121 protein-coding genes and 9 pseudogenes (2 of these 130 running past the window's edge) are annotated in these 115,343 nt (G+C 45.0%); 24 read left to right on the top strand and 106 right to left on the bottom strand.

Annotated elements, in window-relative coordinates; translation table 11 throughout:
• The 9 genes from pstB (G9F48_RS12405) to G9F48_RS12365 all read right to left on the bottom strand — a co-directional run.
• Nucleotides 1-305, bottom strand: the start of a protein-coding gene (pstB, locus tag G9F48_RS12405; RefSeq protein WP_165409558.1) for a phosphate ABC transporter ATP-binding protein PstB. It extends 478 nt beyond the left edge of the window; the window shows 305 of its 783 coding nt (coding positions 1-305); its start codon is at nt 303-305; its stop codon lies beyond the left edge, outside the window.
• Between the two features lie 11 nt (nt 306-316).
• The gene (gene pstB / locus G9F48_RS12400; RefSeq protein ID WP_165409557.1) at nt 317-1,123 is read right to left on the bottom strand and encodes a phosphate ABC transporter ATP-binding protein PstB; all 807 of its coding nucleotides are present in this window, start codon (nt 1,121-1,123) and stop codon (nt 317-319) included.
• A gap of 18 nt (nt 1,124-1,141) precedes the next feature.
• Nucleotides 1,142-2,026 (bottom strand): phosphate ABC transporter permease PstA, encoded by an 885-nt coding sequence (pstA, locus tag G9F48_RS12395; protein WP_165409556.1) that lies wholly within the window; start codon nt 2,024-2,026, stop codon nt 1,142-1,144.
• Nucleotides 2,026-2,955: a phosphate ABC transporter permease subunit PstC gene (pstC, locus tag G9F48_RS12390; RefSeq protein ID WP_103526753.1), complete on the bottom strand. Its 930-nt coding sequence runs from the start codon at nt 2,953-2,955 to the stop codon at nt 2,026-2,028. Before pstC ends, pstA begins: the two co-directional genes overlap by 1 nt.
• A 48-nt stretch (nt 2,956-3,003) precedes the next feature.
• Nucleotides 3,004-3,906, bottom strand: a complete 903-nt coding sequence (locus G9F48_RS12385) for a phosphate ABC transporter substrate-binding protein (RefSeq protein ID WP_165409555.1) — start codon at nt 3,904-3,906, stop codon at nt 3,004-3,006.
• Nucleotides 3,907-4,061: 155 nt separating this feature from the next.
• Nucleotides 4,062-6,209, bottom strand: coding sequence for a peptidoglycan D,D-transpeptidase FtsI family protein (locus tag G9F48_RS12380; RefSeq protein WP_070082117.1), 2,148 nt, complete (start codon nt 6,207-6,209; stop codon nt 4,062-4,064).
• A gap of 101 nt (nt 6,210-6,310) precedes the next feature.
• Complete coding sequence (locus tag G9F48_RS12375; RefSeq protein WP_165409554.1) at nt 6,311-7,600, bottom strand: MFS transporter; 1,290 nt, start codon at nt 7,598-7,600, stop codon at nt 6,311-6,313.
• Between the two features lie 117 nt (nt 7,601-7,717).
• Nucleotides 7,718-8,323 carry a superoxide dismutase SodA gene (gene sodA / locus G9F48_RS12370; RefSeq protein WP_003153025.1) on the bottom strand — a complete coding sequence of 202 codons (606 nt, stop codon included), beginning with the start codon at nt 8,321-8,323 and terminating at the stop codon, nt 7,718-7,720.
• Between the two features lie 166 nt (nt 8,324-8,489).
• Entirely contained in the window at nt 8,490-8,972 is a 483-nt protein-coding gene (locus G9F48_RS12365; RefSeq protein WP_017418157.1) for a DUF456 domain-containing protein, read from the bottom strand.
• A 161-nt stretch (nt 8,973-9,133) separates the two neighbouring features.
• Here G9F48_RS12365 and G9F48_RS12360 point away from each other — a divergent pair, with 161 nt between their 5' ends.
• The 3 genes from G9F48_RS12360 to ispG all read left to right on the top strand — a co-directional run bounded on the left by G9F48_RS12360 (nt 9,134) and on the right by ispG (nt 11,540).
• Nucleotides 9,134-9,895 (top strand): DUF1189 domain-containing protein, encoded by a 762-nt coding sequence (locus G9F48_RS12360; protein WP_165409553.1) that lies wholly within the window; start codon nt 9,134-9,136, stop codon nt 9,893-9,895.
• 91 nt (nt 9,896-9,986) lie between these two features.
• Nucleotides 9,987-10,289, top strand: a complete 303-nt coding sequence (locus G9F48_RS12355) for a LysM peptidoglycan-binding domain-containing protein (RefSeq protein WP_003153022.1) — start codon at nt 9,987-9,989, stop codon at nt 10,287-10,289.
• 132 nt (nt 10,290-10,421) lie between these two features.
• A complete protein-coding gene (gene ispG, locus G9F48_RS12350; protein WP_169510269.1) occupies nt 10,422-11,540 on the top strand; it encodes a flavodoxin-dependent (E)-4-hydroxy-3-methylbut-2-enyl-diphosphate synthase in 1,119 nt (372 codons plus the stop codon).
• 33 nt (nt 11,541-11,573) lie between these two features.
• Here the strand turns inward: ispG and G9F48_RS12345 are convergent, their stop codons facing one another.
• Entirely contained in the window at nt 11,574-11,951 is a 378-nt protein-coding gene (locus tag G9F48_RS12345; protein ID WP_087920773.1) for a DUF308 domain-containing protein, read from the bottom strand.
• 133 nt (nt 11,952-12,084) lie between these two features.
• Between G9F48_RS12345 and G9F48_RS12340 the strand changes: the two genes are divergently transcribed.
• Complete coding sequence (locus tag G9F48_RS12340; RefSeq protein WP_007408297.1) at nt 12,085-12,666, top strand: nucleotidase; 582 nt, start codon at nt 12,085-12,087, stop codon at nt 12,664-12,666.
• A gap of 30 nt (nt 12,667-12,696) precedes the next feature.
• Here the strand turns inward: G9F48_RS12340 and G9F48_RS12335 are convergent, their stop codons facing one another.
• Both G9F48_RS12335 and G9F48_RS12330 read right to left on the bottom strand, forming a co-directional pair.
• Entirely contained in the window at nt 12,697-13,107 is a 411-nt protein-coding gene (locus G9F48_RS12335; protein ID WP_003153018.1) for a Fur family transcriptional regulator, read from the bottom strand.
• A gap of 123 nt (nt 13,108-13,230) precedes the next feature.
• Nucleotides 13,231-14,112, bottom strand: coding sequence for a YitT family protein (locus G9F48_RS12330; RefSeq protein WP_003153016.1), 882 nt, complete (start codon nt 14,110-14,112; stop codon nt 13,231-13,233).
• A 118-nt stretch (nt 14,113-14,230) separates the two neighbouring features.
• On the opposite strand from G9F48_RS12330, the gene G9F48_RS12325 reads away from it, so the two are divergent.
• Nucleotides 14,231-14,485 carry a DUF2624 domain-containing protein gene (locus G9F48_RS12325; protein ID WP_156735561.1) on the top strand — a complete coding sequence of 85 codons (255 nt, stop codon included), beginning with the start codon at nt 14,231-14,233 and terminating at the stop codon, nt 14,483-14,485.
• Between the two features lie 28 nt (nt 14,486-14,513).
• Here the strand turns inward: G9F48_RS12325 and G9F48_RS12320 are convergent, their stop codons facing one another.
• Both G9F48_RS12320 and G9F48_RS12315 read right to left on the bottom strand, forming a co-directional pair.
• The gene (locus G9F48_RS12320) at nt 14,514-15,407 is read right to left on the bottom strand and encodes a deoxyribonuclease IV (RefSeq protein ID WP_015387993.1); all 894 of its coding nucleotides are present in this window, start codon (nt 15,405-15,407) and stop codon (nt 14,514-14,516) included.
• A gap of 11 nt (nt 15,408-15,418) precedes the next feature.
• Complete coding sequence (locus G9F48_RS12315) at nt 15,419-16,735, bottom strand: DEAD/DEAH box helicase (protein ID WP_017418162.1); 1,317 nt, start codon at nt 16,733-16,735, stop codon at nt 15,419-15,421.
• A gap of 165 nt (nt 16,736-16,900) precedes the next feature.
• On the opposite strand from G9F48_RS12315, the gene vrrA reads away from it, so the two are divergent.
• The gene (gene vrrA / locus G9F48_RS12310; protein ID WP_165409552.1) at nt 16,901-17,596 is read left to right on the top strand and encodes a VrrA/YqfQ family protein; all 696 of its coding nucleotides are present in this window, start codon (nt 16,901-16,903) and stop codon (nt 17,594-17,596) included.
• 122 nt (nt 17,597-17,718) lie between these two features.
• Nucleotides 17,719-18,663, top strand: coding sequence for a 4-hydroxy-3-methylbut-2-enyl diphosphate reductase (locus G9F48_RS12305; RefSeq protein WP_077722602.1), 945 nt, complete (start codon nt 17,719-17,721; stop codon nt 18,661-18,663).
• A gap of 21 nt (nt 18,664-18,684) precedes the next feature.
• Here the strand turns inward: G9F48_RS12305 and G9F48_RS12300 are convergent, their stop codons facing one another.
• The 25 genes and pseudogenes from G9F48_RS12300 to rpsU all read right to left on the bottom strand — a co-directional run bounded on the left by G9F48_RS12300 (nt 18,685) and on the right by rpsU (nt 41,669).
• Nucleotides 18,685-19,806: a Nif3-like dinuclear metal center hexameric protein gene (locus G9F48_RS12300; RefSeq protein ID WP_165409551.1), complete on the bottom strand. Its 1,122-nt coding sequence runs from the start codon at nt 19,804-19,806 to the stop codon at nt 18,685-18,687.
• Entirely contained in the window at nt 19,799-20,503 is a 705-nt protein-coding gene (locus G9F48_RS12295) for a tRNA (adenine(22)-N(1))-methyltransferase (protein ID WP_165409592.1), read from the bottom strand. The genes G9F48_RS12300 and G9F48_RS12295 overlap by 8 nt, the downstream gene beginning before the upstream one ends.
• A 125-nt stretch (nt 20,504-20,628) precedes the next feature.
• On the bottom strand, nt 20,629-20,991 hold the full coding sequence (gene cccA / locus G9F48_RS12290; RefSeq protein ID WP_102421885.1) for a cytochrome c550: 363 nt from the start codon (nt 20,989-20,991) through the stop codon (nt 20,629-20,631).
• Between the two features lie 350 nt (nt 20,992-21,341).
• Nucleotides 21,342-22,463: an RNA polymerase sigma factor RpoD gene (gene rpoD, locus G9F48_RS12285; RefSeq protein WP_165409550.1), complete on the bottom strand. Its 1,122-nt coding sequence runs from the start codon at nt 22,461-22,463 to the stop codon at nt 21,342-21,344.
• Between the two features lie 192 nt (nt 22,464-22,655).
• Complete coding sequence (gene dnaG / locus G9F48_RS12280) at nt 22,656-24,467, bottom strand: DNA primase (RefSeq protein WP_007408290.1); 1,812 nt, start codon at nt 24,465-24,467, stop codon at nt 22,656-22,658.
• A gap of 21 nt (nt 24,468-24,488) precedes the next feature.
• Complete coding sequence (locus G9F48_RS12275; RefSeq protein ID WP_014418404.1) at nt 24,489-24,995, bottom strand: YaiI/YqxD family protein; 507 nt, start codon at nt 24,993-24,995, stop codon at nt 24,489-24,491.
• Between the two features lie 255 nt (nt 24,996-25,250).
• A complete protein-coding gene (locus G9F48_RS12270) occupies nt 25,251-26,063 on the bottom strand; it encodes a pyruvate, water dikinase regulatory protein (RefSeq protein ID WP_003152991.1) in 813 nt (270 codons plus the stop codon).
• 25 nt (nt 26,064-26,088) lie between these two features.
• Nucleotides 26,089-26,727, bottom strand: coding sequence for a transcriptional regulator CcpN (ccpN, locus tag G9F48_RS12265; protein WP_003152989.1), 639 nt, complete (start codon nt 26,725-26,727; stop codon nt 26,089-26,091).
• A 100-nt stretch (nt 26,728-26,827) separates the two neighbouring features.
• Nucleotides 26,828-28,867 carry a glycine--tRNA ligase subunit beta gene (gene glyS, locus G9F48_RS12260; RefSeq protein ID WP_165409549.1) on the bottom strand — a complete coding sequence of 680 codons (2,040 nt, stop codon included), beginning with the start codon at nt 28,865-28,867 and terminating at the stop codon, nt 26,828-26,830.
• On the bottom strand, nt 28,860-29,747 hold the full coding sequence (gene glyQ, locus G9F48_RS12255) for a glycine--tRNA ligase subunit alpha (RefSeq protein WP_003152984.1): 888 nt from the start codon (nt 29,745-29,747) through the stop codon (nt 28,860-28,862). The genes glyS and glyQ overlap by 8 nt, the downstream gene beginning before the upstream one ends.
• Before the next feature lie 301 nt (nt 29,748-30,048).
• Entirely contained in the window at nt 30,049-30,816 is a 768-nt protein-coding gene (recO, locus tag G9F48_RS12250) for a DNA repair protein RecO (protein WP_003152982.1), read from the bottom strand.
• A gap of 36 nt (nt 30,817-30,852) precedes the next feature.
• Nucleotides 30,853-30,996, bottom strand: coding sequence for a YqzL family protein (locus G9F48_RS12245; protein ID WP_007408286.1), 144 nt, complete (start codon nt 30,994-30,996; stop codon nt 30,853-30,855).
• A gap of 155 nt (nt 30,997-31,151) precedes the next feature.
• On the bottom strand, nt 31,152-32,057 hold the full coding sequence (era, locus tag G9F48_RS12240; RefSeq protein WP_007408285.1) for a GTPase Era: 906 nt from the start codon (nt 32,055-32,057) through the stop codon (nt 31,152-31,154).
• Entirely contained in the window at nt 32,038-32,448 is a 411-nt protein-coding gene (locus G9F48_RS12235; protein ID WP_003152976.1) for a cytidine deaminase, read from the bottom strand. The genes era and G9F48_RS12235 overlap by 20 nt, the downstream gene beginning before the upstream one ends.
• 123 nt (nt 32,449-32,571) lie before the next feature.
• Entirely contained in the window at nt 32,572-32,946 is a 375-nt protein-coding gene (locus G9F48_RS12230; protein WP_003152974.1) for a diacylglycerol kinase family protein, read from the bottom strand.
• The gene (gene ybeY / locus G9F48_RS12225) at nt 32,927-33,400 is read right to left on the bottom strand and encodes an rRNA maturation RNase YbeY (protein ID WP_003152973.1); all 474 of its coding nucleotides are present in this window, start codon (nt 33,398-33,400) and stop codon (nt 32,927-32,929) included. The genes G9F48_RS12230 and ybeY overlap by 20 nt, the downstream gene beginning before the upstream one ends.
• Nucleotides 33,401-35,533: an HD family phosphohydrolase gene (locus G9F48_RS12220; protein ID WP_015387990.1), complete on the bottom strand. Its 2,133-nt coding sequence runs from the start codon at nt 35,531-35,533 to the stop codon at nt 33,401-33,403.
• Nucleotides 35,534-35,613: 80 nt separating this feature from the next.
• Entirely contained in the window at nt 35,614-36,573 is a 960-nt protein-coding gene (locus tag G9F48_RS12215; protein ID WP_165409548.1) for a PhoH family protein, read from the bottom strand.
• Nucleotides 36,537-37,761, bottom strand: a pseudogene (gene yqfD / locus G9F48_RS12210) (sporulation protein YqfD). The gene G9F48_RS12215 and the pseudogene yqfD overlap by 37 nt, the downstream one beginning before the upstream one ends.
• Nucleotides 37,762-37,778: 17 nt before the next feature.
• On the bottom strand, nt 37,779-38,060 hold the full coding sequence (gene yqfC / locus G9F48_RS12205) for a sporulation protein YqfC (protein ID WP_003152966.1): 282 nt from the start codon (nt 38,058-38,060) through the stop codon (nt 37,779-37,781).
• Between the two features lie 56 nt (nt 38,061-38,116).
• Nucleotides 38,117-38,551, bottom strand: a complete 435-nt coding sequence (locus G9F48_RS12200) for a hypothetical protein (RefSeq protein ID WP_070082126.1) — start codon at nt 38,549-38,551, stop codon at nt 38,117-38,119.
• Nucleotides 38,552-38,578: 27 nt separating this feature from the next.
• Entirely contained in the window at nt 38,579-39,571 is a 993-nt protein-coding gene (gene floA, locus G9F48_RS12195; protein ID WP_003152961.1) for a flotillin-like protein FloA, read from the bottom strand.
• A gap of 24 nt (nt 39,572-39,595) precedes the next feature.
• Nucleotides 39,596-40,912 carry an NfeD family protein gene (locus G9F48_RS12190; RefSeq protein ID WP_156735565.1) on the bottom strand — a complete coding sequence of 439 codons (1,317 nt, stop codon included), beginning with the start codon at nt 40,910-40,912 and terminating at the stop codon, nt 39,596-39,598.
• A 122-nt stretch (nt 40,913-41,034) separates the two neighbouring features.
• Complete coding sequence (locus G9F48_RS12185) at nt 41,035-41,481, bottom strand: GatB/YqeY domain-containing protein (RefSeq protein ID WP_003152958.1); 447 nt, start codon at nt 41,479-41,481, stop codon at nt 41,035-41,037.
• Nucleotides 41,482-41,495: 14 nt separating this feature from the next.
• Nucleotides 41,496-41,669, bottom strand: a complete 174-nt coding sequence (gene rpsU / locus G9F48_RS12180) for a 30S ribosomal protein S21 (RefSeq protein WP_003152957.1) — start codon at nt 41,667-41,669, stop codon at nt 41,496-41,498.
• 171 nt (nt 41,670-41,840) lie between these two features.
• On the opposite strand from rpsU, the gene G9F48_RS12175 reads away from it, so the two are divergent.
• Nucleotides 41,841-42,767 (top strand): Na/Pi symporter, encoded by a 927-nt coding sequence (locus G9F48_RS12175; RefSeq protein ID WP_165409547.1) that lies wholly within the window; start codon nt 41,841-41,843, stop codon nt 42,765-42,767.
• Nucleotides 42,768-42,804: 37 nt separating this feature from the next.
• Here the strand turns inward: G9F48_RS12175 and mtaB are convergent, their stop codons facing one another.
• From mtaB to gpr, 12 genes are all read right to left on the bottom strand, one after another.
• Nucleotides 42,805-44,160 (bottom strand): tRNA (N(6)-L-threonylcarbamoyladenosine(37)-C(2))-methylthiotransferase MtaB, encoded by a 1,356-nt coding sequence (gene mtaB / locus G9F48_RS12170; RefSeq protein ID WP_014305444.1) that lies wholly within the window; start codon nt 44,158-44,160, stop codon nt 42,805-42,807.
• Nucleotides 44,160-44,930, bottom strand: coding sequence for a 16S rRNA (uracil(1498)-N(3))-methyltransferase (locus tag G9F48_RS12165; RefSeq protein ID WP_165409546.1), 771 nt, complete (start codon nt 44,928-44,930; stop codon nt 44,160-44,162). Before G9F48_RS12165 ends, mtaB begins: the two co-directional genes overlap by 1 nt.
• 22 nt (nt 44,931-44,952) lie before the next feature.
• The gene (gene prmA / locus G9F48_RS12160) at nt 44,953-45,888 is read right to left on the bottom strand and encodes a 50S ribosomal protein L11 methyltransferase (RefSeq protein ID WP_003152897.1); all 936 of its coding nucleotides are present in this window, start codon (nt 45,886-45,888) and stop codon (nt 44,953-44,955) included.
• 23 nt (nt 45,889-45,911) lie between these two features.
• Complete coding sequence (gene dnaJ, locus G9F48_RS12155; protein WP_003152895.1) at nt 45,912-47,039, bottom strand: molecular chaperone DnaJ; 1,128 nt, start codon at nt 47,037-47,039, stop codon at nt 45,912-45,914.
• Nucleotides 47,040-47,224: 185 nt separating this feature from the next.
• Nucleotides 47,225-49,063, bottom strand: a complete 1,839-nt coding sequence (gene dnaK / locus G9F48_RS12150; RefSeq protein WP_007408273.1) for a molecular chaperone DnaK — start codon at nt 49,061-49,063, stop codon at nt 47,225-47,227.
• 24 nt (nt 49,064-49,087) lie between these two features.
• Complete coding sequence (gene grpE / locus G9F48_RS12145) at nt 49,088-49,663, bottom strand: nucleotide exchange factor GrpE (RefSeq protein WP_003152892.1); 576 nt, start codon at nt 49,661-49,663, stop codon at nt 49,088-49,090.
• Nucleotides 49,664-49,722: 59 nt separating this feature from the next.
• Nucleotides 49,723-50,754, bottom strand: a complete 1,032-nt coding sequence (gene hrcA / locus G9F48_RS12140) for a heat-inducible transcriptional repressor HrcA (RefSeq protein WP_017418176.1) — start codon at nt 50,752-50,754, stop codon at nt 49,723-49,725.
• Between the two features lie 80 nt (nt 50,755-50,834).
• Entirely contained in the window at nt 50,835-51,974 is a 1,140-nt protein-coding gene (hemW, locus tag G9F48_RS12135) for a radical SAM family heme chaperone HemW (RefSeq protein WP_003152887.1), read from the bottom strand.
• 59 nt (nt 51,975-52,033) lie between these two features.
• Complete coding sequence (gene lepA / locus G9F48_RS12130) at nt 52,034-53,869, bottom strand: translation elongation factor 4 (protein WP_013352938.1); 1,836 nt, start codon at nt 53,867-53,869, stop codon at nt 52,034-52,036.
• A 132-nt stretch (nt 53,870-54,001) separates the two neighbouring features.
• Nucleotides 54,002-54,340, bottom strand: coding sequence for a YqxA family protein (locus G9F48_RS12125; RefSeq protein WP_007408270.1), 339 nt, complete (start codon nt 54,338-54,340; stop codon nt 54,002-54,004).
• 16 nt (nt 54,341-54,356) lie between these two features.
• Entirely contained in the window at nt 54,357-55,550 is a 1,194-nt protein-coding gene (gene spoIIP, locus G9F48_RS12120; RefSeq protein WP_103526740.1) for a stage II sporulation protein P, read from the bottom strand.
• A 67-nt stretch (nt 55,551-55,617) separates the two neighbouring features.
• Nucleotides 55,618-56,724: a GPR endopeptidase gene (gpr, locus tag G9F48_RS12115; RefSeq protein WP_165409545.1), complete on the bottom strand. Its 1,107-nt coding sequence runs from the start codon at nt 56,722-56,724 to the stop codon at nt 55,618-55,620.
• Between the two features lie 202 nt (nt 56,725-56,926).
• Between gpr and rpsT the strand changes: the two genes are divergently transcribed.
• Nucleotides 56,927-57,193: a 30S ribosomal protein S20 gene (gene rpsT / locus G9F48_RS12110; RefSeq protein ID WP_003152876.1), complete on the top strand. Its 267-nt coding sequence runs from the start codon at nt 56,927-56,929 to the stop codon at nt 57,191-57,193.
• Between the two features lie 16 nt (nt 57,194-57,209).
• Here the strand turns inward: rpsT and holA are convergent.
• Both holA and G9F48_RS12100 read right to left on the bottom strand, forming a co-directional pair.
• A pseudogene (gene holA, locus G9F48_RS12105) lies at nt 57,210-58,251 on the bottom strand (DNA polymerase III subunit delta).
• Between the two features lie 39 nt (nt 58,252-58,290).
• Nucleotides 58,291-58,445 (bottom strand): annotated as a pseudogene (locus G9F48_RS12100) (hypothetical protein).
• A gap of 40 nt (nt 58,446-58,485) precedes the next feature.
• On the opposite strand from G9F48_RS12100, the gene G9F48_RS12095 reads away from it, so the two are divergent.
• On the top strand, nt 58,486-58,620 hold the full coding sequence (locus tag G9F48_RS12095; RefSeq protein WP_003152870.1) for a YqzM family protein: 135 nt from the start codon (nt 58,486-58,488) through the stop codon (nt 58,618-58,620).
• An 18-nt stretch (nt 58,621-58,638) separates the two neighbouring features.
• Here G9F48_RS12095 and G9F48_RS12090 read toward each other — a convergent pair whose 3' ends face one another.
• The 3 genes from G9F48_RS12090 to G9F48_RS12080 all read right to left on the bottom strand — a co-directional run bounded on the left by G9F48_RS12090 (nt 58,639) and on the right by G9F48_RS12080 (nt 62,241).
• The gene (locus G9F48_RS12090; protein ID WP_165409544.1) at nt 58,639-60,990 is read right to left on the bottom strand and encodes a DNA internalization-related competence protein ComEC/Rec2; all 2,352 of its coding nucleotides are present in this window, start codon (nt 60,988-60,990) and stop codon (nt 58,639-58,641) included.
• Complete coding sequence (locus G9F48_RS12085; protein WP_003152868.1) at nt 60,991-61,560, bottom strand: ComE operon protein 2; 570 nt, start codon at nt 61,558-61,560, stop codon at nt 60,991-60,993. It lies immediately after the preceding gene.
• A gap of 66 nt (nt 61,561-61,626) precedes the next feature.
• On the bottom strand, nt 61,627-62,241 hold the full coding sequence (locus G9F48_RS12080) for a helix-hairpin-helix domain-containing protein (protein ID WP_165409543.1): 615 nt from the start codon (nt 62,239-62,241) through the stop codon (nt 61,627-61,629).
• A gap of 58 nt (nt 62,242-62,299) precedes the next feature.
• On the opposite strand from G9F48_RS12080, the gene comER reads away from it, so the two are divergent.
• Nucleotides 62,300-63,121, top strand: coding sequence for a late competence protein ComER (gene comER, locus G9F48_RS12075; RefSeq protein ID WP_165409542.1), 822 nt, complete (start codon nt 62,300-62,302; stop codon nt 63,119-63,121).
• Between the two features lie 68 nt (nt 63,122-63,189).
• Here the strand turns inward: comER and G9F48_RS12070 are convergent, their stop codons facing one another.
• Genes G9F48_RS12070 through G9F48_RS12035 form a run of 8 tightly spaced genes read right to left on the bottom strand, consistent with a single transcriptional unit; the run spans nt 63,190 to nt 68,195 of the window.
• Entirely contained in the window at nt 63,190-63,927 is a 738-nt protein-coding gene (locus G9F48_RS12070; RefSeq protein WP_014305450.1) for a class I SAM-dependent DNA methyltransferase, read from the bottom strand.
• Complete coding sequence (gene rsfS / locus G9F48_RS12065) at nt 63,924-64,280, bottom strand: ribosome silencing factor (protein WP_003152864.1); 357 nt, start codon at nt 64,278-64,280, stop codon at nt 63,924-63,926. The genes G9F48_RS12070 and rsfS overlap by 4 nt, the downstream gene beginning before the upstream one ends.
• A complete protein-coding gene (gene yqeK, locus G9F48_RS12060; RefSeq protein ID WP_017418181.1) occupies nt 64,277-64,858 on the bottom strand; it encodes a bis(5'-nucleosyl)-tetraphosphatase (symmetrical) YqeK in 582 nt (193 codons plus the stop codon). Before yqeK ends, rsfS begins: the two co-directional genes overlap by 4 nt.
• Nucleotides 64,848-65,417: a nicotinate-nucleotide adenylyltransferase gene (locus G9F48_RS12055; protein ID WP_007408258.1), complete on the bottom strand. Its 570-nt coding sequence runs from the start codon at nt 65,415-65,417 to the stop codon at nt 64,848-64,850. The genes yqeK and G9F48_RS12055 overlap by 11 nt, the downstream gene beginning before the upstream one ends.
• A 10-nt stretch (nt 65,418-65,427) precedes the next feature.
• The gene (yhbY, locus tag G9F48_RS12050; RefSeq protein WP_003152858.1) at nt 65,428-65,718 is read right to left on the bottom strand and encodes a ribosome assembly RNA-binding protein YhbY; all 291 of its coding nucleotides are present in this window, start codon (nt 65,716-65,718) and stop codon (nt 65,428-65,430) included.
• Nucleotides 65,712-66,554, bottom strand: coding sequence for a shikimate dehydrogenase (gene aroE, locus G9F48_RS12045; protein ID WP_165409541.1), 843 nt, complete (start codon nt 66,552-66,554; stop codon nt 65,712-65,714). Before aroE ends, yhbY begins: the two co-directional genes overlap by 7 nt.
• Before the next feature lie 19 nt (nt 66,555-66,573).
• Nucleotides 66,574-67,674 carry a ribosome biogenesis GTPase YqeH gene (gene yqeH / locus G9F48_RS12040; protein WP_156735574.1) on the bottom strand — a complete coding sequence of 367 codons (1,101 nt, stop codon included), beginning with the start codon at nt 67,672-67,674 and terminating at the stop codon, nt 66,574-66,576.
• Nucleotides 67,675-67,676: 2 nt separating this feature from the next.
• The gene (locus G9F48_RS12035; protein WP_007408254.1) at nt 67,677-68,195 is read right to left on the bottom strand and encodes a YqeG family HAD IIIA-type phosphatase; all 519 of its coding nucleotides are present in this window, start codon (nt 68,193-68,195) and stop codon (nt 67,677-67,679) included.
• A 357-nt stretch (nt 68,196-68,552) separates the two neighbouring features.
• On the opposite strand from G9F48_RS12035, the gene sda reads away from it, so the two are divergent.
• The gene (sda, locus tag G9F48_RS12030) at nt 68,553-68,693 is read left to right on the top strand and encodes a sporulation histidine kinase inhibitor Sda (RefSeq protein WP_003152850.1); all 141 of its coding nucleotides are present in this window, start codon (nt 68,553-68,555) and stop codon (nt 68,691-68,693) included.
• 132 nt (nt 68,694-68,825) lie between these two features.
• Here sda and G9F48_RS19935 read toward each other — a convergent pair whose 3' ends face one another.
• The 3 genes from G9F48_RS19935 to G9F48_RS12020 form a co-directional block, all read right to left on the bottom strand.
• Nucleotides 68,826-68,960 carry a hypothetical protein gene (locus tag G9F48_RS19935; protein WP_003152848.1) on the bottom strand — a complete coding sequence of 45 codons (135 nt, stop codon included), beginning with the start codon at nt 68,958-68,960 and terminating at the stop codon, nt 68,826-68,828.
• Between the two features lie 74 nt (nt 68,961-69,034).
• Nucleotides 69,035-69,766, bottom strand: coding sequence for an SGNH/GDSL hydrolase family protein (locus G9F48_RS12025; protein ID WP_025649828.1), 732 nt, complete (start codon nt 69,764-69,766; stop codon nt 69,035-69,037).
• 69 nt (nt 69,767-69,835) lie between these two features.
• The gene (locus G9F48_RS12020) at nt 69,836-70,570 is read right to left on the bottom strand and encodes a polysaccharide deacetylase family protein (RefSeq protein WP_013352949.1); all 735 of its coding nucleotides are present in this window, start codon (nt 70,568-70,570) and stop codon (nt 69,836-69,838) included.
• Between the two features lie 233 nt (nt 70,571-70,803).
• On the opposite strand from G9F48_RS12020, the gene G9F48_RS12015 reads away from it, so the two are divergent.
• Entirely contained in the window at nt 70,804-71,430 is a 627-nt protein-coding gene (locus G9F48_RS12015; RefSeq protein WP_165409540.1) for a TVP38/TMEM64 family protein, read from the top strand.
• A gap of 15 nt (nt 71,431-71,445) precedes the next feature.
• Here the strand turns inward: G9F48_RS12015 and G9F48_RS19780 are convergent, their stop codons facing one another.
• Both G9F48_RS19780 and G9F48_RS12005 read right to left on the bottom strand, forming a co-directional pair.
• Nucleotides 71,446-71,709: a GNAT family N-acetyltransferase gene (locus G9F48_RS19780; RefSeq protein WP_238785819.1), complete on the bottom strand. Its 264-nt coding sequence runs from the start codon at nt 71,707-71,709 to the stop codon at nt 71,446-71,448.
• Nucleotides 71,710-71,836: 127 nt separating this feature from the next.
• A complete protein-coding gene (locus G9F48_RS12005) occupies nt 71,837-73,093 on the bottom strand; it encodes an MFS transporter (RefSeq protein ID WP_165409539.1) in 1,257 nt (418 codons plus the stop codon).
• Nucleotides 73,094-73,547: 454 nt separating this feature from the next.
• On the opposite strand from G9F48_RS12005, the gene sigK reads away from it, so the two are divergent.
• Nucleotides 73,548-74,273, top strand: a complete 726-nt coding sequence (gene sigK / locus G9F48_RS12000) for an RNA polymerase sporulation sigma factor SigK (RefSeq protein WP_020956104.1) — start codon at nt 73,548-73,550, stop codon at nt 74,271-74,273.
• Between the two features lie 49 nt (nt 74,274-74,322).
• Here sigK and G9F48_RS11995 read toward each other — a convergent pair.
• The 6 genes and pseudogenes from G9F48_RS11995 to G9F48_RS11970 form a co-directional block, all read right to left on the bottom strand.
• Nucleotides 74,323-74,520 (bottom strand): annotated as a pseudogene (locus G9F48_RS11995) (DUF2634 domain-containing protein); the annotation flags it as partial.
• Nucleotides 74,521-74,620: 100 nt separating this feature from the next.
• Complete coding sequence (locus G9F48_RS11990; RefSeq protein ID WP_138092640.1) at nt 74,621-75,319, bottom strand: aspartate/glutamate racemase family protein; 699 nt, start codon at nt 75,317-75,319, stop codon at nt 74,621-74,623.
• A 93-nt stretch (nt 75,320-75,412) separates the two neighbouring features.
• Nucleotides 75,413-75,681 (bottom strand): annotated as a pseudogene (locus G9F48_RS11985) (DUF2577 family protein).
• 55 nt (nt 75,682-75,736) lie between these two features.
• Nucleotides 75,737-75,849, bottom strand: a pseudogene (locus tag G9F48_RS11980) (hypothetical protein); the annotation flags it as partial.
• Between the two features lie 183 nt (nt 75,850-76,032).
• Entirely contained in the window at nt 76,033-76,140 is a 108-nt protein-coding gene (locus tag G9F48_RS11975; protein ID WP_076984016.1) for a winged helix-turn-helix transcriptional regulator, read from the bottom strand.
• A gap of 3 nt (nt 76,141-76,143) precedes the next feature.
• A complete protein-coding gene (locus G9F48_RS11970) occupies nt 76,144-76,995 on the bottom strand; it encodes an aldo/keto reductase (protein WP_013352973.1) in 852 nt (283 codons plus the stop codon).
• A 169-nt stretch (nt 76,996-77,164) separates the two neighbouring features.
• Between G9F48_RS11970 and G9F48_RS11965 the strand changes: the two genes are divergently transcribed.
• Nucleotides 77,165-77,608: a MerR family transcriptional regulator gene (locus tag G9F48_RS11965; protein ID WP_052586319.1), complete on the top strand. Its 444-nt coding sequence runs from the start codon at nt 77,165-77,167 to the stop codon at nt 77,606-77,608.
• Nucleotides 77,609-77,794: 186 nt separating this feature from the next.
• Here G9F48_RS11965 and G9F48_RS11960 read toward each other — a convergent pair.
• Both G9F48_RS11960 and G9F48_RS11955 read right to left on the bottom strand, forming a co-directional pair.
• Nucleotides 77,795-77,974: pseudogene (locus G9F48_RS11960) on the bottom strand (phage major capsid protein); the annotation flags it as partial.
• Between the two features lie 69 nt (nt 77,975-78,043).
• Nucleotides 78,044-78,440, bottom strand: a pseudogene (locus G9F48_RS11955) (recombinase RecT); the annotation flags it as partial.
• A gap of 97 nt (nt 78,441-78,537) precedes the next feature.
• On the opposite strand from G9F48_RS11955, the gene G9F48_RS11950 reads away from it, so the two are divergent.
• Nucleotides 78,538-79,380, top strand: a complete 843-nt coding sequence (locus G9F48_RS11950) for a sialate O-acetylesterase (protein WP_156735581.1) — start codon at nt 78,538-78,540, stop codon at nt 79,378-79,380.
• Nucleotides 79,377-79,904 carry a PadR family transcriptional regulator gene (locus tag G9F48_RS11945; RefSeq protein ID WP_165409591.1) on the top strand — a complete coding sequence of 176 codons (528 nt, stop codon included), beginning with the start codon at nt 79,377-79,379 and terminating at the stop codon, nt 79,902-79,904. Before G9F48_RS11950 ends, G9F48_RS11945 begins: the two co-directional genes overlap by 4 nt.
• A 597-nt stretch (nt 79,905-80,501) precedes the next feature.
• On the opposite strand, the gene psiE is transcribed toward G9F48_RS11945, so the two are convergent.
• From psiE to yrkP, 3 genes are read right to left on the bottom strand one after another with little or no spacing between them, the layout of a single operon-like run.
• Nucleotides 80,502-80,918, bottom strand: coding sequence for a phosphate-starvation-inducible protein PsiE (psiE, locus tag G9F48_RS11940; RefSeq protein ID WP_012118039.1), 417 nt, complete (start codon nt 80,916-80,918; stop codon nt 80,502-80,504).
• Nucleotides 80,919-80,963: 45 nt separating this feature from the next.
• Complete coding sequence (gene yrkQ, locus G9F48_RS11935; RefSeq protein WP_165409538.1) at nt 80,964-82,262, bottom strand: two-component system sensor histidine kinase YrkQ; 1,299 nt, start codon at nt 82,260-82,262, stop codon at nt 80,964-80,966.
• Nucleotides 82,249-82,944 (bottom strand): two-component response regulator YrkP, encoded by a 696-nt coding sequence (yrkP, locus tag G9F48_RS11930; protein WP_165409537.1) that lies wholly within the window; start codon nt 82,942-82,944, stop codon nt 82,249-82,251. The genes yrkQ and yrkP overlap by 14 nt, the downstream gene beginning before the upstream one ends.
• Nucleotides 82,945-83,208: 264 nt before the next feature.
• Between yrkP and G9F48_RS11925 the strand changes: the two genes are divergently transcribed.
• The 3 genes and pseudogenes from G9F48_RS11925 to G9F48_RS11915 all read left to right on the top strand — a co-directional run bounded on the left by G9F48_RS11925 (nt 83,209) and on the right by G9F48_RS11915 (nt 85,344).
• Nucleotides 83,209-84,426, top strand: coding sequence for a DUF418 domain-containing protein (locus G9F48_RS11925; protein WP_138092652.1), 1,218 nt, complete (start codon nt 83,209-83,211; stop codon nt 84,424-84,426).
• Nucleotides 84,345-84,573: pseudogene (locus G9F48_RS11920) on the top strand (hypothetical protein). Before G9F48_RS11925 ends, G9F48_RS11920 begins: the two are co-directional and overlap by 82 nt.
• A gap of 210 nt (nt 84,574-84,783) precedes the next feature.
• A complete protein-coding gene (locus G9F48_RS11915; RefSeq protein ID WP_138092654.1) occupies nt 84,784-85,344 on the top strand; it encodes a GNAT family N-acetyltransferase in 561 nt (186 codons plus the stop codon).
• 475 nt (nt 85,345-85,819) lie between these two features.
• Here G9F48_RS11915 and G9F48_RS11910 read toward each other — a convergent pair whose 3' ends face one another.
• From G9F48_RS11910 to G9F48_RS11870, 9 genes are all read right to left on the bottom strand, one after another.
• Nucleotides 85,820-86,356 (bottom strand): ATP-binding protein, encoded by a 537-nt coding sequence (locus tag G9F48_RS11910; RefSeq protein ID WP_014305463.1) that lies wholly within the window; start codon nt 86,354-86,356, stop codon nt 85,820-85,822.
• Nucleotides 86,357-86,515: 159 nt separating this feature from the next.
• Nucleotides 86,516-86,734 carry a hypothetical protein gene (locus G9F48_RS11905; protein ID WP_031378922.1) on the bottom strand — a complete coding sequence of 73 codons (219 nt, stop codon included), beginning with the start codon at nt 86,732-86,734 and terminating at the stop codon, nt 86,516-86,518.
• 98 nt (nt 86,735-86,832) lie between these two features.
• On the bottom strand, nt 86,833-88,209 hold the full coding sequence (gene tet, locus G9F48_RS11900) for a Tet(L)/Tet(K)/Tet(45) family tetracycline efflux MFS transporter (RefSeq protein ID WP_165409536.1): 1,377 nt from the start codon (nt 88,207-88,209) through the stop codon (nt 86,833-86,835).
• Between the two features lie 33 nt (nt 88,210-88,242).
• Nucleotides 88,243-88,305, bottom strand: coding sequence for a tetracycline resistance efflux system leader peptide (locus G9F48_RS20085; RefSeq protein ID WP_134816631.1), 63 nt, complete (start codon nt 88,303-88,305; stop codon nt 88,243-88,245).
• A gap of 112 nt (nt 88,306-88,417) precedes the next feature.
• Nucleotides 88,418-88,939 (bottom strand): streptothricin N-acetyltransferase SatA, encoded by a 522-nt coding sequence (satA, locus tag G9F48_RS11890; RefSeq protein WP_121984372.1) that lies wholly within the window; start codon nt 88,937-88,939, stop codon nt 88,418-88,420.
• A gap of 171 nt (nt 88,940-89,110) precedes the next feature.
• Complete coding sequence (locus G9F48_RS11885) at nt 89,111-89,581, bottom strand: DinB family protein (protein ID WP_165409535.1); 471 nt, start codon at nt 89,579-89,581, stop codon at nt 89,111-89,113.
• Between the two features lie 200 nt (nt 89,582-89,781).
• Complete coding sequence (locus tag G9F48_RS11880; RefSeq protein ID WP_015387973.1) at nt 89,782-90,033, bottom strand: DUF2651 family protein; 252 nt, start codon at nt 90,031-90,033, stop codon at nt 89,782-89,784.
• Between the two features lie 273 nt (nt 90,034-90,306).
• Nucleotides 90,307-91,110 carry an HAD-IIB family hydrolase gene (locus G9F48_RS11875; RefSeq protein ID WP_015387972.1) on the bottom strand — a complete coding sequence of 268 codons (804 nt, stop codon included), beginning with the start codon at nt 91,108-91,110 and terminating at the stop codon, nt 90,307-90,309.
• A gap of 32 nt (nt 91,111-91,142) precedes the next feature.
• Nucleotides 91,143-91,955: a Cof-type HAD-IIB family hydrolase gene (locus G9F48_RS11870; RefSeq protein ID WP_156735584.1), complete on the bottom strand. Its 813-nt coding sequence runs from the start codon at nt 91,953-91,955 to the stop codon at nt 91,143-91,145.
• A gap of 235 nt (nt 91,956-92,190) precedes the next feature.
• Between G9F48_RS11870 and G9F48_RS11865 the strand changes: the two genes are divergently transcribed.
• Complete coding sequence (locus tag G9F48_RS11865) at nt 92,191-92,916, top strand: MurR/RpiR family transcriptional regulator (protein ID WP_003152806.1); 726 nt, start codon at nt 92,191-92,193, stop codon at nt 92,914-92,916.
• Between the two features lie 86 nt (nt 92,917-93,002).
• On the opposite strand, the gene manA is transcribed toward G9F48_RS11865, so the two are convergent.
• The 6 genes from manA to G9F48_RS11835 all read right to left on the bottom strand — a co-directional run bounded on the left by manA (nt 93,003) and on the right by G9F48_RS11835 (nt 100,656).
• Nucleotides 93,003-93,950 carry a mannose-6-phosphate isomerase, class I gene (manA, locus tag G9F48_RS11860; protein ID WP_165409534.1) on the bottom strand — a complete coding sequence of 316 codons (948 nt, stop codon included), beginning with the start codon at nt 93,948-93,950 and terminating at the stop codon, nt 93,003-93,005.
• Between the two features lie 14 nt (nt 93,951-93,964).
• On the bottom strand, nt 93,965-95,923 hold the full coding sequence (locus tag G9F48_RS11855) for a fructose-specific PTS transporter subunit EIIC (RefSeq protein ID WP_165409533.1): 1,959 nt from the start codon (nt 95,921-95,923) through the stop codon (nt 93,965-93,967).
• Nucleotides 95,924-96,075: 152 nt separating this feature from the next.
• Nucleotides 96,076-98,028, bottom strand: coding sequence for a BglG family transcription antiterminator (locus G9F48_RS11850; RefSeq protein ID WP_165409532.1), 1,953 nt, complete (start codon nt 98,026-98,028; stop codon nt 96,076-96,078).
• A 229-nt stretch (nt 98,029-98,257) separates the two neighbouring features.
• Nucleotides 98,258-99,175: an MBL fold metallo-hydrolase gene (locus tag G9F48_RS11845; protein ID WP_165409531.1), complete on the bottom strand. Its 918-nt coding sequence runs from the start codon at nt 99,173-99,175 to the stop codon at nt 98,258-98,260.
• A gap of 46 nt (nt 99,176-99,221) precedes the next feature.
• A complete protein-coding gene (gene ybaK / locus G9F48_RS11840) occupies nt 99,222-99,704 on the bottom strand; it encodes a Cys-tRNA(Pro) deacylase (RefSeq protein ID WP_013352996.1) in 483 nt (160 codons plus the stop codon).
• Nucleotides 99,705-99,771: 67 nt separating this feature from the next.
• On the bottom strand, nt 99,772-100,656 hold the full coding sequence (locus G9F48_RS11835) for a LysR family transcriptional regulator (protein WP_014305476.1): 885 nt from the start codon (nt 100,654-100,656) through the stop codon (nt 99,772-99,774).
• Nucleotides 100,657-100,780: 124 nt separating this feature from the next.
• Between G9F48_RS11835 and G9F48_RS11830 the strand changes: the two genes are divergently transcribed.
• Entirely contained in the window at nt 100,781-101,989 is a 1,209-nt protein-coding gene (locus G9F48_RS11830) for an MFS transporter (RefSeq protein ID WP_165409530.1), read from the top strand.
• 149 nt (nt 101,990-102,138) lie between these two features.
• Here G9F48_RS11830 and G9F48_RS11825 read toward each other — a convergent pair whose 3' ends face one another.
• The 7 genes from G9F48_RS11825 to G9F48_RS11795 form a co-directional block, all read right to left on the bottom strand.
• Nucleotides 102,139-105,300 carry a bifunctional cytochrome P450/NADPH--P450 reductase gene (locus tag G9F48_RS11825; RefSeq protein WP_165409529.1) on the bottom strand — a complete coding sequence of 1,054 codons (3,162 nt, stop codon included), beginning with the start codon at nt 105,298-105,300 and terminating at the stop codon, nt 102,139-102,141.
• A gap of 27 nt (nt 105,301-105,327) precedes the next feature.
• Nucleotides 105,328-105,894 carry a TetR/AcrR family transcriptional regulator gene (locus G9F48_RS11820; protein WP_003152789.1) on the bottom strand — a complete coding sequence of 189 codons (567 nt, stop codon included), beginning with the start codon at nt 105,892-105,894 and terminating at the stop codon, nt 105,328-105,330.
• Between the two features lie 209 nt (nt 105,895-106,103).
• The gene (locus G9F48_RS11815) at nt 106,104-106,643 is read right to left on the bottom strand and encodes a class I SAM-dependent methyltransferase (protein WP_165409528.1); all 540 of its coding nucleotides are present in this window, start codon (nt 106,641-106,643) and stop codon (nt 106,104-106,106) included.
• Between the two features lie 172 nt (nt 106,644-106,815).
• A complete protein-coding gene (locus tag G9F48_RS11810; RefSeq protein ID WP_162988639.1) occupies nt 106,816-106,971 on the bottom strand; it encodes a hypothetical protein in 156 nt (51 codons plus the stop codon).
• A gap of 173 nt (nt 106,972-107,144) precedes the next feature.
• Complete coding sequence (locus G9F48_RS11805) at nt 107,145-107,285, bottom strand: YrzI family small protein (protein WP_003152787.1); 141 nt, start codon at nt 107,283-107,285, stop codon at nt 107,145-107,147.
• A 389-nt stretch (nt 107,286-107,674) separates the two neighbouring features.
• Complete coding sequence (locus G9F48_RS11800) at nt 107,675-108,475, bottom strand: formate/nitrite transporter family protein (protein ID WP_165409527.1); 801 nt, start codon at nt 108,473-108,475, stop codon at nt 107,675-107,677.
• Nucleotides 108,476-108,739: 264 nt separating this feature from the next.
• Nucleotides 108,740-109,108, bottom strand: coding sequence for a DUF2294 domain-containing protein (locus tag G9F48_RS11795; protein ID WP_003152783.1), 369 nt, complete (start codon nt 109,106-109,108; stop codon nt 108,740-108,742).
• A gap of 306 nt (nt 109,109-109,414) precedes the next feature.
• Between G9F48_RS11795 and fdhF the strand changes: the two genes are divergently transcribed.
• Both fdhF and G9F48_RS11785 read left to right on the top strand, forming a co-directional pair.
• Entirely contained in the window at nt 109,415-112,357 is a 2,943-nt protein-coding gene (gene fdhF, locus G9F48_RS11790; RefSeq protein WP_094247929.1) for a formate dehydrogenase subunit alpha, read from the top strand.
• A 17-nt stretch (nt 112,358-112,374) separates the two neighbouring features.
• Nucleotides 112,375-112,866, top strand: coding sequence for a DUF1641 domain-containing protein (locus G9F48_RS11785; protein WP_165409526.1), 492 nt, complete (start codon nt 112,375-112,377; stop codon nt 112,864-112,866).
• A gap of 39 nt (nt 112,867-112,905) precedes the next feature.
• Here the strand turns inward: G9F48_RS11785 and G9F48_RS11780 are convergent, their stop codons facing one another.
• From G9F48_RS11780 to mtnN, 4 genes are all read right to left on the bottom strand, one after another.
• Nucleotides 112,906-113,136: a YrhC family protein gene (locus tag G9F48_RS11780; RefSeq protein ID WP_165409525.1), complete on the bottom strand. Its 231-nt coding sequence runs from the start codon at nt 113,134-113,136 to the stop codon at nt 112,906-112,908.
• 83 nt (nt 113,137-113,219) lie between these two features.
• On the bottom strand, nt 113,220-114,362 hold the full coding sequence (locus tag G9F48_RS11775; protein WP_165409524.1) for a bifunctional cystathionine gamma-lyase/homocysteine desulfhydrase: 1,143 nt from the start codon (nt 114,360-114,362) through the stop codon (nt 113,220-113,222).
• Nucleotide 114,363: 1 nt separating this feature from the next.
• On the bottom strand, nt 114,364-115,287 hold the full coding sequence (locus tag G9F48_RS11770; RefSeq protein WP_003152775.1) for an O-acetylserine dependent cystathionine beta-synthase: 924 nt from the start codon (nt 115,285-115,287) through the stop codon (nt 114,364-114,366).
• 47 nt (nt 115,288-115,334) lie between these two features.
• A protein-coding gene (gene mtnN, locus G9F48_RS11765) for a 5'-methylthioadenosine/S-adenosylhomocysteine nucleosidase (RefSeq protein ID WP_165409523.1) crosses the window boundary here: on the bottom strand, nt 115,335-115,343 show its 3' portion. The gene runs 687 nt beyond the window's last position; only the last 9 of its 696 coding nucleotides appear in the window; the start codon falls outside the window, past its right edge — the gene reads right to left on this strand; the stop codon is at nt 115,335-115,337.

The raw sequence follows: 115,343 nt of genomic DNA, 5'->3' as shown, positions 1-115,343 counted from the left end.
TTTTGAAACACCATACCGATCTGTTTTCTTAATTCTGCCGCATCCGTCTTTTCCTTCAGCAGATTGCGCCCGTTATAGATCATGTCGCCTGTCACTTTGACATTCGGATCCATTTGCAGCATTAAATTTAATGTTTTAATAAAAGTGGATTTCCCGCAGCCGGACGGACCGATGATCGCAGTTACCTTCCGCTCCTCAAAACCGATCGTAATCTCTTTTAAAGCCTGATGGGCTCCGTACCATACGTTCATGCCGTGAATATCAAATAAATTCTGTGTGTGCACCGCTTCCTTCACAAGACTCACAGTCCTTCCCCCTATCCGAACTTTCCGTTAATGTAGTCATCTGTCTTTTGCGCTTTAGGACTCGTGAAAATTTGTTCTGTCTGCCCGTATTCCACCACTTCCCCGTTTAAAAAGAAAGCCGTTCGGTCAGACACCCTCAGCGCCTGCTGCATGTTATGCGTAACGATAATAATCGAATAATCTTTTTTCAGTTCTGTCAAAAGCGTCTCGATTCTGGCGTTTGAAATAGGGTCCAGAGCGGATGCCGGTTCATCTAAAAGAAGCACGGCAGGTTTCATCGCAAGCGTACGGGCGATACAAAGGCGCTGCTGCTGGCCGCCTGATAACGACAGAGCTGATGAATGAAGCCGGTCTTTGACTTCATCCCAAAGCGCCGCCTTCGTTAAGCTTTCCTCGACCGCATCATCCAAAACGGCTTTCCTGCGTTCCCCTGCATACTTCAGCGCATGTGTGATGTTATTGTAAATGGATTTCGGGAACGGATTCGGTTTTTGAAACACCATACCGATCTCCCTTCTGAGAGACACGACATTAATCGCTTCACCCAAAATATTCAGCCCTTCATAAAGGATCTCTCCCTCGCTTCTTGCCGAAGCAATGGCATCGTTCATTCTGTTAATCTGTCTCAAAAATGTTGATTTCCCGCAGCCGGACGGACCGATCAGAGCCGTCACCGCATGTTTTTCAATATTCATGTTTACACCTTTTACCGCTTGTTTGTCACCGTAATAAATTGATAAATGCTTCACTTCCAAAATCGAAGACTCCGGCAAACGCTTTGTCTGTTCCGCTTGTTCCCTGATGATGTGATCAATCATGTTTTCGCCTCTTTCCGATTAATTTGCCGTAAGCTTTTTATAAATGACAGACCCGAGCCATCTCGCACAAAGGTTAAACAAGAGAACCGAAATCACCAGCACCGCCGAGCCGCCGTTTGCAATCGCTTCGGCGTCAGGGATAATTCCCTGCGTATTGACACTCCATATATGAACCGCCAGCGTCTCAGCCGGCCTGAAAATGTTGAAAGGAGATGATTCAGAAAACGGGTTCAAATCCGTAAAGTTCAGCCGCGGCGTTGTCAGCCCAGCTGTAAATAACAATGCGGCCGCTTCTCCGAATACTCTTCCTGATGCCAGAATGGCTCCGGTTAAAATTGAAGGAATCGCACTCGGAATCAGCACCGTTTTGACGGTATGCCATCTCGATACGCCTAAAGCGAGAGAAGCTTCTTTCAGCTCCTTAGGGACTGCAGTGAGCGCGCCTTCTGTCACCCGGACCATAACGGGAAGGTTAAAGACCGTTAATGCGAGCGCGCCCCCGATAATCGTGTAGCCCCATCCGGTCAAGTTTACAAACATCAGCATGCCGAACATCCCGATGACAATGGACGGAAGCGAAGACAGCACCTCAATACACGTTCTGATAAAATCGGTGATTTTATTTCGGGGCGCATATTCAGCCATAAAGACGCCGCCCCCCACACCAAGCGGTATCGTGATCAGCATGGTGATAAACAGAATGTAAAAGGAGTTAAAAAGCTGATCCCGTATTCCGCCGCCTGAGGCAATGGCGCTCGATTTTGACGTAAGAAAATGCAAGGAGATTTCAGAGACGCCGTGAATAAGAATGTACAAAAACAATCCTGCCAAAATCGCCGCGATTACAGCGGCGCATAACCCGAATACACAGGTGGCCAATTTATCCGTTATTTTCCGGTTCATTACACTTTCCTCCTAGATGACAAGTAGCGTATGAGCAATATAAACAGAAACGACATGATGAGAAGAACAAGCCCCATAGACCATAACGTATTATTTTCAATACTGCCGTATGTGGTATGGCCCATGTTTAACGTGATAATCGTCGTTAATGTTCCCGCCGTATCAAGCAGGCTTTCCGGCAGAAGCTTTGTATTTCCGATAACCATCTGTACGGCGAGTGCTTCTCCGAACGCTCTTGCCATCCCGAGCACGACAGCGGTCAGCAATGTCGGAAACGCCGCCGGGATAAGCACCTTTCTGATTGTCTGCCACCTCGTCGCACCAAGCGCATATGAACCGTCGCGAAGGTGTTTCGGAAGTGACGCAAGCGCATCAGCGGAAATCGATGTAACAGTCGGCAGAATCATTACCGAGAGTACGATCGTCCCCGCCAGAAGGCTGTGACCCGTTCCGCTTGATTTAAAAGAGCCGATAAACGGAACCAATACTGTAAGACCTATGAATCCATAAACGACGGACGGAATGCCGACAAGCAGCTCAATTACCGGCTGCAGCACCTTCTTTCCCCAAGTCGGCGCAATTTCCGTCATAAACACGGCACCCGCAATACCGAGGGGCGCTGCGATCAGAGCGGACAGAACCGTGACCGCAAATGATCCGAAAATAAAAGGCAGCGCGCCGAACTCAGGTTTTGCCTGGGTTGGATTCCAATTCAGACTTGTTAAGAACTCAATCGGGCTTACACCATTTACAAAAAAAGATTGCAGCCCCTTTATGCCGAGGAAAATTGTGATCGCCGCTGATGCCGCAATGATAATCGCGGCACACACAGACACAATCACCCTTCCGCGGACTTCATCCAATTGCCTGTTTTGTTTTGAGCATATTAAGCGTTCGCTTACAGACTCTTTTTCTCTGTGATTTATCATTTGTTTACACTCCTATAAAGAAGAAGAGGCGGGGAGCCCGCCCTCCCCTCAGCTTTGCTTGCCGTTTGCGTCACGTGTGACTTTCATATCAGAGATCGGAATGTAGCCCTGATCTTTTACGATACTTTTCTGTACTTCATCGCTGTTCATATAGTCAAGAAACGTTTTTGTAAGGCCTGACGCTTCACCTTTCGTATAAGAGTGCTCGTAAGCCCAAATCGGATACTCGCCTGTGACGACGTTTTTCTCTTCCGGTTTGATGCCTCCGATCGATAAAGGCGTTACTTTGTTATCGTTTATATAAGAGAATGCCAGATAACCGATTGCTCCCGGCGTTTCCGCAATGATTTTTTTGACTGTATTGGAGGAATCCTCTGTAATGCCCTCTGCAGGCTCTGCTCCGTCAAGAGCATATTTGACGAACGTAGCGCGTGTTCCAGACGAATCAGGACGGTTCACGAGTGTAATTTTTTGATCTTTACCGCCAAGCTCTTTCCAGTTTTTAATTTTTCCTGTAAAGACGTCTGTCAGCTGTTTTTTGGTTATATCCTTTACGCCAGCACCGGGGTTGACCGCAGCCGCCATCGCCACTACCGCTACTCGGTGGTCTTTTAGGGCTTTCGCATCAATGCCTTCTTTTTCTTCAGCAAAGACATCTGAGTTGCCGATTTGCACTGCCCCTTCAGACACTTGCGAAAGTCCTGTTCCTGAACCTCCCGCTTGCACCTGCACATCAGCATCCGGATGTTTTTCCATAAACTTTTCCGCCGCTGCCAGTACTAACGGCTGCATGGCTGATGAACCAGAAACGGTTAAAGAACCTGATGCTTTTTTATCCTCACTTGCAGATTGACTGTCTGTCTTGCCGCTTTCCTTTGCATTTCCGCATGCTGCAGCAACAATCATAACAGCAGCCATCAGAAGCATAAGCATCCATTTGTTTTTTTTCATTTCCTGAATTCCCCCTGCATTTAATGTGTAATTTGTCCTACACGTATAGAGTAAAGGGTTCTTGTAAAATGCGTATAAATCAAGTGTTAAGGTTTTGTAAATCCGGATGTTTTTTTGTATAAAAAAAACGCTCACAGGTTGTGAGCGTTTTTCTGTTAGTTGCTTGTATTGCCATTTTCAGCGTCTTCCTGAATTTTATCTTCGTTTTTCTGCTTCGTATTATTATCTTCTTGTTTCTTTTTCAGCTCAAAGTATTTGTCCAGAGCTGCTTCCCCAATGTCATTAGTTATTGAATACCTGTCATTGTAATTTTCATAAGCCCATGGAACCACTACCGAAATAGCAACTTCAGGATGATCTGCAGGAGCATAAGCCACCAAAGTTGTGTTATAAGTAGAAGCACCAGTTCTTGATTTTATAGGTCCATCATAGAAAGCTTGTGCTGTTCCAGTTTTACCGGCAGGGTGATAACTTTTATTAGCAAAATTTGCTCTCGCAGTCCCTTGAGCTCCATTCATAACAAGTTTAAAACCTTGTTGAACACGTTTAATTTCACTTTCCGTCATATCAAGACGGTTCATCACTTCCGGATTAACAGATTCAACGACGGCCCCGATACCTTTTTTTGAAGGTTTTCTTACTTCTTTCACGACTTGGGGCTTCATACGATAGCCGCCATTAGCAATGGTCGATACATACTGAGCCATTTGAAGCGGAGTGTATGTGTCATATTGGCCGATCGCAAAATCAAGCAAGAAACCTGACTGTCTTTTAGTTCCCACATATCCTGTAGCTTCGTTAGGCAGATCAATTCCTGTTTTTACCCCTAAACCGAATTCACTGAAGTAATAACGAAATTTATCAAATGCGCTGTAATCAAGCGGCAGTGGATGTCCTGATATATATTTACCCTTACCAATTGCAATCGCAGTTTTAAACATATAAACGTTAGATGAACGCTCAAGTGCAGTTAAATCATTTATCGGCCCCATTACACTTACCGATTTTTTAGGAGGAGAGTCTTTAATATTTAAAACTTCATCCGTAAATATATTTCCGATTTTTATAGCACCTGTTTGATAACCTGTTAACAATGTTGCCCCTTTTACAGCTGAGCCCATGTTATAAGAGGAAGTCATTGTTCCTAGTGCATAATCATCAATTTTATATTTGCCGCCTGCTTGTTTAATCTGTTTACCCGCCATTGTAAGCACTTCTCCATTACGGGGATCCATCATTACGACAAATGCTCTGTCAAGCAACTGTGTACTCGGTCTTGCCTTTGCAGCCCTTAAATTTTTCTCAATAATTTTTTCAACGTCTTTTTGCAATTCGGTATCTATAGTGAGTACTAAATCATCCCCGGCTTTACCTTTTGAAACCGTTTCTGTATCTGTTACGTTTCCAGAGGAATCTGTCACATTTCTCACTTTCTCTTTTTGGCCCTGCAGCAGATTTTCATATTGATACTCTAAATAACTTTTTCCTACTCTGTCATTCCTGCTGTAGCCGAGGGACAAATAATGCTCAAGAAGATTTGAAGGGAGTCCCTCATTGGAGCTTGAGACACTGCCGAGAACTGATTTTAACAACCCTTTATTTGGATAAGACCGTTCCCAGTCAGACGTCACGTCAACTCCCGGCAGTTCATCTAAATGTTCGCTGACGACGGCCATTTCTTTTGCCGACACCCCTTCATTTTTGATGTATTGAGGCGTCAGTGAGTAGCCTGAATCCATCTGCCTTTTGATCGCAAGGATCTGCATATCTTTTGAAGTGAGCTCATTCAGCTGTTTGTCTGTGATACGTTTCAGCTGAAGCTGATATAAATCATCTTCAGACAGTTTTTTGTCTTCAGCTTTTTGCTTTTCTTCGGCCGTAATCAGTTTTTTCGCTTCATCAGGCCTCGTTAACATCCAATAGTCTTTTTTATCCCGCTCAGTCACCTTTTTGGTGCTTACCTTAATCATACCCGACAGTTTTTTTGCGATTTTTAAACGCTGCGCCTGGGTGGTTGAGGCTGAACGTGTATATGTAATCGCATTTAATGCTTTATTCGTTACGATGGGATTTAGGTTCCGGTCGTATATTTTCCCTCTCGGAACCGCCGTGCTGACATCAGACTCCTCCTGCTTATTAGCGGCGTTTTTATAATCATCACCCTGAACGATCTGCTTGATGCCAAGCTCGACGATAATCCAAGTGAAAATAAGAAACGCGGCCAAAAACAAAAAATTAAGCCGGATCGGCAGTGATTTTTTCTTTTCTTTGTTTACAGCTATTTTCTTTTTATTTCTCCTCATGACATCACCTTTTCTTATTTACAGAAAGAAATGACACCTTCTGTTCAGGTGCCATTTTTCATTCTAAAGGTTTTTTCGATATTTTTCTACAGATAACCCTTTTATCTTTCTCCTTTTATAAAATTCGGTTCCGCCGCCTGTTTTTGTCGGTCTTCTTCTACTGTTTCATCAGAAGTTTCCGTATCCAGTTTAATGTCTTTTATAAAGTAATAAATCAGCGGATGGCCGGCTCCGAGCAGCACGAGCGCCGCCGGTATTCCCACTTTTTCCTTGAATAATGTAACGATTACAAGGAAACAAAGGATGGAAACGATCCGGCCCGCATTTAAAAATAACTCCCTGAGCACAATGTATTCAATTCTGGCTTTTCTGGCAAGACGCGCCCGGCCTATCACATCATATGTAAGCGAGACATACGGCACGAGCAGAATTGGATAGCCGATCGCAATAAACACTCCGTACAAAAGGAGCGTCGTGAAGCTCATTTTAAAAATGATGAGAAACAGGGCGCCGTACAAGATCAATCCGCCGATAAGAATCGCCTTTTTCCGCGCTCTTTTTTTGATGAGCCTTGATGCAAAATAATAGGCAAAAAAAGAAACCGCGGAATTGACGAGACCGAATGTTCCGAGCGCCAGCTCACTGTTTGTCGCAATGAATACAAATACGCTGATTAAAAAAACAAAAATCCCTTCTCTCAAGCCTTGAAAAAAGTGCGCGTTGGTAATCCGGCGCCAATTCAGATTCGTGTGGCGCTCATCAAAAACTTTTTTCAGCATAAACCGGCCTTTCGACTCCCTCCGCTTCAGAAAAAAGCTCATGACCACGGCAAGGGCAAATAAACCGAGTGACAGGCTGAAAATGATTGTATAACCCGTATTGTTTTCAAGTCTTGAAATGACATATCCGGCCACAATCGGACCGATCATGCCCGCCGATGAAGACAAAATGCCTAAAAACCCGTTAAAAAAATCTCTCGTTTCCGGTTCCGTAATTTCGAACGTCAGCACATTAAAAGCCAGCCAGTAAAAGCCGTATCCAACTCCGAGCACGGCCCCTATCAAAACGAGACGGGAAGCCGCAGTTTCTCCGGCAAGCAGCACACTTAAATAAAAAGCCGCCAAAAAGATAACGCCGAACCTGAGAATAAACACCCTGTCGATTTTTTTAGCCAGCCGGCCGGCCAGCAGAAAGGTAACCGGCTGCATCGTTACGACCGACAAATTGTATATGGCCAAATCAATAAATTTTCCCGACTGCTTCCACAAATACACGTTGACAAATGTATTTGACAGCGCGATGCCCAATGAGTAAAGGCCGCCAATCGTCAATAACAGCAGCAGCCCTTTATTTATTTCGATGTCGCCGATAATTTTTTTTATTTTGCTCATCATTGACTCCCCTTTACTACACATTAGTTTGTCTCACTCAAACTGAGATATGTAAAAGGATTCAAAGTCAATAAAAAAACAAGGCCTCCCGCGGGAGACCTTGTTTGATCGAACTATTTATTTTGCTTCGCTGTAAAGACGGGCAACTTCATCCCAGTTCACAACATTCCAGAAAGCTGAAATGTAATCAGGACGGCGGTTTTGGTAGTTCAGGTAGTACGCATGCTCCCAAACATCAAGACCGAGGACAGGCGTTTTACCCTCTGAAAGCGGTGAATCTTGGTTTGGCGTGCTTGTAATTTCAAGTTTGCCGTTGTTTACAACAAGCCAAGCCCAGCCTGAACCGAAACGGCCGGCAGCTGCTGCGGCGAATTTTTCTTTAAATTGATCGAAGCTTCCGAACGTGCTTTTGATCTCTTCAGCAAGCTCACCAGTCGGTTCGCCTCCGCCGTTCGGAGATAAAAGAGTCCAGAATAAAGAGTGGTTGGCATGTCCGCCGCCATTGTTGCGGACAGCTGTGCGGATGTCCTCCGGCACTGCGTTCAAATCAGCAACAAGCTCATCTACAGATTTCTCTGCAAGCGCTGATCCTTCGATCGCTTTGTTGAGGTTTGTCACGTATGTGTTATGGTGCTTCGTATGATGAATCGTCATCGTTTCCTTATCGATATGAGGTTCTAAAGCATCATAAGCGTAAGGCAATTCTGGAAGTTTGTAAGCCATAATTTTTTTCCTCCTTTAAATATATGTACTGAAATGCCGCTTAACGCGAACTTTTCTAATCTCAATGTAACAAAAGAAAGCATGGTAATCAATGAAAAAGCTCACAATCCGGCGATTCCAGCAGACATATTACACTTTATCCGTTCACTGCCGAAATTAAACCTTTCTAAAGCACCGTCCATAAGAAATATCCGATCATAAAGAGCTGAATGACGCCTTTTGCCGCCACGCTTGTTAAAAAGCCGATTAACGAGCCGAGCCCCACTTTTGCCGCGGACTTGATATCCTTTTGATGAACAAACACCTCAGCGCAGACAGCACCGATAAACGGGCCTATTATAATGCCTGCCACAGGAATAACGAAGGGCCCGATCAACAATCCGATCGTGCTTCCCCAGATTGCCGCCCTGCTTCCTCCGTACCTTTTAACGCCAAGTAAATTTGACACATAATCAGCTGCAAATAAAACGGCCGCAAATACCGCCTCAATGAGCCAAAACAGGTAAGAATAAGGACTGAAGGAAAACAAAAATCCGTAGAGAAGAAAACCGGCCACAATAAAAATAACGCTTGGAATCACCGGATATACAAGCCCGATAAAAGCAATGACGAAGACCGCAATGATAATCAGCCAATACAAAACACTCATGACAAAAACACCCTCCTTTATTTTGCGGGCGATCACCGCTTCCCGCTTTATCTTATTATGTATGATTCCTTATCACCGCTTTAAATACTCTCACTTGTGTTCATCCCCTGTGAACGATACAATAAGCAACATATACCAGTTTAGGCTAGGAAGTGAAGATATTGAACATATTTACGGCTTTATTGAAAAGTACATACTCTCCGGCAGATATTGCAAAAACACGGTTTCAGGGGATAGGAAAAGCGATCCTTTATGTATATTTGCTGTCTGTCCTTTTTACGCTGCCAAGCGCTTATTACCTTTGCTCCGGCACCGTAAACTCAATGAACGGTTTCAAAACCGTGTTAAAGAAAGATTTCCCTGATTTCAGCATTTCAAACGGAGAATTGCAGACGAAAGCATCCGCCTCTAAGGAAACGGAAGCGAACGGGTTCGTCATCGTGTTTGATCCCACAGATGCTTACGGCGCGAAACAAATAGCGGCGAAACAAAATGCGATCGGCATTTTGAAAAATAAAATGGTGCTTGCTGTAGACGGACAGGCGACAGAAATGAATTATTCGCTGATGCCTGCCGATATCACAAAAAAAGAAATCATATCAGCATTAAACCAAAATAAAACAATGATCGTCACCGTCCTGTCCGTTTTGCTGTTCATCATGACAGCGGCCGGCAAATTCATTGAAGTATCATTTCTCGCCGTCATCGGCCTGATATTGAAAAATGCGCAAAGAAAGACATTGAATTACCAGCAGCTCTGGAAGCTTTCGGCTTATTCCATTACACTTTCGACCATATTCTTTACGATCATGCGCACGCTTGTTATTACGGTGCCGAGTGAATTTTTAGTGAATTGGTTTGTAAACTTTATCATCCTTTTCCTCGTCTTAAAAGAGATACCGCGAAGTAAAACAGCTGTGTAACAAAGACTGCCCCCGGCGGTCTTCTTTTTTGTCATGAACAAAACGGGACAAGCATACAATGAAGTAAAAATGTATGCGGGAGGCGGTTGGAATGAAGCGGCTTACTTTTGTATTCGGCAGTTTATTTGTGATATTCATTATCTTTTACGATCTTAAAATCGGCACGATCCCTTCTCAAGACCTTCCAGCATACGCAGCGGCGGCACAGCCAGCCCAACAGGAAGCTTCATACAGAACGGTTACGGTCAAAAAAGGCGATACGGTGATGTCGATAGTCGGCGCACATAAAGCGCCAGATGATATTGCACAAGATTTTGAGGCGCTGAATCCGAATGTAAAAGCAAACGCCATTCAGGCAGGCACCGCTTATAAATTCCCCGTCTACCGCAATTAAACGTTAATTTCTTGTCAGTTCGGCAAATACACTGTTACAATATAACATGTAAATAGAAGTTGCCTGACATGTAAAAGGCTCAGCCTGCAAAAGCGGTAACTACAATTAAGGAGCGATTGACAAGTGAGTGAAATCACACATCGTACAAAAACGCGTCCCGTCAAAGTGGGACCTTTAACAATAGGCGGAAATAACGAAGTCGTCATTCAGAGTATGACGACGACCAAAACACACGACGTAGAAGCAACAGTTGCGGAAATCAACCGTTTAGCCGAAGCCGGCTGCCAAATTGTCCGGGTGGCATGTCCGGACGAACGCGCCGCTAACGCGATTGCCGACATCAAAAAACAAATTTCCATCCCTCTCGTTGTCGATATTCATTTTGACTACAAGCTTGCATTAAAAGCAATTGAGGGCGGGGCCGACAAAATCAGAATCAACCCGGGTAACATCGGCCGGCGCGAAAAAGTGGAAGCCGTCGTAAAAGCGGCGAAAGAAAAAGGAATTCCGATCCGGATCGGCGTAAACGCGGGATCTTTGGAAAAGCGTATTTTAGAAAAATACGGCTATCCGACTGCTGACGGAATGGTTGAGAGTGCGCTTCATCATATCAAAATCCTGGAAGACCTTGACTTTCATGACATCATCGTCAGCATGAAAGCCTCTGACGTCAATCTCGCCATAGAAGCATACGAAAAAGCGTCAAAAGCATTTGATTATCCGCTTCACCTCGGAATTACAGAATCGGGCACGCTGTTTGCCGGAACGGTAAAAAGCGCGGCCGGACTCGGAGCGATTTTAAGCAAAGGAATCGGAAACACGCTCCGGATCTCTCTGAGCGCCGACCCGGTTGAAGAAGTGAAAGTAGCCAGAGAACTGCTGAAATCATTCGGTCTCGCTTCAAACGCGGCTACGCTTATTTCATGCCCGACATGCGGACGGATCGAAATTGATCTCATCAGCATCGCAAATGAAGTGGAAGAATACATTTCTAAAGTCAAAGCGCCGATTAAAGTAGCGGTTCTCGGATGTGCCGTTAACGGACCGGGCGAAGCAAGAGAAGCCGATATCGGGATTGCCGGCGCGCGCGGCGAAGGACTTCTTTTCCGCAAAGGCCAAATCGTCCGCAAAGTGCCTGAAGAAACAATGGTCGAAGAGCTCAAAAAAGAAATCGACAAGCTGGCAGAAGAACACTATGCAAAGCTTGAAGCAGAAAAAGCAAAAGCAGAACAAGAAACACAAAAAGCTTGACGGATATTCCGCCAAGCTTTTTTTTGCGTTGTGTTAAAAAAACGGTGTAATGAAGATGCCAAGCACAAGGGAAACAATACCGATTCCCATCGCCCATCCGCCTAAAGCGCCTGCTCCTCTTCTTCTGGCGATATAGCCGACGATAATGCCGCATGCCCCTAATAAAACAGGGAGCACAAACAGGGAAATGATAGAAATAGCCAATGCTGCATACCCTATCCCCCGGCCTTCACTTACTCCGTCCCGATTATCATCACGGTCTGCTGCCCGGTCAGAAGCACGATATGGCTCTGAGATTTCGGCCGCTGTTTCTTCTGAATAAACATCACGCGTGATATCGGTTCCTTCCGATCCATGATCTACATAGTAATCGTTGCCTTTTCGATTTTCGTAATCGTATGCCACCTTCAATTCCCCCTTTTTCTTTTATGAAAGGAGCTTTTTTAGTTTCCGCGTTTTTTACGAATTCATGTTTGCTAAACTTTTCTGGTATTGTTAATTGTTTATGTTACACTTGAAGGGATGAATTTATAGGAGTGTGGACATGTTACGGTTAGGTATAGATATTGACGGCACAGTTACGGCACAGGATACATTTGTCCCTTATTTAAACCGCTCATTTCATCTTTCCATTACCTTGGATGATATGACTGATTATGATCTGACGAAGCTTTTGAACATTACAGACGAGGAATTTTGGGAATGGATGAACGTTCATGAAGCAGCCATATATAAAGAAGCGAAGCTCGCGGAATTTGCCAAGCAGGCACTGGACGGACTGAAAGAAGAGCACCGTCTTATCTACATTACGGCAAGACGCGGCCACTTAGAAGATGTTACGCTGGACTGGTTTGCAAACCGGGACATTCATTACGATCACATTGAGCTTGTCGGAGGCCATCACAAAGTGGAAGCCGTCAAAAAACACGGCATTGATTTATTTTTCGAAGATCACCACGGCAACGCGACAATGATCGCAAAAGAAGCAGGCATTCCGGTTATCCTTTTTAACTCCCCATATAATCAGCTCCCCATCGATTCCAATATTATCAGGGTGCAGAATTGGCTTGAAGCCGTCGCCTGGATTAATAAAAACAAACACAGCTTTCAGCATGTTAAAAGCTGAAAAAAACCTCCTGTATAAGCAGGAGGTTTTTTATCGGCACGCCGGACAGGTGCCGTAAATTTCAAACTTATGGCCGCTGATTTCATACCCTTCCAAATCATCGTGCAGCTTATCCATCGGACAGGACTCAATTTCCTTCGTTTTCCCGCAGGTTAAACAGATAAAATGGTGATGATGATGGGTATAAGAGCATGTAAAACGGAACAGTTTTTCTCCGGAAAGCTCCGTTGTTTCCAAAATGCCGAGTTCTTCATATAACGAAAGATTTCTGTATATGGTATCAAAGCTCAGACCCGGATAGTCGTCATTTAATGCGGCAAGCACGTTTTTGGCGGTCAGATATTTATCAGAATCAGCAAAAAGCTGCAGCATGTCTTCTCGCTTACTCGTATATTTATACCCTTTTTCTTTCAGCAGGTTCAACGCTTCTTGTACGTTCATGAGGACCTCCCTTTTACAACACGGTATCGCTCCAAAAAGAAAATGGCAGCTGTCTGAACAGCAGGCCATTTTCTTATGATGTATCAAATTATACCTATAAAATGATGAAAAGTAAATGAAAGCCTAGTGAATCGCGGTTTTGAACTTACCGCCCCTCGTTTCATGGGTATTCATGATCGTAATAAAGGCGTTTTTATCAATTTCAAACACAATGGATTTCAATTTAGTCACTTCAAGCCTTGTCACGACCGCGTAAATGACTTCTTTGGATTCATCCGTATATCCGCCTTTTCCCTGAAGCTTGGTGGTTCCCCTTCCAAGCCGGTGCAAGATTGCGTCTGAAATTTCCGCATACTGATCTGCCACAATAATGACCGCTTTTGTTTCATCGAGACCCTGAATGACGGCGTCAATCGTTTTCATGGCAATATAATAAGTCATGAAAGAATACATCGCCTGCTCCGGACCGAACACAAAACCGGCCCAAATAAAAATAAACACATTGATGAGCATAACGAATTCTCCGACTGAGAAGGGCAGCTTTTTTGTGAGAAGGATACCGAGTATTTCAGTACCGTCCATCGAGCCTCCGTTTCGGATGACAAGGCCTACCCCGAAACCGAGCAAAAGCCCGCCGAATACCGTCGCCAAAATAGGCTGGGTCGTAATGGCCTCCACATGGTGCAAGGAGGATTCAATCAGCGCTAAACCGACAATTCCGATAACAGTAGAGATGAGAAATGTTTTTCCGATATATTTATATCCGAAAATCATAAATGGAATGTTGAGTAACACAACGAATAAGGCGAAATTGAGGAGGGGATTGGACATAAAGAGGTGGTCTAAAATTAATGAAACACCGATAATGCCTCCGTCGATAAAATTATTAGGGACCAGAAACAATTCAATACTTACGGCGGCTGAACCCGCCCCGATCAGAATCATGATGACCCTGAAGATAAAGTGTAAAAATGATTCTCTTTTGTGCTGTTTATTTGGGGTCATAAAATCTCCTTTCCTGTAATAACTATTTTAAACAGTAAGCAACTTCATTTTACCATTAAAAGCCGTAACATTTTAATGATTTGCTCAATACATTATGTCTAAAGAGGTGAAAGTATCGATGATTTTAATACAAAGAATTATTTTGCAGCGGCTCAATCAAGTCAATGCGGACGATCTTCTGAAATATTCCAAGCAATACGGAATCAGCATTACGAGAAGTCAAGCGGCTGAGGTAGCGGCTCTGATGCACGGAAAAAACATCAATATTTTTGATGAACAGGAGCGGCTGCGCCTGCTGAAAAAAGTGGAAACGATAACCTCAAAAGAAACGGCTCGGAAAGTTGACGAACTTTTCAATCAATTCTCAGGATAAAAAAGGAGGGGCAATTCCCCCTCCTTTTTTATTGAGCTGATATTTTTTCAAGAAGCTCCTGATCAAACTGCTTTTCTTTCAGCATTTCGATTTCAAAACGGTACGGCGGCTTCTTATTTTTCTTGTCTTCGCCTACATACGGGGTTTCGAGGATTTTCGGAATATCGGCAAGCTGCTCGTGATGAACGATGTACTGCAGAGCGTCAAAACCGATCTCTCCGAAGCCGATATTTTCATGGCGGTCTTTCCGGGCGCCTTTAATATTTTTACTGTCATTCACATGAAGGACTTTTATCCGATCGATGCCGACGATTTTATCAAACTCGTTAAGAACGCCGTCAAAATCATTGGCGACATCATATCCTGCATCATGGGTGTGGCAAGTGTCAAAGCAGACGGATAGATGTTCATTATGCGTAACCCCCGAAATGATCTCGGCCAGCTCTTCAAAGCTTCTTCCGCATTCTGATCCTTTGCCCGCCATTGTCTCCAGCGCAATCTGCACGTTTTGACCGGGAACAATCACTTCGTTTAAACCTTCAATGATTTTTTTGATGCCCGTCTCAGCCCCGGCTCCGACATGCGCTCCCGGATGAAGCACGATCTGTTTCGCGCCGATCGCTGCCGTTCTTTCAATTTCAGAACGCAGAAAATCAACGCCCAGCTCAAACGTTGCCGGATTTGTCGTATTTCCGATGTTAATGATGTACGGCGCATGCACGACAATCTCGTCGATGCCGTTTTCCTTCATATGGGCGCGGCCCGCTTCAATATTCAAGTCTTCAATTTTTTTGCGGCGCGTATTTTGGGGAGCGCCCGTATAGATCATAAATGTGTTCGCCCCGTATGAAACGGCTTCCTTGCTTGCGGCAAGGAGCATATGTTTTCCGCTCATTGAGACGTGTGAACCTATTTTCAGCAACCCGATTCCCCCTACTTTCCTCTGTTAGATTGGTTTCTTCTCTGCTTCTTTCTGATTTTTTCCATTTCGTAGCTCATTTTCTTTTTATAGCCCGGCTTTACTTTTTTTGGCTTTTTCACAAGGCGTTTCGCCATTTGGTCAGCCTCATTTGCCGTCTTTTTGCGATTTTTGCGGCGGTGGCGGTCATCGCCTTTCTTCCATTCGCCGTTTACAAGCTCCGCATATTCAAACACAATACCCATCTTTTCGAGTCTTACGAGCGCATCTTCGTCAGAAAGCTCATAAATGGTCAGTGCTTGGCCTGATGAACCGGCGCGTGCGGTTCTCCCGACGCGGTGAACATAAAAATCCAGATCGTCCGGAAGCTCATAGTTGATGACGTGGCTTACACCTTTAATGTCAATTCCTCTTGCCGCAAGGTCTGTCGCAATGACATAAGTGAATTCCAGATCATTAATCTGCTTCATTACCTTCTTACGCTCACGCGGCGTTAATCCCCCGTGCAGAAGACCGATCCTCATGCCCTTTTCAGTCAGGTATTTCGCAATATGGTCAGCCGTGTTTTTCGTATTGGCAAACACAATGCCCAGATAAGGGTTCAGATGAGACATCATATCAAAAAGCAGCTTGTCTTTATCACGCTGTTTAGAAGGAACCAAAACATGTTCAATCTTTTCGGCTGTGATTCTTTTCGGCTCAACATGCGCGTACTTCGGATTTTCCATATACTTTTTCAAAAACGGCTTCAGCTTTTCCGGAATCGTAGCTGAGAACACAAGCATCTGAAGTTCTTCCGGCATCCGTGATCCGATGTAATCAACGTCTTCTAAAAAGCCCATGTCAAGCATCAGATCTGCTTCGTCAATGACGAGAGACTGCGCTTTATAGACGTTCAATGCCTGCGCCTTAATCAGATCCGCGATCCGGCCCGGCGTTCCGACGACGAGATGAGGCTGTGTTTTCAGCTTATCAATTGATTTTTGCTTGTCCGTCCCGCCGATGAAGCATTTTGTCCGGATCGGCTCATCTTCCGCACCCTGTGTGATTTTGAGCGCTTCCTGATGAATCTGATTGGCAAGCTCTCTCGTCGGCGCCGTGATAACAGCCTGCACCGTATCAGAACCCGGATCAATCCGATTCAAAATTGGCAATAAATAGGCGTGGGTTTTCCCCGTCCCCGTCTGGGACTGCCCGATCACGCTTTCGTTTTTCAGTACGGCAGGTATCAGCCGCTTTTGAATATCTGTCGGTTCATAAAAACCAAGGCGGTGAACTGCATCTATAATAAACGGTTTTAAGTTGTATCCATCAAATTTAGTTTCTTTCATTTTTCCCAGCTCCTTAAAGCGGCACATTCTGTGTCCATCATCACATTATAACCGATTTTATTTAAAAACACCATGTCTTGGGGGAATCCTGTTTTCGAGACAGAAAAGCAAATGCCCCCTCCGATGCATATTGTAATAGCAGAGAGACAGAAAGGAGGTACAAGTATGTTTCCACAGCAGCCGATGAGAAATATGGCGCAGCAGGGCCGGCCGTTGATGAATCCGCGTATGAGGATGGGAGGAAGACCGTCATTGCCGGGCCGGCAGCTGATGCAGCAGGGCCGGCAGCTTTTTCCTCAGCAGCAGATTGCCGGAGCGGGCCTGAGAAACGCAGGCACGGGCGGCGGAGGGGGCTTAAAAGGGATGCTTTCCCGTTTTTTACCCGGTTCAGGAGGAGGAAGCGCTGCCGCGTCTGCACCGGCGGCGGCCAGCGGAGGAGCAGGTGCAGGACTGCAGGGAATACAGAACCTGGCAAGTCCGGCATCCCTGTCGAGCATGCTCGGCAACGTTCAGAAGGTGCTCGGCGTAGCGCAGCAGGTTACGCCGATGATCCAGCAGTACGGTCCTTTAGTACGGAGTCTGCCCGCCATGATGAAGCTTTACAGCCAATTAAGCAGCAGCGATGATGAGAATGAATCTGACGAGACAAAAGAAACAGACGAACAGAACAAAAAGGATGAAGCTGAAAAAACAGATGAAACAGAAGATGAAAACAAATCAGACGCCTCATCCAAAACATCAAAGAAGACGTCTGAAAAAGCATCCGCTTCAAAAGAAAAAGACGCCGCACAGGCAGAATCAGCGGAACAGCCGCGTCCAAAAAGAACATCGGGCAGATCAAAGCCGAAATTATATATTTAACATTCTTTGATATCTCACGAAAGATTAGCTATAATGAGATCAGAAGAATGCAAGATTTGAGCCGTTTAACTACGGCTTTTTATATTGCCTCTACACTCACTTTTGATAGGAGGACATCTACATTGGACGTTATCAAAATATCGCCGCGCGGCTACTGTTACGGCGTTGTTGATGCCATGGTCATAGCCAAAAACGCGTCACTCGATAAAACATTGCCAAGACCTATATATATACTCGGAATGATTGTTCATAATAAGCATGTCACAGATGCGTTTGAGGAAGACGGCATTTACACGCTTGACGGCACAAACCGTCTGGAGATTTTAAAGAAGGTGGAAAAAGGAACCGTTATTTTCACGGCTCACGGGGTATCTCCGGAAGTAAGAAAAGCCGCTGAGGAAAAAGGGCTTGTTACGATTGACGCCACATGCCCGGACGTCACGAAAACACATGACTTAATCCGAAAAGTAAAAGCTGAAGGCTATCACGTCATATACATCGGCAAAAAAGGCCACCCCGAGCCTGAAGGAGCCGTCGGCGTCGCTCCTGAAATCGTTCATCTCGTTGAAACAGAAGAAGACGTGAGAAATCTCGATATTCAGGCTGAGAAATTAATCGTTACAAACCAAACGACAATGTCCCAGTGGGACGTCCACGATATTATGGAATCAGTCAAAGAAAAGTACCCGCACGTGGAATACCATCAGGAAATCTGCCTGGCCACACAGGTTCGTCAAGAGGCTGTATCAGAGCAGGCAAAAAAAGCGGACTTAACCATTGTTGTCGGCGATCCGAAAAGCAATAACTCCAACAGGCTGGCTCAAGTGTCAGAAGAAATCGCCGGAACAAAAGCCTACCGAATCGGAGACATCAGTGAACTGAAGCTCGAATGGCTGAAAGGCGTCAATACCGTCGCCGTTACCGCGGGCGCATCAACACCGACACCGATTACAAAGGAAGTCATCCGCTTTTTAGAGCAGTTTGACCACAACGATGAATCGACATGGCAGCTTGAACACAGTGTGCCGCTCAAAAAAATCCTTCCGAAAGTAAAAATAAAAAACTGAGGCCCGGGGCCTCAGTTTTTTTTATAAGAAGGTAAATGGGTTTGTATCTGTTTCGGAAGCGAAAATGCGCACGTCATAGTTTTTCTCTCCGGCCATTGCCGTAAGCTTCTCAGCCGTGCCTTTTCTCATGATCTTTTCAGCATAATGCCCCGGGTCCACGACGTTTAATCCCATCATCATCGCATCATGCGCTACATGAAAATAAAGGTCGCCCGTCACGTAAACATCTGCACCTTTCCGCTTTGCTTGATTAATATATTTATTTCCGTCGCCGCCAAGAACCGCGACTTTTTTCACCTTGCTGTTTCGCTCTCCGACCATCCGGACTCCGTTAACGTCAAACTTTTCTTTCACAAACAGAGCAAACTCTTCAAGCGTCATGTCCTGCTGAAGTTTTCCGATCCGGCCGAGGCCTTTTTCAAGCGGAGACTGCTCCACCGGATAAATATCATACGCCACCTCTTCATACGGATGGCTTTTTTTCAGCGCTTTTACGACGGTTTTCTCCATACTTGCCGGAAAAACGGTCTCAAGTCTCACTTCATGGACGAGTTCCAGCTCTCCCGTCTGTCCGATAAACGGGTCTGCCCCCTCCAGCGGCTTAAAGCTCCCGATTCCCTCAGAAGAGAACGCGCAATGGCTGTAATTGCCGATATGTCCCGCTCCGGCGTTGCCGAGCGCGGTTCTTACAGCTTCTTCATAATCTTTCGGAACGTATACGGCAAGTTTTTTCATCGGGTCCGAATATGTCGGGACGAGCACCTCTGTGTCTGTCAGGCCGAGAGCTTCGGCAAGCAGGTCATTAACACCGCCGTCCGCTACATCAAGATTCGTATGAGCCGCATATACGGCAATATCATGCTTTATACATTTCTCAATCAGTCTTCCGCCAGGCTGATCAGTGGTGATCTGTTTAAGCGGCCGAAAAATCGGCGGATGGTGGGCGATAATTAAGTCAACTTTTTTCTCAATGGCTTCATCTACCGTTTGTTCCAGAACATCCAGTGTCACCATGACATTTTTCACCGGCTTATTCAATGTACCGATCTGCAGGCCGATTTTGTCTCCTTCCACCGCAAAAGCCTTCGGTGAAAATTGTTCAAACAGCTGGATGATTTCCTGTCCGTTCACATGTTTAGGCATGTCCGATTACCTCCTTCAGCAGAGAGATCCGCTCTTTCAATTCAGCTAATTTTTCATGATTTTCATCCTTTGCGCTGCGGCTGATCTGTTCATAAATTTGTTCAGTATGCTTAAGTTCCTGGCTCCATTTCCGAAGAAACACTTCATTCCTCTCTTTTAATAAAAACGGACCCGCAAGCATTCCGGCAGCCATCGGCACGTCCCGATAAGGCGTATCACGGTCGCCAGTTTCCGCAACGAGGATTTCATAACACTTTCCGTCTTCTTCGAGAATCACTTCATCAAGCAGTTCATAGCCTTCCTGATACAGCCACTCTCTTATATGAACGGCATGAATATTCGGCTGCAGAATCAGCCGTTCACGCCCCGTCAATTTCGTTTTTCCCGACTCCAAAATATGAGCGATCAGTGCTCCGCCCATGCCCGCGATTGTAATGGCGCCGGCTTCTCCTTTTTCAAGGACGCTCAGCCCGTCACCTTTCCTTACGGAGATAAGAGTGCTTAAGTCCAGTTTTTCCACCTGCTGTTTGGCGGATAGAAACGGCCCGTCTGTAATTTCACCGGCGATTGCCCGGCTTGCCAAATGATTCAAAACGGCATAGCAAGGAAGATACGCGTGGTCCGACCCGATATCAGCAACCAGGGCACCCGGAGGGATATATTCCGCCACAGACTGCAATCTTTTAGATAACTTCATTTCATTCACAGTATCACAACTTTTCTCATGTTCTTTTTCCTTTACTATCATATAAAAAAACCGCCCGGAATCCAAGCGGCGGATAGAGTTTTTCATATGTCTTTTATATAGGGACCGGTAAAGCTTTATTTAATGTCAGAAACCCATTTTGCCATGTCATCCAGCTTTTCGGCCGGCACAAGGCCCGCGGGCATCCCGTTGCCGCCTTTTTCAATTTTTGTTTTAATCTCAGCGACATCTTTTCTTTTGCCGACGCCTTTTAAGTTCGGCCCTGACACACCTTCATAGTTTTCCCCGTGACAGGTGATACAGTTCGCTTTATAAATCTCTTCAGGTGAAGCGTTTGCAGTTTCCTTCTCGCCATTTTTGCTTTCACCGCCGCTTGCGATCTGATGCGCATCTCCATTGCCTTTTACAGCTAAAAAGAAAGTCAGCCCTATTCCCAGCACTGCAATGAGCAAAAAAGGAATCAGCGGATTCCACTTCATATCTCCATCCCCCTTTTTCATTCTCCCCCTATGTAAACACTTCTAATTCTAACTTATTTTTACAAAAAGTAAATGGTCTTGCTCAGCAATTTCATTGATTTCACAATTTATACAAAAAGCAAAAATAACTGTTTTGTTTATCACAAAATTATCTTTATTCTATTGTATAATGAATTGTATACGCTTACAATAAAGAATATAAATAAACTTATCTCATTTTCCCCCTTCCAGGACATGCCGCATTTTTTCCGAACTCATTTGCAAAACATATGCTTATCCAGTAAAATAAAGGTATATTATCCATATATCTTATACATAAAAAAGAACGGATCAAAAAGACCCGTTCCATTCTATTCGAGAAAATCCTTCAGACGTTTGCTTCTGCTCGGATGTCTCAATTTACGAAGCGCTTTTGCTTCAATTTGGCGAATACGCTCTCTCGTTACTCCAAACACTTTGCCGACTTCTTCTAAAGTTCTTGTGCGTCCGTCATCCAGACCGAAACGGAGACGCAGCACGTTTTCTTCACGATCTGTCAACGTATCCAGCACATCTTCCAGCTGTTCTTTTAAAAGCTCATATGCCGCATGATCCGACGGAGATGTCGCTTCCTGGTCTTCGATGAAATCACCGAGATGTGAGTCGTCTTCTTCACCGATCGGCGTTTCTAAAGAAACTGGCTCTTGAGCAATTTTTAGTATTTCACGGACTTTTTCAGGCGTAAGATCCATGTCTTCAGCAATCTCTTCCGGTGTAGGCTCTCTGCCAAGATCCTGAAGAAGCTGACGCTGCACCCGGATTAATTTATTAATGGTTTCCACCATGTGAACCGGGATACGGATTGTTCTCGCCTGGTCAGCGATGGCGCGTGTAATCGCCTGTCTGATCCACCAAGTCGCATACGTACTGAATTTATATCCTTTACGGTAGTCAAACTTCTCAACGGCTTTCATGAGACCCATGTTTCCTTCTTGGATCAAGTCTAAGAAAAGCATGCCGCGGCCGACATACCGTTTAGCAATGCTGACAACTAAACGAAGGTTTGCTTCAGCCAGTCTGCGTTTAGATTCCTCGTCACCCTCTTCAATTTTTTGAGCGTAGGTGATTTCTTCTTTAGCAGAAAGAAGATTTACCCGTCCGATTTCCTTAAGGTACATGCGGACTGGATCATTGATCTTTACGCCAGGCGGTACGCTGAGGTCATTAAGGTCAAATTCTTCTTCGGCTTTGGCAAGCTGTTGAATATTAGGATCTTCCGTTTCTTCATTTTCACTAATTAATTCAACACCTTGTTCTCCTAAAAATTCATAATACTCATCCATTTGGTCTGATTCAATTTCAAAGCTGGACATGCGTTCAGCAATTTCTTCATATGTTAAAACACCACGTTTTTTTCCAGTTTCAGTAAGCTGCTCTTTTATCTGGTCTAATGTAAGTTCTGTTTCTGTTTCGTGGGTTTGTTTATCAGCCATTATGGATCCCTCCTTCCAAAGCTTGCAACGAATTCTAAAAGCGGTATGTTTCTTATCCGCCCCGGAAGCCTTCTCTCTTTTTCAGCATGCAGGGCTGCGGATAATAAATGACAATTCATGATGAGGTTAAGCGATCTATTTGCTCCTCCGCAAGGAATCATTGCCAATCAGAACGCAAGCCTCTTTTTGGTGTTACTTTAATGATCGGTTCAATGCAACAATTTCTTGAGCCAGAGACGCAGCTTTCACGAAGTCTTTCTGCCTCTCCGCATCCGCTCTTTCTGCTTCTTTTTCCTTTATCATTGACCATTTTCGGTGATCCAACACTTTTTTTACGTAATCGGATAACTCGGCCTCTGAGAGCTCCTCGTTTACTTGGAGCATCCCTATATCTGAAAGCAGCTGGCTGATTTCCTCATCCTGCATTCTCGCCATAAGATGCTGCGGCGTCATGTCAGCACCCTCTTCATAAACAGCGTACAGGTATGCTGCCAGCGCACGATGTCCGTCAATGTTAAATTCAAAGCCGACACGCTCAATCACTTTCTTTATGACGTTTCGGTCTCTCAGCATATGAGCGAGCAGAAGTCTTTCCGCGTTCTCATAGGCGGGACGGAGACGGCGCCGTTTCGCTTTTGTCGTCACCCGGGCCCGTCTTGTCTGCGGTTCGGCGTTTTTGTCGCCGGGGGCGTTTTGCCTAGCGTAGATGGAAAGCTGTTCCGTCAAAGATTCTACCGAAAGAGAAAATTCAGAGGCGAGCTGCTTCACATACATTTCCTGCTCAAGCGACCCGGAAAGAGCGCTGATTTCTTTCAGCACTTCTTTCATGTAAGCGAGCCGGTCTCCTTCGTCAGATAAGTTTTTCCCTTTGCGGAAATATTGCATTTTAAAAGCCATGACCGTAACGCTTGCATCAATGATATCGGTCCGGAATTTTTCTCCGCCCCGGGTTCTGATATAATCATCAGGATCAAGCCCGTCAGGCAGCATGCTTACTCTTACCTTACAATCGGCTTTCTGGAGCAGGCCGGCCGCTTTCAGCGTAGCTTCGTACCCAGCTTTATCCGAATCGTAGCAGAGAATGACCTCCTGAACATTTCTTCTGAGGATTTTCACATGCTCTTCGGTGAGCGACGTCCCCATTGTGGCGATACTTTCTTTTACGCCTGAGCTGACGGCGGATATGACGTCAGCGAAGCCTTCAAACAGAACGGCTCTCTCCTCTTTCCTGATCGGCAGGCGCGCCTTATGAAAGTTATACAGCAGCTTAGATTTATGAAACAGCGGCGTTTCCGGGCTGTTCATATACTTCGGCTGCTGGCTTCCGAGCGCCCTTCCTGAAAAAGCCGCCACGGCTCCGTGGTGATCATGAATGGGAAACATAATTCTGTTTCTGAAACGGTCAAAATACCCGCTGCCGTCTTCCCTTCTGATCAGCAGACCCGCTTTTTCCATCAGTTCTTCCTCAAAACCGCGCTTTTTCAAGAATTTCGTCATGAAATCCCAGGAATCCAGCGCGTAGCCGATTTCAAACTCATCTATGAGCTCTTTCGTAAAACCCCTTGATAAAAGGTAATCTAACGCTTCCTGGCCTTCCTTTGTATTTATTAGCAAATGATGGTAAAATTTCTTCAGAAGCTCGTGGGCTTCCGCCATCTTCTGCTCTCCGGAAGATTCCGGCCTGGATGCAGAGTGAATCGTTATATCATCAGGGAAATCAATCTGATATTTATCCGCAAGGTGAGAAACAGCTTCCGTAAATGAATAGCCTTCCATCTGCCGTAAGAAAGAGAAAACGTTCCCGCCCGCTCCGCATCCGAAGCAATGAAAGATCTGCTTATCGCTGGAGACGGAAAACGAGGGCGTGTTTTCCCCGTGAAACGGACAGAGCCCAAAGTAGTTGCGGCCTTGCTTTTTCAATTGGACATAATCACCTATGACTTCAACAATGTCTGCTGACTGCTGCACCTGATTAACTACTTCATCTGGTATGCGGTTTCCCATCTTATAACACTCCGTCGTACATTATTCGATGTTTTGATTTGAAATCCCTTCATCATTCGACAGGATTTTTTTAAGCAGGGTAACAAATCGATTCCGATCTTCTTTATTTAATTTTTTAGGTCCTTTGGAATGAATGCCGCTTCTTCTCATTTTGCCTGACATATGACGGCTCATCAGAGCGAAGTCAATCGTGTCTTCAGTATAAGAACGGCCCCTTTCCGATAAGACGGCAATATTTCTGTTCAGCAAAAGAGATGCTAAACCGATATCCTGCGTGACTACGACGTCTCCCGATCTCACATGGTTTGCGATATATAAATCTGCCGCTTCTTTATGAGGATCAACGTATACCCAGTTCTCGTCTTTGCTTCTGGAAAGCTGGTAGTGTTCAAATGATGCGACGAAAATAACCCGAACGCTGAATTGCGATGCAATGAGCATTATTTCCTCTTTTACGGGGCATGCGTCTGCATCGACAAAAATCGTCTTTTCTTTTTCATTTAGAAGACTAATTCTCCATCCCTCCATCAATCTCCTGCATAAAAACAAGCGAAATCGCATATGCTCCATGACTGCGGATCTATTTTGAGCTTTGTCGAAAAATTTCCGGGAGTTATTCTTGACATCTTACCCATAATAGTTTATTCGTATCACACGAAGCTTAAACCTAAAAATAAACATTTTATCACAATTTTTTATTATAATACAAACTTCGCGAAGATGCCATCCTTTTTGTTTATTCCCTATTTGCATACCCAAAAACCCAGGATAAAGCGTCCTGAGTTATCGGCCCTTTGTTTTGAGATGATGAATGATGTTCGCTGTTTCTTCGACTGCTTTATTCGAAACGTCAACGACTTGGCAGCCGATCCGGTCCACGATTTTCTCAAAATACTCCAGCTCTTCTTTAATTCTGTTGATATTGGCGTAAATGGCTTTGTCATTTAAGCCGAGAGATTTTAACCGTTCTTTACGTATATGGTTCAGTTTATCAGGGCTGATTTTTAAGCCGATGCATTTTTTCGGATCAACGCTGAACAGTTCTTCCGGCGGATCGACCTCAGGAACGATCGGCACATTGGCCACTTTCAGACGCTTATGGGCAAGATATTGTGATAATGGGGTTTTAGACGTTCTGGATACTCCGAGCAGGATGATATCGGCTTTTAAAATGCCTCTTGGATCCCTGCCATCGTCATATTTGACGGCAAACTCGATCGCCTCGACCTTTTTGAAATAATCTTCATCAAGCTGCCGGACGCGGCCGGGCTCATATTTGGCGGTCAAACCGTAAGCCGATTCCATTTTATCGATGAGCGGACCGATAATATCGTAATACAGCACATTCGCTTTTTCCGCTTGTTCAACCAGGTATTTGCGCATTTCAGGAACAACGAGCGTAAAACAAATAATGCCGCCGTCCGCTTTGGCGAGAGACACGACTTCATTAATGGTGCCGATATCTTCCACATAAGGTATTCTTCTGATATGCGTATCATCGGCTGAGCCGTTAAACTGGCTGAGCGAGGCTTTTACAACGAGTTCGGCGGTTTCTCCGACTGAGTCTGATACTACATAAATGATGCGATTGTCCATGTTATCCCCCCGTTAGTTTTCAAGCTTATATGATTTCATTTTCTGATAAACTGACAAGTATCTTAGTCATATTCGTTTTGGTAAACCGGCCGATGACCTCAAAGCCTTTATCCGTATCTTTAATAACGGGCAGGGCATCGATCTGTTTTTCAATTAAATACTTGGCGATGTCCATCACATAATCATCACGCCGGCAGACGGCGATATTCGGCATTCTTGTCATGATAATATGAACCGGTATTGAGGCAAGTTCCTGCTGGCCGATGCTCGCCCGCAGCAAATCTTTGCGTGACAGCACACCGACTAAGACAGCATCACGATCTACGACAAATAACGTGCCGACATCTTCTAAAAACATGGTGCAGATGGCATCGTATACCGAGACATTTTCATTGATGACAACAGGGATCGATTGAAAATCTTTCACTTGCAGCTTTTTCAGTTTATCCGCAAGCAGCTGATTTCCCGTTTTCCCCGTATAAAAATAACCGACCCGCGGACGGGCCTCTAAGAAGCCTGACATGGTGAGTATGGCCAAGTCCGGCCGCAGCGTGGCCCTCGTTAAATTGAGCTGTTCTGCGATATGCTCTCCGGTAATCGGGCCGTTTTCCTTTACAATCTGTAAAATTTGTTCTTGCCGTTTATTTAATTCGATCGTACTCACCACCTTTATGGAAGGGTTTCTTTATCTATGTTTTCATTCTGTGATGTTTATGTAAAAGGGGAAAAGACGATTGCCGATCACACAGCAACCGTCTTTTTCTTTATTTTACAATAAGATGATTCATATTAGCAAAAGACTTGATTACATCTGCAAGAGCGGTCATTTGCGCTAAACGGTTGGTTTTTAATGCTTCATCGTCCGCATTTACCATCGTGTGATTAAAGTAATCTTCGATCGGCTCTTTTAATCCGCTGAGCACGGCAAGCGCCTGTTCATAGTTTTTGGAGGCAAAGCTTTCCGCGACACTGTCTTTTGTTTTTTCATAAGCGTCAAACAGCTTTTTCTCCTGTTCATTTTCAAACAGATCCGGCTTGATATCGCGGCTCTCGCCTTTTTTGCTGATGGAGATGACCCGGCCGAGTGATTCAGCCGTTTCTTTAAAGCCGGGTGTGCCGAGGTGCTTCTCAAGCACTCTTGCCTTATGAACGGCTGCATACGGCTCAAGTTCTGTGCTGTCCAGAACGGCTTCAATAACGTCATGACGGATGTCTTCAGCGTTTAAGACGTATTTCAGACGCTGTGTAAAGAAATCAAGGAGCTCATTTTCTTTTTCCGTTTCTGTCAACGACAGCAGTTCTTTAAAAGAAATGCCCCAGTTGCGGTCGATCAGAATGGAAACAATGCCGCTTGCCTGACGGCGCAATCCGTACGGATCCTGAGAACCTGTCGGAATTACGTCAATGCTGAAGAAGGAAGCAATCGTGTCCAGTTTATCAGCTAACGCCACGACCGCGCCGGTAAAGGTTGAAGGCACTTCTCCCCCGGCCGCTCTCGGCATATAGTGCTCATTGACAGCGGCAGCGACGGCTTCATCTTCACCGAGCATGCGCGCATATTTTTCTCCCATCACGCCTTGAAGCTCAGGGAACTCATAGATCATATGTGTAACCAGGTCAAATTTAGAAATCTCAGCGGCGCGCTTCACAAGTTTTTGCGTCTGTTCATCCGCTTTCAGGCGGACGGCAAGTTTGCCCGCAATGGTGACCGCTCTTCTCACTTTATCCCCGAGGGAGCCGAGCTCTTCATGGAAAACGATATTTTCCAGTTTCTTCACGTTTTCATCAATGTTCAGCTTTTGGTCTTCTTTGTAGAAGAACGCAGCATCTGAAAGCCTTGCTCTCAGCACTTTCTCGTTTCCGCGGGCAACATTTTCAATTGCATGGCTGTTCCCGTTTCGCACCGTAATAAAATGAGGAAGCAGATTCCCGTTTTCATCTTTTACCGGGAAGTAGCGCTGATGCTCTTTCATTGTTGTCACGAGCACTTCTTCAGGGATAGAAAGAAACTCGGATTCAAAAGATCCGTAAAGCGCCGTCGGATATTCCACCAGATGGTTGACTTCGTTCAGCAGATCCTCATCGACCGGAATGTTCCATTTCTTCTTGGCCGCAAGCGCATCCAGCTGGCTTTGGATCATTTGTTTGCGTTCTTTCGGGTCAGCAATGACGCTTTGTTCTTTCAGCAGCTTTTCGTATGATGACGGCGCATCAACAGATACTTCTTGGCCGAGAAAGCGGTGTCCCTGCGTGTTCCGGCCCGTCTCGACATTTGTGATTTCAAACGGAATGACGTCTTTTCCAAAGAGGGCGGCAATCCATTTGATCGGACGGATATAGCGCAGATCCTGCGTGCCCCAGCGCATGTTTTTCGGAAAATGCATTCCGGCAATCAAATTTTCCAGCTGCGGTAAAAGTGTCTTCGTCTCTTGTCCCGCCTGGAATTTTTGAACGAAGACATATTCCGTGCCGTTTACATCTTTTATATACAGGTCATCCACTCCGGCGCCTTGGCCTTTTGAAAATCCGATAGCGGCTTTTGTCCAGTTTCCGTCAGCATCCAGAGCGATTTTTTTCGCAGGGCCTTTTGCTTCTTCCTGAATATCAGCCTGTTTTTCTGCTACGTCTTTTATATATACTGCCAGACGTCTCGGCGTATTAAAAAGTTTCACTTCGCCGTGGGCGATATTTTTTTCAGCAAGCCAGACGGTCAGCTTTTCACCGAGCTGCACCATGCTGTCATGTAAAAACCGCGCCGGCATTTCCTCGAGTCCGATCTCTAAAAGCAAGTCTTGTTTACTCATGGGAAGAGCCCTCCTCTTTAAGCATTGGGAACCCTAATTTTTCCCGTTCTTCATAATACGTTTTTGCCACTTTTCTCGCTAAGTTGCGGACACGGCCGATATATCCCGTCCGCTCTGTCACCGAGATCGCGCCTTTTGCATCAAGCAGATTAAATGTGTGAGAGCATTTCAGCACATAATCATAGGCCGGATGCACAAGCCCGTTATCCATTTGTCTGATCGCTTCTTTTTCATAGGTGCTGAACAAATGGAAAAGCATATCCACGTCAGATGTTTCAAAAGTATAAACGGAATGCTCGTATTCAGCCATCATAAATAAATCTTTCACAGTAAATCCTGACGTCCATTCAAGATCAAAGACGTTTTCTTTATCCTGAATATATGACGCGAGACGTTCAATACCATATGTGATCTCAACGGACACCGGTTTACATTCAATTCCGCCCACCTGCTGGAAATATGTAAACTGAGTAATTTCCATCCCGTCAAGCCATACTTCCCAGCCGAGACCTGCACAGCCTAAAGACGGGTTTTCCCAGTTGTCTTCTACGAAACGGATATCATGTTCAAGCGGGTCAATGCCGAGCGCACGCAATGAATCAAGGTAAAGCTCTTGAATGTTATCAGGCGACGGCTTGATAATGACTTGGAATTGGTGATGCTGATAGAGCCTGTTCGGGTTTTCACCGTACCGTCCGTCCGCAGGCCGTCTGGACGGCTCAACGTAAGCCACTCTCCACGGCTCCGGCCCGATGCTTCGTAAAAATGTATACGGACTCATTGTGCCTGCGCCTTTCTCCACATCATACGACTGCATGAGCACACAGCCTTCATTCGACCAGTGCTTCTGCAAGGTTAAAATCATATCTTGAATGTTCATTTCAAGCACCTCCACTTTCTCCATTCTTTTACAAGTGCGGCGGCAACCAAAAAACTCCCGTCTCTATGCTTGCCGGCCGCAAACATAGGGACGAGAGTTCTCCCGCGGTTCCACCCTAGTTGCTGAGGATGTGAATCACTCAGCCTCTTTTTAAAGGGTTGCTCGAGAATGCCTTTCGTTGCGCGCTCATCCTTAGCTTACACTGTCCTAAGGTCGCTTGTATGAGTTGGACGCAAGTACTTCTTTCTGTCACTGCAACATATTTTATAATAAATGATCATATAAAAAGATGGGCAGAATGTCAACTTTTGTTTTCATCCAAAAGGTTCTTCATGCTTTCCATCTGGTCTAAAAACCGTTTTGACTTTAAATAAAGTCCTGAATATTCCTCGTAATACAGATCAATGACCTGTTTAATTTCGTTTTTGGTTTCCTGTTTTAACGAGACGCTGCCGAGCCTTCCGATATCAAAGTAATAAAAAAGCCTTAGCAGCCTTGCCGTTTGCGGCGAAATCGGAACTCTGTACGGATCCTTTTCAAAGCAGCGGTGGCAGATAAAACCGTTATCTCTTATCGAAAAATGAAACGTCCCTTCCCCGCTTTTGCAGTGGACACAATGATTCAGCTCCGGATACAGCCCCATGACGCCGAGCATTTTCATCTGCACGATGAATGTGATCACGTCCGGGTCAGTCCCGTCATTCAGCCTCTTAAAGGATTCGAGAATCAATTCGAATAAATAGGGGTTCGGTTTCTTCTCTTCCGTTCCTTTGTCAGTGAGTTCAGCGATAAAAGCGGCATACGCCGTCAAAAATAAATCTTCTCTGATCGTTCTCATGCTGAGAATCATTTCACCCTGCTGGAGCGTGCCGAGTCCGGATGTTCTTTGCATTAAAAATGACCCGTACAAAAACGGCTGGCTGACTGCTGACAGCCGGCTGGCTGACTTCCTGGCGCCCCTTGCCATGACGCCGATTTTGCCGTGTTCCCTCGTCAGCAATGTCACGATTTTATTCGTCTCCCCGTAGTCATTCGTACGGAGCACGATTCCTTCACATTTAGTCAGCATTTCCGCACCTTCCAACAACGGGAGGGGCCAAGAGGTTTACAAAATTGGAAAATCAATTCGGGCTAGCTCATCTTCCGGTTCTTCGGGTCTTTCCAGGTTCTCTTTTTCCAGTTCTTTAAAAAGAAGGTACGTATCAACACTTCCTGTTTGAGAAAATACGTTCCAGGTAAAATTCAACACAAAAAACCCACCTTTCATCATTAAACTAGCTTGCCAATCCAAATTCTTACCCTTATCTTGACCTGATGTCCTCCTTTTCATGTTAAACAAATTTTGCTAACGAATCCTTGTTTCTGTGAGGTAATCCCACACATCAGGCATGCGCCTCAGATGAATTAATATTCATCCTCTTTGAAGCCGAAATCACGCAGCTGAGACATTTTATTCCGCCAGTCCTTCTGCACTTTCACCCATAATTCGAGGTAAACGCGTGAACCCAGCAGCGCTTCAATATCAGCCCGCGCTCTTTTGCCGACTTCTTTCAGAAGCGCTCCTTTTTTCCCGATGACGATGCCTTTTTGAGAATCCCGCTCAACCACAATGGTGGCGGCGACATGGACGGAGCCATTCTCCTGCCCTTTAATGGACTCGATAGCGACAGCGATGCTGTGCGGCACTTCTTCCCTTGTCAGATGGAGCACCTTTTCCCTGATCAGTTCAGAAATAATGAACCGCTCGGGATGGTCAGTCACCTGATCGCTCGGATAGAACTGAGGCCCTTCCGGTAAATACGCTTCAATCTGCGCGAGAAGGGTTTCGACGTTGTTCCCTTCCAAAGCTGAGATCGGCACGATTTCTTTAAACGGATAGCGCGTACGGTACTCATCAATTAAAAGAAGCAGCTGGTCGGGGTGGATCTTATCAATTTTGTTTACGATCAGAAAGACCGGCGTGGACGTCTGTCCGAGCTTTTCAATGATAAACTCGTCGCCCTTTCCGTACCCTTCTTCGGCGTTAATCATAAATAACACCAAGTCAACTTCTTTCAGCGTATTCTGCGCCACTTTCATCATAAAGTCGCCAAGCTTGTGCTTTGGTTTGTGAATGCCCGGTGTATCAATAAAAATGGTCTGCGACGTGCCGGTTGTCAGCACCCCTTGGACTTTATTTCTTGTCGTCTGGGGTTTGTCGCTCATGATGGCGATCTTTTGACCGATGACCCTGTTTAAAAAGGTAGACTTTCCTACGTTCGGTCTTCCGATGATAGATACAAATCCTGATTTAAAGCTTTCGTTCGTCATGTAAATCCTCCGATGAAAATGCGCCCGGCAATAATTCTTCCGCAGTCATTTCTTTTATTTGTCCTTGTAAGTTGGTCAGAATAACAAGCATATCCTTTGAGCACAGCTCGGAAATTACTTGTCTGCAGGCTCCGCACGGCGAAACCGGTCCCGGAGTATCCGCAGCCACGGCGAGCATCGCAAATTCCGTATCCCCCTCGGAAACAGCTTTGAATATCGCCGTGCGTTCAGCACAGTTGCACATGCTGTATGCCGCATTTTCAATGTTGCAGCCTCTGTACACTTTTCCGTCTTTGGTAAGAAGAGCGGCTCCCACTCTGAAATTTGAATACGGTACATACGCTGTGTCCCGTGCTTTTAATGCTTCTGCAATCAATTCTTGTCTGTTCATGTGTACTTAATTCCTCTCTTACCTTTATCCTGTATGATACCGCTGTCACTTTTATTTTACATAATTATGATCGGTTTTTCACGCCCATTTTTGGCAATGTAAAATAATTGTAAGAATCTTCTGCTAACATATCTTCGGCAGGAAGATAAGTAAACCAATGATACACGATATCACGGCAAAGACGCAAACGGCTCCGGCGGCCGCGTCCTTTGCCGCTTTTGCGAGCGGGTGATACTGATCGGTAACTAAATCCACAACATGCTCTATCGCCGTATTTAAAAGCTCCAAAGCAAGCATCCCTCCGATCAGCACCAAAACAACGGCCCATTCGGCTGTGCTCAGCCCGGTGAGAAAACCGCAAACGATAACGGCGCAGGCCGCGGTAATATGAAATTGAAAATTCCGCTCTGACCGCGCCGTTTTCCAGATTCCCCTCCATGCATGGACAAAGCTCTTCAGGAACCTGCTCCACTCGTTTTTATGATCTCGTGAGTCCATACTCATCCAGCAAATCCTTTTGCTTCGAAAACATTTCTTCCTCTTCTTCTTTTGTCATGTGATCATAGCCAAGCAAATGCAAAAAGCCGTGCACGGCCAGAAAACCGAGCTCTCTCATAAACGAATGGCCGTACTCTTCCGCTTGCTCTTTCGTTCTGTCTGCGCTGATGATAATATCTCCTAAAACAGGCGGCATGTCGGCGCCTACGATTTCAACCTCGTCTTCGCCTTCTTCTTCAAGCGCAAACGAAATGACGTCAGTCGGAGTGTCTTTTCCCCGGTAGTCTCTGTTGATTTCTCTGATTTCTTCATTTGTCACAATCGTGACCGATACTTCAGCCTGATCCTGAACGCCTTCTTTTTCCGCCGCGAATTGGAGCAGCTTCTCCACTTCTTGGAGCGCATCAGCTGAGACGCTGTTCGTTTCATCAACAATATCTATGAGTAAACCCATTTATTTCACCTTCTTCGTAGCCTCCGGATATTCAATCCGGGAGTGGAAAATTCCTTTTAAAGTCGCACATAGTGTTTTTGCGATCGTATCCAGTTCTCGGAACGTGAGATCACATTCTGAGAATTGTCCGTCCTGAAGCTTATCGGATATAATTCCCCGCACCAGTTTTTCGATCCGCTCAGGATTGGGATTATGCATGGAACGGACGGCGGCTTCAACGCTGTCGGCCACTGAGATAATAGCCGCTTCTTTCGATTGCGGCTTCGGCCCCGGGTAGCGGAACTCTTTCTCTGTAATCTGGTCGCCCTTTTCTTTCGCTTTATAATAAAAGAATTTTAAAAGGGACGTTCCGTGATGCTGTTCCGCGATATCCACAAGCTCTTTCGGAAACTTATAGCTTCTGAGCATATTCGCACCGTCTGTCGTATGTGCGATAATGATATTTTTGCTGAGCTGAGGAGACAGCTTGTCATGCGGATTATCCATATTCATCTGATTTTCAATAAAATATTGCGGACGTTTCGTTTTGCCGAGATCGTGATAATACGCTCCGACCCGTGCCAAAAGACCGTTTGCCCCTACGGCTTCACAAGCCGCTTCCGACAGATTTGCCACCATGACGCTGTGATGATATGTACCGGGTGTTTCCGTTAAAATCTTTCGAAGCAGGGGATGATTCGGATTAGACAGTTCAATCAGCCTCATCGTTGAAAGAATGCCGAATCCCGTCTCAAAAAACGGCATCAGACCGATAATTAAAACGGATGAAGCAAGTCCCGAGACGACCCCCATCAGCATCAGCGTTCCGATTTCAACCGGTGACAGCGCCGTATTTTGTATTAATAAAAGCGACAGCACGATAATCATATTAATAAATGAGACGAACAGTCCCGCCTGCAATATTTTTGATCTCGCATTGTGTTTCCCCAAAAACAGAATGCCTGAAATGCTGCTGATTAAATAGTAAATGCCGATGACGTAATTAAATGTTCCCGTCACACCCTGATTAAACATCATACTGCCGCAGATCGCCAGAATGATGCTTCCTAAAATGGCGAGCCTTTCATTGAGCAGCAGCCTGATTAAAATCGCGCCGGCAGCGATCGGCACAAGATAGCCGATATTGGTGTATTCAATCTTCTGAAAGAGACTGACGACTTCCATAATGACGAGAATAAGCGTTGTAATGATAGAAAACAGCAAAAGAGATTTATTTTTCAGCTTAAGCTCCTGCTGCTGTTTCTCAAAATAGTAGACAAGCGTGGCAATAAACAGCCCGATCATCAGAAGCAGACCGCTGATCGGTTTTAACAGGTTGGAATTATTCAAAAGCCCCGTCAGTTCAAGCTTCCTGTATACTTCCCGGTCGATCAGATCATTCTCTTCCACGAGAACCTGTCCCTGTTTGATCTGTACCGGCTGGACGCTGTCTGACGCTTCCTGGCGTTTTTCATCCGTCGCTTTCGGATCAAATACGTAATTCGGGATGACCGCGTATTTTCCGATTTCAGTCGCAGCCGCTAAATATTTTGACGGCACAGAAGCGCTTTTGAGCTCTTTTGCGACCTTATCCTTCGCTTCAGCAAGCTTTTCAGAAGGAATTTCACTGCTCATCACCGTATTCACCGCGGTAATGACGGAATCCCTCACAAATGAGAAATCTTCATTGTTTGCATGGAGAAGCGATTTAATGGCATCTTCCGAGACGGATTCATTGACATCCTGTGTCAGCTTGTTTTTCACCGATTTGACCAGTGATTTTTCCGAAGGTGACTTTTTGTCTTTTTCCGCATCTTTTTTCACTTCGCCGATGCTGTCAAAAATGGAAGTGATCAGGTCAAGCCGGTTGTCGGTATAGCCTTTTTTCAGAGTGTATTGATCTTCCACCGCATCTTCGGCCGCCTGTTTTTTCGATTCCGTCGCCTGCTGATCTTCAACTGTGGCGGGCGCGTAAATCGTCTTATCACTGACTGAAAACAAATCCAAATTAAGTGATTCAGGTTTTACATGAATAAAGAGCAAACCAAACATGATCGCTGAAAGCAGCAGGTACAGCAGCACATGGGCTGAGCGGGCATGTCTGAAACTGCGGAACCGTTCCCGGGCGCTTTTGCCCTTTCCCTTCTTTTTCAAAACAAGAACCTCCTCCCTGAAACATCAGGAACACATCATATAAAAATGACCCGATAACGGGAGATCGGGTCATTTTCGCATTACTTTTGCTTATCATAAGCTTCAATAATTTTTGCAACAAGCGGATGCCTGACCACATCTGTCTGGTCAAGTTCAATCACGGAGATGCCGTTTATGTCCTTCAGCATATCCTTCGCTACTGCAAGTCCCGATGTGACGCCTTTCGGCAGGTCAATTTGGCTTACGTCGCCCGTAATGATCATTTTAGAGCCAAAACCCAATCTCGTCAAAAACATTTTCATTTGAGCGGGAGTGGTATTCTGGGCTTCATCAAGAATCACATACGCGTCGTCAAGCGTCCGCCCTCTCATATAGGCAAGCGGGGCGATTTCAATAACCCCTCTTTCCATAAGACGCTCCGTATGGTCGCTTCCGAGCACATCATGGAGCGCGTCATACAGCGGGCGCAGATAAGGATCTACTTTTTCCTTTAAATCTCCGGGCAGAAAACCGAGGCTCTCGCCGGCTTCCACAGCGGGTCTTGTTAAAATGATTTTTTTAATGTGGCCGTTTTTTAAAGCATGCACCGCTTTTACGACCGCCAAATAAGTTTTGCCGGTTCCCGCCGGCCCGATGCCGAACACCATGTCGTTTTTCTTCATCGCCGCCACATATTCTCTTTGGCCGAGGGTTTTGACACGGATCGATTTGCCTTTTGCCGTTTTCGTTATTTCCTCTTCATACATACTTTCAAAATAGTCCAGTTCATCTTTTTTTGCCATTTTCACGGCATACAGCACATCACGTTCCGAAATCTCGATCCCCTTGCGAATTAAAGTAAGGAGCGAGCCCAATAATCTGTCAGCGATCTCAAATGTTTCATCATTCCCGGAAACGTAAATGGTTTCACCACGTGTGATGAGGCTAATGCCCAGATCCTTCTCCATTAAATGTAAAAAGGCATCTTGGCTGCCGAACAAAGAAAGTGCTTCGTCCGGGCTTTTCAGTTTGTGATTAATCGCAAGTAAATGTTCTGCCATTCTTTAGTCTCCCTGAACAATAGGTGTGGTTTGAACGATATCTTCTATAACTTGGTAGAGAATAATCAACTTTACTTTACCATTCTCAACGGATTGGTGCAAAACTTTTTCACTTTCCACCTCTCCGCTGCCGTTTAATCGCTTTTCTACATCTTGTCTTCCCATTTTGATACCGGCCTGAACCGCTTCGCCTTTCGTATAAGTCCGCACGGTTGTTTCACTTTCTCTTGTCTGTTCTTGAACGTAAGACACCGGAAGCTTCATCCCCAGAAATTGAAACGGGTGCTTTTCTTCCTCTGTTTTCGGATGTTTCAGCGGCTCCTCATTAAATTCAAAGCCCCAAAATGGCACGCCCCATGATCCGAAAGACAGCTTGTGCTTCGTCCTTACTTTACCCGTATATAGCGTAAATGATGTTTCAAGAGGCACGGTTACTTCAGACTTGTACCATGTTTCTCCGTAAATTTCCGCTTTTGAGGCGACTTTCCGGTCTTCATTTCCGATCAGTCCTGAGACGAGAAGCTGTCCTTTGTCAACATGATCGTTCACAAAAGCCATCGGCTGCCCCTTTTGCACGAACATCCTTTTGATGACCGCCTTCTTTTTGGCAACGATATGGCGGGGGCTCACGTACTTTTCTTTTGTCGGTTCGTTTTTTTCGACCACTTTCATATGAAGGGCTGTCCCGTTCAATTCCACACCGACCCACGTAATATTATCAATGCCGTTTGTTAATGATTTTTGGATTTTCTCCGGCGTCATCATTAAAAATTGCAAACGGCCTTTTTTCACACCGATTTCTTCAAGGTGCTTTACCATCTGATGCTCGGTTTCGGGCTTGGCCCCTTTAATATCAATGTCCCAAATCATGTTGGACAAAAGAAACAATATAATGAAAAACATCACAAATCCCGCAGTGAAGCCCAGGTTTAATTTTGATTTGAGAAGCAGAAAGGGAAGACCCTTTCTTTTTGTAAAGCTTGCTTTGCATTCATGTTTTCTGATGACTCTTCTGAAAGCATGTACATCTTGAAGCTGAATCATCAGCAGAACACAGTCTTGCTTTTTTTTCACCGCAAAGATGGCGATTCCGTTTCTCGTGCATTCATTCAGCAGCCGTTCAATCCCTTTTCCTTTGACTTCCATTTGGACTTTACCCGAAAAAAATGACAGCCATTTGTTTTTCACATTATTTCCCCCCGGCTTTATGAATCGACATATCGTACGTGATCTATCGTGCCTTCCAAAAGGATTTCCTCTGGAAGGATTGCCTTAATGACCAAGTTTTTTCCTGATATGATACATTGCCCCTGCTTGAGCATCAGCCTGACTTCTTCTTCGCTGAACAGCAGGAGGCCTCTGTGATTCTCTATGTAGATATGAAGTCTGCCGACCATCGTAATACGAGGCAGATCCATCATAACGTCCGGGGGAATTTCCAATGCTCTTGTCAGCCATGCCTTTACACGATTCTTTCTTTGCCCCATAAAAAAAGAACCCCCTTTCATCTCATATGTATGATTTGAAAAGGGGTTCTAACACTTTATTTTTTACCGATGTTCCGCATGGTCCGATGCGGTTTTTTTGCACGGGGCGGACCCAAAACCTCACTGAATATGATGCCTTGGACCGCAGTTTCTTTATTTATTTTGAGGGCTGATTTCTTCAGAGATGCGTTTCGTGCGCGTTGAGATGTCAGCTTATGTTCAAGCCCGTTAAACATCTGCTCCGTCTCCGCTAGGCGCTTTTCAGCTTCCCTTCTTTTTTGCTCAAAAGGGTTCTCTTCTGAAACGGCAGGCAATTCTTCCGCTTCCGGCTTATGCTCTTTCTGCGGCTGTTTTTGATCCTGCTTTTTTGCCTGATTTTCGGGACGTGTACCCGGCGGCCGTTTTTCATCTTTGTTTTTCTTGCCGAATATTGCCGATATAATGCCGATGACGGCGGCAATGACGAGCGGATTTGTCAGAATCTCGTGCATATAGCGGCTCCCTCCTTAATAGAGAGGTTATTGTTGGTCTTCATCTTGCTGGTCATTCGTCAGCTTGCCGATAGAATCCCTCATGTCCGTATCCGCGTCGATATTTTTTATGTTCATATAGTCCATGACGCCGATGTTTCCTTCACGCAGCGCTTCTGCCATCGCAAGCGGCACTTCGGCTTCTGCTTCCACGACTTTTGCACGCATTTCTTCTACGCGAGCGCGCATTTCCTGCTCTTGGGCGACCGCCATGGCGCGGCGCTCTTCGGCTTTGGCCTGCGCAATGTTTTTGTCTGCTTCTGCCTGATCCGTTTGAAGAATCGCTCCGATGTTTTTGCCGATATCAACGTCGGCGATGTCAATCGAAAGAATTTCAAAGGCGGTGCCTGAATCCAGCCCTTTGCCAAGTACGGTCTGCGAAATCATATCAGGGTTTTCCAGCACTTTTTTATGATTACCCGAGGAACCGATTGTCGAGACAATCCCTTCTCCGACACGGGCGACAACCGTCTCTTCTCCCGCTCCTCCGACAAGGCGCTCGATATTGGCTCTTACGGTGATTCTGGCTTTTGCTTTTACTTCAATTCCGTCCATGGCGACACCCGCGATAAACGGTGTTTCAATGACCTTCGGATTGACGCTCATCTGTACGGCTTCCAATACGTCACGCCCGGCCAGGTCAATGGCTGCGCAGCGTTCAAATGTGAGCTCAATATTGGCGCGCTGTGCCGCAATCAGGGCATTGACCACCCTGTCGACATTACCACCGGCCAGATAATGGCTTTCGAGCTGATTTGTTGTTGCGGATAGGCCGGCTTTGTGCGCTTTAATTAACGGATTGACAACGCGGCTTGGTATGACGCGCCGCAGCCTCATCCCGACCAAAGTGAAAATGCTGATTCTGACTCCTGCCGCAAGCGCCGAAATCCATAGCATCACCGGTACAAAGGTGAAGAATATGGCTAACACGATTATGGCAGCTGCAACTATTGCTAAAATCGCCAAACTTGACAGTTCCATCTAATTCCTCCTCAAGGTTATCATCTATATTTCTCTCACGACAATGCGTGAGCCTTCCGCTTTCACTACTTTCACCTGTCTGTCTTTTTCAGTGAATGATCCTTCCGAGACGACATCCAGACGTTCATCATCAATAATGACGGTGCCTGACGGTCTGAGGGCTGTAGCGGTAACGCCGACTTTCCCCAACAGCTCCGTCCGGTTCTGATTTGAAACATAACCGCTCTCCGTGCTTGTTGAATCAGTTAATATTAATTTTTTAAAGAATTTCATTCGTTTCCCCAACACCCTTGTTAATATGATAAAGGCTGTAATAGACACAGCAATGGCGATCAAGAGAGAAACCGCCATTACGGTAAAGCTGCCCGCAGCGAGAAAGAGGCTCGCGATGACGCCTGCAATACCGATAAGACCGATTATGCCTCCGGGCAGAAATATCTCTAAAAGGATAAAAACCAAGCCCGCGCAAAATAAGAATACGCTGTCATAGCCGGCGAATCCGGCAGCGATATGCCCGGTGAAAAACAGCAGCATGGCCGTCAGTCCGACGGCACCCGGTATCCCGAGGCCCGGCGAGAACAATTCAATGGTCAAACCAAGCAAAGCAAGCGTTAATAAGACGGGGACAACAAACGGATTTGTCAGCCATCTGCCCAGTTTGCCGACGAAACCTTCTTTTGTATGGTGAACATCCGCTTTGTCAAAACCGAGCTTTGTATATAAAGCATCAAGGTTTGAAACCGTGCCCTCCGAATATCCGACTTCCTTGGCTTTTTCAGCTGTCAGTGTCAGCAGTTTTCCCTTTGGGGCGCCCGCTTCCTTTGCATTGATGGCGGGATCTGCCATAGCCAGGGCGTATTTCGGATTTCGGTTGTTTTTAACCGCTGCGTCCTCCATTTCTGCATGCCACAGTGATTGAGCCTTTTTGTCCGCCGCGTTTCCTTTTCCGTCGATGATGGCTGCGGCACCCATTTTTCCGCCCGGCGCCATATAGATTTCATCTGCCTGAAGCGCTATATACGCTCCGGCAGAAAGCGCCCGTTTATTAACGTAAGCGGTAACAGGCACATCCGCGCGGCCGATGATATCCGCAATATCCAAGGCTGATTGAACGGCGCCTCCCGGTGTATTGATGTCAAGAATAATGTGTGACGCGCCGGACTCCTTCGCTTCTTTAAAAGAACGCGATAAAAACGAGGCGAGCCCCTGTTCGACATTTTTCTCAACCGGGATGACATAAACCGATGGATGATCAGCTTTCGCGTTCAATTGAACCCCTAATAAAGATAATACAAATAAGCCCAATAGAGCAACAGCAATTCCGGTTTTTTTTCGGAACAAGGCAAATATACCCTCCTTCCCGTTTCGTTCTTCTTTATATACGTAACAAATGTACTTTAGTTTCATTTTTTTATGTATAAAAAAAGACATCTCTCTAGGAAAGATGTCTTTTTTCTTGTCAATTAAGATAATTGACTGCTGACAAGTCTGTTAATTACGCTGCCGTCAGCTTTACCTTTTACTTTAGGCATAATAGCACTCATCACTTTGCCCATGTCCGCTTTGGAGCTCGCACCGACTTCAGCGATGGTTTCATTTACAATTGTCTGCAGCTCTTCTTCAGAAAGCTGCTTCGGTAAATAAATTTCTAAAATGTCCAGCTCTTTTTGAACTTTATCTACTAAATCTAAACGATCAGCGTTTGAAAATTCATGGAGGGAGTCTTTACGTTGCTTAAGTTCACGAGATAGGACAGTAAGTTCCTCATCCTCGGTCAAACTGTCTTTCTTAAGCTTAATTGCTTCGTTTTGAAGTGAAGCTTTCACCATTCGAACGACAGTCAGTTTGTCTTTCTCACGGCTTTTCATATACAGCTTCATATCTTGGTTAAGTCGCTCAAGAAGACTCATAAATCCACCCTCTTTTAGAATTTGCGTTTTCTAGCAGCTTCTGACTTTTTCTTGCGCTTTACGCTAGGTTTTTCATAAAATTCGCGCTTTCTTGCTTCTTGCAAAGTACCTGTCTTTGATACACTGCGTTTGAAGCGACGAAGAGCATCTTCAAGCGATTCGTTTTTTCTAACGACCGTTTTTGACATTCTCTTTCCCTCCCTCCGAATACACCAATCGACTACCTTTAAAAAGATACATATATAAACATGTACTTTGACATTATAATATAAGCCATCAGTCAGGTCAACTAAGCGAGCTCACTTTTCCGTCATGAATAAGGCTGCTTGTCTATATAATGATGGAAAGGGGTGTTTCGTTTGATAATACTGATTCTCTTTACCGCACTTATCCTGTTTTTTTTACTCGGAATGAGCCTGCTCAGGCAGGGCCTGATCGCATTAACGTATTCAAAAATTGAGAAAAGCCTGCTCTTATTTACCGACCACCCTTTGAAAGCTTTTCTCATAAGCATCGTATTCACCGGTTTTCTTCAGAGCAGCTCAGCCTTCATGGTCATTGTCATCGGCTTTGTCAGCGCAGGCGCTTTATCTTTTAAACGGACCATTCCGATGATTCTCGGCACGAATGTCGGCTCCACGTTTACGACGGAGTTTTTAGCCATAAAGATGGATGTGCTCATTTGGGTGCTTTTTATCGGAGGCCTTGTGTTTATCCTCATCCGTAAATATCCGTTCAGGCAGATCGGTATAAGCTTCCTCGGTCTCGGCATCATCTTTTTTTGCATCACATGCTTCAGCCGGCTTGCCGTTCCGCTGACAGAAATGAAGGCGGGGGCGGAGGTTTTGCGCCATGTGAATGATTCGAGCTGGTCCGCTCTTTTTATCGGTATGATATTGACGGCAATCATTCATTCAAGCTCCGTCTGCATCGGCATTTTGATGAGTTTTATGAACGAAGGGGTGATCGGCATTGAACAAGCGGTCAGCGTCGTTCTGGGATCTAATATCGGGACATGCGTCACGGCCGTCATGGCTGCTGTTTCAGGCGGTTATGCCGCCAGACAGACCGCCGGTGCTCACGTAGTGTTTAATATTCTCGGCGTGCTGCTCGTCTTTCCCTTCCTGTCTGCATCAGCAGGTATTACGGAGCGCCTGTCTGATGATCCCGCGCAGATGATTGCGCATTTCAGCCTGTTATTTAACGTAGTCACCGCGTTATTGTTTCTGCCGTTCACACATTTGTTTTACCGGCTGATTGACAGGCTGATTCCTCCGAAACCGTAAAAAAACCGATGCGGGAAGGCACCGGTTTTTTTATCTGTTATGAAGACATGCGCATGTTCCGGGTCATTTCATCCTCAACGACGCGGACGAATTGTCCTTCATTATACGGATAGCCCGCTTTTTGAATTTTGACTTTGACAAGTTTGCCGATTACATCTTCCGTGCCTTTGAAGACGACTTTCATGTAATTGTCCGTATATCCGACGAACATGCCGTCCTCATCAGACTCTTTAAACGCCTCTTCCGGAATGATTTCCAGAACCTCTCCTTCATAATCGGAGGCGTATTCTTTGGCAAGCTGGTCAGACAGCGCAATCAGCTTATGCACCCGTTCGTTTTTCACGTTCTCGTCAACCTGGTCTTCCATTCTGGCCGCAGGTGTTCCGGTGCGTTTGCTGTAAGGGAATACGTGAAGCTCTGAAAACTTATGTTCTTTAATGAACCGGTATGTTTCCATAAATTCTTCTTCCGTTTCACCCGGGAAGCCGACGATGACATCAGATGTGACGGCAAGACCCGGCAGCGCTTCTTTCAGCTTATTTAAACGGTCTGCGAAAAATTCCATCGTATATTTGCGTCTCATCCGTTTCAGAACGGTGTTTGACCCTGACTGAATCGGGATATGAAGGTGGCGGACGATTTTATCAGACGCGTCCAGCACTTCAATCACTTCATCAGTGATTTGGCTTGCTTCAATAGATGAAATTCTGATCCGCTTCAGTCCTTCTACACGTGTATCAAGCTCGCGGAGAAGCTTGGCGAAATTATAATCTTTCATATCTTCGCCGTAGCCGCCCGTATGAATCCCCGTCAGGACGATTTCTTTATAGCCGGCATCCACCAGCTGCTGCGCCTGTTTAATGACTTCTTCCGGATCGCGGGAACGAAGCAGGCCGCGCGCCCAAGGGATAATGCAGAACGTACAGAAGTTGTTGCAGCCCTCTTGGATTTTTAACGACGCTCTTGTGCGGTCAGTAAAAGCGGGAACATCCAGCTCTTCAAACACGCGTGCTTTCATAATATTGCCGACGCCGTTGATCGGCTGACGCTCTTCCCTGTACTGCTCAATGTAACCGAGCATTTTTTCACGATCCTGCGTGCCGACGACGATGTCAACACCCGGGATGGCCATAATTTCTGCCGGAGAGGTTTGCGCATAGCACCCTGTTACGCAGATGACGCCGTCAGGATTTTGGCGGATCGCCCGTCTGATGACTTGACGGCTTTTTTTATCTCCCGTGTTTGTTACCGTACATGTATTAATGACATATACATCTGCTGTCTGTTCGAATTCTTTTCGTTCATAACCCGCATCTTTAAACAGCTGCCAGATTGCTTCTGTTTCATAATGATTGACCTTGCAGCCAAGGGTATGAAAAGCAACAGTTGCCATTACTGATCACCTCTTAATAACTCTGTATGATAGGAAACTGCGCTTAACGCGTAAAGAGGCGCAGTTTCAGTCCGTAAAATTCTCGGTCCGAGGCCGCATAAGACGGCGCCTTTTTCTGAAAGCTGATGAACTTCAGACTCAGTCAGACCGCCTTCAGGGCCGAATACGATTAAAAGAGACGAACCTTGCGGAAGGCTTTTAAGCTCCGCGGCGAAAGCGCCCGTTTCTCCCTGCTTTGATGACTCCTCGTATGCAACGACACATTTATCGACATTCTCCGCCATTTCAAGCAGCTGCGGGAACGTATGAACGGTTTTCACTTCGGGAATTTCATTGCGGTACGATTGCTCCGCCGCTTCCTTCGCGATTTTCGCCCATCTCTCCCGTTTTTTCTTTGCCTTTTTGTCGTCTAGCTTAACGACGGATCTGGCGCCCTGAAAGGGGATGAACATACTAGCCCCCAGCTCGGTCCCTTTTTGGATAATCCATTCAAGCTTATCGCCTTTCGGAAGGCCGCTGGCAATCCTGATCTTCAAAGGCAGTTCACGGTTTTCACCCGTCCATTCAGCAATGCTGCATGATATATGGTCTTTAGAAACCGCTTTGAGCAGGCATAACGCTTCATGGCCGTCTTTCGAACAGCAGATTATCCGGTCTCCCGCACTCATTCTCATGACGTTCGCTATATGGTGGACGTCTTCCCCCGTAATTTGAAAATCGGGAGTTTCGTCCATCTCCTGCTTCGTGAGCTCGATAAAATATCGTTGCATACGCTGTGACACCTACTAACTGTTATTTTTTCGCGATGATGCTGACCCAATCTTCCATAGACAGAATTTCTGTGATGGTAAAGCCGGCTTTTTCCAACGCTTCTTTTACTTCCTGTTTTTTCTGGCCGATAATGCCTGAAGTAATAAAATGGCCTCCGTCTTTGAGCAGGTCGTACGCCTGTGATGTAAAGCGGAGAATCACTTCCGCCAAAATATTTGCGACAATGACATCATGTTCGCCCGTGATGCCGTCTAACAAATTGTTCTGCTTCACTTCGGCCGTATCACTCACTTTGTTCAATTTTAGATTCAGACGCGCGCTTTCAACAGCGACCGGATCAAGGTCATATGCATGAACCGATTCGGCCTCAAGCATGGCGGCCGCGATGCTTAAAATTCCTGAACCGGTGCCGACATCAATGACACGGTCGCCTTTTTGAACGATACGCTCAAGCGCCTGAATGCACAGAACGGTTGTCGGATGCGTTCCCGTACCGAATGCCATGCCCGGATCCATTTCGATAATCAGTTCATCGGTATTCACGGGTGTGTACGTTTCCCATGTGGGTACGATCGTGAATTTTTCAGAAATTTTCACCGGATGATAATACTTTTTCCAAGCTGTCGCCCATTCTTCTTCATTAACTTCAGAAATGGTGATTGTGTTTCTGCCTAAATCAATGTCGTACAAAAGCAGATTATTAATCGTCTCTTTAATGCCGTCCACCGTTTCGCCGAGGAAACTGTTGATCGGCAGATACGCTTTGACAATGACACCCTCATCGGGGTAATCATTGGGGTCGAGCTGGTAGATTTCCCCGTAAACATTCTCACGCTCTTTCATTAAATCAAGCGGATCTTCGATGACAACCCCGCTCGCACCAGCTTCATGCAAAATATTTGAGATGGGTTCGACCGCTTCATGTGTTGTGTGAATGCTGATTTCGGACCATTTCAAAACTACCAACTCCTATCCAATCATTACTCGCCTTTAAATGCGCGTTTTACTTTGTCAAAGAAACTCATTTCTTGTTCATCCGGCAGGTTTCCGCTGACTTCAGCGAACTCGCGGATGATGTCTTTTTGTTTGTCTGTCAGATTCGTCGGTGTGACGACGCGGACGACAATGTGCTGGTCGCCTTGTCCGTAGCCCCGGACGTTCTGAACGCCTTTGCCTCTTAATCTGAATTTCGTGCCGGTTTGTGTGCCGGCAGGTATTTTCAATTTCACTTTTCCGTGAAGCGTCGGCACTTCCACTTCGTCTCCGAGTGCCGCTTGGGCAAACGTTAACGGCATTTCGCAATAAATATCGTCTCCGTCGCGTTCAAAGAACTCGTGGGCGCGCACATGGAATACGACAAACAGATCTCCCGCAGGCCCTCCGTTTACGCCAGGTTCACCTTGGCCCGGAACGCGCAGCTGCTGTCCGTCATCCACACCGGCAGGAATCGTGACATTGATTTTTTTCCGTTTTTTCACTTTGCCCGTGCCGCCGCAGTCAGAACACTTGTTTTTGATGATTTTTCCTGTTCCTTCACAGTGGTGGCAGACTCTTCGGTTAACCACTTTGCCAAACGGCGTGTTCTGTTCGACGTTCAGCTGGCCTGAACCTCCGCAGTGCGAGCACGTATCCGGCTTTGTTCCCGGCTTTGCGCCCGATCCTTTACATGTTTCGCAATTCTCTTCGCGCGGAATTTCAATGATCGTTTCTTTTCCGAAAGCCGCGTCTTCAAATGACAGGGTCATTGTATACTGCAGATCCGCGCCTTGCCGCGGCGCATTCGGGTCACGGCGTCTCGTGCCGCCTCCGAAGATGCTTGAGAATATGTCATCGAAACCGAAGCCGCCGAAGTCTCCGCCGCCTCCGAAACCGCCGCCGAATCCCTGGTTAGGGTCTGTATGGCCGAATTGGTCATATTGAGCGCGTTTTTGGTCGTCTGAGAGCGCTTCGTACGCTTCTTTTACCTCTTTGAATTTTTCATCTGCTCCGGATTCTTTATTGATATCAGGATGATATTTTTTTGAAAGCTTCCGATAGGCTTTTTTGATTTCATCCTTTGAAGCGCTCTTACTTACCCCAAGCACTTCATAGTAATCACGCTTACTCATCTCGCTTCACTCTCCCGAATTTCTCACATAAATTAGATTGTATCATTTTGAATTATGTTTTTTCAATTCCTTTTATCCCGGGCAAGAAAAAAAGTCAAAGCCAAGAGATGCCTGACTTTGACTTTCTGTCTGTTGAATCAGAATATGCTGTGTGTTCTTCCGCCTATAGCCATGCGGGAAAGAACTTATTTTTTCGTTTCGTCGTCTTTTACTTCTTCGTATTCCGCATCGACAACGTTGTCGTCCGCTTTTTTGCCTTCAGCGTTCGCTCCGCCTTCAGCCTGCTGCGCTTTTGCCGCTTCTTCATAAAGCTTCATAGAAAGCTCTTGAACGATTGTTTGAAGCTCATCTTTTTTCGCTTTGATGTCTTCAATTTCGTTTTTCTCGATAGCGGCTTTCAGCGCGTCTTTCGCGTCGTTTGCTTTTTTCACTTGCTCTTCGTCCACTTTGCCTTCCAGATCTTTTAATGTTTTTTCCGTTTGGAACACAAGCTGGTCAGCTTCGTTGCGGACTTCGATTTCTTCTTTTCTCTTCGCATCAGCGTCAGCGTTTTCTTCCGCTTCTTTTACCATGCGTTCGATCTCATCATCAGAAAGACCTGAAGAAGATTTGATTGTAATGTTTTGTTCTTTTCCTGTGCCTAAGTCTTTCGCTCTTACATTTACGATACCGTTTTTGTCAATATCGAAAGAAACTTCGATTTGCGGTACGCCGCGCGGTGCAGGCGGGATATCAGTAAGCTGGAAGCGGCCGAGCGTTTTGTTGTCGGCAGACATCGGGCGCTCACCTTGAAGCACGTGAATGTCAACAGCCGTTTGGTTGTCAGCTGCAGTTGAGAATACTTGAGACTTGCTCGTCGGAATTGTCGTGTTGCGGTCGATCAGTTTCGTGAACACGCCGCCCATTGTTTCAATACCGAGAGAAAGCGGTGTAACGTCAAGAAGAACAACGTCTTTTACGTCTCCCGTGATGACGCCGCCTTGAATCGCTGCACCCAGCGCTACAACTTCATCAGGGTTTACGCCTTTATGCGCTTCTTTACCCGTTTCTTTTTTAATTGCTTCCTGTACGGCAGGAATACGTGTTGATCCGCCGACAAGGATAACTTTGTCGATTTCGCTCGCAGAAAGATCCGCATCTTGAAGAGCCTGACGGACAGGAGCCATTGTGCGCTCAACAAGGTGAGCGGAAAGCTCTTCGAATTTAGCGCGGGTCAGTGTCAGCTCAAGGTGAAGAGGACCTGCTTCTCCCGCTGTGATAAATGGTAAAGAAATTTGTGTAGATGATACGCCGGAAAGATCTTTTTTCGCTTTCTCAGCCGCATCTTTCAAACGCTGAAGCGCCATTTTGTCTTTTGAAAGATCAATGCCGTTTTCTTTTTTGAATTCTGCTACGAGATGATCGATGATGACTTGGTCAAAGTCGTCCCCGCCAAGACGGTTGTCACCGGCAGTTGAACGGACTTCAAACACGCCGTCGCCAAGTTCAAGAACAGATACGTCAAACGTACCGCCGCCAAGGTCGTAAACAAGAATCGTTTGGTCTTCGTCCGTTTTATCAAGTCCGTATGCAAGCGCTGCTGCAGTCGGCTCGTTGATAATACGCTCTACTTCAAGACCGGCGATTTTACCGGCATCTTTTGTCGCTTGGCGCTCTGCATCGTTGAAGTATGCAGGAACCGTGATAACGGCTTTTGAAACTGTTTCGCCGAGGTAGCTTTCAGCGTATGCTTTCAGATGCTGAAGGATAATAGCTGACACTTCTTGAGGCGTGTAGTCTTTTCCTTCGATTTCCACTTTATAGTCAGTACCCATATGGCGTTTAACAGACATGATTGTGTTAGGATTTGTGATTGATTGGCGTTTCGCCACTTCCCCTACTTGGCGCTCGCCGTTTTTAAATGCAACGACTGACGGAGTCGTACGGTTTCCTTCAGCGTTGGCGATAACTGTAGGCTCTCCGCCTTCAAGCACTGCCACACATGAGTTTGTCGTACCCAAGTCAATTCCGATTACTTTACTCACTTTGAATTACCTCCTGCTATGTAGTTATTGATTCACTTTTACCATTGAAGGACGGATGACGCGATCCTTCAGTTTGTAGCCTTTTTGCAGTTCTTCGATAACAATATTGCTGCCGAAGTTTTCATCTTCCACCTGCATGACGGCTTGGTGAAGGTTCGGATCAAATTCCTGACCGACAGCTTCGATGGCTTCAACGCCTTCTTTTTCAAGTGCGTCCATCAGCTGGCGGCGGACCATTTCCATACCTTGCAGCAAGCTTTTTGTCTGCTCGCTTTCAGCTTCTACCTGTAACGCCCGTTCAAAGTTGTCGAGAGCCGGAAGGATTTCCGTTACGACGTTTTGAGAACGGTATTTCTGAGCAGCTTCCATTTCAAGGCGGCTGCGTCGTTTATAGTTTTCAAAGTCTGCTTGAACACGCAAAAGCTTGTTTTCTTTTTCATCAAGCAAACCCTGCAATTCATCAATTTGGTGCTGAAGGGCTTCTTCCTGACCTGCCGTTTCTTCATGCTGCTCTTGTGAAGCCGCTTGTTCTGCCTGTTCTGTCACTTCTTCTTGTTCTGCTGCTTCAACCTGTTCTGCGGTTTGTTTTTCTTCTGACATTGTGTTCACCTCCCTCAAATGCTGTAAAAAGATGACTGAAAATGATTGCCAAAATTCCCTTATTCATCATACAAACTTGTGAATGCTTTTGACAAGTCCGAAGTCACGTGCTGCAGCAGGCTGACGACTCTTGAATAATCCATGCGCGTCGGCCCGATAATCGCGATTGATCCGATCTGTTTCGTATCAACTGTATAAGTGGCCGTGATTAAGCTGCAGTTTTCCATTTCTTCGTAGTCGTTTTCTTTCCCGATTTTGATTGAAATCCCGGCTTTTGATGACTGAAACAGCTTCAGAACATCCTGCTCTTTTTCAATTAAAGATAAGAGCGAGCGGACCCTTTCAATATCGTGGAACTCCGGCTGATTCAGCATGTTGATCTTTCCGCCGAAAAACAATTTCTCAACGTGGGCCGCCGGATGGAATGTGGAGCGGAGCGATTCAAGTATGCTGTCATAGTTGGCGATATGCTGCCTTAAATATGTAACAACCTCTTTAAAAATGCGCTCATTCAGTTCGTCCATCGGCACGCCCGCTAATCGATCGTTTAATATATTGACCAGTTTTTCAATATCGGCCAAATCCACTTTAGCCGGGAAATTGATGGTGCGGTTTTCGACATGCCCCGTGTTCGTGACGAGGATGGCGACCGCCTTATCCGGCTGGATCGGAACGATTTGAATCTGTTTAAGATAGTTCTCGCTCAGCGTCGGCCCGAGGACAATCGATGTGTAGTTTGTCAGGTCGGACAGGATTTGCGCTGATTTTTGGACTGTTTTTTCCAGCTCGAAGATTTTTTCTTTAAATATCGAGTGAATTAAATCCAGATCGGTTTTTGTCAGCTTGACGGGTGACAGCAAATGATCGACATAATACCTGTACCCTTTTTCCGACGGAATCCGTCCTGAGGATGAATGGGTTTTTTCAATAAAGCCCAATTCCTCCAAGTCAGCCATCTCGTTTCTGATCGTTGCAGAGCTGAATGTAATCTCGTCTTTTTTTGAAAGAGTTCTTGATCCTACAGGCTGCGCTGATTGTATAAAATCATTAATAATAACTTGCAGGATCAACAGCTGACGATTTGTTAACATCATCATCACCCCTGTTAGCACTCAAGGTCAGCGAGTGCTAATTCTATATCAAAAGTAACAAACCAAAAGAAAAATGTCAATTATAACTCACCCAAAAAAGCGCCAAAAACCTCATTTCCTAATAATTTGCCCTCATGCGTTAATGCAACCGATTCTTCCGTGTCACAGATCAGGCCTTTTTCGGTTAAATCTTTGAGAACATCGGGAAACAGTTCGTCGACCGAGCGTCCGAATTTATCGAGAAAAGCTTGCTTTTGTACGCCGGACATTTTTCTGAGACCGAGGAACATTTCTTCTTCAATCTGCTCCTCCCGTGTCACCTCGTGCGTATCACGGTAAGGCAGCCCCTTCTCTTCGATGAGCTGAATGTAATGTTTCACAGGCCCGGCGTTGACGGTGCGCGTGCCGCTGATATACCCGTGAGCGCCTGCGCCAAAACCGAAATACGCTTCATTGCTCCAATACGTCAGATTATGCTGAGACTCGTATCCGGGCTTTGCAAAGTTACTGATCTCGTATTGACGGATGCCCGCTTCACTCATCTGCCTCATGACCGTTTCATACATCTCGGCCTCTTGTTCTTGCGCCGGGAGATGCAGGCGGCCTTTTTGCATTAAATTATAAAACACCGTTTTCGGCTCTACGATCAGCGAGTAAACGGAATAGTGCTCCGCATCAAGAGACAAAGCCGTTTTGACGGAATTGTCAAGATCGGCCAGCGTCTGACCCGGCAGGCCGAACATCAAATCGAGACTGATGTTGTCAAAGCCGAGAGCCCTCGCACGTTCAAAGGAAGTGAATACGTCCTTTTGTTTATGCACTCTCCCGATTTTTTGTAAAAGCTCATCTTCAAAGGTTTGAACACCGAAGCTCAGCCGGTTGACACCGGCATTTTTCATGATTTTTAATTTTTCCGGGGACAAATCATCCGGATTCGCTTCCGCGGCAAATTCTATGAGTCCGTCAGAAGGTTTCAGCACGCGGTGAATGGAATCCATCAATTTTTCCAGCTGGGCGGGTGAGAGCGATGTCGGCGTGCCTCCCCCGATAAAAATCGTGCGGAGATCAGGGCGTCCCGTCCGTTCTATTGTATTTATCATTTCCTTTTCGAGTGAGTTTAAGTACTCATCGACAGGCTGGCTCTGAATAAAATATTTATTGAAATCGCAATAGTGGCAGATATGCTCACAAAACGGAATATGAATATAAGCTGATTTCATTTTGAAACACCTTCTTCTTTACAGAAAGAAGCCGCAGCGCGGGACTGCGGCGGCTTCCGTTATTTTTTCGGGCTGTCATCCATTTTAAGAACGGCCATAAACGCTTCCTGCGGCACTTCTACCGAGCCGACCTGCTTCATCCGGCGTTTTCCTTCTTTTTGTTTTTCAAGAAGCTTCCGTTTCCGCGAGATGTCTCCTCCGTAACATTTTGCAAGGACGTTTTTCCGCATGGCCTTAATGGTTGAGCGGGCCACGATTTTCTGTCCGATCGCTGCCTGCACGGGCACTTCGAATTGCTGGCGGGGGATCAATTCTTTCAATTTTTCGACGATGACTTTCCCGCGCTCGTATGCGTAATCGCGGTGCACGATAAACGACAGCGCATCAATTTTTTCTGCATTCAGCATAATGTCCATTTTGACGAGTTTGGACGGTTTGTAGCCGATCAGCTCGTAATCGAAAGAGGCGTACCCTTTCGTGCTGGATTTCAGCTGATCAAAAAATTCATATACGATTTCCGCAAGAGGCATCTCATATACAATGCTGACCCGGTTGGCGTCTAAGTACTGCATATCGATAAAGTTGCCCCGTTTCCCCTGACAAAGCTCCATAACCGCTCCGACGTAATCGTTCGGAACCATCATCGTCGCTTTGACATAAGGTTCTTCCACCCGCTCTATTTTTTGCGGGTCAGGCATGTTTGACGGGTTATCCACGATGATCTTTTCGCCGTCCGTCATATAAACGTCATAAATAACGCTCGGCGCGGTCGTAATAAGGTCAATTTTAAATTCCCGTTCAATCCGCTCTTGAATGATTTCCATGTGAAGCATTCCTAAAAAACCGCAGCGGAAACCGAAGCCGAGGGCTTGTGACGTCTCCGCCTCGTATTGAAGAGATGAATCGTTCAATTCAAGTTTTTCCAGAGCTTCGCGCAAATCATTATATTTGGCTGTGTCAATCGGATAAAGTCCGCAGTATACCATCGGATTGAGTTTGCGGTAGCCCGGAAGCGCTTCTGCCGCAGGCTTAACCGCGCTCGTGATCGTATCACCGACACGGGTGTCGCCGACGTTTTTGATTGCGGCTGTCAAATAGCCTACGTCACCGACTGTCAATTCGTCAGCCGGCTGCGCTTTCGGCGTGAAGACGCCGACTTCAATGACTTCAAACTCTTTTCCGGTTGCCATCATTTTAATTTTCTGGCCCGGTTTGACCGTTCCTTCTACGACTCTGATATACGCGACGACTCCGCGGTACGCGTCATAAAGCGAGTCAAAGATGAGCGCTTTCAGCGGAGCTTCCGGATCTCCCGCGGGAGCCGGCACTTTTTCTACGATCTGTTCTAAAATGTCTTCGATGCCGATGCCCGCTTTCGCTGAAGCGAGGACGGCGTCTGAAGCGTCAAGGCCGATAACGTCCTCAACCTCTTGACGCACACGTTCTGGCTCTGCGCTCGGAAGATCGATTTTATTAATGACAGGAAGAATCTCAAGATCATTATCAAGCGCCAGATAGACGTTCGCCAATGTCTGCGCTTCTATTCCCTGAGCCGCATCAACAACGAGAATCGCGCCTTCACAGGCAGCCAGGCTTCGCGAAACTTCATATGTAAAGTCGACGTGTCCGGGCGTGTCGATGAGATGGAATATATATTCTTCTCCGTCTTTTGCTTTGTATTTCAGCTGAACGGAATTTAATTTGATGGTAATTCCCCGTTCGCGTTCAAGGTCCATTGAATCAAGCAATTGTTCTTTCATTTCCCGCTGGGTGATCGCCGATGTTTTTTCTAAAATCCGATCCGCCAAGGTCGATTTGCCGTGGTCTATGTGGGCGATGATGGAGAAATTCCGGATTCTTGACTGCCTCTCTAAACGCTTTTCTTTATCTGTCACAATCTATCACTCCTACTATTAAACGCAAAATACACTAGCTTAGATTATATCAATAGGATTGTAAACATTCAATTAAAACAAGAAAGAGAAAAGCTTCCTTTAAGGAATCATCCGCTTTTCTCTTCATCAATGCTATCGGTTCAGTTTCGAAACCCACTCGTACATCGCCTGCGCCGAGTCTGTCACGGTATTTGAAAGGGTTTCTCCCGCTTTTGAAAACAGGTTGAAGGTTTCCGCCTGTTCCAGCTGTTTTTGTTTTTCTTCCAGATCTTTCGCCGTAACGGTTTGCCCCAAAATGGAAGCTTCTTTTTCCTGTCCTTCTCCGCCGCCGAGCGTGAATGCTCCTTTTAAGGAGGGATCTTTGTATCCTTTCATATCAAGCATTCCGCTGTTTGCCTGCTGCATGCCGAACAAAACGCCGAAAAACATGACAATGGCGATCAGCAGGCATTTGCCGGTAAAACGGATCATTCGAATCACCTGATTTCTATTGTTTTTTCTTCTCTCCTGATTGCGAGCTGACCTTGTCTGCATCCCAGTACAGTTCGCTGAACACATCGGCCACGGCATCTGATGCGCGCCTCAGTTCTTCTAGATTGTTATCCACGCCCCCGAATTCCAGCAGAAGCGACCTGTCGTTTAAATCCTGGTTGTATACTCCATTATCTCCCGGAGAGCCTTTTGATAAAACACCGACGCTTAAGCCGGGGTATTTTTTCTCCATCAGCTTATGAAGTTCACTTGCGAGTTTATAGTTTTCTTCAAAATTAGCGCTTTTTTTGCCGACCACGATGGCGACTCTGGCATAGCTTTTTCCTTTGATGTCGGCTGTCGTATTTTTCTTGCGGCGGGAATCCCGGTGAATGTCTATGGTATATTGCAGGTTTTTATTTTTGGCGAGCGCGCTTTTTACGACCGGCCTTGATTCGTCATAGCTTCGCGCATAATTTAAGCCGTCTTTGTTCAGGCGGGCCTGAATGTCGGTTTTATCTACGGCCGCTCCTACACCTTGCGCTTCAAGCGCTTTTCCGAACATATCTCCGACAAGCGTGACATTGGCCTTCGAATGGCGGGCGTTATCCGGATTTGTTTCCCCCTTTAACAGAGGAAGATAGGATTCGGTATTATGAGTGTGGTAAATAAAAACGACTTTTTTGCTGCCTGTTGAATGTTTCGGCGGCGCCGTTTCTTCTTTTTTCGTTTTGTTTTCGATTTCTGCCAGGTTCACTTCTTTTTCTTTTTCCATCACCTTTGACGGCGGCGGAGATTCAGCAGGCATATTCGTATAATCCGTCCCCTGCCCCGCCAGAAGGATCTCCGTATCGTATTGGGCAAATCCCGGCAGCTCACGTCCCAAGAAACTCCGCGGGTCTTCCATATTAATACTTGTCGCCAGTTTTAAGGAAAGCCGGGACAGCTGAAAAGAGTCTTTTTCAGGAAGCTCTGAGGCGAAATAATGATTTTCCATACCGAGGAGGTGTGCAAACGCGTCACCCGGAAGTTCTCCGGCAATTCCGTGAAGAGAATCCGAAGAAAGCCTCAGTTCAGGGCGAAGCGATGTGAGCACACCCGATAATACGAAAATAACGATAAGGCTTGTCATAAACAAAAACATGCCCTTGAGCGCATTTCCACCGTTTACTGCAACGACAATTTGACGGTTTCTGCGTTTTTTTCTCATGATTTGAATCCCTCCAGCGCTTGTCTAGTAATTACTCTATGAACAAGCTAGAGGAGGTAGAACCATTTTAATGATTATAAGAGCCTTTGTTATCTTGTGACACTTTTTCATGAAGGGCGGTGTTTAACCCGTTTGCAAGCACGTTCGCCATATCATCAATAAAGGTGTCAATCTCCTTCGGCGTGACCATCAGATTATGGCCGAGCGGAGAAAGCACTTCGTGAATCAGCTGGCGTTTTTCGTTTTCGTCCAGCGTGCCGACAATACCGAGAAAGGATTGGCGCTCTTTTTCTCCGGGAAGGTCTTCGTCTGTCAGCACCTTCTTTTTGCCGAAGTTCATTCCGGCGGGCACCAGAGATCTTGACGGGCTGTCATCTTTCATCTCTCTGCCGAAATGCTTTAATATATAATCCACCGTATCGCTCGCGATCGTAACCGCATCAACGACAGTCGGTACCCCGATTGCGATGATGGGGATGCCGAGCGTCTCCTTGCTTAATTCTTTTCTCTTATTGCCGACGCCTGATCCCGGGTGAATGCCCGTATCAGAAAATTGGATGGTCGTGTTCACCCTTTCAACGGCTCTTGCCGCAAGAGCGTCTACCGCAATCACAAAATCCGGCTTTGATTCTTTGATCACACCTTGAATAATATCGCTCGTTTCAATTCCCGTTAATCCCATCACACCGGGAGCAAGCGCGCTGACCGGCCTGTACCCTTCCTGCACGTTTTCCGGCTGAAGCCTGAACAGATGCCTTGTCACAAGAAGGTTTTCGGTCACGAGAGGGCCGAGCGCATCCGGCGTCACATTCCAGTTGCCGAGACCGACGATCAAACAGCTTGCATCCTTTGGAATCTTTAATGCCGACAGATAGGCGGAAAATTCCTCGGCAAACACTTCCGTTACTTTTTCCTGCATGTCAGAGTCGTGTTCCCGAACCCCTTGAGCCTCGATCGTGACATAGCGTCCCTGCTTTTTCCCCGATAGCTCGGCGCCTTCTTTGGTAATATCGACGGTTCTGACTTTAATGCCGCCCTTGTCGCGTTCTTTTTCAATAAACCCGTTTATTTCTTTTGTCTGACCGGCTTGTCCGTCTTTTACCGCCTGTTTCGTTTCTACCGCTAAATCCGTCCGTATCAGAAATTGATTGACATCCAGTTCGTTGTTTTTCACAGGAAAGACCTCCTTCAATCATCGTGGTACATAGTGTGACCATTTACAAAACGAATCATGCGAATTTACCCATCAACGAAAAATACTTTACATTTATATTGCAATCTAAAGTTCTGTTTGATAGAATACAATTTGTTCTATTGTGAAGAAGATTTAACCTTAAGACACTGTGCTACAGGTTGTATCTTAGGAGGTGAAACACATGCCAAACATTAAATCAGCGATTAAACGTACAAAAACAAACAACGAACGCCGCGCTCATAACGCGACAATCAAATCTGCTATGCGTACTGCAATCAAACAAGTTGAAGCTTCTGTTGCTAACAACGAAGCGGATAAAGCGAAAACTGCTCTTTCTGAAGCAGCGAAACGCATTGATAAAGCAGTGAAAACAGGTCTTGTACACAAAAATGCCGCAGCTCGATACAAATCTAGACTTGCGAAACAAGTGAACGGACTTTCTGCATAATACAAAAACGATCCCTTTAACGGGGATCGTTTTTTTCATTCAGTCCGGAGAAGCTCAAGGAGAAAGAGCTCCAGCAAGAGCTGCTTGTCCTTTTTCCCCGTTTTCATTTCATAATCCATCACTGCGAGCCTTTCTATAATACGCCGCAGCTCTTCTTCAGAAAAAAGCCTCGCCTGATCCACCGCCAGCTTTACCCGGAAGGGGTGCACCTTTAAATTGGAAGCGATTTGCTTTTGGCCGTATCCTTGTCCCGCAAAATACTTTGTCTGCATAATCAGACGGAATTGGTTGGCGATCAGCGCCATAATTTTGATCGGTTCTTCGTTTTGTTTTAAAAGATCATAAAATATTTGAAGACTTTCCGTCCGTTTTCGGTTCACGATTTTGTTGATCAGCTCAAAAATATTCTGCTCCAAACTTCTTGCGACAAGCTCCCGGACATCTTCAAGCGTGATCTCATGTCTGTCACCGGTGTAGGCGGAGAGTTTTTGTATTTCCTGATATATGGAAGACAGATGGCCGTTTGCAAGCAGAACCAAATGCTCGGCAGCTTCTGTATCCATCGTTTTATTTTCGGATTTCGCCAGATTAATCGTAAAATCAGTCGTCTCCTTTGCATTCAGCTCCTTAGCTTCAATCATAAGGGCTTTTTGCTTCAGCGCTTTCGTCAGCTTTTTCCGTTCGTCCAGCTTTTCATACGGAGCCACAATCACAAAGACCGTATAAGGCGCAGGCTCCTTCAGGTAAGTCTCCAAAGCGCTTGTATTATGCTCTATTTTTTCTTTCTTTTTTTCCCCTGTTAAAAAAGACGGATTTTTTACGATAACCAGCCGCTTCTCTCCCATAAACGGAAACGTTTCCGCATCGGTTATGGCCTGGTCAAGCGGATCCTCTTCAAGATCAAAAACAGACAGGTTAAAATCTTTAGTCTCCTCATCAACGACAGCTTGTCTGATCCGGCTGACAGTCTCTTGGAGCAGATACGTTTCTTTTCCGTATAAGCAATAAACGGAGCGGACATCCCCTTTTTTCAGGGCTTTCCAAACATCAAATACCATGATCGTATGACTTCCTCTCTTTCTTGATCCCCTTCTATCCTAAATTGAGTTCGGCAAATAGTAAAGAGGAAGCTTTAAAAAGGACAGCTTCCTCATTTATAATAAACGCCTGATTCACAAGCTCCCGGGTCTGCTTGTAAAAAGGCGATAATCACAAGAACAGAAAACGTTACCATCACTTCTAGATTTTTCAAAACAATTCCAGTATACTTAGGGAAGTCAGGAGGGATGAAATTGAATGATTTTGAAAAAAACGTTCAAAGCAAACGAAATGATGCTGTTGACTCAGCTGTCGGTTTTGTCGTGTCCTTCGGATTTTTCGCCTTTTTGTTCGTGATGGCAACAGCCATCCATCTTATCGGCTCTTAGCCGCATTCCGGGCTGCTGTCAATCGGCAGTCTTTTTTACTTCTTGCGCCCTGGTTTCTTCTATATCATATGGAGGGAAGACGGAAAACGTTCCGGCGCCTTTTTCAAATCTGTATTGAATCGTTCCGCTGATATCGGTGCGAAGCACATTGACAGAGTACGCCTTCAAACGATCCAGCACTTCTTCATGCGGATGATGGTATCGATTCTCTTTTTCTGCTGAAATCAGCGCTGCTTCCGGCTGAAGCTGTTTCAAAAAGGCTTCACTCGTTGAGCTTTTGCTGCCGTGATGACCCGCCTTCAATATATCAGCCTTCAGTTTCGGATACGTTTTCAGCACTTCTGTTTCGCCGTCCGATTCTAAATCTCCCGTCAAAAGCCAGCTCACTCCGCCTAAAACCGTCCAAAGCACCAGTGATGAATCATTTTTACTCTTTCCGTCAGATGACTCCGGAGACAGCACCTGAAACTGAAGATCACCCGCTGTAATGGTGTCGCCCCGTTTTGCTTCGGCAACGGGAATGTTGTTTTCTTTCGCCATTTTTAATATGTTCTGATCCTTCGGTTCTTTTACGAATCCCACGGGGACAATTAACCGTTTGACTCTATGATTTTTGATTAACACTCCGGCTTCTCCGATGTGATCCTGATCCGCATGGGTTAAAATCAGCGCATCCAGCTTTTTCACCCCTTTTCCGTTTAAAAACGGAATCAAAACCTTCTCGCCGATAGAATACGGGTGGCGTTTTTCTTTCCATGATTCTCCGGGATAAGCAATCACTCCCCCTGTATCAACCATTACGGTCCCTTTGCGGTGCGGCGCGCTTATAAACAGCGAGTCTCCCTGCCCGATATCAAGCATATCCGCTTCTCCCCATGGACTGAAATACGGACGGCATATTAAATAAGCCAAAACCGCGCAGAAAAAAAGAGCCGATTTCCTGAGTTTTAAAAAACCTCCCTTTTCCAAAGCCGCAAAAAGCGTAAAAACGGAAACCGCAAGCAGAAGAAGGGAAAGAAAGTCAGGCTTTGACACAATCATAGTAAATAAATCAACGGATGCCGCATATGTAATGAAATCATGCACAGGCTTCATCACAAGGTCAAACATATCAAACAAACATTCTCCCACCTGCCTTGAAAGCAAAAGAAGAAGGAAGCCGATGACAGAAACCGGAATGACAAATAACGTATAAAATGGCACCATCACCATGTTCATCGGAAAACTGACAAGTGAAATTTGCTGAAAATGATAGAGAAGAAACGGAAGTGAGCTGAGCTCTGCAATGAATGAGGCCATCGCAAGCCCGGCAAGTCTGCTTTTCCCTGCTTTCTTTAAAATGGAGGATGACAGAATTAAAGAGGCGCTTACCGCAAAGGAAAGCTGGAAGCCCGCCTGCCAAAGGAGGTAAGGATTAAACAGCAGGAGCAGCAGATAAGACAGAGACAATGCAGCAGAGGAATGAATGCCGCGTTTAACAAGAGTTCCGGCGATATAAAATCCCAGCATGAGGGATGCGCGCAATACGGATGGGGCGGCACCGCTCAGCAGCGTATACACCGGCAAAAACAGCAGCAGCAACATCCCCGCCTTTTCTCTTGTCAGCCCGATTCTGATCAGAGCATAAAATAGTCCCGCCGTAATAAGACCGACATGCATTCCGGAAATCGCCATTAAATGAACGACTCCCAAATTTTGATATGCACTCAGTATATCGTCCTCTATAGAAAATCTTTCACCTAAGGTCAGCGCTTCAACAATTCCGGCGGAAGATTCAGGCACGTGATTCCGAATGATTGAAATCAAATTTTTTCTGATGTTCAGCAGTTTAAACAGCGGCTGTTTGGATTTTTCACACCGCTGAATGGAAGTCACGGAAAATAACCAGTGAATCTGCTGAGAGTAAAGATATTCCTTATAATCAAAACCTCCGGGAATCGTCGCATGTGCAGGCTGTTCCAGAGATCCTGTAAACGTGCAGCGCATCCCCGGTTCAAGCTGTTCAATGAGTCTCTTTTCCTCAAGAGACCGGATTTTATACGAAGCCGCCCATTTTTCCTTGTCATGTGTACGGATAACGGCTGACATTTTCGCTCCGTCAACCTTCGGAATATTAGTGATGACGGCCTGTTCAGTATAACTGCCGGCCTGATATAGCGTTACATTCGCAGCGTCACAAACCGTATAAAGAAAGAAATAAACACAAAAAGAAACGAGGCAGATGATAACCGGGGCAGGCTGCTTTGTTTTTATCATAATAAAGAGAAGATACAGAAGAAAAAGGAGCAGAACCCAGAAGACATGAGCGGCGGCAATCCCCGCAGTTGCAGAAACCGCCGCCAGAGGCAGAAGAAGGTATTTATATTTCATTTATACGTAACTGGTAAACAGCTCATTGGCCTGTTCATGAATTTTTTTCAGTTCATCTGCCTTAACTCCCGCATCAGATAATTGCTGAATCAGACCTGCGACAAAAGACAATTTTTCGCGGTTTTTCAGATCGATGATCATTTCATCAAGTTCGACCTGCTCCACCTTGACTCCGGCTTGGCTGAACAGCTCTTTTGCATAAGGCTGTGTTTTGTAATCTTCGGCATAATAGACCGTTTTGATGCCTGCCTGGATAATTGATTTGCAGCATTGAATACAAGGATAATGCGTCACATAAATTTCGGCGCCCTCCGTCGGAACACCGAACTTAGAACATTGCAGAATCGCATTCATCTCTGCATGTATGGTCCTCTGGCAATGATTATCTATTAAAAGGCATCCTTCATCAGCGCAATGGACGCCGCCGGCAATTGAGCCGTTGTATCCGCCGGCAATCATCCGCTTATCTCTGACTACGGTTGCCCCGACTGACAGTCTCGGACATGTGCTTCTCAGCGCCAGCAAATGGCTTTGCGCCATAAAATATTGATTCCATGAGATTCGTTCCACAAGTGTTCCCTCCAAAAAGTCTTGTTGCTTTTCTAAGTTTACATAGATTTAAGCAGAACCGTCAATTCACTTTACCGTAATGGAAGTTTTTATCCGCTCAAATGACTTTTCTCCAAAGCCTGATACATTCATCAAATCTTCAGCAGTCTGAAACCGTCCGTTTTCTTCTCGGTAGGCGATAATGGCTTCCGCTTTTTTCTGCCCCACCCCGGAAATCGCCTGAAGTTCGTCCAAAGATGCCGTATTGATATTGACAGCTGCATTCTCCTTTTCACCCGCTGCTGTTTTCGGGTGATTCTCTTCTTCGCCTTCACTCGGAATATAAACAATCGTCCCGTCCTGCAGTTGCTCTGCTAAATTAACATTCAATTCATCCGCCTTTTTCTTCAGACCGCCGGCTTTTTCAATGGCTTGCGTCACTCTGTCTCCCGCTTTCATTTCATACACGCCGGGATTTCGGACCGCGCCTTTCACATCAATCATAATCTTGTCGTCTGCGGTGTCTTTTTTGTCCGCGACGGATGCTGAGGCTGTTTGGCCGAGCACGGACTGCTGTTTGACCGGCTCTTCCTTTTCAGGACGAAACAGCCAAATGCAGATAAAAACCGCCCCTGCCGCAAGACAAGCGCCCAGAATTTTCAGGTTCCGCCGCAGCCGCTCCGTCATCATCGCTTTCGTCATATTGCATTGCCTCCCCGCATAAGGTTTAGAGGATTAAGGGAAAAAGGAGGGGAACTCATTGAAAATAGGCTTTATCGGCACCGGAAACATGGGAACGATCCTGATTGAATCGTTTATCGAATCAAACGCTGCCGATCCCTCACATATCACCATCACAAACAGAACAATCGAAAAAGCATTAAAACTAAAAGAACGTTTCAGCGGCATCCATGTCACTGAGGATCAGGAAAAGCTCGTACAGGATAATGAAATAATATTCATTTGTGTAAAACCGCTGGATATATATCCTTTGCTGAAAAAACTCACACCGCATTTACGGAAAGATCACATTTTAATCTCCATTACCAGCCCCGTTCAGACGGATCAGATTGAACATACGGTTCCGTGTCAGACGGCCCGCGTCATTCCGAGCATTACGAACCGCGCCTTGGCCGGCGTCTCGCTTGTTACGTTCGGCAAAAGCTGCAGCGAGGCAGCAAAAGCAGATATTCAAACACTGTTCACTCATATTTCAAAACCTGTGGAAATCAGCAGCAGCATTACAAGAGCGGCGTCAGACATTGTCAGCTGCGGGCCCGCTTTTATGAGTTATCTCGTTCAGCGCTTTATTGACGCGGCAGTGGAAGAAACGGACATCACCAAAGAAGAAGCCGTGATTATGTCGACAGAAATGCTTGTCGGTCTCGGAAAGCTTCTTGAAACGGGGCATTACACGCTTCCCGCCTTGCAGGAAAAAGTATGCGTAAAAGGCGGCGTCACCGGAGAAGGACTGAAGGCTCTCGAAAGCGGTGTTCAGGATATGTTCAATCGTGTCTTTCAGCGTACACATGACAAATACGATGAAGATATATTGTTAGTGAAGAAGCAATTTCACGTGTAACTGAGTATGCCATAAAGAGCTTTATCGCGCCAATCGCAAAAAATGCATTTTAAAAACCATCGTTCCGTTTAAACGATGGTTTTTGGTTTGCCTGCCGTAAAGAAAAGACGTTCAGACTCTGTTGAAGGAGGCCGGTCTGTAAAATCAGCCGTCACTTTCTTCAATTCAAATCCGGTCTCTGCAAGCATTTGTTTATATTCTTCAATGTAAAATGTTTTTTGCTCATGCGTCTCGTCATAGCGGTCATAAGATTGTCCGTTCCATACGAAAAAGGACATATCATGGATGACAGAAAGCTCTTCATCGCCGGCAAAGCTTTGCCAGATATAGCTGATCTGCTCATCCTGATCCGCATGGGTGCTGTCCGGAAAAAGCTCCGTCATTTTATACGGGGAATGGACGTCAAACAGAAGCAGGCCGCCCTCCTTCAAAACTTGAAAAACACTTTTGAAGGTGCTTAAGACATCATTTTTCGTTTTTAAGTAATTTAGGGAATCACAGCAGATGACTACGGCATCAAACTGTTCTTCAAAACCGGAAAGCTCTCTCATATCCTGCTGGAGAAAAAGAATCGGCTTTCCTGTTTTTTTCTGCTGGGCACAGCTCAGCATATCTTCACTCAAATCAATCCCCGTGACTTCGCAGCCTTTTTCAGCAAGCCTGATGGATATTTCTCCGGTTCCGCAGGCAAGATCAAGCACCCTTCCCTTTTCCGGAAGAGACGCTTCGATCCAGCCCGCCCATTCATCATACGGCGCATGGGACATTAACTCGTCATATACACCGGCGAAGCCTTGGTAAATCATGAGTTCAAGCCGAGTTCAAGCTCTGCGAGCGGCGCGTCGCCCCATAGCTTTTCAAGATTATAGTAGCTTCTTTCATCTTTATGGAAAACGTGGACAATGACGTCGCCGAGATCAACTAAAACCCAGCGGGCCTCATCAAACCCTTCCATCTTTTTGACATCAATGCCGTTTTCTTCTGCCTGATCTTTAATTTCGCGCGCAATTGCCTGAACCTGTTTATCAGAATTCCCGTGGCAGATTAAAAAGTAATCCGCTACAAGTGAGATTCCTTCCATGTCCAGCGCTAAAATATCTTCTGCACGTTTATCGTCGCATGCTTTTGCCGCGATTTTTAATACGGAAGCTTGATTCATTTTCCATATTCCTCCTGTCGTTTTTGAGACACCAGCCAGTTATAGGTTGCAAACGTCTCCGGAAAGACCGGCTGGTTTTTGTTCATCAGAAATATCATTGTATTTTTCATCGCTTGTATGAGCGCTTCGTTCAGATCTGTTTCCGCCAGACGGCGCACCTCTTCCACTCCGGGAAAGTGGCGGCCGGGTTCAATGTAATCCGCAACGTAGATGACTTTGTCTAAAAGGGTCATTCCGGGACGCCCTGACGTGTGATAGCGGATTGCATCCAAGATCTCGGGATCAGTGATCCCCGCTTCTTTCTCAGCCAAATACGCTCCCACAGGGGCATGCCACAGCTCGGCATTGTAATCCAAGAGCTCAGCCGGCATTTTTTCCCGCACGATGATCTGCTTCATTTCTTCTTTCGGCCGGAATTTCGCATAATCATGAAAAATAGCAGCCATTTCCGCTTTTTTCGGATCTGCTCCGAACCGGCCTGCGAGAATAACCGCCGTATCTGTCACGCCGATTGTGTGGATGTAGCGATGCTCGGTCAGCTGTTCTTTGACGCAGGCAAGTGCTTCCTCACGATTCATATAAATCATTCTCCTCTATATACTGCCTCACTTTATCCGGCATTAAGTATTGCGTCGGCTTTTTTGCTTTGAGACGTTCTCTCAGCATCGTTGACGAAACGTCAAATTCCGGAACGTCGGCAAAAAGCAGCGGGTACGGGGTCTCAATATGATACCCCGGGCGCCGCACTCCGATAAATTGAATGAGCGTGAGCAGTTCGTCCAGTTTGTACCATTTCGGCAGATATTCAATCATATCCGCCCCGATAATAAAGAAAAGCTTGTCGTTCGGGTGCCGCTCCTTCAGTAAACGGACGGTATCATAGGTATAAGAAGGGCCTTTCCGGTCCATTTCCGCAAGCTCAAGCTTAAAGCCGGAATTAGAGCTGATGGCAAGCTTCAGCATCTCCACCCGGTGCCGGCTGTCTGTAAAGTCTTCATTCTGCTTATGCGGCGGGATTTTATTGGGCATAAACCAAATCTCATCGAGCTCCGCCTGATGAAGGACTTCATTAGCCATCAGAAGATGTCCGTTGTGCGGAGGGTCAAATGTGCCCCCGAATATTCCGATTTTCTTCATGTCAACCACCTTACGGAAGCTCGATTTGTTTATTTTCCTTTGATTCCTTATACAATACGATCGTATTTCCGATCGTCTGCACCAATTGTGAGCGGCTGCCTTTCACAAGCGCTTCTGCGACATCGTTTTTATCGTCTTCGCAGTTTTGAAGCACACTGACTTTAATCAGCTCTCTTGCTTCTAAAGCCTCGGCAATCTGTTTCACCATGTTTTCGTTGACTCCGCCTTTTCCCACTTGAAAAATAGGCGTTAAATGATGCGCTTTTGAACGCAAAAACCGTTTTTGTTTTCCTGTTAACATTGTGTTCCTCCTAGTTTTCCTTCAACAATTGCTCTCATTAAGCTGCTGTCAGGCTCTTGTTCCGTCCACAGCTTGAAAGACAGTGCAGCCTGTTCCACAAACATGCCGACACCGTCAAGGGTTGTTAAACCTCTTTTTTCAGCTTCTTTTAAGAACGCCGTTTGAATCGGGTTGTATACGATATCACAAACGATGGCGCCCGTTTTGGCCCGTTCCAATGAGAGCGGCACTGCATCCGTTTTCGGATACATGCCGACAGATGTTGTATGAATAATGACGTCATATTGTTCAAGCTGATTTTCAGCTTCTTTTAAAGTAAGGGCGCGTTTCTGCTGAAAAGAGGGAGCGGCAGAAATAAGACTTTCTGCTTTTTCCGGCGTGCGGTTGCAAACGTCAAATTGTTTCGGCTCTCTGCGGACGATCGTCGTAAAAATAGCTCTTGCCGCTCCTCCCGCCCCAATCATGAGGATGGAGAGCTCTGATATCGGCTTGTCCAATACTTTGACTAAGGATTTATAAAACCCATCTCCGTCAGTATTATACCCGATGAGCCTGTCTCCCTCTCTTTTGACGGTATTTACGGCCCCGAGTACTTTCGCGCTTTCATGTATTTCATCCAGATGCTCCAGGATCGCGACTTTATGCGGGACTGTGACGTTCACTCCGCAGATGCCAAGCGCCTTGATTCCGTTAACGGCGTCCTTGAGATAATGAGGTTCCACCTGAAACGCAAAATACTGCCCGTTGATGTTCTTATCTTGCAAAGCCGCGTTATGAATATCGGGTGACATTGAATGCCCGATCGGATTTCCGATTACTCCGTACAATTGTTTCATGCTCCCTCTCCCCTTCTCTCTATATTAATGAACGGCGGACAAATACGTGTACGCCTTTCGGAGCGTATGCCGTTATTTTTTTATCTGCTTGCTGCACCGTGACCCAGCCGAGTCCGGAAAAAACGATATCCGTCTTTCCTTCTTTAATCGTAAACGTGTGGGCCGTGAGCTCCGGAAATTCATCCAAATGATCTTTTCCGGGCGGGGTAAGCAGTTCTCCCGCATGCTTTTCGTATAAGGCATCAGCATTTTCAAGCTTTGTTCTGTGAATCATCAATTCATTCGGCATATAGCATACAAACGCCGTTTTATCGCCTGATACATAGTCAAACCGGGCAAGCCCGCCGAAATAAAGCGTTTGTTTTTCATTCAGCTGAAAAGTGCGCGGCTTCAGTTCTTTTTTCGGTGTCAGCACCTTTAAGTCACGCTTGTCCACGTAATGCGCCATCTGGTGATGGTTAATGATTCCCGGCGTATCATAAAGCGCAGATCCGTCATCAAGCGGGATTTCAATCGCATCAAGCGTCGTGCCCGGAAATTGAGAGGTGGTAATAATATTCTCTTCCCCTGAGACCTCTTTAATAATCCGGTTGATAAATGTGGATTTACCGACATTGGTACAGCCCACCACATACACATCGCGCCCTTCGCGGTAATGTTCAATGGCGTCAATGACTTCCTTCATCCCTTGTCCGCGGGAAGCGCTGATTAAATAGACATCAAGGGGTTTTAAGCCGTATTCTTTCGCTTCGCGTTTCATCCATTGGACGAGCCGTTCCCGTTTTACGGATTTCGGCAGGATATCGGCCTTATTACCGACAAGAATGATCGGATTACCGCCGACAAAGCGGTTCAGCCCGTTTATCCAGCTTCCGTTAAAATCAAAAATATCAACGACTTTGACAATAAGAGAGTCAGTATCGCCGATTGTGTGCAAAATATTTAAAAAGTCATCATCCGTTAATGAAACATCTTGAATTTCATTGTAATTTTTCAGTCTGAAGCAGCGCTGGCAGATGACATTCTCTTTTGTGAGCGATGCCTTTGGCGCGTATCCGAGACCTTGTTTATCCTCGGTCTGGATCGTTACTCCGCAGCCGATGCAAACAACCTTTTCCATTCCTAATCCTCCCACTGAATATGGCCTTTACGTTTCAAAGAACTCAATATTCTCCGTTCAATCCGGCGGTTAAAGCGCGTCATGACTCCGTCAGAGGAAGCGACAGGCACGACGAGGATCGTATGATACCCGTTTCTGTTTCCGCCGAGAACATCAGTAAGCAGCTGATCGCCGATGACCACACAGTCTTCTTTTTTCAGATCCATGCTGCTGACAGCTCTTTTAAAGGCGCGCCCCATCGGTTTTCTTGCCTTATAAATAAACGGTATGCCAAGCGGCTCCGAGAATAATTTCACTCTTCGTTCATTATTATTGGAGACGATCGTGACTTTAATGCCGTGCTCCTTCATTTCTTCAAACCACTCGATTAATCGAGGTGTCGCACTCGGTCTGTCCCACTCCACAAGCGTGTTGTCAAGGTCTGTAATAATCCCTTTCACATTGCGTTCCTTGAGCTTTTCCGGTGTGATATGAAATATATTTTTCACAAATTCGTCAGGTAAAAAAAACTTTTTTAACAAAACCCGCACCCTTCCTTTTCTTTCTATCATCTATATGTCGAAACCTGTCAGATTTAAAAACAAAGTCGGACTCAGTAAAAAAATTTCGACAAAAATTGGGTTTCTTCACCAGTTGTGGATAAAATTACACACATTATCCACTCTTATTACATCCGGATTTATCCAGATTATAAACAAGATACTAACAAGTTATCCACTTACGAGTGTGGATAACAGAACGATTGTTCTTATTTGTATTTCATGGTAGATTAAAGATAACCTCACCATGATTGAAACGCAACCTTCCATCATATGCTTGCGTCTGATGATTGATTACAATTGTAAGGAGGTGCCACTCCCATTAATTGGGTCCCCGGCATGAGAAAGCTTTCTGATGAATTACTAATAGAATCTTATTTCAAAGCCAATGAAATGAATTTGAGCCGTGAATTTATCGAGTTAATTGAAAACGAAATCAAAAGAAGATCGCTCGGACACATTATTTCCGTTTCTTCTTAAACAGAAAAAAATTCCCGGGCGAATTTCCTTTTTTTACTCAGATGACTGATATTATATCACTTCGGTTATGCGCATTACTACCACTTTCAACAAAAAACACCCCTAAAATAGAGGTGTTTAAGAGGACGGCTGCTATATATTGAACCAATACAGACCGCCCAGGACGAGAATGACGACGAGCAGCACAACAAAAAATGCGTACCAGTACCCCGCATTCACCCGAGGAGGCGGGCATACAGGATATTGCGGAGGGAAACCGCGGTTCATAGCAATCGCCTCCAAAAGATGTTTTTTCTACAGCCTATGAAGCAGAAGCAAAACGGTTTAGGCAGCTGACGGCGTCAGCGTTCCAAAACCCGCCCATTTTTTATGCCTTCAATTAAGATTCTGGCGCCTTTTGGCGTCATATGATTTCCGGAGGGATCTATCAGTCCGGATTGGATCAGCGCCCGGTCTGTATCTTTGCCGCCGTCCGCGCGTATAAAGTGTTTCCAGTTATCCACCAGCGGCACTTTCAACTCAGCTGCAACCTGCCTCGTAACGCCGTTATAGGAATTATGCCATTTTCTCGCGCCGCCTTTTTCTTTAAAGGCTGAGGCTTTATATCTCGAATAGTAATAGAGATGATGCGTTCCGTTTCCTTCTATAACCGGGATGCACGTCATTAAAATCGGCTTTATGCCGTGATTTCTGCTTTCGTTTATGAAATAAGTCAGGTTTTCTTTAAACCGTTTCTTTGATACTCGCGGCTGATCTCCCGTCAAAATGCCCGCATCATTTGTTCCGAACATGATAAATAAATATTGGGGCTTACGCTCAAGCACATCGCTTTGAAAGCGCAGGCGCGCATCCTCAGTCGTCTGGCCGCCTATTCCCGCATTTATAACCGTAAGACGGCCGCGTTCCGCTGTTTTTAAAATGTTTACCCACTGCTGCGCCTTCGGATAATCACGATAATCCCAGTTGGAACCGCGCGTATTGCTGTCGCCGAACGCGACAACACTTTTCTCTTTGCCCGCAGCGCATCCTGATAACAGACAGGTTATCGTAATAAAAAGAACAGCAAACTTCATTTTCTCTCCCTCCAAACCTTACCTCCTATGGTACACATCTCTTTGGCGGCTTTCAACGCGGCGCTCTCTTTACTGGATATGAAAAGGACCGGAATCCTGTCCGATCAAATCCGAAACCTTAACAAACGTGTAGCCCTGCTTTTTCAGCTGGGGAATGATTTCTTTCAAAGCCTCCACCGTCTGGCGCCGGTTTCCTCCGCCGTCATGCAGAAGAACGATATCTCCATCTCTGGCATGTGAAACAACGTGCCTGACGATTTTTCCTTTTCCGGGCCTTTTCCAGTCCCTCGGATCTTGGTTCCATGACCACATGATGATATGATAGCCCTCTTTTAAGATGCTTTTGAAAGCCGTCTGATTCAACGACCCTCCCGGCGGGCGGAATAACTTGTCCCCTTCCGGCTGCAGCGATCTGATATGATGCGCGGAGCTGTGAAGCTCTTGTAAAATGTCTTTGCGTTTTAAACGGTGAAAATAAACATGGTTCATCGTATGGTTGCCGATTTCATGTCCTTCTTCAACGATGCGTTTTGCCGTTATGGGGTATTTGTCTATACGGCTCCCGATACAAAAAAAGGTTGCTTTAACATTGTGCTGTTTCAGCACGTCTAACACAGCCTCCGTATAGACAGGATGGGGGCCGTCATCGAAGGTTAAAGATAGCTTCTTTTTTTCAGACCTTATATCCCAGTACACGTTTCCCGTCTTCTCCATGTCACTTCTTTTTAAAGATTTCGCATCGGCGGACACGGCAGTGAGACTCGTGAGGACGCATATCATGATGATCAGATGAAAGCATCTCAACGTTTACACCTCCAGTAAACACTACTGTTAACGTGTCCCCTTTTATAAAAAATCATTCTCTGCATCAAATGATGTACATCCCCGCTTCCCGCTTGTTTTTGTCCAAATCCGGGTGCAGCCGTTTCTCATCAAACGGCAAATGCTGATAAACAAGTACGCTTATCGGACAGCTTATTTTAATAGAAGGAGATAGATTTGTGCTGTATACTAATTGAAAAGAGGTGAACGTACAGATGATAAAAAAGGGATTCAGTCTTGCCGTCATCATTGCTGTCGTGATGATCGGCTTTATGCAAAAAGACGTCTGGCTCAGCATGATTCGCGCGGGCGGCATGTACGCCGTGCTTATGAGTATCCTTCTGGTCGCAGCTGACGTATTTTTTCCGATCGTTCCATTCGCCATTATCGCAGCCTTAAACGGAGCGGTTTTCGGGATTGTAAACGGAGTGTGGATTACATTGTCAGGCGCGATGCTCGGAACAATGGCATTGTTTTTTCTCGTCCGGTACGGATTCAGAGACTGGGCCAGAAAAAAGCTGGCGGCTTACCCGGCCGCGGCTCAATATGAAGATTCATTTCATCAGCACGCGTTTACGGCGGTGCTTTTCGGGCGGCTGATTCCGATTATACCGTCGCTTGCCATGAATACCGTCTGCGGGCTGAGTAACATACGATGGCCGATCTTTTTTTCTGCGTCGGTGCTCGGCAAAATTCCGAACATTGCGATCGTGACCGTCGCAGGCGCTTCATTTACAAGCAACAAACTGCTGTCTTTCGGGATTTACGGAATGTATATGCTCGTCTTAATGGCGGTCATTTATAAGAAGTTTCCCGGTCTTTTAAAAACAACGAGAAAATGAAACGCGTACCGCCCCCTATTGCGGCGGTACGGCTCCTCTCATTCTGAGAACTTTTCCGTTACATTCTGAACCGATCACTTCCATGTTTTTCTTTCTGTAAAATGACAGAGCCGCTTCATTGCCCGGCGAAACTCTCAGGTGATATTCCGAAACACCGTTCGCTCTGAAAAACTGATTCGCGTATTGATGCAGTTTTGTTCCGCACCCTCTTCCCCTCTGCTGCTCAGTCATATAGTAAAGGTGCACATAACCGATTTTTTGGCTGCGGTAAAATTTGATGGAAGCTTCAAGCTGTCCGATCGGCTGCCCGTTATGAAGAAGCAGCTTAAAATTGTCGGGTGAGCATTAGATTTGGGATGACAGCCACCTGAGATACTCATCCTCACGAAATGAAACGGCCGTCTCTTTATGTTTGTTTACATTGATCCGCTTGAAATACATCGGGAGTCCTCCTTTTTGAGGCTGCAAATAAGAACGAGCATAAAACGGCTGCCAACGCCAGCATAACAGCAGCCCCTGCGATGACGATGCCGCGGACGGAAGAACTGACAGCCGCCGCTCCGAAAACCGCCGTTACCACTATAATGAAGACGGCTTCGACTAATGAATAAAAGCTCCCCACTCTCCCCATGATGTCCACCGGAACATTCTTTTGATAAAACGTCAGAAAGCCTGTATTGGCAAACGCCAGAAAAAAAGCGAGAAGGAAAAATCCGAAAGCAGCTGTCCAAAAAACGTCAGAAAACGCATAAATTATATATCCAACCGCTGTGAATAAAGAGCCCATTCCCATCAATAAAGAAGCCGGCATTTTTTTATTAAAGAACACATTGACAAGCGCCCCCGCAATAACCCCTGCCCCTGAGACACTGACGAGAAAACCGTAATCGGCATCAGTCAGCTGAAGAACCTCTTTTGCAAAAGCGGCTTCAAGCGAATCAAGCGCGGATGGCATAACGGTCATGACCAGACTGAATAAAAAATAAATGATCATGACGTTTCGCGCCGTTCGGCTGAAGCGATAGACGAGCTTCCAATCTTCTTTGCACACTGCCAAAGAAAGCTTCTGTCTGGGAGAATGTACGTGAGGCTCATTTTCAAGGCTCGGCAGCATCATCGTGATGAAACCGGACAGCACTAAAGCCCCCGCATTCACCCAAATTGCAAAAATCGGCGTGCCGGCGATAAAAAGCAGCCCGGCCGCAGCCGGCCCGAGGAGAAAAGCCCCTGATTCCGACAAAGCCCTTAGTGAATTGAATCGTTTTCTCCTTTCAGCCGGAATAAGCATCGTCACATACGCCATGGAACACGGACGAAACATCGCATTGGCCATTTGAATCAAAAACACGATACAATAAATGGAAAATAAAGACCGTACAGTAAACATCAGCGGCAGAACGGCAATGAATGCAGCCCGGATGAAATCAAGCGACATCATCATATTCCGTTTGTTACACCGGTCGATGATGCTGCCCGCCCACCCATTTGTCATCAAAACAGCCGCAGGCCTGATTAAATAAAGGATGGAAACCGCAAAAGCAGACCCCGTTTCTTTTAAGACAATAAGATTAAGAGACAAAAAATAAATCCATTCACCAATATTTGCTATCCCGATTCCGGTTAACAGAAGCATCGGGTACAGCCAAGACTTCAGGTTTTTCATCTTATCCCTCCCTTAGAAATAAAAAACGCCCTCAAGACAATAAAGTCTTGAGGACGGGAAACAGCCCGCTATGCCACCTCAATTCGGTTTGGTGCCGGCCTTGCCGGGTACAAAGCTTACTCGGTAACAGGAGTATCCGCCGCATCATCCTCGTTTTTCATGATTCCGATGCGAAGCTAAGAGGTTTGTTTCAACACATCCATTCATACTCCTTCACAGCTCCCGGAGCTCTCTGTCATGAATGATATCTGTCTACTCGTCTCTTCAGCGCTTTTCGTTATATTCTTTTCACCCTTACTTTTTTTAACAATATACAGGCTCAATCAGCAAAAATCAAGAGGCTGTAAGAAATAAAACCTGCCTTTGATTAATTTCCCTGTACAGACACAAACAGCCTGACTGCCACATACAGTTACATATAGGCTTTTGCCTACATAACTTTGTGGAGGTGAGGATGGTGACAGGTGTTTTTGCAGCGCTCGGGTTTATTGTGAAAGAACTCGTGTTTTTAGTATCATACGTGAAAAATAATGCCTTTCCACAACCGCTCTCAAATAGTGAGGAGAAAAAATACTTAGACCTTATGGCTGAAGGCGATGAACACGCCCGCAACATGCTGATCGAACATAATCTCCGTTTAGTCGCCCATATTGTGAAAAAATTCGAAAACACGGGAGAGGACGCAGAAGATCTGATCTCCATCGGTACAATCGGACTGATCAAAGGAATTGAAAGCTACTCAGCCGGAAAAGGCACGAAGCTTGCCACATATGCCGCACGATGTATTGAAAATGAGATTTTAATGCATCTGCGCGCATTGAAAAAAACAAAAAAAGACGTCTCCCTTCATGACCCGATCGGCCAGGATAAAGAAGGGAATGAAATAAGCCTGATTGATGTTCTCAAGTCGGAAAGCGAAGATGTGATCGACACCATTCAGCTCAACATGGAACTTGAAAAGGTCAAAAAATATATCGATATTTTAGACGACCGCGAAAAAGAAGTCATCGTCGGCCGCTTCGGGCTTGATTTAAAAAAAGAAAAAACGCAGCGCGAGATCGCAAAGGAGCTCGGCATTTCAAGGAGTTATGTGTCGCGGATTGAAAAACGCGCATTGATGAAGATGTTTCATGAGTTTTACCGGGCGGAAAAGGAGAAGCGGAAGAAGAAGGGAAAGTGAGCAAAAAGCCGGATCTGACATTCCGGCTTTTTCTATTTTATCTTTTTCAATCATGACTATAAACAGAATATGCGTAGCGCTCAGTGTGAAGGGACAAATATACAAACTGTTTAATCGCGTCAAGGCCTGTGATGAATTCATTTGTGATACGGCCATTTTCAAAATATATTTTGTAGGTTTGAGAGGTCCCTATGACTTCGCTGTCATCTTCAATATCATCAAATTCAATTTCTGAGGAAAGGGTCATGATAAGATTACTCCTATAACGTTCCTCCATTTATTGATTGAATGAACCATAATAAAAACCGCTCCTAAAGAGCGGTTTTAAAATATAAGAAATAATCATTCTAAGAAGAAATCGAAAGGGATTTATTTACTGCTTTTTGAGCATGGATTAAAGTCGTATCAAATAATGGCACTTTTGAATCGTCTGCCTTTACTAATAGTCCAATTTCAGTGCATCCAAGAATGATTCCTTCTGCTCCTCTATCCACCAAATTATTTATGATCTTCTTATAAATGTTTTTGGAAGACTGTTTAATTTCACCCAGACACAGTTCTTGATAAATAATATTATTTATTAATTCCCTTTCATCATCATCAGGAACAATGACATTAATATCATGAGACGCAATACGTGATTTATAAAAATCTTGCTCCATCGTATATTTAGTACCAAGCAGTCCTATTGAGCGAATGTCTTGTCTAATAATTTGTTCTGCAGTTGCATCGGCAATATGCAAAATAGGTATAGTGATCATTTCTTGGATATATCCAAGAACTTTATGCATAGTATTTGTACATATTACAATAAAATCTGCACCTGCTTTTTCTAATGATCTTGCAACTTGACCTAAAGCTTCACCTGCTTTATCCCAAGCTCCTATGGATTGATAATGTTCAATTTCCTTAAAATCAACACTGTATAAAAGGCATTTTGCCGAGTGAAGCCCTCCTAACTTCTTTTTTATTTCTTCATTGATAATTCGATAATACTCAGCTGAAGATTCCCAACTCATTCCGCCAATAAGACCAATAGTTTTCATAACCCACCTCGGATGAAATTTTCAAAATATTATAGTTATTCTATAGCATAGATTAGGTCTTTACAATTATTTATTTTTTCAGGATTATTATCATTAAATTTTATCGAGAATAAAAATGATTGCCCGCCCTTTAAGGAGACAACCATCAAATTCTCACCCATTTTCAGTTCTTCATCTTCTCCAGAGCGCAACCGTTTAGGAATAATAATCAAATCAGCAGGTATTATTAATTTGTCATTTTCATTAAGCCTTATTTCAATAGATGAAACGGAAATCACTTCAGCCGGCATAATATCCACCGGTGACTCACATTCAATAAAGTCAGAATATAGAAAAAGAGATGTGACAGTTATGAAAATCATTTTTCTCATTCGTTACTGCATTTTGGTATCAAATGACTTGACTTATAAGTCCTTAACTTGCGTCCTCTCTCAAAACGATTCAACGCCGGACGCTCTAAAAACTCCTCAGAAAATCCTTCCCAGGCATACTTCAGTCCCTGCTTTCTTTATGCAGACCTCGATCTGGCTGAAAGAAAAACTAGTTACTGATTAGTAACTAGTTTTTATCTTAAAAGATTCCAATATTAGGTTTCAGATTTTCTGGTTTAACCATCTCATCAAATTGTTCTTCCGTTAATAATGTATGCTGCACGCAGTCTTTTTAGCATTAACCCTTCCTTATGAACGAACTTGGAAATTTTCGAATAATATTCATACCCGATAAGGTTCTAATTCCCTAAGTTGTAGTATCGATATCCTCTGTGTAATCCATGGGATTAACCTTTTAAGTTCATTAAACTTAACTGTTTTATTAGACAAAGCTTACAGATCGAATTTCATGGCGCCTATCGATTTTACAATTTCAGGATCTCGGTGCGACCCGAAAAGACTTTCTCCTTTATCAAGGGTGGAAATCTTTTCGATATCCTCTAAGCTCAACTCAAAATCAAAAATGTCAAAGTTTTCGACAATCCGTTCTTTGCGCACCGATTTTGGAATCGTAACGACTTCACGCTGAACAAGCCAACGCAGCACGACCTGGGCGACGGATTTATTGTGTTTTTCCGCAATGGAAGTCAACACGCCGTTGCTGAACATATTATTGCGCCCTTCAGCGAACGGTGCCCATGACTCGTGTTGAACTCCCTGCTCTTTCATAAAAGCAGCACTTTCTTTTTGCTGGCAGAATGGATGCGTTTCGACTTGATTGACGGCTGGCACGATTTCATTATGCATGATCAGATCCATTAGACGGTCGGGATGGAAGTTGCTGACTCCGATTGCCCTGATTTTTCCTTCGCGGTACAGATCCTCCATCGCGCGCCAAGCGCCGTAATAATCGCCGTATGGCTGGTGAATAAGGTATAAATCAAGATAATCCAGCTGCAGCTTATTTAAAGATTTGGAAAATGCCGCCTTGGCACTTTCATAGCCGGCATCCTGAATCCAGAGCTTGGTCGTAATGAACAGCTCCTCACGCGGTACGCCGCTCCGCTTGATTGCACGTCCGACTGCCTCCTCATTTAGGTAACCGGAAGCAGTGTCAATCAGGCGATAACCGGCCATCAGTGCTTCATATACTGCGTTTTCACAATCTTGAGCATCGGGGACTTGGTATACACCGAAGCCGATAATTGGCATTTTCACTCCGTTGTTTAATGTTACGGTTTGCATTGTAATTCCTCCTATTGTTCAAATGTAGAACGACAAACGGCACGCATCCCGAAAATCGGGCACTGCAGAATGAATTCCGCTGCGGCTGGTTTGCGTTATAATAAGCTTATTACCTTCGTGCAACACGAAGGCAAGCACTTTTTTAAAAATTTTTAAAGGAGGATTACACATGCATACAGTCAAAGAAGCAGCGATGATAACCGGACTCACTGAGCATGCGGTGCGCTTTTACACGGATAAAGGCCTGGTGCCGAGCGTACAGCGCAATAAAAACAATATCCGTTTGTTCGATGAAGAATCAATCAACTGGCTGTTTGGCGTCAAATGCCTCAGGCAATCCGGAATGCCGATTGAAGACATTAAAACGTACGTGAATCTCTGTCTCGAAGGAGATTCGACCATCCCACAACGGTACACACTCATGATGGAGCATAAAGAAGAAGCACTCGCTCAGCTCGAAGAAGCCAAACAGCACATTGCCCATTTGGAACAAAAAACCGCCCTATATCAGGCCATTCTGGAGCACCGCTCTTTTGATACAACCAATCCCGCCAACTGGGAAAAAATACAGCATATGCATAGTGACGTATTTTACTCACCCACCGTCCGGTAGATGTGAGAGATATTCATGAGCACATCAATCGCTTTTAAACTTCTAAATTGGAATCCATATTGAATAGGCTAAGTTTGATGACATGTTATGAGCGATTAAATTTGTTTATATACGGCTATAAGGCTGCAAGTCCTTAAGGTTACTTTCTATTAATATAAATTGATAGAGGTCGCATCTGTATGCGACTTCTTGTTCGATGTTGTTTTCAAGTGTGTCAGAGGTAATGTTAACTTCAGCAATTACTTCTTTTGTGCTTAAGTTAGCTGTGCTAATTGATGGAACAGACTTTTGATCCTTAGTCAGCACAACTCTTAAAATCGTTGGCGTGTCTTGAACCATTCGAATAAAAGTTGAAGCTTGAATAGGCTTGCTATCAAAGGATCGGCTTCTCGCGCGCTTGGTTTTCTGTATTTTCTTTGTTTGAAGGCTCGGAAACTTAGGAGCCATCGCATCCCAGTCATTTTTCCATCTAAAGTCAGATTTACTGAATTTCTTTTTGTGTTTCTCTACTTGTGCCTTTGTCCAGTACACTGTTTTTCGGAAGCCATTTATCAATTCACAATAAGCTGCATAACCAATCACTACGTCTGAATTCACACTTTTCAAAATCAATCTCGATCTCCTCAGCCAGCGGATTCCGCTTCTCCAATTCGCCTTCATGAATCGGTATGCAATTGATGGACTTATATTGGCCTGTTCGCAAAGCAAGCTGTATGTACCCTTTGTATCCAAGCTGGAATTGAGCCTTTCCTCCATAAGGAACTATCCAGACATCCCCTAAGTTTTTATCTATAGGCAGGTCGAGTGTAGCTGCCACAGGAACGCTTTTCATACATCATAATAAAACCTTATTAAAACTTTACAAGACAAGCTGAATTGACTATAGTCTAATTAGACTAAAATATTGATGTAAAGAAGTGAAAAATTAGATGATAAAGTCTTTTTTAATGTTGGGGCAGTCGAATATGGCGGGCCGTGGATTTTTGAATGAAGTAGACCCTATCTATAATGAAAAAATTAAAATGCTGCGCAATGGACAGTGGCCGATGATGACAGAGCCGATTAATTATGACCGTCCGGTTTCCGGCGTTGGCCTGGCGGCATCTTTTGCAGATGCATGGTCGAAAGCTCATCCCGATGAAGAAATTGGCTTGATCCCGTGTGCGGAAGGCGGCAGTTCATTGAATGACTGGCATCCGGAAGGCATCCTTTTTCAGCATGCTTTGTCCGAAGCCCGCTTCGCCCTCCGTTCCAGTCAAATTTGCGGAATCCTTTGGCACCAAGGTGAAAGTGACAGTTATCGTTCGCTGCATGAAACTTATTACGAGAAATTAACTCTTATCATTGAGACGCTAAGAAACGAGTTGAAACTTGATGAGGTACCGTTGATTATTGGAGGGCTTGGTGACTTTCTTGGGAAGACCGGTTTTGGACAGCACGCGACTGAATTTCGACAGGTTAATGAACAATTGCTGCGTTTTGCTAATGAACAACAGAATTGTTATTTTGTTACTGCAGCAGGTTTGACTGCGAATCCTGATGGCATTCATTTAGACGCAGCTTCACAACGTAAATTCGGTTACCGCTATTTCGAGGCTTTTTCGAAAAAGCACCATATCCTGAAACCCATTTCGGGAGAGGAGCAATCACTGAAAGTGAAGGGTGACTATTCTAAAACAGAACAGATTTACCTTCATAGTATGGATTTGGCTTCGGGTGAAATCACGTACGCGGAATTTGAGGCGCGGATGGCGAAGGTGATGAAACCATAATTCCCTTACTTATCCTTGGCTTGCTCATCCAAAACCCCGGAGCTCACGGCTATGAACTTCTGGCCTTAATGGAAAAACGTCATTACAAATACATTGTTAACTTCACGAAAGGTTCATTTTATTACAATCTGCAGCAACTTGAAGAAAAGTGTTTGATTGAACAGATTCAGCAGAAACCCTCAACCGGCGGGCGTGAAATCCGTAACTTTAAAGTCACAGATTCGGGAAGGGCAGAATTTGAAAAATTAATGATCAAATACGGCACCAAATCGGAATATGTGAACCAGCAATTTTATGGGGCGTTACTCTTTGCCGATGAATTCGACAAAAATAAATTACTGGATCTGATCCAATCACAAATCGATCAGACTAAAACTCGAATCGAGCTCCTTGATGAATACCTGTCCATCACTCAAGAAATTCCCGGCACAATCAATTACTTTCGCCGTATGAATGAAAATTCCCGTTCACATCACTTGGTTAATTTAGAGTGGTTCGAAAAATTGAAAGCAGAAATAGAGTGAACTATTGGATAATAAAAAATGCAATGTTACATATATAAGAAGATTAGTTACCTACATATAAAACCTGTGTCGCAGATATCTCGTAACATCATTGATACAGGTTTTATACCCCTTCTTTAATTAAACCAGCTAATAGGGTTGTCAACACTTGCCCCAACAACGAGCAAGTGAATCTGCTGCGTGTCCTTCTTTTTCAATCTGTATGAATAACCACTTTTTACACCTATTCAGTATTCAGTAAGTCAACTGATTTTTCTCCTTCTTCCGCTAAACTGCTGCTTTTGCAGATAACTTGAGTTTTCATCCATCATTAAGATTCAAAGTCTGATGTTCAAGCAGCATCACCCCTTGGGTAATGCTATGTCACAGCCGTTTGTCCTGATAAAGTTATTTTCATTACACTCCTTTTATTCATTTGCCATCATTTCTATTTATCAATTATAGTTAAAAAATGTTGAGGAAAAAACAATAAACGTCCGTCCTAACTTTTTCATCTTATTTATTAAAATTTTAATCTCTTCCTTGTAAAATAAAGAAGCAATCTCATTCACAATTAGGACATTTCAGTGGCGTATCGGTATAAAGTGAACTAATTTATTAATGTTCAACAACAGAATTCCGTCTATTGACAATAAAGAATGCACAAATCATTGCAAGAATGGCCATCGCCCACCAGAACGTTGAGATCGCCTGATCATGATCGATGATAATCAAACGAATGACAGCCGTGATGCCAATATAAATAAAGTAGCGAAGCGGGAAATGAAAGTCTGATTTGAAGTATTTGATAATCAAAGCAATGAACTCAAAGTACATGAAGAATATAAGCAGTTCCCCAAGCATCTCATAATAGCTGTCCACTTTGTTGAACAGTGACTTGTATACGAATTGCACAATGTACCATGTCTCGCTGATCAGAAGTCCGCTTAAGGCTATCGCCAGGAAGAACAGACAGACATTGAGAAGCGCTTGTAACAGGTAAGGCGCCTTTTTAAAATTGTTGGAAAATCTCATCTTGTTGTCTCCTATTACAATATTTTCGTCGTTTTGATTCGCAGCCTACATCTTTCTGTTCCAAAATCGCAGCACGATGCAGTACTTGGAATTCTTTTGTATACTGTGAAACTGCCCCTGCATGCGGGACATCATTCGCGCAATACTTCTTTCACCGAGTCCGTTGCTTTCCGGTGTTACATCCGCAAGTTTAATCGTATTGCTAACATGAATCTCAAATATTTCTTGATCCGATACAAACGTGATGCTGATTTCTTCTTCCGGATCTGCGTATTTAAATAAGTTTGACATCACATTATCAAATACACGACCAAGCTCCTCCAAATTCACGTTAATATAGGTTTCCGGCAGCTCGCCTGAAATATGGACCCGGAAATGCTCCTGATGAAGGATAGCAATCTGATCTGATATTAGATCGTAGATCACTTCTTTCACTGCAACGGTCTCCAGGTCGGCCCCATGTTCCTTGTTCAGCAGGAAATACGCAAACAGATTGTCAGATAAGTTTTTTAATTGCAGTGCTTTACCATAAGCATTGGCTACATAACGATCTTTGCTGGTACCCGCTTCGCCTCCTTCTTTTTTGGCAAACTCCAGATTCATGATCAGCGACGTCAGCGGTGTGCGCATATCGTGCGACATTTCGGTAACCAGGCTGCGGCTCTCTGCTTGCAATTCCTCGATCGCTTTAAGTTTGTCCAAGAAAGCTTTCCGCAGATCCTCAATGCTCTTTGCAATCATCGCTAATTCATCATGCCCTTTTATCGTCATCTCGTAGTCCAGCTGGCCCCCTTCAAGAATATGAATCTCTTGGTGAAGCGTTTTAAGGTAGGAAAGACTTTGGCGAATGCCCAAGAGAACAATGATTAAAAAGATGAGGGTTGCACCGAGCAAATCCAATGTAAAGGCCAGATCATAATATCGGGAAGAGTAGAAACCGTCGATAATGACTCGTCCTTCACCATCGCTGAACTTGACAGGATGTGAATGATTTTGAGCATACTGAGTCAGCTTTTCCTTTCCATAATCCGATTCGGAATAAACGGAATCATATTGCAGCTCCTGATTCTTGAATATGGTGAGGTTAATGTAATTTTCTTTTTTGACCCATTCGCCAAACGCTTTTCTATCCGATGTAGACAACCCATTTTCTGAAACGTACTGACTGAATTTTTGAATGTATCTCGCTGACTCCTTGTGATAATACTCATCCGAACTCAGGTATCCCTCGATCAGATCATCTGTAATCTTTTGCAACGTCAGAAAGGTCACACCGCTCACAATCGCAGCAACCATGATCAGCAAAGCCAGTTTTTTGGTTAGCGTGAATTTACGATGTGCCAAATCGATATCCTCTTCCCCATTCAGTTTTTATATAAACCGGACGTGCCGGATCATCCTCAATTTTGGAGCGCAGTTTCCGAATATGCACCATCACCGTATTGTTAGAACAGTAAAAGTAAGGCTGTCCCCACACACTCTCATATATATTTTGAGCAGAAAATACTTTGTTGCGTTTGCTCATCAGCAGTTTCAGGATACGATATTCCAGATCTGACAGCTTGATTTGCTGCTCCTCTTTCCAGACCTCATTAAATTCTTCGCTCACTCTCAGTTTGCCCCCGATAAGAAATGTTTCTTCCTGTTCCTTCTTTTCCTGATAGATTGTATATCTGCGTAATTGAGCAATCACTCTAGCGTGAAGTTCCTCTTCCGAGAAGGGTTTAGTCATATAATCATCGCCGCCGGCGAGTAATCCCTCAGTTTTATCGAGTGTACTCGATCTGGCCGTCAGAAACAGAATTGGAACGTTAGAGGTTTTCCTGATGTGCTGACAGGTTTCGATTCCCGAAATGCCTGGCATCATAATATCCAAAATAACCAAATCGAGCGAATCATTCATAAGTTGCAATGCTCGCTGCCCATCCTTGGCTCTTAGCACCTCGTATCCTGCACGCGTAAGGGATTCCTCCAAAAGATCACCAATATCATGATCATCCTCTACGACTAATATTCGATGGGTCATGCCTCTTTCACCTCATGATTCTTGATGTTATTTCTCGTGTGACCTTACTATATATCATTCATAAGTAACACGTACGTTATAAGATACTACGTAAATCTTAACAGTTTATGAAAGCTGATGCTCGCCACAAATTTGTCACATTTTCTAAAAAAATGATGAACCTTCATAAATTGTTAAGATTCTGTCTTTATTATCCATTGTAAGGCTCAAGTTTTTCAGATCCGCACTGCACATTGCAATGATAAATGGAAAAGGAGTATTGATATGATTGTACAAAACGAAGGACGCGGGCAACCGGTAAGTCTGCGGGAACGGGTTCATTTTCTGGACATCGTACGTGGATTTGCCTTGCTTGGCATTATTATTGTCAACTATTTTCTGATCGTAGATTCAGTAAAGGGATTCGAAATGGCCTCCGATGACGTACTGCACAATCTGGTTTCCTGGTTTGCCGAAGGGAAATTCGTTACATTATTCTCCTTCTTGTTCGGAGTTGGGTTTATGATCTTTATGGATCGAGCCGCGCAGAAGGTAGATAGTCCCAACAAGCTGTTTGCCCGTAGGTTATCTATCCTGTTGGGATTTGGCATTTTGCACATCACATTTGTTTGGGTCGGTGACATATTGACCTTTTACGCCGTAAGCGGCTTCCTGTTACTCGCCTTCTATAAACGCACGGCCAAAACGGTGCTTAGATGGATTATCGCACTTATCGTGTTTCAATTCCTGACCCCTGTTTTCACAATGTTGTACAATGTCATCAATACTGCAGGGTCAAAAAACCCGAATTTTTCAGAGTTTACTTTGTTTAGCCACACAAGCCTTACCTACATGGAATCCATCAGCACTCGGTGGACAGATATGGTCACGATGGCTGCTGGCTCTTTCTCTATGATCTATTCCATGTTTCTCATGTTTCTGCTGGGCGTGTACTTTGTTAAGATGGAATTTTTCAAAGACATGGAAGCGAAAAAGTTCATATGGAAGCGTATCTGGATCATTAGCACAATCGCTTTTCTAATAACACAAAGCAGTATATTACTAGACATGTTTAATCTTTCTGAGAATATGCTGTGGAAGGACATTTCCTCTGTCTTGGGTCAAAATGGCGGCTTAACCGGAAGTATGTTTTATATGAGCACTTTTGCAATGCTGTTTCTGTACGTTCCTCAGCTGCGAGGCCCTATGATGATATTCACCAAAGTCGGACGGATGTCATTGACCTGTTATCTGCTTCACTCTATCATTGGAACAGTTCTGTTCCTCAAGTACGGATTCGGGCTTGCCGATCATATTCAATCCGCCGGCACGTTCATGTTCAGTCTGGCCGTGTACTTCGTGCTTATGAGCTTTAGTACATTGTGGTTGAAACGGTTTAAGTACGGTCCGATGGAATTGATATGGCGCAAGCTGACGTACGGCAAAGTAAACGGGAGTCCCAAAGCAACTCCGCTGCATTCGGAAAAATCAATTCAGAAATAACCCCTTTGCACAGATTGCATAACTTCAAATTAGTTGTTGACTGAAGTGGGTATTAAACTTTTATATTATTTAGTGCTTCTTTGGGCTAACTCTGACAGAAAATTCACCAGAGTTTACTCAATGTGCATAGCTCGTGATCGAATCTAAAATGAATCTTTTGCGCATGCCTATAGCCAAGGGCAACACATTCGACTATTTTATGCGATTTGCTATAGGAAAAATTTGAGAATAATGACTAAACCCTTGCAGCAAGTATTTTAACGCCAAAATTACCGCGGAAGAAAAAGCGGCAGAGCAGCTGGAATGTTTTACCGAACGACTGAACTCGTTATTTCAGCAACTGAAGGAGTGACAATCATGAAAACAAAAAAGGAACCAAAAGTTATTCTGGAACCAGCAAAGGAATCTGATCTGCCAGAATTCCAAAAAAAATTACAAGAAGCCTTTGCGATCGCCGTGATTGAAACGTTCGGTGATTGCGAAGATGGACCGATTCCATCGGACAATGATGTTCAGGAGTCTTTCGACGCTCCCGGAGCAGTCGTTTATCATATTCTTCGGGATGGTAAGAAGGTAGGTGGTGCAGTAGTACGTATCAACAGCGAAACACATCATAATTCGCTAGATTTATTCTATGTATCTCCAGAACATCACAGCCAGGGGATTGGTCTTTCTGCTTGGAAAGCCATAGAAGCACAGTATCCGGATACTGTGCTTTGGGAAACCGTGACACCTTATTTTGAAAAGCGAAATATCAACTTCTATGTGAATAAGTGCGGATTCCATATCGTAGAGTTCTACAATGAACATCACTCTGATCCGCATATGCATCGCAATGGACGCGAAGATGACAAGTCCCTGCCGGATGATGATGACGACTTTTTCAGATTTGTAAAGGTTATGAAAAAAAAGGACTAAACAATTGAACACTGCGATATGCCGCAGTAAGTTGCCGGTAACTTTTTTTAAAGATATTTGTTTGGATCGAAAAAATTCTAAGTTAACCAATAATTCCCCATGTTTACAGAGTTGATTAATAAACTATACGAGGGATAAACGAATAAAGCCTTCCCCTTCTTTTTGAGGAGAAAGTATCAAAAGGCGGAAAGCCCTTCTCGTTATGAGAGGGCTTTAATTCGGTGTGAAAATGAAATGGATAATAAATATAAACAAAGAAATAATTAATTAGGTGATGAACGATTTATACGAATTTTAGAGAAATACTCCAACGGAGAACTTAACGAATAACAAATCACTTCTCTGTTGTGGGATGCTGCCGAAAATAAATCACTTCACAACAGACAAACTGAAAGCGGTATGAAAAAACAGCTCCGTTAAAATGGCCGGAACTGTCTTTGACTTTTGGATTTTGCAGTTATCTCCATCCGTCAGTTTAATTAGAATTCAGATAATCCAAGACACGATCAACTCTTTCATTGACTGAGTAATCTCCTTCAATTTTTAACAATGGACAAGATAAATCTGCCATCCAATGTTCGTGTAAAGCTTTGCTTCTAACTTCCATTCCGGCATGATCATATAAAGAAGCCCACTCTAAAAATGTTTTTGATTGTTCATATTTACTGCCGCCGGCTAACACTTCGTTTCCATAACGCTGAAATTCCCTATGCCTTAATCTCTCAAGCCGTATATCCTGCGGAATCCATAAGAAGATGACAAGGTCAAAATAACTTTTTAGATCATCGCCCCAGCGGCACACTGCGCCAGAAAGAATCCATTTCTCATTTATTGTCAAGTCTTTTTTAAGCAACTTTCTTCTTTCAGGGATTTCTCTTTTTTTAGTGAATTTATCTGTCCAATAGTAATCATCAGTATCAAGATGCGTATGCGGCAAATGCTTTGATAATGCAACACCCAATGTTGACGTTCCGACTCCGGAGGCTCCCAATATGTGAATCTTATTTTTCATACTTCCCCCTCCTTATGAAGCAACCAAACTCCCTGTTGCATAAGGTACTTACTATTATTTTGACATAAATCCCCAAAAACCTTTACTTTTCCAGGGGAATCCAGATGCGGTTAAAACCATACCGCTTACGAACTTCATGGTCATTTTCAAACAGAATGATTAACTTTCTCTCCGGCCTATTTTAATATCCTCATACACTTTTTCAAAAGTCTCGATTGGCAGTGAAAACTTGGTTGTTTTCTCGTTACGGTAATTGATCATGATCTCAATTTGATTATTTTTTTGTTCAAACTCAATAAGTGCGTTCTCCCATTTATCTCTGATTGAAATGATACAATTTCCATTTTTCTTTTCCTTTTTCTTATAAATGTAATTCACTTTAACTCCCCTTTCATTGATCGGCAAAAGGTTTCGGAATAAGGAAGCTCCTCAAAAAAAGGATCAAAACTTTTATCAAGTTTGATCCTTTTCCCTTTTTAGTCATTTCTTCGCGAACGTTTATAGACATTCACGGTTACCAGCCAGCTCATAACAACGATTCCTGCAAAAAGAATGAGCATATTACTGTACAAATAAGCGGAATGATCAGCGTTAACAGGCAGCAGCCTTTGATTCAGCAAGCGGATCGATAATAAACCGCCTGCAATCGAAATACCCGTTCCCTCTGATAAAAAGCTCGTAAAATTAAGCAGACTCATTCCGGCGCCGGCTTCCTTTTGTTTCAAACTGCCAGACACAATTGTAGATATAACCGTTTTTGTGAAGGAGAGCCCCCCAAAAACAAAAACGATTATAACGGTCATGAGCCAAGGTGCCGCATCTATGAAAAAGGCAGCGATTAAAAAGCTGGAAGACATCAATCCAATCCCAATGGTCAGCACATACAAAGAACCTTTCCGATCAACAAGCAATCCTCCAATGTAACCGAAGATGATGACGCTCATCGTCCCGGGGAACATAATCCCGCTTCCAATTGCCGCAGTACTTAAATGGTGAACATCTTTCATCATATAAGGAACCATAGACACAAATCCTGCAGCAGTGCCGAAGATCAGGCCTCCGCAAAGGACGCCCATCATAAACAAAACATTTTTCCCCAGTGCAGGGTCAACAAAGGGATCTTGAGTTTTCCTAATATGTCTCACAAATATCAGGAAAGCCAGAATACTGATGATCAGAAAAGACATTCTATATGAAGTTGTAAACAGCAGAAAAAATACGATGCCTGCAGACATTAATATAATCCCCGTCATATCAAAGCGCCCGCTGACTCTTTCTTCCTTTTCCAGCAGTTTCATCAGGAATGGAACGGTGATAACTGTTGCTGTCGGAATAAGCAGCAAATATGACCAGTGAATATAATGAGCGATCATTCCGCCAATAGCTGGTCCGACACCTTCCCCCATTGCCACCAGCGACCCGATCAGACCAAATGCTTTACCCCTGTTTTCTTTCGGAATATAGCGTACTACTGCAACCATCACAAGAGCCGGGAATGCGGCTGCACCAGCCCCTTGAATAAATCGGGCCAGAATGAGTACAGGAAAGAAAGAGTGTCCGACAAATCCAATGATCGATCCGAAGCCATTTACCATAATTCCAAATAGGAGCAGTTTTTTGATGCCCAGCTGATCTGATAACTTCCCATACAGAGCAGTTCCGATGGAAAAGGTTAACATAAAGGCCGTGTTCACCCAGTTTGCACTCGCTGGCAGTTTATGAAAATCGTTGGCGATATCAGGTAACGAGACGTTCAAAACCATTTCATTTAATACGCTGAAAAATGACAGAACACAAAGCCAAATGAACACTTGGTTGTGCCGTAAAGCTGACTGTGAATAAGGCGTATTCACAAATTTCCCTCCATTAATGAGGGCAGACGCAGTTTATAGGGCCATTGATACGCTTCCCTCTTTTAATTGTACCCTGTTCATTTTTTTGCACTTCATACATAACTCCCCCTGCATTGATTGATATACCTTATTATAAATCCTCAAGCCGATGTTTTGAATACTTTGCGGCACACACCCGCAAATGACGAAACATCAAATACTGTTATATTTAAAATTTACAGTACCAAAAAACCGCAATTTCATTTGCTGTTGAAAAATTGGAATAAAGCATTGTATCGACCGCTCCTATGACAAAGTTATTTTTGGCATAAAAATGACAAGCTGAAACATTAATATCTTGTGTTTCAAGCATAAGACCGCATAAATGATTCTCCTTTGCCCACTCAATCGCTTTATGTAATAAAGCCGTCCCGACACCACTTTTTCTATAATCTTTTGCAACGGCAATGTCTTCAATCAGTGCGTATCCATTCCAATTAGAACGAAGCTTACTCCGGCCGACACAGTCGTTCTCTGCGTAATAAAAAAAGACAACTTTATCCTCTTCTTCAATATAACTGACATCAATGTCATCATCGTCATATTTTTTGACATAAGGTTCAGCAAATTTCTCCTCTGTATATGTCCAAACATTGTTTTCAAATGAAGGGATGATTCTCCCTGAAACAACGAAAGGTTCGTTTGGTTTATTGAAGTCTTTCATATTGAAACGAGTCATTTTAGTTATCATCATAATCACCTTTCTGCATTTATTGAACTCACTTTACACCTTTCGAACTGTTGATTCGTCTGCATGTCACGAAGACTAAAACAAAAAAGATACCAACATCGATTGGTATCATCTATTCATTCGAGCCCTTACACCAACATCCTATTTCGGAGCTTCCAAACCAAATGTTGTTCATTCCTCTTTTGCCGGACCATAAATACCCGGAACAGGTAAACCTGCTTGTCTCATAAGGACAGTCATTTGTCCTCGATGATGGTTTTGATGTTGAATTAAAAACATCAAAAGTGAACCATTCGGCATTTGCTGACCAATAAAGTTGACACATTCTTGAAGTGTATCGTCAGTCCATTGCGTTTTTAACGCCTGCACAAATGCATTACTGGCTTGATGATAACTCTCAGCAATAAACCGCGCCGACGCAGGAACAGGATAATCTTCAGCAGGAGCATGAAACGTTAAATCTGTGTTTGAGGTAATGATGTGAATGGCCGCGACAGTATGCCATGCAATACGGCCTAAAGTCCAATGTTGTGAAGTGATTTCTTGTTTAAGTGATTCATCAGTCAGATGATTCAGCAGTTTTTGTGTCGCATCGGCTTCGAATTCCCAAGATTTCAAAAAATGGTCTAAGGTTTGAAACATAAAAATCCTCCTTATCCTTTTTTGTGTTTCTATGTATCTGCAGTTCAATTATAGTGCTCCGTTTAGTTAAAAAAGAACAAAACGATAGACAGACATTTTTATCAGAAAGCCCGATCTGACAATAACAGACAAAATATAAGAACATAACAGATCACTCTATACTTCTTTTTCTTCAATCGACAAACAGGATTCTTCTGTGTCTAATATTTTCGCTTTACAAAAGTCCATACCGTCTTAGTGATTGAACCGGAGATAAAACAGCTCCCCGTCATCATAGCCACCCAAATGAAAAATGTCGGTTCGGCACCTATTACAATAAACATAAATATCAAGGACAAAATGAATACAATAACAACCATCATCCATACTTTTTTGAAGATGAAATATCCTAAAATCCCTAACAGAAAAGAAGCTGCCGGAAGAAAAATGAGAATGATATACGCGGGACTCAACAGCGGGCTAATACAAACACCTCCCAATTTCAAAACGAGGAAGTTCCTACTTTTTGTCTGACATCAAATGATATGAAGTGATTTTTTTCATCTTGATATTACGCCGTTTCATTCTTTTTATACATATTATACCAATACAATCGAGTCAAATATAGATATTTATTCATTTTTAACATATTTTAGGGAAATGAGGAGTGGATTAAAGTCTGAGGATAGCCCGCTTTTTCTTTCCCTAGTAAGTCCTGCCGCATTGATTTTAGCGCATCTGCTTTCTCATTGTTTTTGCAGCGCTAATATTCTCATAATCGTGTGCATGACGCTGCTTTCGTCATTTGATTTGATGACAAAGTGCGCCGCATCTTTTATTTCGTCAATGGCGTTCTTAACCGCAAAGCTGTAGGATGCCGCTTCCATCAATTCTTTGTCATTGCGGCCGTCTCCGAATGCCATTGTTTCATCTGCCGAAACCCCTAATAATCGCTGCAGTTCTTGTACTGTTGATCCTTTATGTATTCCGATATTTGATATATCCATCCAGGTATCTTCTGATGCTACGATATATAATTGGTGAAAAAATTCATGCAGCTTTTCTCTCGTTTCCGGACAGTTGGCGTCGGGGTCATGAACCGTAATCTTGATAAAATCGTCTTTTATCTCAGTAAAATCAGTTATTTTCGTTACATGTGCATAAGAGGCATTTACATATTTCATTTCACTTTCAGACAGATTTTCTTTTACGATCGCGCCTTTTTTTGTGCACGCGATAATGGTGTGCCCGCAGCTGATTTTTTCTAAAGCGCCTATAATTGACAGTCCGGCTTTATTGCTGATTAAAGATTCATATACGAACTTGCCGTTCTTTTTCATACGTGCAGCACTGTCTCCTAAAATCCAAAAATCTTTCGCGTCTTCTCCGAATAAGGCTTCCACCCTTTCACACTGTTTCCCGGTGCAGATGGCGAAAGCGACATGCTGTTCCTCCATTACTCTTTTTGTCTTTTCAAATAACGTTCTGTCAAAATCGCCTTGATTATTTAAAAATGTGCCGTCTAAATCCGTAATCACTAATTTAATCATCGTTCAGCACCTCCGCAGTTAAAATGTCTTTTTCAGACAAAGGGTTTTTCACATTTGAGAATGGAATCAATCGCGTTTAAGACCCCTTCCTCATTGTTTGATTGCGTGATATGCGCTGCGGCCTGTTTAATGCTTTCCTGCGCATTATCCATGGCGACTCCGTATTTCACGGCGGACACCATCTCCAAATCATTGCCGCTGTCTCCGAAGGCCGCGCATTCTTCAGCATTTATCCCCCATTGTTTCTGGAGAAGCTTAATCCCGCTTGCTTTATGAAGCCCCGGTATGATCAGATCTATGTCACCGTGCCCGCTTGATACAGGCGTGACGAAAGACCCGATTGCGTTTTTTAAATGGCTCAGAAGTGCGGAACAATGTTCGGCGGGAAAGCTGATGGAAAATTTTAAAATGTCATCATCGATGTTTTCAAAATGCGGCACCCTTTTTAACACATAATAATACTTACTGGCATGCAGATATTCATCTTCACTGGCATTTTCATGAATATACGCGCTTTTTTTTCCGCAGACAATGACGTTTTTCACCTCATACTGCTCTAAAGCACGGATTACTGCTTTTATAGTGTCTTCAGACATGTTACCCGCGAATACTTCTTCTCCGGCATTCACGACGAAAGCGCCATTCTCGGCAACGAAAGCGATTTCACTTTTGATTTCCGGAAAGAAGGATGTAAGCTGCGCATATTGGTTTCCGCTTGCTACGGCAAATTTAATTCCCCGCGCTTTTAATTCACGATACTGATTCATAAAACGCTCTTCGTTATATGCCATTTCATCATTCAAAAACGTTCCGTCCATATCAACCGCTATCAGTTTGATACTCATATTGTCCTCCTTTTTTCGGCCGCTTTTGTCAGCGGCCCTTGAAGAGATCATGCATAAAGCGTATGAACGAATTATATCCGCAGTTGTTTTGACCGTAAATCATTGGCTGACGTCTTGTTTTGAATGACACAAAAAGTGATATGTCACATGAAAATAACACTATGTTTCTTTTAAAAATGATATGTTACGATGAGATGTACATTCACCATTCTCATAAAAAGGAGAATCCCCCTGCATGTTCACACACGAAATGATTGCTTCATTTAACGAGCTTGAAACTTCTTTATACAACTACATCTCCCAAAACAGCGAGAAAGTCGTCTATATGCGCATCCGTGAATTGGCAAATGAAACCCATGTATCTACGGCTTCTATTTTACGTTTCTGCAAAAAAATAAACTGTGAAGGGTTTTCAGAGTTTAAGGTGAAGCTGAAAATGTATGCGGAGGCAAATAAAAAAACGATTTTAAAGAGTCCCCATCATTCCGTTGCCGAGTTTTTTGAAAGAACAGTAAGCGGAGGGATGGAAGAAAAGCTGAAGGAAGCAGCAGCCCTTGCGGCCGATGCAGAAAGCGTTATTTTTATCGGAGTGGGTAGTTCAGGAATTCTCGCCGAATACGGAGCCAGATATTTTTCGTGCTTAGGGAAACTTTCAATGTATATTAAAGATCCTTACTTTCCGGCCCATTCCCATTTCCGCCATAACAGCATCACGATCGCATTATCGGTTTCAGGTGAAGGAGATTCTACAGTGACTCATCTGAATCAGCTGAAACAAGAAGGAAGCCGGGTCATCAGTATTACAAATCATAAACATTCAACCATTGCCAAAATGTCCGATGTGAATATTTCATATTACGTGACGGAAGAATGGGTTGAAAATGCGAATATTACCACCCAAATCCCCGCTATGTACATACTTGAATCAATGGCTCGGGAGATATACAAATTGAGAGATTAAATTCAGGAACGGACCACGGAAATTTCGGCCTTTTTGTAAAAGTAACGAGAAACCCTTCCTCTGCTGCCAGAGAAGGGTTTTGAAGATCACAGATGAGACACAATACACTTTGCATGGCCCGCCAGTTTATATTCTCCCAAACCGGAAGGCAGGAGAATGTGATCTCCTTTTCTAAAGGAATGTTCATGCCCGCCTGCAATCATTATTCCGTCTCCTTCGATCACGCTGACAAGAAGGAAGGGATGATTCTGGAATAAATTCACTTCACCTTTTACATCCCACTTTTCGACTGAAAAATAAGGACATTCTATTAAAACAGCTGCCAGCAGATCATCTGTTTGTTTATATTGAACGGTCGGCCGTTCACGGACAGATGGAACGTCTGTCACTTCTATACTTTTTTCCAAATGGAGCTCGCGCAGCCTGCCGTCCGCATCTTTTCTTCCGTAATCATACAATCTGTAAGTCGTATCTGAATTTTGCTGCGTCTCTAAAATAAGTGTGCCCTTTCCAATCGCGTGAACGGTGCCGCTTGGGACAAAGAAGAAATCTCCCGGCTTTACCTTAACTCTGTTCAGAAGCCCGTCCCATTCTCCGCGCTCAATCATGGATATAAGTTCTTCTTTTGTTGTTGCGTTATGGCCGAAAATGATCTCCGCATCTTTTTCACAATCAATGATATACCAGCATTCGGTTTTTCCAAGTTCCCCGTTTTCATGCATTTTGGCAAAGTCATCATTCGGATGCACCTGAACGGACAGATCTTGGTCCGCATCCAAAATTTTTGTAAGAAGAGGAAAACGGTCTCCTTCAAGGTTTCCGAATAAATCTCTGTGATGCTCCCACAATTCACCGAGCGTACATCCTTTATACATGCCGTTTCGAACTGCGCTCTGTCCATTTTGATGAGCGGCAAAGGCCCAGCACTCCCCTGTCCGCTCGGACGGAATATTATAGTGAAAATCACGCAGGGCGGCGCCTCCCCAAATTCTTTCTATGAAAACCGGATTGAAAAATATCGGTTCAGTAGACATGATCATCCCCCGCTTTATTCGATTTCTTCCAGAAGCCCATACGCCTCTTCTTTTGTCTGAACGGAGAGCAGCCTTTCCCGATAGCTGTCATCCATCAGTTTTCGGGATAACATCTGCAATATTTTCAGATGCTGATTTCCGCCGCTTTCCTTCGGTACGGCAATCATAAAAATCAGTTTTGCATCAGAGCCATCAAGGCTGTTCCAGTCAACACCCGAACGTCTTATTCCGAATGCAACACCCGGCGTTCTGACGGCTTCAGACTTTCCGTGCGGAATGGCGATATTCATACCTATCGCCGTGGTTCCCTGCTGTTCACGGCTCAAAATGGTCTGCTTAAATCCGCTGTCAGACAGCAGCATACCTTTACGGGACAATTTCTCGATCATTTCATCGATAATGTCGTCCCTCGTTTCGCCGGATAAATGCGGTTCAATCAAGTCCGTGCTGATAATGTCAGTCAGTTTTTTGATTTCGGTCATCCCGGCTTTTCGGCTGTCAGCCTGAGATGGTTCCTTTGTTTCTTTTGCCGCTGCAGCTTCATTTGGTGCGGCAGACGGCAGCACCTCACCGGGCGCGGGGGATTTCGCCATATCTTTCTTCAGTACATTAACCAACAGAGCGGTGACAAGAGAGCCTGCTGTTACAGCGATAAAAAACATCAATACATGATCTACTGCTCCAAGTACAGCAACGATGGGGCCGCCGTGTGCCACTCTGTCCCCCACATGGCCGATCATCGCTATCACCGATCCGGTCATAGAACCCGCCATAATACTCGGGATCACACGAAGGGGGTCTTGGGCCGCAAATGGAATGGCTCCTTCCGTGATACCGAAAAGGCCCATCGTAAATGACGCTTTTCCCATTTCTCTTTCTGCGGCGGCGAATTTTCTTTTTCCTAAAAACGTCGCAATCCCAAGCCCTATCGGCGGTATACAAATGGAAACGGCAATCGGGCCCATAATTTCATAATTTCCTTCTCCGATCATTGCCGATCCGAATAGAAAGGCCACCTTGTTTACGGGTCCTCCCATATCAAAGGAGATCATCGCTCCTAAAATCAATGCCAGGAGAATTGAGCTCGAGCCTTTCATTCCCGCAAGCCAAACCGTTAATGATGCGAAAATATGAGCGACGGGGGCGCCGATCAGAAATACAAACGCCAAACCGACGATCAGTGAGGCAAACACCGGGATAATAATGATCGGCATAATCGGCTGTATTGCTTTCGGAACTTTACATTTTTTGATTCCTAGCGCCGCATATCCCGCCAAAAATCCCGCAATGATTCCTCCAAGAAATCCTGCACCGCTTGCACTGTCGTAAAAGCTGCCGGATGCCGCAATATATCCGCCGATCATTCCGGGGACAAGACCCGGCTTATCGGCGATGCTGAACGCGATGTACCCGGCTAAAATCGGGATCATGAATGAAAAAGAAGCGCTGCCGATCTGTTCAATCGTTTTCCAAAAAGACGCATCCGGAATGACTAATCCCTTTGGTGTTTTTTCTCCTCCAAGCGTCAATGCAACCGCTATCAATAATCCGCCGACGACAATGAAAGGAACCATAAAAGAAACGCCGTTCATTAAATGACGGTAAATCGGGTTTTGTTTTTTGCCCTGCTGACTTGCGGATTCAGCTTTTGAAGCAGATTGATAGACCGGCACTTCACCGCTAAGTGCTTTTTGAATTAATTCTTCCGGTTTGCGGATGCCTTCCTGAACCCCGACGGCCAGCAGCTTTTTTCCCGCGAATCGGTCTTTGTTCACCGAACGGTCCGCCGCGATAATGATTGCGTCTGCTTCCCGGATTTCCTCTTCGGTCAGCCTATTTTCCACCCCGATTCCGCCCTGGGTTTCCACTTTGATCTCAACGCCTAATCTGCCGGCTGCTTTTTGTAAATTTTCAGCAGCCATATACGTATGGGCAATGCCGTTCGGACATGATGTAATCGCTAACAGTTTCATATAAATCCTCCTTTTCAGTCTGAATTTCAAGATCTTGTCTCAACTTTATACTGAAATCAGCCTGTGATAAGCGCGTTTTTTTACCATAAGTTCCGGAAATAACGGTATTTTTCCCTATAAACAGAAAAAAAGCAGGGAGCATTCCCCTGCTTTTAATAGTTTAAATACGATAAAAACGTCATCACATTTTTTTCTTCCGTCAGTTTTTGAATAAATGCCGGCTGCTCGCTAAGATAGGAAAGCTCACTGAATAATTGCTTTACCTTGTTTTGATCTTCGTGTTTGACGGCAAGCATAAATACAAGCGACACCTTTTCCGTCCCCCACTCAATGGGCTCTTTTAAGGTGGCGATTGCAATGGCTGATTGTTTGATATATTTAGAGTTCGCGTGAGGGATGGCAATACCCGCCCCGATATTTGTCGCCGACATTTTTTCTCTCATTACTGCATGAATGCCATACTCTTTTTCTACATAGCCTTTTTCATACAAAGCCTGCGCCAGCTGTTCAATGACCTGATAACGGTGCTCTGTCTCTTGCTGTAAAAAAACGAGAAACGGAGTCGTATCATTCAGCATTTTAAACGTTTTTTGCTCCCGGCGGTATGATGTATCAAGCTGTTGCATAAATGCGCTGAGCTTCTTTTCATCAGCAGGCTCCAAAAGCGGTGATACGACGATATGAGGGATCGTTACATTTCCAAGCCCTATCGTAGAAATGACGAAATCTATATCTTTATGCTTTTTGATATACTCTGTCAGCTCCGCTTTTGCGATACAGTCTTTTACCGTAATGTGATGAAATTTGCGTTCAATTTTAGTCCGCAGCAATTGCGACATGCCAATGCCCATATGGCAGACGATGATCGTCCTTTTAGGGTTATGACTGCTTCGGCGCAGCCGTTCGATCGCTGCCTGAAAATGCAGCGTCAAATAGGCCGCCTCTTCTTCAGGAATATAAAGATCAAATGTTTGATTGATGTCTTCTAAAACGTCAATGATAAGATGAAACAAATAAGGGTACATTTTTTTGATGTCGTGAAGCATGGGGTTTGAAACAGAGAGATCATAGCTCAGCCGCTTCAACACTGGATCGAGATGAATGTTCAATCCGTTGATCAGTTCCTGGTCTTTGTGAAAATCCAGCATTTTCAGTTCTGAAACACGATTGATCAAATGCCTGACGACTTTGGAAAGCTCAGAATCTTCAAGATCAAGCTTCTTTTCTTGCTGCAATGGATAGCGGACTTTCCCGCCTATTATATGTAAAGTTAAATAGACGGCTTCTTCCTCGGGAAACCGGATGGCAAATACCGGCTCAAGCCGTTTTAAACAAGCCAGTGTCCATTCATATTCTTTCTTCTTTTTTACCGCCTCCAGCTGTCTTGCAGAGATGGCGACCGGCTGTTTCATTTTGATACGGCGGATGGTCAGCAATGTATGCAGCAGCAAACTTTCAAATGTTTCATCCGTAAAATAGATAGAATGTTTTTTTTGTAATAACTTGATTTCTTTTCTCACAAAGTCCGCTTCATGACTTAAAAACTTACTTTTTATAAATTGGCTTGTAAACTCCGCATTATCAATCAAATCTGAAATTCGCGCCAATGCTTTTCTTTTGTTTTTTTCGTCCCCTTCAATCTTTAAGCCGAGCCGCTGTTTAGAAACCAGTGTGAGATCAAATCGCTTCAGCCACTCTTCAACCGTACTAATATCCTTTTTAATGGAAGCTCTGTTTACAAAATGCTGTGCGGCAATTTCTTTTGCGGAAACGGGCTTTGAATTCATTAATAAATCGTAAGCGATGTGAAGTATTCTTTCTTCATCGGTCTTGTGCCTGCATGTAAAGTGCTCATTATAAATGTGCCGGCTTAACCGTGACCTTTCCTGTTCAGATATATGTAAATAGACGCCTAATCCCGGTTTGCGGATCAGCTGAGCTTGAGCATGTTCATTCAGGAAATCTTCAATCGTTTTCAAATCATTCCTGATCGTTTTTTCAGAACAGCGGACCCTGTCTGCGAAATCTTGCACAACTAAGTAGTCATCAGGTTCAGATAACAACAGATACAAAATCTTTTTCTGTCTTGAATTCATGTATTTCATCTGTTTTTCTATCCTTCCTGTCCGTTTCTGCTGGAGCAATTATGATAGGTTAAATATACTGCGCATACGAAACCGTTTTCATTGTATAGTGAAACAAAAGAGTAAAAAGTTTTGTTTTTTACCGCAGATTCCGGAAAAATCATGTTTTATACTGAGGCTGTTCACCTTTGGTTGACAACAAAACACCAACCGTTTTTAAACGATTGGTGTCGGCAGCGAAAACCTGCTGTTACAGCCAAAATGTTTCGCCAAGCGCTAATGCTTTCAGGTTTTCAGGAGGTAATGCACGCCGGTCCCACTCGCTGTGCAGTCTGCTTAATGCTTCCGGGCCTGTATCATCAGCAAGCCGGAATGCCCCGTAATGCATGGGAATGAAGCTGTCAGCCTTCAGCTCCAAAAACGCTTTCACGGCGTCTTCCGGATTGATATGTGACACTTTCATAAACCATTCCGGTTCGTATGCTCCGATCGGCATCAGAGCCGCCTTAATACGAAACCTCTCTCCGATTTCTTTAAAGCCTTCAAAATAGCCTGTATCTCCTGCAAAATAGATGGACTCGCCGTTTTCGCTTTCTATGACCCAGCCTCCCCAATGAGAGGTATCGGTATCCCAAAGCGTTCTCCGTGTCCAGTGCTGGGCCGGAACAAATGATATATTCACCCCCCGCATCTCAAAACGATCCCACCAATTCATTTCATGAACCTTTTTGCGGCCTTTTTTGATGAACAGCTTTTTCAGTCCCGCAGGCACGTAAAAATCCGGGTTTCCTCTCAGTTTTTTTATACTCGGAAAATCAAGATGGTCATAATGCCCATGTGAGATGAGCACGGCATCAATGTCAGGCAGTTCGCTCAATTCATATCCCGGCTCTGTCAGCCGTTTTTGAAAACCCATCCTCCGCGCCCATACAGGGTCGGTCATTATGTTAAGCCCCTGTATTTGGATCAGAAATGTAGAATGGCCGATCCATGTTATGGCGGTTTCCGTCCGATTGACTGCAACATCACGGACATCCCTTGTGACCGCCTTCGGAATGTTCTCGCTTAAGTCTTTACTTTTTTCTCTTCGTTCTTTCATCCATTTCCACATATCTCTGAATCCATGTTCATTCTTCACGCCATTCAAGTTTTCATATCTTTTTTTCATTATCATTCTCCCTTGAAACGTGTATTCCATTAGATTCATCGGACATTTATACAATGTCTGTAAATACCGCCCCGCTTGCTTCGGCTAAATCTTGAGGCGCTACTTTAAGCTGCATTCCGATTTTCCCCGCACTGACAATCATAAACCCCAGTGTTTCAGCGGATCTATCAATAAAAGTCGGAAACCTTTTTTTCATTCCGATCGGAGAGCAGCCGCCGCGTATATAGCCGGTCACTCCCAAAAGGTCCTTCATGGCAATCATTTCTATTTTCTTCTCACCTGCCGCCTTCGCAGCCTTTTTCAGATTCAGTTCTTTTGCAACGGGAACGACAAAGACGTAATAACGATCAGTTCCTGCAGATGCCACTAAGGTTTTATAAACATATTCGGCAGAGTATCCGATTTTTTGTGAAACGGAAAGACCGTCTGCGGGCTGTCCCCCTTCTGTTTTGTAACCTAATAGCTCATAGGGAATGTTTTGCTGCTCAATGATACGGACAGCATTTGTTTTCACTGTTTTTTTCGCCATGGTTATCCTCCGTTTTCTGTATTTCTTTCTGCTTTATTTTCAACTTCGATTTTAATAAAATGACCGCTCAGTTGCGTCCTTTGTAATACTCAAGTGCAAACTGTTTAAAACGCTCAGCAGCAGGAGAGAGAGCATGGTTTTTTAACTGGGCTAACGCTATGGTGCGTTCGCATTGGTAATCTGCAACCGGGAGAAAAACGACCGGAAAGTATGAATGCTCCGCGGTTTTCGGCAGAACTGCAGCCCCAAGACCCGCGGCGGTCAGCCCTAATATGGTTGACACTTCCTCTCCTTCAAATGCGAGATGCGGGTGTATATTCAAATCCCGGCACATCAGATCAAACATATACCTCAGCCCGTATCCCGGTTTAAATCCGACAAAATCCTCGTCCTGCATCTCTTTCATTTGAATGCTTTTATTTCCTGCAAGCGGGTGGTTCTCAGGAAGCACCGCATAAAGAGGCTCTTTCTCCAGCACTGTCCATTGTAAAAGCTCGCTTGGAAGCGGCGGGGAGCTGAGACAGATATCCGCATCTCCCGTTTCCACCATTTTGCGAAGCGTTTCATTTGCACCTTGATAAAGCCGGAAGGTCACGTTTGGGTATAGCTTTTTAAATTCGGCAATCAGCTGAGGCATCAAGCGCAGCCCGAGCGTATGAAGAAAAGATACAGATATTTCGCCGTGTTCCAGGCTCATATTTTTTTTCACTTGTTCAACGCCTTCATTTAAAGCTCGTCTCGCTTGTTTTGCTTTTATTAAGAACTGCTCTCCGTGCCTTGTCAGCCGGACGGCTTTTGTCTCTCTGTAAAATAACGGCGCGCCTAATTCTTCTTCGAGCCTGATAATCGATCGGCTTAATGCCGGCTGAGAAATCATCCTTTCTTTTGCCGCATTTGTGAAATGCTGATGAGTTGCCGCCGCAATGAAGTTGTCAATTTGATGAAGCTCCATTTTCTCCTTCTCCCCTTTCTTCATAACTTATACGCATTAATTCTATAGTTATTATAAATTAGACACATTGAAATGAAAAGCGTACGATACATATATAACCAACAGTGAGAAAAGAGGGACATTCATGACGTTTATTCAGCCTCATACAAAGGCTTACAGAAAGGCCAGCTTGGCTCTGTTTATCAGCGGCTTTGTGACATTCGCCACGCTTTACACGACACAGCCGCTTATGCCTTTGTTTTCGGAAGAGTTTCATATTTCCGCTGCGGCTGCCAGCTTAACTTTATCCATCTCAACAGCCGTTTTGGCATTTTCATTATTGGCCGCCGCTTCGTTGTCTGACGGATTCGGCAGAAAAAAATTAATGGTGCTGTCGTTAACAGCTACTTCTGTTTTAGGTCTATTAACAGCGTTCAGTCCGGCTTTTCCGGCGCTTTTGGCGATGAGGGGGCTGCTCGGTATTTTTCTGGCGGGCGTTCCTGCTGTCGCTATGACATATGTAGGCGAGGAGTTTGATCCGAAGGGCCTCGGGAAAATGATGGGCTTATATATCAGCGGCACAAGCATCGGGGGAATGAGCGGCAGGCTGTTAACGGGGCTTCTGACTGATGTATTCGGCTGGCGGCCGGCGCTTGCCATTATCGGCATTCTTTCTATTGTATTAAGCTATTTGTTTTGGCGTTTTCTTCCGGCTCCGCGCCATTCATCTCAGCGGCATGCGGGCGTAAAAGCGGCATGTAAGGAATACGGAGCGGTTCTACACCGCAAACGGCTGCTTTTGTTAATATCTCTGGGATTTATATTAATGGGGAGTTTTGTGACATTGTATAATTATATCGGCTTTCATTTAATGGCGGCTCCTTATCATTTGTCACAGACTGTGATCGGTTTTATTTTTATTGTCTATCTCGCGGGAACGTTCAGCTCTGTCTATATGGGGAAAAAAGCGGACCTTTTCGGAAGTGCAAAAATGATTAAGATTGCGATTTTTGTTATGCTGGCCGGTGCAGCGGTGACACTTTTGCCCCAGCTTGCCCTTAAAATTGCGGGGATTGCCGTCTTTACCTTCGGCTTTTTCGGCGCACATTCGATCGCAAGCGCCTGGGTCGGCCACGCAGCCGGTGATCAGCGCGCGCAAGCCTCTTCATTATATCTGCTTGCATACTATATCGGGTCAAGCGTGGCCGGGTCTTGCGGCGGTTTCTTTTGGACGCATTTTCATTGGATCGGTATCATTTCATTTATTTCGGTTTTGATATTGCTGTCTTATCCGGTTTTATTTCTGGCGGAATTCAGAAAAAAGGGACATAGCCGCCTGCATGTAAATCAATAAAAACATTAAAGATTTGTGTCTTTTGTCCGATACTAAAGATAAGGCCGGCACGATACTCCCTATAACTATTCCTTTTGATTCAGTAGATTTCAAATATCGTGCCGGCTTTCTTCAATTAAAACACAATCTTCAATTGCCTTACGCTTCTGTTACACACCTGCCCAAACATCTTTCGCATATCTTCCTTCCGCCTGCAGCTGTTCAAGCCAATTCAAGGAAACTTTTGAATCAGTGTTATGCACCTTTTCATACGCCTGAAGCAGTACATTTTCGACAGCCGGAGCCATTTTGCTTCCGTCTCCGCATATATAGAGATGGCCGCCTTGGTCAAGAAGCGCAATAATCTGTGCAGCCTCGCGAAGCAGGACATCCTGTACGTAAACTTTACAGTCCTGATCTAATCTGGAATACGCCCGATGCACGGTGACAAGGCCGTTTTTCTCCGCATGGTCGAATTCATCTTTGTACAGATCGTCTTCTTCAGGATGTCTGCAGCCGAAGTATAAATGAGCTTCGCCCAGGCTGTTACCGGACATTTTTTCTGCTGCCCGCGCCTGGATAAATCCCCTGAACGGTGCAATTCCGGTGCCTGCTCCGATCATAATGAGAGGCGTTTTCGTATTTTCAGGCAATGCGAAACCCGACTGCGGCGAGCGGATGAAACAGACGGCAGAATCGCCATTTTGTAATCCGGCTAAATAGTTCGAAGCCACGCCCCTGTATTCTCCCCGGCCGCTCCACGCCGGAGCCGTCACAACGCCGACCGTGATACTGAGCTCCCTTTTGTTTGCCTTCGGTGAGCTTGAGATTGAATAATAGCGCGCCTTTAAGGACGGCAGAAGTTCTAAAAAGCGCTCAAACGGCAGTTCACAAGCCGGATAATCTTCCAGCAGGTCCAGCATGGTCATTCGTTTTTTCAGCACGTTTTCTTTATATGCCGCATCGTCAGAATAAAGATGCTCCAATTCTTTTTGGTGCGGCGGGCACACGGTATGGGCGGCAAGTTCGCGAAGCTGGGCTCTCGTTGCCGGTTCCTGCAGCTCTACATATGACGCCAAAAGCTCCGGCGCATTAACCGGCCGGTCCATCGGCAGATGAGGCAGCTGCCGGCCCTTGATCTTAAAGTGCTGGTTCGGATCAAGACCGAATCGGCGAATGACACGGCTGATCAGTTCCCCGCTGTTTTGCGGAAGCACCCCGAGATGGTCTCCTTCCCGATACGTTTCGGTTTTCGGGAGACGCAGCTCAATATGCCGGACTGAACGCTTGCTGCTTTCGGTATGAAGCTCTTTGTTTGTGATGACTTCCGCCTCAAATGCTTTGTACGTTTTGGCAATCGGCGTCTCGGCTGCTTCACTTACGTATTCGATTGATAACTGTGATTTGTTTGCCTGTTTTGGAGCGGCCTCTATATGAAAAGCCTTCATGATGTCCTTCCAGAATGACTCTTCCCAGGCTTCCTGACTGTACTCAAAATCATCGGCATTGTCGCCCTCCCCGATAGAAGTCAGCCGTTTTGCCCCTTTTTCTTCAAGCACTTTGTCTATCAGGCGGGGGATCCTCTGGTAAGTGGCGGCCCAGTTGCGGTCTCCGCAGCCGAAGACAGCGTAAGAAACACCCTTTAATTCCTGATCTTCAAGGGTTTCCATCCATTTCACAAAGCCCGCCGCATTATCAGGCGGCGCCCCGTTATAAGAAGCCGTCACAATAACGACTGCGCCTTTTACAGGCAGTTTCCCCGTATAATCATCGAGCGGGCCGGTTTCAGTTGAAAATCCTTTGCTTCTGCCGATGTCAGCCAGCTCTTCCGCGATTCCTTCCGCAGTTCCCAAATTTGAACCGTAAAGAATGAGAAGCGGCGTTCCGTGGGACGGGATTTCTTTCGTTTCTTCTTTGTGACCGCTGCCTTCAGCTTTATGGTTTTGTGCGGACTGCTGATTGGACACATCCTTGTTTTTCACACGGATTTTAAAATCACCGGGCTTAATGGTTAAAGCTTCTTTAATCGTAAGCTCATAATCAGTATGATCAATCAGTTCAAAGTGTTTAAGGACAAGGCCGAGCACCATTGTCGCTTCCTGCAGGGCAAACTGCATCCCGATGCATGCGCGCTGTCCGTTTCCGAACGGCTTATACGCATCAGCCGGAATTGCCGCGGGATCGCTGAACCTTTCCGGACGGAATAACTCGGCATCTTCTCCCCACGCGCTTTTATCCCGGTGCAGCTGCGGAGTCAGAATCGTCACCGGCTGTCCCTTCGCAATCGGATATTTCCCTCCGAGAACCGTATCTTCTTTCGCGTACAGGGAAAATGCCGGGGCAGTCGGATACAGCCGCAAAGTCTCGTTCAGCACCATGCGGATATATGTCAGCTGCTGAATCTGCTTATATTCAGGTGTCTCTCCCGTCAGCACCCGCTCGGCTTCCTGAACGGCTTTTTTCAATTTATCTTTATTTTTCAGCAGGCAGTATATCGCAAAAGAAAGCAGCCCGCTTGTGGTTTCATGCCCCGCGATCAAAAAGGTAATGATTTGATAACGGATATTTTCATCATCCAGCCTTTCCCCTGTTACAGGATCTTTCGCTTCAAGCATCAATGCTAAAAGATCAGACAGATTCTCATCCGGATTTTCTCTCCGCTCAGCGATGATCCGGTCTACGAGTTCATTCATCACTTCAATATCCTGCTGGAACTGATGTCTCGTTTTGATCATCAGCTTGTCCTGCAGGCTGTGTCTCTGTGATTGGCGCATTGCCTCCTGCAGCGCGCGAAGCATACTTGTGATAAAAGGATGCTGTGTGTCGCGGTAAAAGCTGTTAAAGCGGTAATGAAATCCGCACAGGCCGATTGTATCCAGCGTCAGGCGCGTCATATCTTCGGCAACGTCAATTTCTTCATTCGGATTTAATCTGCTCCACTTCTGCACGAGCTGCATGGCAATATCAAGCATCATTGAATGATAGCCTTTCATCGCCTTCTGGCTGAAGCTCGGCAATAAAATCCGATGCGCTTTCTGCCAATTCTTTTCGTGAGTCCAGCTCGTAAATAGTCCGTCACCGCCAAACTCACGGACTTTCAGCAAGGCTTTACTGAGGTTTTTATCAAATCGCTTTTCATCACAGACTTCTGCCGCGAGCTCGCGGCCTGAGACGAAGACCCCGACAGAGCTCGGAAATTCAAAACGAAAGATCGGGCCGTATTCTTCGGCAATTTTCCAGAGCGATTGTGACAGTTTTTCTTTTTCCAAGTGAGGGAGATTTTTCAGAGGTCCGTATGTTTTCGGCTGCGGTATAGCGCTTAGCTGTTTCATATCGATCTTCCTTCCTTCGGCGAATAATTAATGAGTTCTGATGGCATCCCAAGAACATTGTTCCAATTCTTTCAGAAACGGTTTTGTTATTTCGACGCTTCCCGTCCGGATAAGCTGATAGAGTTTGAGATATGCCCCGAGCAGCAGCGCCATCAGCACATTGGACGGCAGATTGCGGAGCACACCTTCAGACTTGCCGCGCTGAAAAAAGACGTCAAGCATCTGTGTTATTTCATCAAGAAGCTTACGGCTCGTTTCATTCAGAAAGTAGGCGTCCTTATTCGTTTCAAGAAAAAACAATGCATACTCACTTTCCTTCGTAAAATCAATCAGACAATAAAACAGGTGATGAAACCCTTCTCTTACAGAGATACCCTGAAAGTCCGTTTTGACTTTTTTCATAAAACGCTGCGCACTTTCCTGATACAGTACGTTCACAAGTGTCTCTTTACTGTCAAAGTAACGGTAGATTGTGCCGGTTCCGACATCGGCCTGAGCGGCAATCATCGGAATCGTCGTGGCGTCAAATCCTCTATCTGTAAACAAAGTAAGCGACGCTTTCATAATGAGTTCAACCTTGTTTGAAGCTGTCATTTCATCCCCCTTTCTAAACGCGGAATGAATATTCATTCCGTTTGTTCAAAATATTTAAAATGTACGGTCATCTGATTACCATTGTATAAGAAAAAAACTTTTTTTAATATAAAATAGATGTGAAATAACCAAAAATAAGGAAATATGCCCGATTTCACAAAAAGAGCTGCAGTGACTTAAGCAGCTCTTTTTATTTCCCAAGAAATATTCTATTTAATGGCAGTAATAAAATGGAATGAATCTCTGCTGACAACTGAAATGTGTCTGAAATGCTGATCATAGAGCACCTCAATCATATCCTTCTCACTCATCCGCGAAGGTTTCAAAACCATATAGAAACACCCGTCAATTTGAAGAACGCGGTACACTTCTTTACATGCTGTCCTGTAATCGCTGACTGTTTCAGCAGTATGTAATGAAAAAACTTTATGAAAGCTGCGATCGCGGAACGGTAAGTTTTCAGGCCTCCCCTGCTGAATGTTTCCGAGCCCGGCTTTTATAACCGAACGGTTTGCGCGCTGTGTTTTCCGTATTTTACGTTTCGATGTTTCTATGCTTTTAAGACTGCCCTTTTCAAGCTGTCCGATGATTTGTTTAAACATTGAGCCGTTTCCGGTCCCGATTTCCAAAATGCGGTCGTATTCCTGTATGTCCATCAAGATTTGCTGAATGACTGACTCTGCCGGTTCTGATGCAGCAAAGTATTTCGCGCGCATTCGTTTTAATGCTGAAGATGTATGTTGCAACATTGTATAACACCCGCTTTTCCATTCCTGTGATTTATTATTCAGAAATAATATTACCTCGTATTAGTATGAGGTACTAACTAGACGCACTTCTCTTCATGAACGTTTCGATTTATTTGAAATTTATATTTGTTTTCATAAAAAAAAGACGGAAAACGTAGGTTTTCCGCCTGCTCTAGTACCAATAATACGGTGCTGTATATCTTGTCTGCCGGGAAAGCGCCGCCATTCTCTGCCGGCGATACGGGTTGCCGTAGCCGTGTTTAAATGAATGGGGCATTGACGCATACCCGTGCCCGATGGATGGAATTCTGTTCTGACCGCCTTGCATGCTATCACCCGCTTACCAATTTTTCTTTCTTTACCATGGTATGCAGGCCGTCTGCGACGTGACAGCAACATCCTCGCTAAACCTGGTCCTTCTCCATTGTGTAATGATTCAGCAGTTCAATTCTGAACATGATGATCTCCTCCTTCTCCTCCGTTTTAGCCCTTCGTGTCCGTTCAGTTCATATAAAAGTGTTTCAGCTGTCGTTCTTTCGCTTCATTATAAAACTCTTCGACCTGCTGTTCTCGTTCATACTCTTCCGCACTTTTAAAACGCTTTGAAATGGTCAGTGTTAAAAAGAAAAGATTAATGGTCATTATCGCTCACCCCCTTTCAATATCCGCACAAGCGAAAATAACCCGCAGCAAACTTCATATGCGCTGCGGGCAGACTAAATCCGCAGACAAAAGAAGACGGAGCTTCTTTCCCTGCGGGGAGCTGCGAATGTCCTGATACTCCGAAATTAACGTGCTTGACGGGCAGAGGTTAAGGAAGGACACGAACTCTTCCACAGGCTGAATCGGTTCAATTGTAAATTTTGATTGCCGTTTAACGTCGTCATGTGATTCAACCTCCCTTTGCTTTTTTCTTACTTTGTAAGTATATCCATCAGCTTCCATTTTGTAAACATTTTTTTCAAGATTTGGACGGAAAATGTGCTGGCATTCCGCTTCAATTGTCCTTGTTTTCCGGCATCTTTCTTACCTCAGGAAACTCTTTTCATCCCTTGCTTTTTCTGATCTTTTTTTGAATATGCAATAAAATAAATAAGGCCGACAAACACTGCCCCGCCGATTACATTCCCGATAAAGGCCGGAATGAGATTGCCAATCAGATCACCCCACGAAAAAGAGCCTGCAAAAATCGCAGCCGGGATGATAAACATATTGGCTACAACGTGCTGAAAACCAATCGCGACAAACGCCATAATCGGAAACCATATACCCGCGATTTTTCCGGCTCCGTCTTCTGCGCCGAAAGAAAGCCAGACGGCCAAACAGACAAGCCAGTTACAGCCGATCGCCGAAACAATAACTTTTCCAAACGGCATATCCAATTTGCCTTGTGCGACCGCAATCGTTTTTTCCAAGTAAGGTCCTGTTTCGGTTAATCCGACAACATGTCCGAAAAAGTAAGCGACAAACAGTGCGCCGACAAGATTCATCAACGTCACGATCACCCAATTTTTCACTAATGCACCGGCGGATATTCTTCTGGAAAAAAGCGCCATAGATATCGACATCATATTACCCGTAATCAGCTCCGCGCCGGCAAGAACGACGAGCACCAATCCGATGGGAAACACGGACGCCCCGATTAAACTCGACAGGCTTCCCCATTCTTTCGGAAGGTCGCCGATGACACGGATATCAAGCAAATAACCGAGTGCGATAAACGCTCCTCCCAAAAATCCTAATACAATCAGTGCTGAAAGCGGTGAATGCACCTTTTTTACCCCTGATTCGACCGCAAGCTCCGCTATTTCGTCCGGTTTACGAAAAGCCATAATAACCCCTCCATTTATCATTTCAGCCCGCAGTTTCCAAAGACGCCTAACAAAAAAGGCAGCATTCAAACAGCCCGTCTAAAACGGGTTTGAATGCTGCCTAACTTGTATGCATACCCATACAACAATATCAAGCAGAATGAAAATATTAGCTATAGAAAATGTACAGATCATGCACACATTCCATAAAAAAATCGTCCTTAAGCCACTGCTGGCAGTTCATATCATATCAAATGTGACAATTTCGTGTCAATTGAATTTTTTTCAGCTTTTGATTTCTTCACGGCGCTCTTCAATGGTTCGGTCAAAGACAAATACAGACACCGCAATATTCTCTTCGATCTTGATGTCTGAAAACAGATGCACGAGCTTTGCTCCGATGAGCTCTTCCATTCCGTCAGGCGTTTGTTTTGAATACAGTTCCTGAATTAAGCTGGTCCGCGCCGCATGAACCATTTCTCTTCCTTCAGGCGTGCGTGCGATAAACTGCTCACTTGCGCTTAGATTGCCGTAAAGCGTTGATACCGCCATGTTATCCACAAAAACGGTGTGAATTCGTTCCGGCCCCTTTCCAAATAATTCTTTGCGCAATTTCCGGATAATATCGTTAAATTCATGAATTTTTTTAGACATATTGTCCCCTCCGATTTCAGCCTATGAAAGACATTCCCGGTTCCCCTTTTTGACATTTCACCTGGTTAAAGTTTTCCTTTCGTATTGTATTATAATAAATATCACCTTATAATAAAAGCAGTGAAGATGGATTTGTAATAGGAAACGTGTTACGAGTCTATCGTTTTATACAAATAGGATTGGTCTGTTAGTAAGACTTGCTAGTGAACTATTCCGCCATGCGTATTTATACCGTTCTCCGGACAGGAGGCCGGTATCTATGTGCATGGCTTTTTTTCGAGTTTAAAAGATGGAGGGGAATTGGAAGTGACAGACGTTCAGTCTATCCGTGTCAAAATTGACGGCACGGAGTATGAAGCACCAGAGGGGTCAAAAATTTTAGATATTTTAAACCAAAACGGCATTGAGATTCCGCAAATATGCCATGTACCGGAAGTAGATCCGATTCAAACATGTGACACCTGTATTGTTGAAGTAAACGGGAAATTGCAGCGCTCTTGTTCCACGGCTGCAGAAAACGGGATGTCCATCTCGCTTACGTCGGGAAGGGTAAAAGAGGCTCAGACAGAGGCCATGGACCGCCTGCTCGAGAATCACCTGCTTTACTGTACGGTATGCGATAACAACAACGGCAACTGCACACTGCATAATACAGCGGAAATGATGGGAATTGAGCATCAGAAATATCCGTATACGCCGAAAGATGATTCAAAGTGCGCGGTTGATATGTCTCACCCGTTTTACCGCTATGATCCGAACCAATGCATCGCCTGCGGCCAATGTGTGGAAGTGTGTCAAAACCTTCAGGTGAATGAGACCCTTTCAATTGATTGGGAGCGCGACCGCCCGCGGGTCATTTGGGATGAAGGCGTCGCCATTAATGAATCATCCTGCGTCAGCTGCGGCCAGTGTGTCACTGTCTGCCCTTGTAACGCACTGATGGAAAAATCAATGCTCGGCCAAGCCGGATTTATGACAGGAATAAAAGAAGATGTCATGGAACCGATGATTGATTTAGTGAAAAATGTTGAACCCGACTATACAAGCATCTTCGCCGTGTCAGAAGTGGAAGCGGCTATGCGCGATAAACGGACGAAAAAAACAAAAACGGTCTGCACGTTCTGCGGCGTCGGATGCTCTTTTGAAGTATGGACAAAAGGCCGTGACATCCTTAAAATTCAGCCTGTTTCCGATGCTCCGGTTAACGCGATTTCCACTTGTGTGAAAGGGAAATTCGGCTGGGACTTCGTGAATTCGGAAGAACGGATTACAAAACCGCTTATCCGGAAAAACGGCGCATTTGTTGAATCGTCATGGGAAGAAGCTCTTGATCTTGTCGCTTCAAGACTCGGTTCGATCAAGGCCGAACACGGAAATGGTTCTGTCGGTTTTATTTCTTCTTCTAAAATTACGAATGAAGACAACTACGTTATTCAAAAATTAGCGCGTCAAGTATTTGAAACCAACAACGTGGATAACTGTTCACGCTACTGCCAGTCACCGGCAACGGACGGCTTATTCCGCACAGTCGGTATGGGCGGTGACGCCGGCACAATTAAAGATATCGCAAAAGCGGGCCTCGTGCTCATCGTCGGCGCCAATCCGGCAGAAGGACATCCGGTTCTGGCCACACGCGTGAAACGCGCCCATAAGCTGCACGGACAAAAATTAATTGTTGCCGATCTGCGCAGAAATGAAATGGCTGAACGGTCCGACCTCTTTATCAGCCCGAAACAAGGGACTGACCAAGTCTGGCTCATGGCAGTGACAAAATATATGATTGACCAAGGCTGGCACGATCAAGCGTTTATTGATGAGAATGTCAACTACTTTGAAGATTATAAAGAAACGCTGAAAAAGTATACATTAGAATATGCGGAGCGCATCACGGGACTTTCTCAGGATACGATCATCCGCATTGCCGAAATGATTCGTGATGCAGACGGCACTTGTGTTCTTTGGGGCATGGGCGTTACCCAGAATACAGGCGGCTCTGATACATCAGCGGCGATTTCCAATCTGCTGCTTGCCACAGGAAACTACCGCCGTCCGGGCGCCGGAGCCTATCCGCTGCGGGGACATAACAACGTTCAAGGCGCTTGCGATATGGGAACTCTTCCAGGCTGGCTTCCGGGGTATCAGCATATTACCGATGATGCGGCACGCGCTAAATTCGAAAAAGCTTACGGTGTTGAAATTGACGGCAAGCCGGGTCTTGATAATATTGAAATGCTCCATGCGATTGAAGAAGGAAACATGAAAGCCATGTATCTCGTCGGTGAAGATATGGCGCTCGTCGATTCAAACGCCAACCATGTTCATGACATTTTATCCAGCCTTGATTTCTTTGTTGTGCAGGATATTTTCCTTTCAAGAACGGCGCAATACGCGGATGTCATCCTGCCTGCAGTTCCATCTCTTGAAAAAGACGGAACATTTACAAACACAGAGCGTCGTGTGCAAAGATTGTATCAGGCGCTTCCGACACTAGGCGATGCCAAACCCGACTGGTGGATTATTCAGGAAGTCGCCAATCGTTTAGGCGCTGATTGGAATTACACGCATCCAAGCGACATTTTCTCAGAAATGGCAAGCCTTTCTCCGCTGTTCGGAAAAGCAAGCTACGACGTTCTTAGCGGCTGGAACAGCTTCCTGTGGGGAAGCTTTACGGGAGAAAGCACTCCGCTTCTTTATGAAGACGGCTTTAACTTCCCGGACAAAAAAGCCCGTTTTGCGCTGAGCGATTGGGTGGAGCCTGCCGTATTCCCTGAAGAATATGACCTGCATATTAACAACGGACGGATGCTTGAACATTTCCACGAAGGAAACATGACAAACAAATCGAAGGGCATTCAGTCTAAAGTGCCGGATGTATTTGTTGAAGTATCGCCGGAGCTCGCGGCTGAACGCGGAATTTGCGACGGAACAATGATCCGGCTCGTCTCTCCTTTTGGGGCGGTTAAATTGAATGCGCTTGTGACAGACCGTGTCCGCGCAAATGAGCTTTATCTGCCGATGAACTCTACAGATAAAGATTCTGCGATTAATTTCCTGACCGGGCCTGCGTATGATTCACGGACACATACACCTGCCTATAAACAGACAAAAGTCCGCATGGAAGTGCTCGGTTCCTGTGATACACCGCCGCTTCCGAAAACGAATCCGCGGAACAAAAAACGTCATCCGCAAAACGGTGTGGAAGCTCAGCGAAAATGGAACCGTCCGGGCTATGTGCACCTAACTGATTAAGGAAAGGAGGAAACATTATGGCAAGCCCAATTACTGAAATTCAAAAAGAAACGAAAACAGAGGAACAGCTGAAAGCTGAAAAACTGGAAGAACTGAAGACGCTTCTCGCAGAAAATGAAGAAGCCGTCGCGAAAACGATGTCTATTATGGCAGAGCTGAATGGCTTGGGCATTTTTGATGCCGCCGGCTATATGCTCCAGGCAAAAGAGGAGATTGCCAAAATCGCACTCGGACAGATTTCCCGGGAACCTGTCACCAATCTTCTGAATACGATGATGGCCGCGGGAGGCGCGCTGTCAAAAGCTGATCCCGAATTTATGGGCAGACTTTTAGAAAGCGCCATGGCCGGGACGGATCAGGCGCAAAGATTTTTAAAAGAGGACAGGAAAGTCAGTATGTTTGAACTGATGAAAGCCGCCGGTGATCCCGATATTAACCGCGCGCTCGGCTTCGGTCTGCAGTTTTTAAAAGGAATGGGAAAAGAATTACGCGAAACCCCGTCTGAATAAGAAATGAAAAAGCCATTGTCAAAAGACAATGGCTTTTTTTTATTCATCGGCCTCTTCCAGCCTCTTTTTATAAATAAGTGAACGGTCAACGCAGAAATAAGCGACCGCTAAAAATGCACAATCCGTTACAAACATCAGCATTTTCTGGCCCGCAGTCAGCCCTTGTCCGGGAAGAACCGCGCCGATATAAATGAAGGTGCTGACTGCAAGCAGAATAAATGCGTAATGCTTAAAATCTTCTATTAATGATTTCAGTCTTTTCTTCTCCATATAAGGTCACCTGCCAGTTTTATAGTCTACCAACATTATAATACAAGCTGACAGCCGACAGAGAATGTAAATCTATCCATTCTTTATAAAAGGGAATCAAGCGCCTGTTTCACATCCGCCGTTAAATCCTCAGTATCCTCAATACCGACTGAGATCCGTACGAGCCCGTCGGTAATGCCAAGCGCAAGACGGCGGTCGCGCGGGATCGAAGCGTGCGTCATTCTGGACGGCACGGAGATTAAGCTTTCAACCGCTCCTAAGCTTTCCGCGATTGTAAACAGGTTCAATTTTTCTAAAAACGCGTCGATGCGTTCACTGCTGCCGATATCAAAGGAAATCATTCCGCCGAAACCGGAGCTTTGCGCTTTTGTCAGCTCATGGCCCGGATGTTTCGCTGATCCCGGATAGTAGAGCGTCTGAACGGCATCATGCGCTTCAAGCAGCTCGGCGATTTTCCCGGCGCTGTGATTGATGGCATCCATTCTGAGTCCCAGTGTTTTAATGCCTCTCATTAAAAGCCATGAATCCTGCGGTCCTAAAACGCCGCCCGTTGAGTTTTGCACGTAATGAAGCTTTTCACCGAGCTCTTTATCAGCCGTCACGACTAAGCCGCCGACGACATCGCTGTGGCCGCCGAGATATTTTGTCGCGCTGTGAAGCACGATGTCCGCGCCGAAGCTGAGCGGCTGCTGGAAATACGGAGTGTAAAACGTATTATCGACGATAAGCAATACGCCCGCTTCTTTTGCGATGTCAGACATCAGTTTGAGGTCAGTCACTTTCAATAGCGGGTTTGTCGGTGTTTCGATATAAATGGCTTTCGTATTCGGGCGAATGGCCTTTTTGACTTTTTCTTCACTGCTCGTATCAACAAAGTCCGCTTCAATACCGAAGCGGTTCAGCACACCTGTCATCACCCGGTAAGTGCCGCCGTATACATCATCCGTCAAAATAACATGATCGCCGCTGTCAAACAGCATCATGACGGCAGTAATCGCAGCCATGCCTGAGCCGAACGCATATCCCGCCGCGCCGCCTTCAAGCTCCGCAATTAAGCTTTCAAGCGCCGTCCGCGTCGGATTGGCCGTTCTTGAATATTCATAACCCGTGTGCTCGCCCGCTTTCGGCTGCCGGTACGTGCTTACTTGATAAATCGGTACGGAAACCGCTCCTGTCTTTTCATCTCCCGTAATTCCTCCGTGCACCATCAGCGTTTTTTTCTTCATCTTACTGACCTCCTTGAAAAATGTTTTTGCTTATATATCGATCGCTGCCGTCAGGGAAAATAGTGACGATATTTGATCCGGCGGGCGCTTTTTTCGCTTCTTCAAGCGCTGCATAAAGAGCCGCCCCTGAAGAGCTTCCGATTAAGAGGCCTTCTTTCTCGGCCGCTTCTCTGACAAGCGAAAACGCCGTATCGTCTTCCACTGTGTAAATGGCGTCAAAATGGTTCTCGTCCATATATTCCGGGATAAACTCCATGCCGATGCCTTCCGTTTTATGGGCATGCGGCTCTCCTCCGTTCAGGATCGAGCCTTCCGGTTCAACGATCACCGTTTTGACGGCAGGATTTTTCTCTTTTAAATAAGCTGCCGTACCGGCAAAGGTGCCGCCGGAACCCGCTCCTGCGACAAAGGTGTGGATATCCCCGCCGAGCGCGTTCCATATTTCGGGTCCAATCGTTTTATAGTAAGTCAATGGATTTACTCGGTTTTTAAATTGCAGAACGGCATAAGAATTATTAATCTCCCTCTCCAGTTCAAGCGCTTTTCGAATGGCTCCCTGCATGCCTTCTTCTCTCGGCGTATGCACGATGTCCGCTCCGAGAGCTTTCATAATTTGCTGCTTTTCTCTGCTGAAATGCTCCGGGACGCAAAAAACGGCGCGAAGCTGATGCTTTCTGGCGCACAGAGCGAGTCCGATCCCGGTGTTTCCGGCAGTCGCTTCGATGATAACGCCGCCCGGTTTCACCTTTCCCGTGCGAAGCGCATCTTCAATGAGCATCCCGCCCAGCCTGTCTTTAATGCTTCCGCCCGGATTCATCATCTCAAGTTTAGCATAAACCGCTGTTCCCTCCGGTATATCAAAATGCTTGAGACGGAGCAGCGGTGTATTTCCGATCAGTTCTGTAATATCTGTTATCACGTTCAATATGTGTCCTCCTCCTGGAAAAGCGGAGGAGAACGAGAATCCCCCGCTTAGTGAAT

The organism is Bacillus sp. EKM420B, assembly GCF_011065565.1.
GTDB lineage: Bacteria > Bacillota > Bacilli > Bacillales > Bacillaceae > Bacillus > Bacillus velezensis.
Note: the sequence above shows the minus strand (reverse complement) of the source record. Positions and strands in the feature narration are given on the sequence as shown.

Coding starts and splice junctions, on each gene's coding strand:
- pstB (WP_165409557.1), bottom strand. CDS start 1,123: ATGATTGATCACATCATCAGGGAACAAGCGGAACAGACAAAGCGTTTG.
- pstA (WP_165409556.1), bottom strand. CDS start 2,026: ATGAACCGGAAAATAACGGATAAATTGGCCACCTGTGTATTCGGGTTA.
- pstC (WP_103526753.1), bottom strand. CDS start 2,955: ATGATAAATCACAGAGAAAAAGAGTCTGTAAGCGAACGCTTAATATGC.
- G9F48_RS12385 (WP_165409555.1), bottom strand. CDS start 3,906: ATGAAAAAAAACAAATGGATGCTTATGCTTCTGATGGCTGCTGTTATG.
- G9F48_RS12380 (WP_070082117.1), bottom strand. CDS start 6,209: ATGAGGAGAAATAAAAAGAAAATAGCTGTAAACAAAGAAAAGAAAAAA.
- G9F48_RS12375 (WP_165409554.1), bottom strand. CDS start 7,600: ATGAGCAAAATAAAAAAAATTATCGGCGACATCGAAATAAATAAAGGG.
- sodA (WP_003153025.1), bottom strand. CDS start 8,323: ATGGCTTACAAACTTCCAGAATTGCCTTACGCTTATGATGCTTTAGAA.
- G9F48_RS12365 (WP_017418157.1), bottom strand. CDS start 8,972: ATGAGTGTTTTGTATTGGCTGATTATCATTGCGGTCTTCGTCATTGCT.
- G9F48_RS12355 (WP_003153022.1), top strand. CDS start 9,987: ATGAAGCGGCTTACTTTTGTATTCGGCAGTTTATTTGTGATATTCATT.
- G9F48_RS12340 (WP_007408297.1), top strand. CDS start 12,085: ATGTTACGGTTAGGTATAGATATTGACGGCACAGTTACGGCACAGGAT.
- G9F48_RS12335 (WP_003153018.1), bottom strand. CDS start 13,107: ATGAACGTACAAGAAGCGTTGAACCTGCTGAAAGAAAAAGGGTATAAA.
- G9F48_RS12330 (WP_003153016.1), bottom strand. CDS start 14,112: ATGACCCCAAATAAACAGCACAAAAGAGAATCATTTTTACACTTTATC.
- G9F48_RS12325 (WP_156735561.1), top strand. CDS start 14,231: ATGATTTTAATACAAAGAATTATTTTGCAGCGGCTCAATCAAGTCAAT.
- G9F48_RS12315 (WP_017418162.1), bottom strand. CDS start 16,735: ATGAAAGAAACTAAATTTGATGGATACAACTTAAAACCGTTTATTATA.
- vrrA (WP_165409552.1), top strand. CDS start 16,901: ATGTTTCCACAGCAGCCGATGAGAAATATGGCGCAGCAGGGCCGGCCG.
- G9F48_RS12300 (WP_165409551.1), bottom strand. CDS start 19,806: ATGCCTAAACATGTGAACGGACAGGAAATCATCCAGCTGTTTGAACAA.
- G9F48_RS12295 (WP_165409592.1), bottom strand. CDS start 20,503: ATGAAGTTATCTAAAAGATTGCAGTCTGTGGCGGAATATATCCCTCCG.
- cccA (WP_102421885.1), bottom strand. CDS start 20,991: ATGAAGTGGAATCCGCTGATTCCTTTTTTGCTCATTGCAGTGCTGGGA.
- rpoD (WP_165409550.1), bottom strand. CDS start 22,463: ATGGCTGATAAACAAACCCACGAAACAGAAACAGAACTTACATTAGAC.
- dnaG (WP_007408290.1), bottom strand. CDS start 24,467: ATGGGAAACCGCATACCAGATGAAGTAGTTAATCAGGTGCAGCAGTCA.
- G9F48_RS12275 (WP_014418404.1), bottom strand. CDS start 24,995: ATGGAGGGATGGAGAATTAGTCTTCTAAATGAAAAAGAAAAGACGATT.
- G9F48_RS12270 (WP_003152991.1), bottom strand. CDS start 26,063: ATGGACAATCGCATCATTTATGTAGTATCAGACTCAGTCGGAGAAACC.
- glyS (WP_165409549.1), bottom strand. CDS start 28,867: ATGAGTAAACAAGACTTGCTTTTAGAGATCGGACTCGAGGAAATGCCG.
- glyQ (WP_003152984.1), bottom strand. CDS start 29,747: ATGAACATTCAAGATATGATTTTAACCTTGCAGAAGCACTGGTCGAAT.
- recO (WP_003152982.1), bottom strand. CDS start 30,816: ATGCTGACTAAATGTGAAGGAATCGTGCTCCGTACGAATGACTACGGG.
- era (WP_007408285.1), bottom strand. CDS start 32,057: ATGACGAACGAAAGCTTTAAATCAGGATTTGTATCTATCATCGGAAGA.
- G9F48_RS12235 (WP_003152976.1), bottom strand. CDS start 32,448: ATGAACAGACAAGAATTGATTGCAGAAGCATTAAAAGCACGGGACACA.
- G9F48_RS12230 (WP_003152974.1), bottom strand. CDS start 32,946: ATGGACTCACGAGATCATAAAAACGAGTGGAGCAGGTTCCTGAAGAGC.
- ybeY (WP_003152973.1), bottom strand. CDS start 33,400: ATGGGTTTACTCATAGATATTGTTGATGAAACGAACAGCGTCTCAGCT.
- G9F48_RS12215 (WP_165409548.1), bottom strand. CDS start 36,573: ATGGCAGAACATTTACTTGCGATTAATCACAAACTGAAAAGCCCGGAC.
- yqfC (WP_003152966.1), bottom strand. CDS start 38,060: ATGGGGCAAAGAAAGAATCGTGTAAAGGCATGGCTGACAAGAGCATTG.
- G9F48_RS12200 (WP_070082126.1), bottom strand. CDS start 38,551: ATGCACGAGATTCTGACAAATCCGCTCGTCATTGCCGCCGTCATCGGC.
- floA (WP_003152961.1), bottom strand. CDS start 39,571: ATGGAACTGTCAAGTTTGGCGATTTTAGCAATAGTTGCAGCTGCCATA.
- G9F48_RS12185 (WP_003152958.1), bottom strand. CDS start 41,481: ATGAGTCTTCTTGAGCGACTTAACCAAGATATGAAGCTGTATATGAAA.
- rpsU (WP_003152957.1), bottom strand. CDS start 41,669: ATGTCAAAAACGGTCGTTAGAAAAAACGAATCGCTTGAAGATGCTCTT.
- mtaB (WP_014305444.1), bottom strand. CDS start 44,160: ATGGCAACTGTTGCTTTTCATACCCTTGGCTGCAAGGTCAATCATTAT.
- G9F48_RS12165 (WP_165409546.1), bottom strand. CDS start 44,930: ATGCAACGATATTTTATCGAGCTCACGAAGCAGGAGATGGACGAAACT.
- dnaJ (WP_003152895.1), bottom strand. CDS start 47,039: ATGAGTAAGCGTGATTACTATGAAGTGCTTGGGGTAAGTAAGAGCGCT.
- grpE (WP_003152892.1), bottom strand. CDS start 49,663: ATGTCAGAAGAAAAACAAACCGCAGAACAGGTTGAAGCAGCAGAACAA.
- hrcA (WP_017418176.1), bottom strand. CDS start 50,754: ATGTTAACAAATCGTCAGCTGTTGATCCTGCAAGTTATTATTAATGAT.
- hemW (WP_003152887.1), bottom strand. CDS start 51,974: ATGAAATCAGCTTATATTCATATTCCGTTTTGTGAGCATATCTGCCAC.
- G9F48_RS12125 (WP_007408270.1), bottom strand. CDS start 54,340: ATGATCCGTTTTACCGGCAAATGCCTGCTGATCGCCATTGTCATGTTT.
- spoIIP (WP_103526740.1), bottom strand. CDS start 55,550: ATGAGAAAAAAACGCAGAAACCGTCAAATTGTCGTTGCAGTAAACGGT.
- rpsT (WP_003152876.1), top strand. CDS start 56,927: ATGCCAAACATTAAATCAGCGATTAAACGTACAAAAACAAACAACGAA.
- G9F48_RS12090 (WP_165409544.1), bottom strand. CDS start 60,990: ATGAAATATAAATACCTTCTTCTGCCTCTGGCGGCGGTTTCTGCAACT.
- G9F48_RS12080 (WP_165409543.1), bottom strand. CDS start 62,241: ATGACGAAAGCGATGATGACGGAGCGGCTGCGGCGGAACCTGAAAATT.
- G9F48_RS12070 (WP_014305450.1), bottom strand. CDS start 63,927: ATGATTTACCAAGGCTTCGCCGGTGTATATGACGAGTTAATGTCCCAT.
- rsfS (WP_003152864.1), bottom strand. CDS start 64,280: ATGAATCAAGCTTCCGTATTAAAAATCGCGGCAAAAGCATGCGACGAT.
- yqeK (WP_017418181.1), bottom strand. CDS start 64,858: ATGAATCGTGAGGAAGCACTTGCCTGCGTCAAAGAACAGCTGACCGAG.
- G9F48_RS12055 (WP_007408258.1), bottom strand. CDS start 65,417: ATGAAGAAAATCGGAATATTCGGGGGCACATTTGACCCTCCGCACAAC.
- yhbY (WP_003152858.1), bottom strand. CDS start 65,718: ATGTTAACAGGAAAACAAAAACGGTTTTTGCGTTCAAAAGCGCATCAT.
- aroE (WP_165409541.1), bottom strand. CDS start 66,554: ATGAAACAATTGTACGGAGTAATCGGAAATCCGATCGGGCATTCAATG.
- yqeH (WP_156735574.1), bottom strand. CDS start 67,674: ATGGAAAAGGTTGTTTGCATCGGCTGCGGAGTAACGATCCAGACCGAG.
- sda (WP_003152850.1), top strand. CDS start 68,553: ATGAGAAAGCTTTCTGATGAATTACTAATAGAATCTTATTTCAAAGCC.
- G9F48_RS19935 (WP_003152848.1), bottom strand. CDS start 68,960: ATGAACCGCGGTTTCCCTCCGCAATATCCTGTATGCCCGCCTCCTCGG.
- G9F48_RS12025 (WP_025649828.1), bottom strand. CDS start 69,766: ATGAAGTTTGCTGTTCTTTTTATTACGATAACCTGTCTGTTATCAGGA.
- G9F48_RS12015 (WP_165409540.1), top strand. CDS start 70,804: ATGATAAAAAAGGGATTCAGTCTTGCCGTCATCATTGCTGTCGTGATG.
- G9F48_RS12005 (WP_165409539.1), bottom strand. CDS start 73,093: ATGAAAAACCTGAAGTCTTGGCTGTACCCGATGCTTCTGTTAACCGGA.
- sigK (WP_020956104.1), top strand. CDS start 73,548: ATGGTGACAGGTGTTTTTGCAGCGCTCGGGTTTATTGTGAAAGAACTC.
- G9F48_RS11990 (WP_138092640.1), bottom strand. CDS start 75,319: ATGAAAACTATTGGTCTTATTGGCGGAATGAGTTGGGAATCTTCAGCT.
- G9F48_RS11970 (WP_013352973.1), bottom strand. CDS start 76,995: ATGCAAACCGTAACATTAAACAACGGAGTGAAAATGCCAATTATCGGC.
- G9F48_RS11965 (WP_052586319.1), top strand. CDS start 77,165: ATGCATACAGTCAAAGAAGCAGCGATGATAACCGGACTCACTGAGCAT.
- G9F48_RS11950 (WP_156735581.1), top strand. CDS start 78,538: ATGATAAAGTCTTTTTTAATGTTGGGGCAGTCGAATATGGCGGGCCGT.
- psiE (WP_012118039.1), bottom strand. CDS start 80,918: ATGAGATTTTCCAACAATTTTAAAAAGGCGCCTTACCTGTTACAAGCG.
- yrkP (WP_165409537.1), bottom strand. CDS start 82,944: ATGACCCATCGAATATTAGTCGTAGAGGATGATCATGATATTGGTGAT.
- G9F48_RS11925 (WP_138092652.1), top strand. CDS start 83,209: ATGATTGTACAAAACGAAGGACGCGGGCAACCGGTAAGTCTGCGGGAA.
- G9F48_RS11915 (WP_138092654.1), top strand. CDS start 84,784: ATGAAAACAAAAAAGGAACCAAAAGTTATTCTGGAACCAGCAAAGGAA.
- G9F48_RS11910 (WP_014305463.1), bottom strand. CDS start 86,356: ATGAAAAATAAGATTCACATATTGGGAGCCTCCGGAGTCGGAACGTCA.
- satA (WP_121984372.1), bottom strand. CDS start 88,939: ATGATAACTAAAATGACTCGTTTCAATATGAAAGACTTCAATAAACCA.
- G9F48_RS11885 (WP_165409535.1), bottom strand. CDS start 89,581: ATGTTTCAAACCTTAGACCATTTTTTGAAATCTTGGGAATTCGAAGCC.
- G9F48_RS11875 (WP_015387972.1), bottom strand. CDS start 91,110: ATGATTAAATTAGTGATTACGGATTTAGACGGCACATTTTTAAATAAT.
- G9F48_RS11870 (WP_156735584.1), bottom strand. CDS start 91,955: ATGAGTATCAAACTGATAGCGGTTGATATGGACGGAACGTTTTTGAAT.
- G9F48_RS11865 (WP_003152806.1), top strand. CDS start 92,191: ATGTTCACACACGAAATGATTGCTTCATTTAACGAGCTTGAAACTTCT.
- manA (WP_165409534.1), bottom strand. CDS start 93,950: ATGTCTACTGAACCGATATTTTTCAATCCGGTTTTCATAGAAAGAATT.
- G9F48_RS11855 (WP_165409533.1), bottom strand. CDS start 95,923: ATGAAACTGTTAGCGATTACATCATGTCCGAACGGCATTGCCCATACG.
- G9F48_RS11850 (WP_165409532.1), bottom strand. CDS start 98,028: ATGAAATACATGAATTCAAGACAGAAAAAGATTTTGTATCTGTTGTTA.
- G9F48_RS11845 (WP_165409531.1), bottom strand. CDS start 99,175: ATGAAAAAAAGATATGAAAACTTGAATGGCGTGAAGAATGAACATGGA.
- ybaK (WP_013352996.1), bottom strand. CDS start 99,704: ATGGCGAAAAAAACAGTGAAAACAAATGCTGTCCGTATCATTGAGCAG.
- G9F48_RS11835 (WP_014305476.1), bottom strand. CDS start 100,656: ATGGAGCTTCATCAAATTGACAACTTCATTGCGGCGGCAACTCATCAG.
- G9F48_RS11830 (WP_165409530.1), top strand. CDS start 100,781: ATGACGTTTATTCAGCCTCATACAAAGGCTTACAGAAAGGCCAGCTTG.
- G9F48_RS11825 (WP_165409529.1), bottom strand. CDS start 105,300: ATGAAACAGCTAAGCGCTATACCGCAGCCGAAAACATACGGACCTCTG.
- G9F48_RS11820 (WP_003152789.1), bottom strand. CDS start 105,894: ATGACAGCTTCAAACAAGGTTGAACTCATTATGAAAGCGTCGCTTACT.
- G9F48_RS11815 (WP_165409528.1), bottom strand. CDS start 106,643: ATGTTGCAACATACATCTTCAGCATTAAAACGAATGCGCGCGAAATAC.
- G9F48_RS11810 (WP_162988639.1), bottom strand. CDS start 106,971: ATGCAAGGCGGTCAGAACAGAATTCCATCCATCGGGCACGGGTATGCG.
- G9F48_RS11805 (WP_003152787.1), bottom strand. CDS start 107,285: ATGACCATTAATCTTTTCTTTTTAACACTGACCATTTCAAAGCGTTTT.
- G9F48_RS11800 (WP_165409527.1), bottom strand. CDS start 108,475: ATGGCTTTTCGTAAACCGGACGAAATAGCGGAGCTTGCGGTCGAATCA.
- G9F48_RS11795 (WP_003152783.1), bottom strand. CDS start 109,108: ATGTCTAAAAAAATTCATGAATTTAACGATATTATCCGGAAATTGCGC.
- G9F48_RS11785 (WP_165409526.1), top strand. CDS start 112,375: ATGGCAAGCCCAATTACTGAAATTCAAAAAGAAACGAAAACAGAGGAA.
- G9F48_RS11780 (WP_165409525.1), bottom strand. CDS start 113,136: ATGGAGAAGAAAAGACTGAAATCATTAATAGAAGATTTTAAGCATTAC.
- G9F48_RS11775 (WP_165409524.1), bottom strand. CDS start 114,362: ATGAAGAAAAAAACGCTGATGGTGCACGGAGGAATTACGGGAGATGAA.